Origin of the sequence: Marinomonas sp. PE14-40, from assembly GCF_051623805.1 — a bacterium.
In the GTDB taxonomy this organism is placed as follows: Bacteria; Pseudomonadota; Gammaproteobacteria; order Pseudomonadales; family Marinomonadaceae; genus Marinomonas.
In genome coordinates this window covers 4,003,357-4,118,699 of record NZ_CP130700.1, presented here as the reverse complement: position 1 = coordinate 4,118,699, position 115,343 = coordinate 4,003,357, and the positions used below count along the sequence as shown (strand labels likewise).

Annotated in this window: 101 protein-coding genes and 1 other RNA gene (2 of these 102 only partly in view); 42 read left to right on the top strand and 60 right to left on the bottom strand. The window is 41.1% G+C overall.

Going from position 1 to position 115,343, the window contains the following annotated elements; translation table 11 throughout:
- From Q0A08_RS19000 to Q0A08_RS18980, 5 genes are all read left to right on the top strand, one after another.
- On the top strand, positions 1–775 hold the 3' portion of the coding sequence (locus Q0A08_RS19000) for a quaternary amine ABC transporter ATP-binding protein (protein ID WP_438463036.1). It extends 437 nt beyond the left edge of the window; only the last 775 of its 1,212 coding nucleotides appear in the window; the start codon falls outside the window, past its left edge; the stop codon is at positions 773–775.
- Between the two features lie 200 nt (positions 776–975).
- On the top strand, positions 976–2,220 hold the full coding sequence (locus Q0A08_RS18995; RefSeq protein WP_438463035.1) for an ATP-binding protein: 1,245 nt from the start codon (positions 976–978) through the stop codon (positions 2,218–2,220).
- A gap of 26 nt (positions 2,221–2,246) precedes the next feature.
- Positions 2,247–2,774 (top strand): response regulator transcription factor, encoded by a 528-nt coding sequence (locus Q0A08_RS18990; protein WP_438463034.1) that lies wholly within the window; start codon positions 2,247–2,249, stop codon positions 2,772–2,774.
- A gap of 73 nt (positions 2,775–2,847) precedes the next feature.
- Positions 2,848–4,104, top strand: a complete 1,257-nt coding sequence (locus Q0A08_RS18985; RefSeq protein WP_438463033.1) for a GGDEF domain-containing protein — start codon at positions 2,848–2,850, stop codon at positions 4,102–4,104.
- Between the two features lie 172 nt (positions 4,105–4,276).
- Positions 4,277–5,815 carry a SulP family inorganic anion transporter gene (locus Q0A08_RS18980; RefSeq protein WP_438463032.1) on the top strand — a complete coding sequence of 513 codons (1,539 nt, stop codon included), beginning with the start codon at positions 4,277–4,279 and terminating at the stop codon, positions 5,813–5,815.
- 92 nt (positions 5,816–5,907) lie between these two features.
- Here the strand turns inward: Q0A08_RS18980 and dapB are convergent, their stop codons facing one another.
- Entirely contained in the window at positions 5,908–6,711 is an 804-nt protein-coding gene (dapB, locus tag Q0A08_RS18975) for a 4-hydroxy-tetrahydrodipicolinate reductase (protein WP_438467670.1), read from the bottom strand.
- A gap of 119 nt (positions 6,712–6,830) precedes the next feature.
- On the opposite strand from dapB, the gene Q0A08_RS18970 reads away from it, so the two are divergent.
- A complete protein-coding gene (locus Q0A08_RS18970) occupies positions 6,831–7,616 on the top strand; it encodes a DUF6279 family lipoprotein (protein ID WP_438463031.1) in 786 nt (261 codons plus the stop codon).
- A gap of 24 nt (positions 7,617–7,640) precedes the next feature.
- Here Q0A08_RS18970 and Q0A08_RS18965 read toward each other — a convergent pair whose 3' ends face one another.
- Both Q0A08_RS18965 and pomA read right to left on the bottom strand, forming a co-directional pair.
- On the bottom strand, positions 7,641–8,645 hold the full coding sequence (locus Q0A08_RS18965; protein ID WP_438463030.1) for a flagellar motor protein MotB: 1,005 nt from the start codon (positions 8,643–8,645) through the stop codon (positions 7,641–7,643).
- Between the two features lie 30 nt (positions 8,646–8,675).
- Complete coding sequence (gene pomA / locus Q0A08_RS18960; RefSeq protein WP_438463029.1) at positions 8,676–9,431, bottom strand: flagellar motor protein PomA; 756 nt, start codon at positions 9,429–9,431, stop codon at positions 8,676–8,678.
- Positions 9,432–9,601: 170 nt separating this feature from the next.
- On the opposite strand from pomA, the gene Q0A08_RS18955 reads away from it, so the two are divergent.
- Genes Q0A08_RS18955 through dxs form a run of 3 tightly spaced genes read left to right on the top strand, consistent with a single transcriptional unit; the run spans position 9,602 to position 12,695 of the window.
- On the top strand, positions 9,602–9,844 hold the full coding sequence (locus Q0A08_RS18955) for an exodeoxyribonuclease VII small subunit (protein WP_438463028.1): 243 nt from the start codon (positions 9,602–9,604) through the stop codon (positions 9,842–9,844).
- Positions 9,841–10,722 carry a (2E,6E)-farnesyl diphosphate synthase gene (ispA, locus tag Q0A08_RS18950; protein WP_438463027.1) on the top strand — a complete coding sequence of 294 codons (882 nt, stop codon included), beginning with the start codon at positions 9,841–9,843 and terminating at the stop codon, positions 10,720–10,722. Before Q0A08_RS18955 ends, ispA begins: the two co-directional genes overlap by 4 nt.
- 47 nt (positions 10,723–10,769) lie before the next feature.
- A complete protein-coding gene (gene dxs, locus Q0A08_RS18945; protein ID WP_438463026.1) occupies positions 10,770–12,695 on the top strand; it encodes a 1-deoxy-D-xylulose-5-phosphate synthase in 1,926 nt (641 codons plus the stop codon).
- 90 nt (positions 12,696–12,785) lie between these two features.
- On the opposite strand, the gene hisC is transcribed toward dxs, so the two are convergent.
- The 3 genes from hisC to prfB form a co-directional block, all read right to left on the bottom strand.
- On the bottom strand, positions 12,786–13,862 hold the full coding sequence (gene hisC / locus Q0A08_RS18940) for a histidinol-phosphate transaminase (RefSeq protein WP_438463025.1): 1,077 nt from the start codon (positions 13,860–13,862) through the stop codon (positions 12,786–12,788).
- A 124-nt stretch (positions 13,863–13,986) separates the two neighbouring features.
- Positions 13,987–15,486, bottom strand: a complete 1,500-nt coding sequence (gene lysS / locus Q0A08_RS18935; protein WP_438463024.1) for a lysine--tRNA ligase — start codon at positions 15,484–15,486, stop codon at positions 13,987–13,989.
- 53 nt (positions 15,487–15,539) lie between these two features.
- Positions 15,540–16,635 (bottom strand): peptide chain release factor 2 gene (gene prfB, locus Q0A08_RS18930; RefSeq protein ID WP_438463023.1). Its coding sequence is split into 2 segments (ribosomal slippage): positions 15,540–16,562 and positions 16,564–16,635, totalling 1,095 coding nucleotides; the frame shifts between segments, so codons are not numbered across the junction.
- A 145-nt stretch (positions 16,636–16,780) separates the two neighbouring features.
- Here prfB and Q0A08_RS18925 point away from each other — a divergent pair.
- The 3 genes from Q0A08_RS18925 (at position 16,781) to Q0A08_RS18915 (ending at position 17,968) form a co-directional block, all read left to right on the top strand.
- Positions 16,781–17,074 (top strand): cell division protein ZapA, encoded by a 294-nt coding sequence (locus Q0A08_RS18925; RefSeq protein ID WP_009832827.1) that lies wholly within the window; start codon positions 16,781–16,783, stop codon positions 17,072–17,074.
- Between the two features lie 136 nt (positions 17,075–17,210).
- Positions 17,211–17,388, top strand: a non-coding RNA gene (gene ssrS / locus Q0A08_RS18920) — 6S RNA.
- Positions 17,389–17,392: 4 nt separating this feature from the next.
- Positions 17,393–17,968: a 5-formyltetrahydrofolate cyclo-ligase gene (locus tag Q0A08_RS18915; RefSeq protein ID WP_438463022.1), complete on the top strand. Its 576-nt coding sequence runs from the start codon at positions 17,393–17,395 to the stop codon at positions 17,966–17,968.
- A gap of 18 nt (positions 17,969–17,986) precedes the next feature.
- Here the strand turns inward: Q0A08_RS18915 and gspM are convergent, their stop codons facing one another.
- From gspM to astE, 19 genes are all read right to left on the bottom strand, one after another.
- Positions 17,987–18,502, bottom strand: coding sequence for a type II secretion system protein GspM (gspM, locus tag Q0A08_RS18910; protein ID WP_438463021.1), 516 nt, complete (start codon positions 18,500–18,502; stop codon positions 17,987–17,989).
- Positions 18,502–19,806, bottom strand: coding sequence for a type II secretion system protein GspL (gene gspL / locus Q0A08_RS18905; protein WP_438463020.1), 1,305 nt, complete (start codon positions 19,804–19,806; stop codon positions 18,502–18,504). The genes gspM and gspL overlap by 1 nt, the downstream gene beginning before the upstream one ends.
- Before the next feature lie 57 nt (positions 19,807–19,863).
- Positions 19,864–20,868 (bottom strand): type II secretion system minor pseudopilin GspK, encoded by a 1,005-nt coding sequence (gspK, locus tag Q0A08_RS18900; RefSeq protein ID WP_438463019.1) that lies wholly within the window; start codon positions 20,866–20,868, stop codon positions 19,864–19,866.
- Positions 20,858–21,562, bottom strand: a complete 705-nt coding sequence (gene gspJ, locus Q0A08_RS18895; protein WP_438463018.1) for a type II secretion system minor pseudopilin GspJ — start codon at positions 21,560–21,562, stop codon at positions 20,858–20,860. The genes gspK and gspJ overlap by 11 nt, the downstream gene beginning before the upstream one ends.
- Positions 21,562–21,957, bottom strand: a complete 396-nt coding sequence (gene gspI, locus Q0A08_RS18890) for a type II secretion system minor pseudopilin GspI (protein WP_438463017.1) — start codon at positions 21,955–21,957, stop codon at positions 21,562–21,564. Before gspI ends, gspJ begins: the two co-directional genes overlap by 1 nt.
- A complete protein-coding gene (locus Q0A08_RS18885; protein WP_438463016.1) occupies positions 21,932–22,465 on the bottom strand; it encodes a type II secretion system protein in 534 nt (177 codons plus the stop codon). Before Q0A08_RS18885 ends, gspI begins: the two co-directional genes overlap by 26 nt.
- Before the next feature lie 41 nt (positions 22,466–22,506).
- Positions 22,507–22,974 carry a type II secretion system major pseudopilin GspG gene (gene gspG, locus Q0A08_RS18880; RefSeq protein WP_438463015.1) on the bottom strand — a complete coding sequence of 156 codons (468 nt, stop codon included), beginning with the start codon at positions 22,972–22,974 and terminating at the stop codon, positions 22,507–22,509.
- Positions 22,975–23,051: 77 nt separating this feature from the next.
- Positions 23,052–24,254 carry a type II secretion system inner membrane protein GspF gene (gspF, locus tag Q0A08_RS18875; RefSeq protein WP_438463014.1) on the bottom strand — a complete coding sequence of 401 codons (1,203 nt, stop codon included), beginning with the start codon at positions 24,252–24,254 and terminating at the stop codon, positions 23,052–23,054.
- Positions 24,255–24,298: 44 nt separating this feature from the next.
- Positions 24,299–25,744, bottom strand: coding sequence for a type II secretion system ATPase GspE (gspE, locus tag Q0A08_RS18870; protein WP_438467668.1), 1,446 nt, complete (start codon positions 25,742–25,744; stop codon positions 24,299–24,301).
- A 167-nt stretch (positions 25,745–25,911) separates the two neighbouring features.
- Positions 25,912–27,213, bottom strand: coding sequence for a conjugal transfer protein TraF (gene traF, locus Q0A08_RS18865; protein WP_438463013.1), 1,302 nt, complete (start codon positions 27,211–27,213; stop codon positions 25,912–25,914).
- A 97-nt stretch (positions 27,214–27,310) separates the two neighbouring features.
- Positions 27,311–29,161, bottom strand: coding sequence for a type II secretion system secretin GspD (gspD, locus tag Q0A08_RS18860; RefSeq protein ID WP_438463012.1), 1,851 nt, complete (start codon positions 29,159–29,161; stop codon positions 27,311–27,313).
- Between the two features lie 18 nt (positions 29,162–29,179).
- Positions 29,180–30,043: a type II secretion system protein N gene (locus Q0A08_RS18855; RefSeq protein ID WP_438463011.1), complete on the bottom strand. Its 864-nt coding sequence runs from the start codon at positions 30,041–30,043 to the stop codon at positions 29,180–29,182.
- 194 nt (positions 30,044–30,237) lie between these two features.
- The gene (locus Q0A08_RS18850) at positions 30,238–30,969 is read right to left on the bottom strand and encodes a hypothetical protein (protein ID WP_438463010.1); all 732 of its coding nucleotides are present in this window, start codon (positions 30,967–30,969) and stop codon (positions 30,238–30,240) included.
- A gap of 21 nt (positions 30,970–30,990) precedes the next feature.
- On the bottom strand, positions 30,991–31,767 hold the full coding sequence (gene kdsB / locus Q0A08_RS18845) for a 3-deoxy-manno-octulosonate cytidylyltransferase (RefSeq protein WP_438463009.1): 777 nt from the start codon (positions 31,765–31,767) through the stop codon (positions 30,991–30,993).
- A gap of 60 nt (positions 31,768–31,827) precedes the next feature.
- The gene (locus Q0A08_RS18840; RefSeq protein WP_438463008.1) at positions 31,828–32,427 is read right to left on the bottom strand and encodes a KdsC family phosphatase; all 600 of its coding nucleotides are present in this window, start codon (positions 32,425–32,427) and stop codon (positions 31,828–31,830) included.
- Entirely contained in the window at positions 32,424–33,284 is an 861-nt protein-coding gene (kdsA, locus tag Q0A08_RS18835) for a 3-deoxy-8-phosphooctulonate synthase (RefSeq protein WP_438463007.1), read from the bottom strand. The genes Q0A08_RS18840 and kdsA overlap by 4 nt, the downstream gene beginning before the upstream one ends.
- Before the next feature lie 26 nt (positions 33,285–33,310).
- Positions 33,311–34,288, bottom strand: coding sequence for a KpsF/GutQ family sugar-phosphate isomerase (locus Q0A08_RS18830; RefSeq protein ID WP_438467666.1), 978 nt, complete (start codon positions 34,286–34,288; stop codon positions 33,311–33,313).
- Between the two features lie 406 nt (positions 34,289–34,694).
- Positions 34,695–35,621, bottom strand: a complete 927-nt coding sequence (gene znuA, locus Q0A08_RS18825; protein WP_438463006.1) for a zinc ABC transporter substrate-binding protein ZnuA — start codon at positions 35,619–35,621, stop codon at positions 34,695–34,697.
- Positions 35,622–35,791: 170 nt separating this feature from the next.
- Complete coding sequence (gene astE, locus Q0A08_RS18820; RefSeq protein WP_438463004.1) at positions 35,792–36,799, bottom strand: succinylglutamate desuccinylase; 1,008 nt, start codon at positions 36,797–36,799, stop codon at positions 35,792–35,794.
- A 263-nt stretch (positions 36,800–37,062) separates the two neighbouring features.
- Here astE and Q0A08_RS18815 point away from each other — a divergent pair, with 263 nt between their 5' ends.
- The 5 genes from Q0A08_RS18815 to glnK all read left to right on the top strand — a co-directional run bounded on the left by Q0A08_RS18815 (position 37,063) and on the right by glnK (position 41,638).
- The gene (locus tag Q0A08_RS18815) at positions 37,063–37,593 is read left to right on the top strand and encodes an NUDIX hydrolase (protein ID WP_438463003.1); all 531 of its coding nucleotides are present in this window, start codon (positions 37,063–37,065) and stop codon (positions 37,591–37,593) included.
- Positions 37,550–38,344 (top strand): DUF2927 domain-containing protein, encoded by a 795-nt coding sequence (locus tag Q0A08_RS18810; RefSeq protein WP_438463002.1) that lies wholly within the window; start codon positions 37,550–37,552, stop codon positions 38,342–38,344. The genes Q0A08_RS18815 and Q0A08_RS18810 overlap by 44 nt, the downstream gene beginning before the upstream one ends.
- Positions 38,345–38,477: 133 nt before the next feature.
- The gene (locus tag Q0A08_RS18805; protein WP_438463001.1) at positions 38,478–39,779 is read left to right on the top strand and encodes a methyl-accepting chemotaxis protein; all 1,302 of its coding nucleotides are present in this window, start codon (positions 38,478–38,480) and stop codon (positions 39,777–39,779) included.
- Between the two features lie 213 nt (positions 39,780–39,992).
- Positions 39,993–41,099, top strand: coding sequence for a uroporphyrinogen decarboxylase (gene hemE, locus Q0A08_RS18800; RefSeq protein ID WP_438463000.1), 1,107 nt, complete (start codon positions 39,993–39,995; stop codon positions 41,097–41,099).
- A gap of 200 nt (positions 41,100–41,299) precedes the next feature.
- The gene (gene glnK / locus Q0A08_RS18795; RefSeq protein ID WP_009832852.1) at positions 41,300–41,638 is read left to right on the top strand and encodes a P-II family nitrogen regulator; all 339 of its coding nucleotides are present in this window, start codon (positions 41,300–41,302) and stop codon (positions 41,636–41,638) included.
- Positions 41,639–41,761: 123 nt separating this feature from the next.
- Here the strand turns inward: glnK and Q0A08_RS18790 are convergent, their stop codons facing one another.
- On the bottom strand, positions 41,762–42,241 hold the full coding sequence (locus tag Q0A08_RS18790) for a peroxiredoxin (RefSeq protein WP_438462999.1): 480 nt from the start codon (positions 42,239–42,241) through the stop codon (positions 41,762–41,764).
- Between the two features lie 67 nt (positions 42,242–42,308).
- Positions 42,309–44,285, bottom strand: coding sequence for a HAMP domain-containing methyl-accepting chemotaxis protein (locus tag Q0A08_RS18785; protein ID WP_438462998.1), 1,977 nt, complete (start codon positions 44,283–44,285; stop codon positions 42,309–42,311).
- A 332-nt stretch (positions 44,286–44,617) separates the two neighbouring features.
- Between Q0A08_RS18785 and Q0A08_RS18780 the strand changes: the two genes are divergently transcribed.
- From Q0A08_RS18780 to Q0A08_RS18770, 3 genes are all read left to right on the top strand, one after another.
- Positions 44,618–46,030: a PLP-dependent aminotransferase family protein gene (locus Q0A08_RS18780; protein WP_438462997.1), complete on the top strand. Its 1,413-nt coding sequence runs from the start codon at positions 44,618–44,620 to the stop codon at positions 46,028–46,030.
- Between the two features lie 301 nt (positions 46,031–46,331).
- Entirely contained in the window at positions 46,332–46,742 is a 411-nt protein-coding gene (locus Q0A08_RS18775) for a PilZ domain-containing protein (RefSeq protein ID WP_438462996.1), read from the top strand.
- A 10-nt stretch (positions 46,743–46,752) separates the two neighbouring features.
- The gene (locus Q0A08_RS18770; RefSeq protein ID WP_438462995.1) at positions 46,753–47,268 is read left to right on the top strand and encodes a DUF501 domain-containing protein; all 516 of its coding nucleotides are present in this window, start codon (positions 46,753–46,755) and stop codon (positions 47,266–47,268) included.
- 70 nt (positions 47,269–47,338) lie between these two features.
- On the opposite strand, the gene Q0A08_RS18765 is transcribed toward Q0A08_RS18770, so the two are convergent.
- Positions 47,339–47,626, bottom strand: coding sequence for a hypothetical protein (locus tag Q0A08_RS18765; protein WP_438462994.1), 288 nt, complete (start codon positions 47,624–47,626; stop codon positions 47,339–47,341).
- Positions 47,627–47,746: 120 nt separating this feature from the next.
- Positions 47,747–49,231: a glycerol kinase GlpK gene (glpK, locus tag Q0A08_RS18760; RefSeq protein ID WP_438462993.1), complete on the bottom strand. Its 1,485-nt coding sequence runs from the start codon at positions 49,229–49,231 to the stop codon at positions 47,747–47,749.
- A gap of 148 nt (positions 49,232–49,379) precedes the next feature.
- Between glpK and Q0A08_RS18755 the strand changes: the two genes are divergently transcribed.
- The 3 genes from Q0A08_RS18755 (at position 49,380) to Q0A08_RS18745 (ending at position 52,751) form a co-directional block, all read left to right on the top strand.
- Positions 49,380–50,159 carry a DeoR/GlpR family transcriptional regulator gene (locus Q0A08_RS18755; protein ID WP_438462992.1) on the top strand — a complete coding sequence of 260 codons (780 nt, stop codon included), beginning with the start codon at positions 49,380–49,382 and terminating at the stop codon, positions 50,157–50,159.
- A gap of 150 nt (positions 50,160–50,309) precedes the next feature.
- A complete protein-coding gene (gene glpD / locus Q0A08_RS18750; protein WP_438462991.1) occupies positions 50,310–51,809 on the top strand; it encodes a glycerol-3-phosphate dehydrogenase in 1,500 nt (499 codons plus the stop codon).
- Between the two features lie 165 nt (positions 51,810–51,974).
- On the top strand, positions 51,975–52,751 hold the full coding sequence (locus Q0A08_RS18745) for a TSUP family transporter (protein ID WP_438462990.1): 777 nt from the start codon (positions 51,975–51,977) through the stop codon (positions 52,749–52,751).
- On the opposite strand, the gene Q0A08_RS18740 is transcribed toward Q0A08_RS18745, so the two are convergent.
- The 5 genes from Q0A08_RS18740 to Q0A08_RS18720 all read right to left on the bottom strand — a co-directional run bounded on the left by Q0A08_RS18740 (position 52,748) and on the right by Q0A08_RS18720 (position 58,074).
- Positions 52,748–53,689: a LysR substrate-binding domain-containing protein gene (locus Q0A08_RS18740; protein WP_438462989.1), complete on the bottom strand. Its 942-nt coding sequence runs from the start codon at positions 53,687–53,689 to the stop codon at positions 52,748–52,750. The genes Q0A08_RS18745 and Q0A08_RS18740 overlap by 4 nt on opposite strands.
- A gap of 469 nt (positions 53,690–54,158) precedes the next feature.
- Entirely contained in the window at positions 54,159–55,163 is a 1,005-nt protein-coding gene (gene sbmA / locus Q0A08_RS18735; RefSeq protein ID WP_438462988.1) for a peptide antibiotic transporter SbmA, read from the bottom strand.
- A gap of 225 nt (positions 55,164–55,388) precedes the next feature.
- Positions 55,389–56,762 carry a glyceraldehyde-3-phosphate dehydrogenase gene (locus tag Q0A08_RS18730; protein WP_438462987.1) on the bottom strand — a complete coding sequence of 458 codons (1,374 nt, stop codon included), beginning with the start codon at positions 56,760–56,762 and terminating at the stop codon, positions 55,389–55,391.
- Between the two features lie 272 nt (positions 56,763–57,034).
- The gene (locus tag Q0A08_RS18725; protein WP_438462986.1) at positions 57,035–57,367 is read right to left on the bottom strand and encodes a DUF3392 domain-containing protein; all 333 of its coding nucleotides are present in this window, start codon (positions 57,365–57,367) and stop codon (positions 57,035–57,037) included.
- Between the two features lie 128 nt (positions 57,368–57,495).
- Entirely contained in the window at positions 57,496–58,074 is a 579-nt protein-coding gene (locus tag Q0A08_RS18720) for a uridine kinase (protein WP_438462985.1), read from the bottom strand.
- Positions 58,075–58,219: 145 nt separating this feature from the next.
- Here Q0A08_RS18720 and Q0A08_RS18715 point away from each other — a divergent pair, with 145 nt between their 5' ends.
- On the top strand, positions 58,220–58,831 hold the full coding sequence (locus Q0A08_RS18715) for a uridine kinase family protein (protein ID WP_438462984.1): 612 nt from the start codon (positions 58,220–58,222) through the stop codon (positions 58,829–58,831).
- An 80-nt stretch (positions 58,832–58,911) separates the two neighbouring features.
- On the opposite strand, the gene rep is transcribed toward Q0A08_RS18715, so the two are convergent.
- Complete coding sequence (gene rep, locus Q0A08_RS18710; protein ID WP_438462983.1) at positions 58,912–60,960, bottom strand: DNA helicase Rep; 2,049 nt, start codon at positions 60,958–60,960, stop codon at positions 58,912–58,914.
- 220 nt (positions 60,961–61,180) lie between these two features.
- Here rep and Q0A08_RS18705 point away from each other — a divergent pair, with 220 nt between their 5' ends.
- Positions 61,181–63,259 carry an EAL domain-containing protein gene (locus tag Q0A08_RS18705; RefSeq protein WP_438462982.1) on the top strand — a complete coding sequence of 693 codons (2,079 nt, stop codon included), beginning with the start codon at positions 61,181–61,183 and terminating at the stop codon, positions 63,257–63,259.
- Positions 63,260–63,295: 36 nt separating this feature from the next.
- Here the strand turns inward: Q0A08_RS18705 and Q0A08_RS18700 are convergent, their stop codons facing one another.
- From Q0A08_RS18700 to aldA, 6 genes are all read right to left on the bottom strand, one after another.
- On the bottom strand, positions 63,296–64,165 hold the full coding sequence (locus tag Q0A08_RS18700; RefSeq protein WP_438462981.1) for a CheR family methyltransferase: 870 nt from the start codon (positions 64,163–64,165) through the stop codon (positions 63,296–63,298).
- Between the two features lie 5 nt (positions 64,166–64,170).
- Positions 64,171–67,704 carry a response regulator gene (locus Q0A08_RS18695; RefSeq protein WP_438462980.1) on the bottom strand — a complete coding sequence of 1,178 codons (3,534 nt, stop codon included), beginning with the start codon at positions 67,702–67,704 and terminating at the stop codon, positions 64,171–64,173.
- A gap of 170 nt (positions 67,705–67,874) precedes the next feature.
- The gene (locus tag Q0A08_RS18690; RefSeq protein ID WP_438462979.1) at positions 67,875–69,509 is read right to left on the bottom strand and encodes a GMC family oxidoreductase; all 1,635 of its coding nucleotides are present in this window, start codon (positions 69,507–69,509) and stop codon (positions 67,875–67,877) included.
- Positions 69,509–70,744: a mandelate racemase/muconate lactonizing enzyme family protein gene (locus Q0A08_RS18685; protein ID WP_438462978.1), complete on the bottom strand. Its 1,236-nt coding sequence runs from the start codon at positions 70,742–70,744 to the stop codon at positions 69,509–69,511. The genes Q0A08_RS18690 and Q0A08_RS18685 overlap by 1 nt, the downstream gene beginning before the upstream one ends.
- A gap of 2 nt (positions 70,745–70,746) precedes the next feature.
- Positions 70,747–72,024: an MFS transporter gene (locus Q0A08_RS18680; protein WP_438462977.1), complete on the bottom strand. Its 1,278-nt coding sequence runs from the start codon at positions 72,022–72,024 to the stop codon at positions 70,747–70,749.
- A 216-nt stretch (positions 72,025–72,240) separates the two neighbouring features.
- A complete protein-coding gene (gene aldA / locus Q0A08_RS18675) occupies positions 72,241–73,665 on the bottom strand; it encodes an aldehyde dehydrogenase (RefSeq protein ID WP_438462976.1) in 1,425 nt (474 codons plus the stop codon).
- A 366-nt stretch (positions 73,666–74,031) separates the two neighbouring features.
- Between aldA and Q0A08_RS18670 the strand changes: the two genes are divergently transcribed.
- Entirely contained in the window at positions 74,032–74,793 is a 762-nt protein-coding gene (locus tag Q0A08_RS18670) for an IclR family transcriptional regulator (RefSeq protein WP_438462975.1), read from the top strand.
- Positions 74,794–74,893: 100 nt separating this feature from the next.
- Here Q0A08_RS18670 and Q0A08_RS18665 read toward each other — a convergent pair whose 3' ends face one another.
- Positions 74,894–75,973 carry an ABC transporter substrate-binding protein gene (locus tag Q0A08_RS18665; RefSeq protein ID WP_438462974.1) on the bottom strand — a complete coding sequence of 360 codons (1,080 nt, stop codon included), beginning with the start codon at positions 75,971–75,973 and terminating at the stop codon, positions 74,894–74,896.
- Positions 75,974–76,003: 30 nt separating this feature from the next.
- Entirely contained in the window at positions 76,004–76,603 is a 600-nt protein-coding gene (locus Q0A08_RS18660; RefSeq protein WP_438462973.1) for a short chain dehydrogenase, read from the bottom strand.
- Positions 76,604–76,751: 148 nt separating this feature from the next.
- Here Q0A08_RS18660 and Q0A08_RS18655 point away from each other — a divergent pair, with 148 nt between their 5' ends.
- The gene (locus Q0A08_RS18655) at positions 76,752–77,648 is read left to right on the top strand and encodes a LysR family transcriptional regulator (RefSeq protein WP_438462972.1); all 897 of its coding nucleotides are present in this window, start codon (positions 76,752–76,754) and stop codon (positions 77,646–77,648) included.
- Positions 77,649–77,730: 82 nt separating this feature from the next.
- Here the strand turns inward: Q0A08_RS18655 and Q0A08_RS18650 are convergent, their stop codons facing one another.
- The 5 genes from Q0A08_RS18650 to Q0A08_RS18630 all read right to left on the bottom strand — a co-directional run bounded on the left by Q0A08_RS18650 (position 77,731) and on the right by Q0A08_RS18630 (position 84,496).
- The gene (locus Q0A08_RS18650) at positions 77,731–79,026 is read right to left on the bottom strand and encodes a DUF1302 family protein (protein WP_438462971.1); all 1,296 of its coding nucleotides are present in this window, start codon (positions 79,024–79,026) and stop codon (positions 77,731–77,733) included.
- Entirely contained in the window at positions 79,023–82,256 is a 3,234-nt protein-coding gene (locus Q0A08_RS18645) for an outer membrane lipoprotein-sorting protein (protein ID WP_438462970.1), read from the bottom strand. Before Q0A08_RS18645 ends, Q0A08_RS18650 begins: the two co-directional genes overlap by 4 nt.
- A gap of 108 nt (positions 82,257–82,364) precedes the next feature.
- Positions 82,365–83,033, bottom strand: coding sequence for a glutathione S-transferase family protein (locus Q0A08_RS18640; RefSeq protein ID WP_438462969.1), 669 nt, complete (start codon positions 83,031–83,033; stop codon positions 82,365–82,367).
- A gap of 93 nt (positions 83,034–83,126) precedes the next feature.
- The gene (locus tag Q0A08_RS18635) at positions 83,127–83,549 is read right to left on the bottom strand and encodes a MarR family winged helix-turn-helix transcriptional regulator (protein ID WP_046017702.1); all 423 of its coding nucleotides are present in this window, start codon (positions 83,547–83,549) and stop codon (positions 83,127–83,129) included.
- A 68-nt stretch (positions 83,550–83,617) separates the two neighbouring features.
- Positions 83,618–84,496, bottom strand: coding sequence for a LysR substrate-binding domain-containing protein (locus Q0A08_RS18630; protein WP_438462968.1), 879 nt, complete (start codon positions 84,494–84,496; stop codon positions 83,618–83,620).
- Positions 84,497–84,639: 143 nt separating this feature from the next.
- On the opposite strand from Q0A08_RS18630, the gene Q0A08_RS18625 reads away from it, so the two are divergent.
- Genes Q0A08_RS18625 through Q0A08_RS18615 form a run of 3 tightly spaced genes read left to right on the top strand, consistent with a single transcriptional unit; the run spans position 84,640 to position 87,574 of the window.
- The gene (locus tag Q0A08_RS18625; RefSeq protein ID WP_438462967.1) at positions 84,640–85,872 is read left to right on the top strand and encodes a four-carbon acid sugar kinase family protein; all 1,233 of its coding nucleotides are present in this window, start codon (positions 84,640–84,642) and stop codon (positions 85,870–85,872) included.
- 9 nt (positions 85,873–85,881) lie between these two features.
- Entirely contained in the window at positions 85,882–86,895 is a 1,014-nt protein-coding gene (gene pdxA, locus Q0A08_RS18620; RefSeq protein WP_438462966.1) for a 4-hydroxythreonine-4-phosphate dehydrogenase PdxA, read from the top strand.
- A complete protein-coding gene (locus Q0A08_RS18615; protein WP_438462965.1) occupies positions 86,885–87,574 on the top strand; it encodes a hypothetical protein in 690 nt (229 codons plus the stop codon). The genes pdxA and Q0A08_RS18615 overlap by 11 nt, the downstream gene beginning before the upstream one ends.
- 53 nt (positions 87,575–87,627) lie before the next feature.
- On the opposite strand, the gene Q0A08_RS18610 is transcribed toward Q0A08_RS18615, so the two are convergent.
- Complete coding sequence (locus Q0A08_RS18610; RefSeq protein WP_046017707.1) at positions 87,628–88,092, bottom strand: Lrp/AsnC family transcriptional regulator; 465 nt, start codon at positions 88,090–88,092, stop codon at positions 87,628–87,630.
- A gap of 134 nt (positions 88,093–88,226) precedes the next feature.
- On the opposite strand from Q0A08_RS18610, the gene Q0A08_RS18605 reads away from it, so the two are divergent.
- The 4 genes from Q0A08_RS18605 (at position 88,227) to Q0A08_RS18590 (ending at position 91,805) form a co-directional block, all read left to right on the top strand.
- Entirely contained in the window at positions 88,227–88,844 is a 618-nt protein-coding gene (locus Q0A08_RS18605; protein WP_438462964.1) for a LysE family translocator, read from the top strand.
- A gap of 85 nt (positions 88,845–88,929) precedes the next feature.
- Complete coding sequence (locus tag Q0A08_RS18600) at positions 88,930–89,547, top strand: helix-turn-helix transcriptional regulator (protein WP_438462963.1); 618 nt, start codon at positions 88,930–88,932, stop codon at positions 89,545–89,547.
- A gap of 60 nt (positions 89,548–89,607) precedes the next feature.
- On the top strand, positions 89,608–90,780 hold the full coding sequence (locus Q0A08_RS18595) for an aminotransferase class I/II-fold pyridoxal phosphate-dependent enzyme (protein ID WP_438462962.1): 1,173 nt from the start codon (positions 89,608–89,610) through the stop codon (positions 90,778–90,780).
- Positions 90,781–90,839: 59 nt separating this feature from the next.
- Entirely contained in the window at positions 90,840–91,805 is a 966-nt protein-coding gene (locus Q0A08_RS18590) for an ornithine cyclodeaminase family protein (protein WP_438462961.1), read from the top strand.
- A 67-nt stretch (positions 91,806–91,872) separates the two neighbouring features.
- On the opposite strand, the gene Q0A08_RS18585 is transcribed toward Q0A08_RS18590, so the two are convergent.
- Both Q0A08_RS18585 and Q0A08_RS18580 read right to left on the bottom strand, forming a co-directional pair.
- On the bottom strand, positions 91,873–93,015 hold the full coding sequence (locus tag Q0A08_RS18585) for an aminotransferase class V-fold PLP-dependent enzyme (protein ID WP_438462960.1): 1,143 nt from the start codon (positions 93,013–93,015) through the stop codon (positions 91,873–91,875).
- A 68-nt stretch (positions 93,016–93,083) separates the two neighbouring features.
- Entirely contained in the window at positions 93,084–94,598 is a 1,515-nt protein-coding gene (locus tag Q0A08_RS18580; protein ID WP_438462959.1) for a YifB family Mg chelatase-like AAA ATPase, read from the bottom strand.
- A gap of 521 nt (positions 94,599–95,119) precedes the next feature.
- On the opposite strand from Q0A08_RS18580, the gene Q0A08_RS18575 reads away from it, so the two are divergent.
- Positions 95,120–96,871: an ABC-F family ATP-binding cassette domain-containing protein gene (locus Q0A08_RS18575; RefSeq protein WP_438462957.1), complete on the top strand. Its 1,752-nt coding sequence runs from the start codon at positions 95,120–95,122 to the stop codon at positions 96,869–96,871.
- A 212-nt stretch (positions 96,872–97,083) separates the two neighbouring features.
- On the opposite strand, the gene Q0A08_RS18570 is transcribed toward Q0A08_RS18575, so the two are convergent.
- Both Q0A08_RS18570 and Q0A08_RS18565 read right to left on the bottom strand, forming a co-directional pair.
- Positions 97,084–98,982, bottom strand: coding sequence for a sensor histidine kinase (locus tag Q0A08_RS18570; protein ID WP_438462956.1), 1,899 nt, complete (start codon positions 98,980–98,982; stop codon positions 97,084–97,086).
- A gap of 306 nt (positions 98,983–99,288) precedes the next feature.
- Complete coding sequence (locus Q0A08_RS18565; protein ID WP_438462955.1) at positions 99,289–99,603, bottom strand: hypothetical protein; 315 nt, start codon at positions 99,601–99,603, stop codon at positions 99,289–99,291.
- 284 nt (positions 99,604–99,887) lie between these two features.
- Here Q0A08_RS18565 and Q0A08_RS18560 point away from each other — a divergent pair, with 284 nt between their 5' ends.
- Both Q0A08_RS18560 and Q0A08_RS18555 read left to right on the top strand, forming a co-directional pair.
- Positions 99,888–101,171 carry an NAD(P)/FAD-dependent oxidoreductase gene (locus tag Q0A08_RS18560; protein ID WP_438462954.1) on the top strand — a complete coding sequence of 428 codons (1,284 nt, stop codon included), beginning with the start codon at positions 99,888–99,890 and terminating at the stop codon, positions 101,169–101,171.
- A gap of 98 nt (positions 101,172–101,269) precedes the next feature.
- On the top strand, positions 101,270–102,223 hold the full coding sequence (locus Q0A08_RS18555; protein WP_438462953.1) for a DMT family transporter: 954 nt from the start codon (positions 101,270–101,272) through the stop codon (positions 102,221–102,223).
- Here the strand turns inward: Q0A08_RS18555 and Q0A08_RS18550 are convergent.
- Both Q0A08_RS18550 and Q0A08_RS18545 read right to left on the bottom strand, forming a co-directional pair.
- Positions 102,216–102,875 (bottom strand): TetR/AcrR family transcriptional regulator, encoded by a 660-nt coding sequence (locus Q0A08_RS18550; protein WP_438462952.1) that lies wholly within the window; start codon positions 102,873–102,875, stop codon positions 102,216–102,218. The genes Q0A08_RS18555 and Q0A08_RS18550 overlap by 8 nt on opposite strands.
- A 97-nt stretch (positions 102,876–102,972) precedes the next feature.
- Positions 102,973–104,256, bottom strand: coding sequence for an NAD(P)/FAD-dependent oxidoreductase (locus Q0A08_RS18545; protein WP_438462951.1), 1,284 nt, complete (start codon positions 104,254–104,256; stop codon positions 102,973–102,975).
- A 288-nt stretch (positions 104,257–104,544) separates the two neighbouring features.
- Between Q0A08_RS18545 and Q0A08_RS18540 the strand changes: the two genes are divergently transcribed.
- The 4 genes from Q0A08_RS18540 to Q0A08_RS18525 all read left to right on the top strand — a co-directional run bounded on the left by Q0A08_RS18540 (position 104,545) and on the right by Q0A08_RS18525 (position 110,309).
- Positions 104,545–105,888, top strand: coding sequence for a glutamine synthetase family protein (locus tag Q0A08_RS18540; RefSeq protein WP_438462950.1), 1,344 nt, complete (start codon positions 104,545–104,547; stop codon positions 105,886–105,888).
- Positions 105,889–105,996: 108 nt separating this feature from the next.
- Complete coding sequence (locus tag Q0A08_RS18535) at positions 105,997–107,115, top strand: polyamine ABC transporter substrate-binding protein (protein WP_438462949.1); 1,119 nt, start codon at positions 105,997–105,999, stop codon at positions 107,113–107,115.
- 251 nt (positions 107,116–107,366) lie between these two features.
- Positions 107,367–108,482: an ABC transporter substrate-binding protein gene (locus Q0A08_RS18530; RefSeq protein WP_438462948.1), complete on the top strand. Its 1,116-nt coding sequence runs from the start codon at positions 107,367–107,369 to the stop codon at positions 108,480–108,482.
- A gap of 192 nt (positions 108,483–108,674) precedes the next feature.
- Positions 108,675–110,309 (top strand): methyl-accepting chemotaxis protein, encoded by a 1,635-nt coding sequence (locus Q0A08_RS18525; protein ID WP_438462947.1) that lies wholly within the window; start codon positions 108,675–108,677, stop codon positions 110,307–110,309.
- A gap of 64 nt (positions 110,310–110,373) precedes the next feature.
- Here Q0A08_RS18525 and Q0A08_RS18520 read toward each other — a convergent pair whose 3' ends face one another.
- From Q0A08_RS18520 to Q0A08_RS18500, 5 genes are all read right to left on the bottom strand, one after another.
- Positions 110,374–110,892: a DUF3859 domain-containing protein gene (locus Q0A08_RS18520; RefSeq protein ID WP_438462946.1), complete on the bottom strand. Its 519-nt coding sequence runs from the start codon at positions 110,890–110,892 to the stop codon at positions 110,374–110,376.
- A 99-nt stretch (positions 110,893–110,991) separates the two neighbouring features.
- Positions 110,992–112,218, bottom strand: coding sequence for an MFS transporter (locus Q0A08_RS18515; RefSeq protein WP_438462945.1), 1,227 nt, complete (start codon positions 112,216–112,218; stop codon positions 110,992–110,994).
- Positions 112,219–112,359: 141 nt separating this feature from the next.
- Positions 112,360–112,935, bottom strand: a complete 576-nt coding sequence (locus Q0A08_RS18510; protein WP_438462944.1) for a phosphoribosyltransferase — start codon at positions 112,933–112,935, stop codon at positions 112,360–112,362.
- Positions 112,936–113,250: 315 nt separating this feature from the next.
- The gene (locus Q0A08_RS18505) at positions 113,251–113,748 is read right to left on the bottom strand and encodes a GNAT family N-acetyltransferase (RefSeq protein ID WP_438462943.1); all 498 of its coding nucleotides are present in this window, start codon (positions 113,746–113,748) and stop codon (positions 113,251–113,253) included.
- An 83-nt stretch (positions 113,749–113,831) separates the two neighbouring features.
- Positions 113,832–114,560, bottom strand: a complete 729-nt coding sequence (locus Q0A08_RS18500) for a substrate-binding periplasmic protein (RefSeq protein ID WP_438462942.1) — start codon at positions 114,558–114,560, stop codon at positions 113,832–113,834.
- A 339-nt stretch (positions 114,561–114,899) separates the two neighbouring features.
- Between Q0A08_RS18500 and Q0A08_RS18495 the strand changes: the two genes are divergently transcribed.
- Positions 114,900–115,343 carry the 5' portion of a sulfite exporter TauE/SafE family protein gene (locus Q0A08_RS18495; RefSeq protein WP_438462941.1) on the top strand. Its footprint extends 318 nt past the window's final position, so only the first 444 of its 762 coding nucleotides appear in the window; it begins with the start codon at positions 114,900–114,902; its stop codon lies beyond the right edge, outside the window.

Genomic DNA, 115,343 nt, shown 5'->3' with positions numbered 1-115,343 from the left:
CGTTGATAAAACAGAGCGTTTAGCAAGTGCAAGCCAGTGGTTAGAAACCGTAGGTTTAGCCGGCTATGGTGATCAATACCCAGCGCAACTATCAGGTGGTCAGCAACAGAGGGTTGGCCTTGCCAGAGCTTTATGTACTAATGCTGAAATCCTCTTGATGGATGAAGCTTTCTCGGCGCTTGATCCCCTGATCCGTAGCGAAATGCAGGATCAATTGATTGAGCTACAAGCGAAACTGAAAAAGACGATCATCTTTATCACCCATGATTTAGATGAAGCGTTACGAATTGGTGATCGTATTGCCATCTTAAAAGACGGTATTCTTTCACAAGTCGGCAAGCCTGTTGATATATTACTAAATCCAGCTGATGACTATGTTGAGGCTTTTGTTAAAGACGTTAACCGTGCTCGCGCTTTAAGTACGCAAACTCTGATGCAAAATGTTAACAATACACTAGAGTCTCAAAGTGTTGAGTCTGCAATCAACTCATTAAACGCAAGCCAGCAAGAGTACGGCTTTGTTAGTAATAATGATGGCTATCAAGGTGTCGTTACTCGCTCTCAACTAGAGCAAGCAGCGGCCAATGATAACAATACAGATATTTGCTGTGACGAACTCTTAATCAAAGTGCCAAGTGTATCGCCAACACAATCCTTGCAATCCGCTATTCCTGAAGCATTGAGTCATAATTTTGCGCTACCTGTTACTTGTAAAGACGGTAAGCTAGTTGGCACGATTCCAAGATCAGAAATTGCTCAAGTGCTAGAATCCTAATCTAGTCATAGCCAGTTTGGGTTAGCATGGTGCTAACTCAAGCTTGGTTAAACCAATTTATTCTCTCAAATATCACCCTTTTCTTAAGAACTGAATACTAATTCTTCATCTCCTAAATATTTCGCTTATAATAACCTAATTGAAACACGAAGTTAGCTCTCAAACCTATCTACCTAGGCAAGTCTACTCGAGGGGAAGTTATGGATAATCCAGCATTAGAACCAAGACATAATTGGCGAGTTTTACTTCAATTAAGAGCCATTGCCATAATGGGACAAGCCGCTTGCGTCCTTGTCATCTTTCTATATTTTGATAGTGTCGAACATACTGCTCTCATGGCAGCTGTGATTGCTGTCTATGCTTTAATCAATGGCATACTTTGGGTTCAACTACGTAACCCTGAATTACCCGGAAACAAGTCATACTTGTTTCAAATTCTATTAGATATTGTTGAGCTCAGTGCCATCTTTTATTTAAGCGGTGGTAGTGATAACCCCTTTATCTTTTACTTCCTTGTCCCTTTAAGCATTGCCGCTGTCGTTTTACCTTTAAGCTATGTTGCTTGCGTGGCGATTAGTGCCATTATTGCCTTTAGCTTTTTAAGCCTTTATAACCTTCCACTACCTGAGTTTACTGAAGAAAGCCAAAAATTAAACCTGAATCACTTTGCGCTTTGGTTTAACTTTGTTATGTGTAGCATCTTCATTGCAGGCTTTATAACCCATATTGTTGGCTATATGAAACGTCAGCAAGATTGGCTATCCGACAGCCGTGAACACCTACTACAAGACGAGCAAATATTAGCTATTGCAACTCATGCCGCGGGGACGGCTCATGAGTTAGGTACGCCATTAAATAGTATGAAGCTCATCATCGAAGAATTGATTGTTGATATCAAAGACAACGAAACAGCTCATCAAGATGTTCTACAATTAAAGAACCAACTAGATAACTGTACAAAAATTCTTCGAAACTTATCAGAAGAAGCGAGAATTAATGAGCACTGGCATAACGACATTACTGTTGCGACTCATTACATGGAGAAAATTTTAGATAAATGGCGCATTTTAAGACCCGATGTCAGCCTTGATTATCAGGTTAAATCAGGTGAGTCACCTTATATCCGGGTTGATCCGACATTGGACCAAGCATTTTTGAATTTATTAAATAATGCCGCCGATGCAAACCCAAATTCGATTGAAATTAAAGCTAAGTGGAATCTTGAAGAGTTTATTCTCATTATCAAAGATCATGGCGCAGGGATTTCTAATCAAGTTTTAGAGCGTCTGGGACAGCAGCTTACAACAACGAAAGATGGCATGGGCATAGGTTTTTTCCTTTCCAATGCCTCGGTTGCAAGACGCGGCGGCACTGTCGCGCTTTACCCCGTCGATGAAGGCGGTACTTTAACCCGTATAACAATACCTTTTGCTGAAAAGCCATAGGACTGTTTGGATAACGAATTAATAAGATGAATACAAACCTGCTAATCATTGACGATGACGAAGTACTTACTTCTACATTAAAGCGCGCCATGGAAAGACGCGGACTAGAGGTATCAACAGCAATGAATGGTGAAGAAGCTTGCCTTGCTTTAAAAGAGAAAGCCTTCACCTATGCCACCTTAGACTTGAAACTAGAACAAGAATCTGGCCTTGCCATTTTAACCAAACTACTTGAGATACAGGCTGATTTAAAAGTCGTGGTTTTAACAGGTTATGCCAGTATTCCCACAACGGTCGAAGCAATCAAACGAGGCGCTCAAGACTATTTATGTAAACCCGCTTCAGGAGATGATATTTATGGGGCTCTGCTTGGTAATAATACGGAAGAGGTCAGCATAGCCAGTAAACCTTTATCCGTTGATCGTCTTGAGTGGGAGCATATCCACCGTGTCATGGCTGAAAACAATGGCAATATTTCAGCAACAGCCAGAGCTCTAGGAATGCATAGACGCACATTACAACGGAAACTCCAGAAACATCCAGCAACACACTAAATGAATTTAAATCCCACATAAACTTTAAGGAAGCTATGGTGAGGATCTAGTTCGAAAACGTAAGAGAGAAACAATGGCGAAAGCACAAGTTCCGTTACAGAAACTAGTATTAGTTAGCGTCTCTCTTTTATCTTGTCTGCCCGCTTTAGCACTATTTATTTGGTTTATTGTGAGAGCAAAAGCGCTAGATTTTGAGCATACCTTTCTGACGATCGATTTTGCTTTTATTGCCATGCTTATAGCGTTCAATATTCTCATTGCCAAAAAGCTTGCATTTACTTTAGATCGTTCAGTCCAACCTTTTGTTGAAGTTGCAAAAAACATACATCAATCTAAGGATAAAATTCCTTTAGAGACGTTGCGCACTAAAGAGTTTTATCAACTTGCGATTGCGTTTAACTCTTTATCAGATCAGGTAGAACAGCAGAAACGTCAACTCAAAAAACAACAAGAACACGATAAAACCCTGTTACTTCAAAGGGTCGCAGACAATTTACCTGGCATGATCTTTCAGTCAAAGCTAACCTCATCAGGCTCTATTCTTACTTACTTTTTAAGCTATGGCTTAGAGCATATCTACGCCAATGCAGAAAAAACTCAAGAGCAAAGAGTGCATGAATTAATCGACTCATTCAACGTCACAACATTTCCAGAATTACTTAAGGTCATGCGTAAATCAGCTCACTCGATGCAGCCTTACCACTTTGATATTGAAGCAACTAATCTTGTAAGCGAAACCTATTGGTTATCCATTTCAGGTCAACCGTCTATTAAGAAAGGGGAAGTTCACTGGGATGGCGTAGCGCTTGATATCACAGAACGTAAAAACTATGAGACTAAAATGTGGCAACAAGCTCATATTGATGCCGTTACTCAACTAAATAATCGCTCATCCTTTAATGAACACCTTAAAACGCTTTGCAAACAAGAGTCCCTACGCCCTTTCTCATTACTCTTTTTTGATTTAGATGGCTTTAAAAATATCAATGACAAACATGGTCACCATATTGGAGATCAGGTTCTTATCACATTTTCACAACAGCTTAACCAAGCGTTTGCAAAATTAGAATCAAGCTTTTTAGCTAGGGTAGGTGGCGATGAATTCTGTGTCATTGCGACAAGTAAGTCAGACTTAATAAAACAAACCGATAACCTACTCGAAAACTTATCTCTGCCAGTCGATATCAATGGTATTCAGGTCTATATTAAAGTGAGTGTTGGTATGGCTAACTGGCCTGAAAGCGGGCACAGCGCTGAAGCAATTCTGCATAAAGCGGACATTGCCATGTATGCAAGCAAACAAGTTGGCGGGCATCAACTACGCCAGTAAGCAATGACATTTGGATGACTCATGTCAATCTGATAAACTTGCGCCAAATTTACGACGATGAAGGTTTTCGACCTGTTTTTCTCCGAAAATATTGAATTTTTAGATGAAGCAGACTAAAAACTGAACTAAAATCATCGCCCTTCCCTCCTAACTCAATCAGGATTCTGACTAAATGTCTAAATCGAATATTAAGAACGATTTATTATCGGGTCTTACGGTTGCACTTGCGCTAGTCCCAGAGGCTGTTGCATTTGCGTTTGTTGCCGGTGTTGCTCCACTTGTTGGTCTATACGCTGCAGCTATTGTTGGTTTTATTACGGCTGCATTTGGAGGTCGTCCAGGTATGATCTCTGGTGCAACAGGCGCACTAGCCGTTGTCATGGTAGCCTTAGTTGCAAATCATGGGGTTGAATACTTGTTCGCGACCGTTGTCCTAATGGGGATAATTCAAGTACTTGCTGGGGTATTACACTTAGGTAAATTCATTCGAATCGTACCTTACCCTGTTATGCTAGGCTTCGTTAACGGCCTTGCAATTGTGATTTTCTTAGCGCAACTAGGCCAGTTTAAAGTGCCAGATGCTGAAGGCGCGCTAGTATGGATGCAAGGGCCAGAGCTTTATATCATGCTAGGATTAGTCGCATTAACGATGGCGATTATTCACTTCCTGCCTAAGTTCACGACAGCGATTCCTTCATCATTAGCCGCAATTGTATTTGTTACCTTCCTATCAACTTTCTTGAACTTAGAAGCAAGAACCGTGGTTGATTTTGTGGCAACAATGACAGGTGATATCAACGCATCTATTGCAGGTGGGCTACCAAGCTTCTCTATCCCTATGGTGCCTTTCAACCTTGAAACCTTGGCTATCATAGCACCTTACGCCTTTATTTTAGCGGCAATTGGCTTGATTGAGTCTCTATTAACATTACGTCTAATTGATGAAATGACTGAAACTCGTGGCCGTGGTAATAAAGAATGTATTGCCCAAGGTTCTGCAAACATAGTGACAGGTTTCTTTGGCGGGATGGGCGGTTGCGCCATGATAGGCCAGAGTATGATTAACATTAACTCAGGCGGACGAGGCCGATTATCGGGTATCAGTGCCGCTGTTGGCTTGATGTTATTTATCTTATTTGGTGCCTTCTTAATCGAACAAATTCCGCTAGCGGCGCTTGTTGGTGTTATGTTCATGGTGGTTATCGGTACGTTTGAATGGTCTAGCTTTAGAATCATTAAAAAGATTCCAAAACAAGATGCTTTCATCATTGTGCTTGTATCTGCTGTGACTGTCTTTACCGACCTTGCCATTGCAGTTTTTGTTGGTGTAATCGTGGCAGCCCTTGTATTTGCATGGGAACACGCTAAGCATATTCAAACCAAATCTTACCTTGATGAGAATGGCTGGAAGGTTTACGAGTTAGATGGTCCATTATTCTTTGGTTCAGTTAGCAACTTCATGGAGCTATTTGACCCTAAGAGTGATCCTGACGATGTCGTAGTTGAGTTTTTACACTCTCGTGTTGCAGACCACTCTGGCTTAGAAGCCATTGATGCCTTAGCAGATAGATATGAAAAAGCAGGTAAACGCTTGCATATCAGACACCTAAGTCGTGATTGTCAGCTACTACTTAAAAAAGCAGGTAACCTAGTAGAGGTTAACTATATAGAAGACCCAAGCTATGCAGTTGCTTCAGACAAACTAGGCTAATCACCACAAGTAAATCATAGAAACTAAAAAGGCCGCATTCATTGAATACGGCCTTTTTTATGACATTCTTTTAACCTAAGAAAATAGCGAGGCTATTTTAAGTCGAGAACATCTTGCATATCATACATGCCTGCAGACTTACCTTTAAGCCACTCAGCAGCTCTCACAGCGCCCTTGGCAAAAGTCATGCGGCTACTTGCTTTATGCACTATCTCGATACGTTCGCCTTCTGTAGCAAACCAAACGCTGTGATCACCTACAACATCGCCGGCACGAATCGTTTCAAAGCCAATCTCTTTTTGTGTTCTCGGGCCAATTTGCCCTTCACGGCCATAAACCGCACATTCTTTTAAATCACGGCCCAGTGCATCGGCAACCACTTCGCCCATTTTAATCGCAGTGCCAGATGGAGAATCAACCTTATGTCTATGGTGAGCTTCAACAATCTCAACATCATACTCATCCCCTAAAATCTTAGCCGCCGTAGCTAATAATTTAAGCGTTAGGTTAACGCCAACACTCATGTTTGGTGCAAATACCACCTGAGTTTGGTTCGAACACTCATCAAGTGCTGCTTTTTCATCCTCAGTCAGTCCAGTTGTACCCACCACTATCGCTTTTTGATTAGCAGCGCAAAACTGAGCATTTTCAATTGTTAATGCTGGTGTAGTGAAATCTATCAGTACATCAAAATCATTTACACAGGCGGCTAATGAGTCAACCATAGCGACGTTAAGTTTTCCTACACCTGCGATTTCACCGGCATCAGTTCCCACTAAGCTGCTACCCGTTTTAACAATTGCAGCACCAACAACACAGCCTGCTGCATCATTCACAGCCGTAATTAAGTTTTTACCCATACGCCCAGAAGCGCCAATAATTGCCACTCGCATCATCTTTTTATCCCACATTAATTATGTCGCCAACAATAACAAAAACAGAATAAAATCTCAGCTATTTCCGACAGCATTTAGGATAAGATAAGGAGTATCTGTTAAAGCCACGGAAAGCAAACATGAAGACCTTATTAATCCTATTTCTCAGTGTCACCCTAACAGCTTGCAGCCTAGGAAGCACAGCCTATAAAAACCTAGATTATGTGGTGCTCTGGTATGTGTCTGACTATGTTAGCCTTAATAAATCACAAAAATCACACCTTTCACAAACCACCAAATACTTTATTGCTTGGCATAGAAGTAATGAAGTCGAAAAATATAAAGTGATCCTTCGAGAGTTTAAACAAGATATAGCTCAGCAGACAATGACGGACCAAAGAGCGGATTATTATCGTCAGCAGATTCGATTATTCTTAAGCAAGATAAGATTCTATCTAAGTCCAAATTTAACGCCCTTGCTCGATAGCCTATCTGATAGCCAATATGTCCAAATAGTCGAAGCACTAGATGAACAAATTAATTCAGATAAAAAACCACCCACGTCTGATGAAAAAATAAATGAAATGAAAGAAGAGTTAGAAGAATGGTACGGCACTTTAAGGCCTGACCAAATTGAGGTTCTAATTAAGATTAACGAAAAGAGAAAGGTACAGACCCCCATCTGGCGTGCGGCAAATCAAGAGTGGTTAGAAAACGTTAATAGGGCAATTAAGATGGATCCTGAGCAAAGATCGAAAGAAATTAAAGCCATACTATTAGCAACACTGACGCCATCTGATTCACCTAGTTATTCAGAAAAAGAAGAATGGATGCAAATTTGGCGGTTAGCAGATGATAAACAAAGGGAATCAATTCTAGACAAGTTATCTGAATATCAAACCTTGCTTGATGACATTTCAAATTAATGCCATGCCATCAAGCTTGTATACTTAAAATATTTCGTCTGGTGTCAGCTCAAAGGTAGCTGCATCATCATTATCACCTTCCACTTCAGAGTTTTGGAAAGCGTTATTAAAGCTATCAAAGGCATTATTAAAACGCGCTTCTGAAAGATCATTTTGCTTAATAATCAATTCAACACGACGATTACTTGCCCTGTTAAAAAAGGTGTCATTCGGTGCTAGCGGCCTAGTATCCGCATAACCTGTAACAGAGAAGCGCTTTTGCTCAAGTTGGCCTGTTGCAAATAGCTCTTCCGCCACTGAGATAGCACGGGCAGATGATAACTGCCAGTTTGATCCAAAACGACCGCTGACAATCGGAATATTATCCGTATGCCCTTCAACTGCAATCGTTCCTTGTATACCAATTAGCACATCTCTAATCATGTCGATAATTGGGATAAAGTCGAAATTCAGCTCGGCAGAGCCAGACTCAAAAGAGCCTTTCTCTTTTAATCGAATTGTAATCGTCCTTTCTTGGGTTTCAACCTCAACGGTACCTTTTGAAATCTCTTCCCTTAATACAGAGGATATTTGCTGCGCATCTTCTTCTGTTTGTTTTACTTGCTCTTCTCTTTCAAGGTCAGCAGATGATTTATCAACGAGTTGTTGGCCTTGAGCACCCGCACCCTCTTTTTCATTTAACTCAGACTCACCAGGCTTACATAATACTTCAAGCGTATTTTCTGGTCTTTCATCCACTTTCTGACGAACTTCATTAATAGGCGTAGGTTCAGGCTTACCCGGACTAAACTCTTGAGCAATAATAGAAGTACCTGTCGGGATAGACTTAGCTTCAATTTGCTTTTGCACACCAAAAGCTTCTCGCATAGAACCTGCAAGCTGCTTGAACTTTAATACATCCATTTCGGCAAAAGACAGTAGCAATACAAAGAAACACATTAATAGCGACATTAAGTCGGCAAATGTTCCCATGTAGGCAGGAAGCCCCTCAATACATTCGGGGCAATCCGGTTCTTCTTCATCACTCATGAGTTAGGTTATCCAGCGGCTAAATTGCTTTTATTCACGTTCAATACGTTTGCCTTCGGCAATATAGGTTTTCAATAAACCATCAATTACACGAGGGTTTTGACCTGCTTGAATAGCAAGCAAAGCATCAATAATAAGTTGTTGTGCCATTAATTCTTCATGGGCACGCTTCTCAAGCTTAGCTTGTAATGGTAATGCCAACATGTTCGCTAACATGGCACCATAAAGCGTTGTTAACAGAGCAACCGCCATCGCAGGGCCGATGGACTTGGGGTCATCCATGTTTGCTAGCATCTGTACCAAACCAATTAGTGTTCCTATCATTCCCATCGCTGGGCCTGTGTCACCAAGGGCTTTAAAAACTTTTGCACCGGCATCATGTCGTTCAAATGCCATTTTCATATCTTTGCTCATCTGGCTTTTAACCACAGAGCCATCATGACCATCCACAAGCATCTGAATACCTTTAGACATGAATGGATGACTAACATCCATTCCCTCTAAGGATAAAAGACCGCCTTTACGGGCTGCATCAGCAAGGTTAAAAATTTCATCAATCAATGCATCAAGAGGAACACTCTTGAACATAAAAGCTTTCGCTGCGACTTTACCTGCGCCAAGGAACTGACTCAGTGGATACTGCATTAATACAACAAAGGTAGAACCTATTAAAACAATTAGGATAGAAGCAGGGTCCAAAAACATCCCAGCCGATCCACCTAATATAATTGCCGAAATGATGATCGCAAAGGATCCAATCAAACCGACTAACGTTGCTAAATCCAAACTAGTCTCCTAACCGAGTAGATTGCTATGCCAAACTTGGTACAATTCTAAACTAAAGTAACGAGATAGGGTTAGACCCTTACTTTAGATTTTTGTATTACTTACGACAGAAAGCTCGAAGAATTTTCGATTTTCTGTTACAAAATGTAGTCTTTTATAGAGAGCCAGCCATGTCACGTAAAACCAGCGTTCGACACTTCGAAGATAATTTGGTCGAATTAGACAGCATTGTCAGTCAATTAGAGTCAAATCAATTATCCTTAGAAGATGCTTTAAAAGCATTTGAAAAAGGTGTCAAACTTAGTAAAGATTGCCAAACAGTGCTCACTCAAGCAGAGCAAAAAGTACAAATTTTGCTTGAACAACAAGGCAATGAAAGCTTAGAGCCTTTTGATCCGGAAGCTAATCAGTGAACCTAAAGCAATTTTCTACTTATACTCAAGACCGTGTCGATCAATATTTAGAACAACAACTTAGCGATTATGAAGCTGCAAATCAACTACATAATGCTATGCGTTACAGCCTTTTTAATGGCGGTAAACGAATTCGCCCTATGCTAGCTTACGCGAGTGCACAGCTTATGGGTGATATTTCTTCACTTACTGACGCCGCTGCAGCAAGCATTGAATCCATCCATGCTTACTCTCTTATTCATGACGATTTACCTGCCATGGATGATGATAATCTTAGGCGCGGAAAGCCAACCTGTCATATACAATTTGATGAGGCGACGGCAATTTTAGCAGGTGATGCACTGCAAACCTTTGCTTTTGAACTATTATCTCAGGCAGATTTAAATAATGTGGCTAAGCAATTAACCCTTATTCAAGAGCTCACTCAGGCATCTGGCCGCCATGGCATGATCACAGGTCAGATGATTGACCTAAGTTCAGAGAATAAGAACATTAGTCTTGCTGAATTAGAGTTAATGCACCTTCATAAAACCGGTGCTCTTATTAAAGCCAGTGTTAGAATGGGGGCGTTATCAACCGCTAATCCTGACCCTGAGGTATTAGCCAAGTTAGACGCCTATGCCCATGCCATTGGGTTGGCTTTTCAAGTACAAGACGACATCATTGATCTAACGAGCGACACTGAAACACTGGGTAAAACACAGTTTTCAGATGCTGAAGCGAATAAAGCGACCTATCCAAAACTATTAGGACTAGATGGCGCAAAGGCCTTAGTTTTAAGACTTCATCAGGAAGCGCTTGCACAAATTACAGAGTTTGGTGATAAAAGCCGACCATTAACAGAGCTAGCTAACTATATTATTGACCGTAACCACTGATATACTAGCGCGCCAATTTGACATTAAAGTGAATAAATAACTTGCCCATGTTCGAAGAAATTCCTACACAGCGTCCTAGTACGCCATTATTAGACCAAATCAACTCACCAGCTGATTTAAGAGAGCTATCTAAAGATCAGCTAACTGTACTTATCAGTCAGTTACGTGAATTTATGTTGTACAGTGTTGGTCAAACAGGTGGGCACTTTGGCGCAGGTCTTGGGGTCATCGAACTGACTGTGGCACTTCACTATATTTATAACACCCCAGATGACAGACTTGTTTGGGATGTGGGCCATCAAACCTACCCTCATAAAATTTTGACTGGTAGACGTGAAGAACTTCTTAACATTCGTCACGAACATGGCATTTCAGGCTTCCCGAAGCGAGATGAAAGTGAATTCGACACCTTTGGGGTAGGTCATTCGAGTACCTCAATTGGCGCAGCTTTAGGCATGTCGATTGCTGCGAACCGCATGGGGATTGATCGCAAAGCCGTGGCTATCATTGGTGATGGCGCTATGTCAGCCGGTATGGCATTTGAAGCCCTAAATCACGCAGGTGATGTCAATGCAGACATGATGGTCATACTGAATGACAATAAAATGTCCATCTCTAAACCGGTAGGCGCTTTATCTAAGTATTTTGCTCGTATTTGGGCAAGCAAAACCTATGATACTGTGCGTGAAAGTGGTCGCAAAGTTTTAAAAGGCCTGCCTTCAGCACTAGAACTTGCCCGTAAAGCAGAAGAGCATATGAAAGGCATGGTTGCACCTGGTACCTTATTCGAAGAGCTCGGTTTCAATTATATTGGCCCTATTGATGGTCATGATATCGATCTTTTATTGACCACTATATCTAACATGAAAGACAGATCTGGCCCTCAGTTATTGCATGTCATCACTCAGAAAGGCAAAGGGTTTGAGCCAGCTGAAGGCGACCCCATTGGATACCATGCAATCAATAAGATTGAGCCAGAAGCAGAACCTGCAACCAAAGCAAAATCTGAAAGCACTAAGAGCAAACCTAAATACAGTAATATTTTTGGCCGTTGGTTATGTGATGCCGCAGAGCAAGATAAGAGCTTAATGGCCATTACTCCTGCGATGAAAGAAGGTTCGGACTTAATCGAATTTGCAGATCGCTTCCCTGACCGCTATTTTGATGTCGCTATTGCAGAACAACACGCTGTCACCTTAGCTGCAGGTATGGCATGCGATGGTGTTAAACCTGTTGTCGCTATTTACTCGACCTTCTTACAAAGAGCATATGACCAGCTAATTCATGATGTCGCACTGCAAAATCTTGATGTGTTGTTTGCCATTGATAGAGCAGGCTTAGTGGGTGAAGATGGACCCACCCACGCAGGCGTTTATGACCTAAGCTATTTGCGTTGTATTCCAAACATGCTTGTTATGGCCCCTTCTGATGAAGATGAGTGCCGTAAAATGCTGCACACAGGCTATTTGCACAAAGGCCCAGCTGCTGTTCGCTATCCAAGAGGCACAGGAATTGGCGCTGACATTGACCCAAGTTTAAGTACTTTAACGATTGGTAAATCTCGCACCTTACATACCGGAAAAGCAAACATTCTTATTTGTGGATTCGGCAGCCCTACGCATGCAGCTATGCAAGCGGCTCAAGCGCTTGATGCTACATTATTGGATATGCGTTTTGTTAAACCGCTCGATGAAGCTACTCTTCTCAAGCTAGCGGGCGATAAACTCGTCGTTACCGTCGAAGAGAATGCTGTAATGGGTGGCGCAGGATCAGCCGTTAGTGAGTTCTTACTTTCTAAAAATATTCAGTGTCCAACCTTGCATATTGGACTTGCAGATCAGTACGAAGAACATGCAAGCCATAGCGCTATGCTAAAGCGTGTTGGTCTTGATAAAGATAGCATTCAGAAAAGTATTGAAGACAAGGTAGCAAGTTTAAAGAGCACCCAAGCAATGCCAGCTGTTGAACTATAAGCTCTAACAGGCAACATTCACGAAGCAGCATTCTTTAAAAAATGGCTCTAGGCTCTAACTAAGAACAAGAGCAACCAGAGCCATTTTTTGTTAAGCACAAACCTTTTTCAAAGCTGTCATTAATGTTTCCATTTCAGCATCAGTCCCTATCGTAATACGCAAATACTGTTCTATTCTGGCTTTCTTACCAAAATATCTCACTAGTATGCCTGCATCTTTAAGGGCCAAATAAATATTTTGTGCGTCGTAATCCGGATGAGTCACAAACACAAAGTTGGTTGAAGAAGGAATAATGGAAAAACCTAACGCCTCAAGCGCCTGACTCGTTACTTCTCGCGTTTTAATCGTTTTATTACACAAGTCAGCCAGATAATCACTGTCTTCAACAGATGCCGTTGCACCAGCCAGTGCAACTCTATCAATTGGGTAGCTATTAAAAGAGTTTTTAAGCCTTTCTAAACCCTCAATTAGATCTGGGTGCCCTAATGCATAACCGACTCGAATTCCTGCCAAAGCGCGCGATTTAGACAAGGTTTGTACTACTAACAAGTTTGCATACTGATTCACTAAACTCGCAGCACTTTGAGCACCAAAATCGACATAGGCTTCATCCACAAGAACCACTTTATCTGGGTTAGCAATCAGCACCTGCTCAATATCAGCCAAAGGTAATGCTTTACCTGTTGGGGCATTAGGATTAGTAATGACAACACCCGATACATCCAAATTTTGATAGTGTTTGATATCAATATCAAAACTTGACGTTAAAGGAATCAACTTAGGCTCTATGTCATACAAGTTTGCGTAAACTTTATAAAAGCTATAGGTAATATCAGCAAATGCGAGTGGTTTAGTTTGACCTTCATTTGAGGTGAAGTACCCCATAAAAGCCAATGCCAATACTTCATCAGAACCATTACCAACAAACACCTGCTTGGTATTAAGTTCATAAGCATTTGCTAAGGCGGTTTTAAGCTGCATGCAGTTAGGGTCTGGGTATAGACGTAAATCATCACTCACTTGCTCTTGCATGGCCGCAATCGCTTTAGGCGACGGTCCATAAGGACTCTCATTGGTATTAAGTTTTATATACTGCTTATCTTGCGGCTGCTCACCTGGCACATAAGGGTCTAGGTTTGCGATTTTATTGGTCCAAAAACGACTCATTATCCTCTCCAAAAGAACCCAGATACGAATAATGCATTTGGGCTAATCATATTTTAAAAAACGGTAGTAGAAATAAATAAGGCCTCAAAAGAGGCCTTATTGTTTAGCTTAAGGGCTCTCTAGACTAGTCTTGGCGACGCATATGCGGGAACAAGATAACGTCACGGATAGAAGGCGCATCAGTAAACAACATAACCAAACGGTCGATACCAATACCTTCACCAGCAGTTGGTGGCAAACCATGCTCAAGTGCATTGATATAGTCTGCATCAAAATGCATGGCTTCATCATCACCGGCATCTTTTTCAGCAACCTGCTTATTAAAGCGATCAGCTTGATCTTCTGGATCGTTAAGCTCAGAGAAACCGTTAGCAATCTCACGACCACCTACAAAGAACTCAAAACGATCAGTAATGAAAGGGTTATCATCATTACGGCGAGCCAAAGGAGACACTTCTGCAGGGTAAGCTGTGATAAAAGTTGGCTGGTCTAACTTAGATTCAGCAGTCTCTTCAAAGATTTCAGTTTGCAGCTTGCCAAGCCCCCAAATAGGCTTAACCTGAATACCTAATTTTTTAGCTACTTCTGTCGCTGCTTCTAGCGTACTGATATCTGCTTCGGTTAGTTCTGGGTTGTAGTGCAAAATAGACTCAACCATGGTCATACGAATAAATGGTGCACCAAAATCATACTCAGAACCTTGGTAAGTAACCTTGGTTGTACCTAGTACTTTTTCAGCAACATCACGCAGCATAGCTTCTGTCAGATCCATTAGATCTTTGTAATCCGCATAAGCCTGGTAGAATTCAATCATAGTAAATTCTGGATTATGACGAGTTGAAACACCTTCGTTTCTGAAGTTACGGTTAATTTCGAAAACTCGCTCAAAACCGCCAACAACCAAACGCTTTAGATAAAGCTCAGGAGCAATACGCAAGAACATTTGCATGTCCATCGCATTATGATGAGTCACGAAAGGACGCGCTGAAGCACCACCTGGAATCGTTTGCATCATAGGCGTTTCAACTTCAGTAAAACGACGATCTTCTAGAAAGCGACGAATAGTAGACACAATTTGTGAACGCATTTGGAAAGTCTTACGAGACTCTTCATTAACTATAAGGTCTACATAACGCTGGCGATAGCGAGTTTCCATATCTGCCAAGCCTTTATGCTTATCAGGTAATGGACGTAAGGCTTTAGTTAATAAAACAGCTTCTTGCATATCTACATAAAGATCACCTTTACCAGATTTATGCACAGGACCTTTAATACCTACGATATCACCTAGATCCCAAGTTTTTTGATCAGCAAGTAATTCTGGACTTAAGGCTTTACGGTTTACATACGCCTGAATCTGACCAGACATATCTTGTAGCAACATAAAAGCACCACGGTTACGTACAATACGGCCAGCAATACTTACTTTATGATCTAACGCTTCTAGTTCTGGTTTTTCTTTATCAGCAAATTCTTTTTGTAAATCTTCTGCGTATGCGTCACGACGGAAATCGTTAGGGTAAGCATTTCTCTGCTCACGAATGCTATTTAATTTAGCGCGACGCTCTGCAATCAATTTATTATCTTCAGTAGCGTTTTGTTCTGGGCTGTTTTCATTGGCCATGGTGTTTTAAATTCTCATATTAAAATGTTTTAGTCGGGGTATTTCAGCTTAAGCTACAAGCCCTGCTTCAAACTCGCGACAATAAATTGATCTAGGTTTCCGTCTAACACTGAACCTGTATTTGAACTTTCAACACCGGTTCGCAAATCCTTAATACGGGATGAGTCTAGTACGTAAGAGCGTATCTGGCTGCCCCATCCAATATCAGATTTTGTATCTTCCACAGCTTGGGCTGCTTCGGTACGTTTTTTCATCTCAAACTCATAGAGCTTGGCACGTAACTGCTTCATGGCAAAGTCACGGTTCGCATGTTGCGAACGCTGGTTTTGACATTGTACAACTATCCCTGTGGGCATATGAGTAATACGCACAGCTGAGTCTGTGGTGTTTACGTGCTGACCACCCGCACCAGATGAACGATAAGTATCTGTTCGAATGTCTGCTGGATTGATCTCAATTTCCACATTGTCATCAATTTCAGGCGATAAGAAAACTGATGCGAAAGAAGTATGGCGACGACTACCAGAATCAAAAGGTGATTTTCGAACAAGGCGATGAACCCCAGTTTCTGTTCTTAACCATCCGAAGGCATACTCACCTTCAAAACGTATGGTGGCAGATTTTATGCCTGCAACATCACCGGCAGAGACTTCCATTAACTCAACTTTAAAGCCTTTATCTTCACCCCAACGGAGGTACATACGCAGTAACATATTGGCCCAATCTTGAGCTTCTGTACCACCAGATCCAGCCTGAATATCAAGAAAGGCATTAGTTGGATCCATCTCTTGAGAGAACATGCGTCTAAACTCTAATTTGGCTAATTGTGCCTCGAGTTCTTCAAGTTCTAGAGTGACTGCTTCAACCGAATCTTCATCGTCTTCTTCAACGGCCATTTCCAGTAGTTCTTTAGCATCCACTAAGCCACTAGACATGTTATCTAACACACTGACAACATCTTCAAGTGCAGCGCGTTCTTTCCCTAACTTTTGGGCATAATCTGGGTCATTCCAGACATCTGGGTCCTCAAGTTCTCGGGTTACTTCTTCAAGTCTTTCTTGCTTTGTTTCATAGTCAAAGATACCCCCTAAGAGTCAGGGAGCGCTCAGACAGTTCTTTTATCTTAGATATGATCGGATTGATTTCCATACTCGGCTTCAATTTGCTATAAATCAGGGTAAATATTCGTAACTTGCGATTGTAACGAATTTACCAGCATCATAAAATCCTATTAGCCTTACAATGCTTAAAAATAAACCATTTTTTAAGGCCGGATTAATAAAAAGGTATCATCATGGAAAAACCAACTGTCTCAGTCGACATTCTGGGTCAAGAATTTAAGATAAGCTGCCCTAAAGGGCACGAGTCAGAACTGCAAGATGCGGCAGAATATCTTAATAATCAAATGCGAGAAATTAAAGCGAGCGGCAAAATTATTGGCATGGAAAAAATCGCTATTATCGCAGCCCTAAACATTACTCACGACATGCTTTCAAGTCGTAAATACACACGCAAAAATGAACAACAGTTGCGAGAATTAACCTCACAACTAGACACAGCGTTAACAAATAAATCTAAAGCGGGTTAACTTTTAGCTAACTCATTGATCAGGCTTTAAACAGCCTTGATTACAAAGCATTCAATCAGAATATTTTATGTTTTAGAATGCTTTGAAAAAAGTGTATCACTGGTGTTTTTTTATTTTTTTTACATTATACTCTGCCCGTTTCCTGGGTTGTACGAATCGGCTTAACGCCCTTGAGCCTATGAGTATACTCCTGGAAAGAGTCTGTGGGTTTGGTGTGCATGTCCGTGCGTCGGAAAGCCTTAAAAATCTCGATTCTTTCCTCCTTGAACCACTGGGTTCAAGGCCTATAGTCGGTGCGGCAACTTGGGAAACCCTATCATGACTCTGCGCAGTACTTTACGCTCTCAATTAAGACAAAATCGTAACGCTCTTACTCAAACACAACAAGAATCCGCTGCACTTAATTTATTCGAACAGCTAAAACAAAATCTTGATTCCCCTCTCACTCAGCTTAAGGCTAACGACAAGGTAGCACTTTACTTAGCGAATGATGGCGAGATATCACCTCACCATATCTGTAACTGGTTATGGCAAAAAAATATAGACACTTACCTACCTTGCATCAATGGCGAAACGCTAGTCTTTGCTCATTATCACGACAAATGCGAATGGCAAAAAAACCAGTTTAATATTGCCGAACCTATCGATAAAAAACCTCTAACGGGTACTGAGATGCAACTAGTATTTATGCCATTAGTTGGATTTGATGTATTAGGAGGAAGATTAGGTATGGGAGGAGGATATTATGATAAGACTTTTGCCAGCCGAAAATCACACCTTGTCGGATTAGCGCATGAATGCCAGAAAGTTGAATCTTTACCTATTGAGAGTTGGGATGTACCTCTAGATGCCATCGCCACAGACTCTCTCTATCTCAAAACGAACAAGATTTAAGGTAGAGATGTAATGCGTTTAATCCAAGGTTAAACGCATATCCACCATACCAAGCTCACGACTTGCAAATTGAACACTAAAAATAGCTACTTTATTTTTGGCAAGCTCTGCTAACCACTTACTAACTTCTGAGTACGAGGTATTCTCAACCCACACTTGTAAACGACTGTCACCATCTAGATTCATACGTTGTGCGACCAGTTTTTGCTTACGCATAGTACGACTTACTAACGCTTGTAAGGCTTGGCCACTTCTATCCTCTAACACTATGCCTTGATCTGCCTGATTAGCATTTAATAAAGCCGCATTCTCAACTAATAAATAGTAGGTTTTTAAATTGGCATCTAATTTTTTTTGAGCAGCAATTTGCCTTTCATGAATAGGTAACCAAAGACTGGCGTAAATCAAATAAAGCAGTATCACAAGAGACATGACTGCCACCAGCTTTTGCTCTCTTTTCGAAAGCGCTTGATACTTTTGAACGATGGGATAAAGCAGGCTACTGTTTCGGATTTGTGCCTCTAACCAAGCCATTATTTCGTCTCCGCTTTCAATTTAATTGAAGCCACATACTTTTCACCTCGTTTTGCTACTTGTTCAAAAACCACCTCTAATGGCTCTTTCTCAAGAGCAGACTGAATTGCATCTAGCACTTCCCTTTGCTCAGCCTGCCAGTCTAAACGATACTCTTGATTGGCATAATCGAACTTAGTAATACGATGTTCACCAGCGACCTTAGCTCTAACTTGGTCAACCATAGCCATCACTTCGTATACAGTTAAGGATTTCTTAGTTTGCCCTAGGCCTTGCTTCGCCCTTTGAATCCGTCCTTTAATCTGCCTATCCAAATATGATACTCGCCCTTCATCCGGCGCGAGTTTTAAAAAGGCTTGACTGGATTTCTGATAAATAGTGTCTGCTTGTGCATTCAATTCATTGGTTTTCTTTATCGTTAGATAAAGCTCTGTACCTAAGCTAAACAGGGCAAAAACAAGCACCCAAATCCATGGTTTTAATCGTGTAAGCACTTGAGTTTGCCTTCCGAATTCACCATGGCAAAGATTCGACATAAAGAATTGGCTATTGGTCTGTACTTTAGTAGCCACGACATATAGCCAAGTTTCTAGTTTGCCTTTTTCATTAGCGCGATGATTTGACCATGGAGAAACAATATCAAGCGAGCCAGCCAATACCTGAAAGTCTTCTTGAGTATCTAGATCACAACAAACTTGATACTTTTCTCGTTTCGGTAAAAATGACTGAGCTGATAGAGGTAAACAGGAAACGGAATCCTGATCTTTATAAAGTAAATTATCAGTTGAGGTAAAAATAAAGTCTATGTCACCATCTTGTTCAGGCCAAAATGGCAACATATTGTTCACAGCTAAAATACAAGCATGCTGCCACCCCATATCCGTTAAATCTTGTACCCAAGAATTCATCACCTCTTTTGCAACCACACTCACCCATTGATGATCTTTATCAGATTTATTCAAGAGAGTGTAATGCAGTTCATCAGGAGACTGACCAAGGCTCTCTTCTAACAAAAACGGAATGACTTGCCCTGCATGACGATGCTGCCCTTTAGCTAATTCAACTCGTCTTACTTGAACCCTATGCTCGGGCGGTATAAAAATCAGCTCGCCATAGGTTAGGTTTAGCTCTTTCAAGGCCTCTTGTAATTGAGCCGCGGTTTTATCCTTACCTGCATTAAGTACATCTGAACTTGGCGCTAACAATAGCCATTCAAACTGATCGGCAAGAGCATAAGTACGCACCTCTTCCTCTGAGTTTGTTTCAGATTGGGCTTCAATAGTCCTAATATAAAGGCGATTCATTTCCCACTACCTAATTGCTGCTTCATTTAAAGATTCATCCTATTTAACCATCGTGCATTACTCTTCTAATGCTTCGATCCCAAACATTTTTTGCAGTTTCTTATTCGGCCCATAAGCACGATAATAACTAATCACTGGGCCATCTTCTGATTGATATAACTTGCTATGCAAAGACATAGAACGATCATCTAAGGTGACATCAACAAAGACATCGACCAACAGAATATCTTTGCGCCAATCCGTTTTTTCGAGACTATAACTGGTGAGGTTCGTATTATTTAAAAAGTCATCAAGTGTTTCAAAGCCGCTACTTTCCATTTGCGCTAATATAGCTTCTTTGTGTTGAGTACTAATGTTGTCAATCATAGACACCAATAGTTCTTCACTCATACGATTCACATTAATGCCTAGGTTCTCAGGCCAAAGGCAAAGCCAAGGTATTAAACTCGTTTTAGTTTCATCATCCCATTGTAATAAATCAAACTCAGTCTCACTAATCAGTCGGCTATCTGAAGTTCTATAAGCTGGCGTTAACCCCAGATAATATTCATCTTCATGACCATCACTTCCCGTAATGTCCTGATCTTTATCAAGCCAATCTTTTAATGGTTCCGCTAGAGCACTATCGACACTTAAGCTGGCAAACAAACGCTTAACCTCAGATAACGCGGCATTACTAAGCGCTTCATCAGCTAGACGGTTTACGTTATAACAACCCTGCCTATCAACCACGACAACTCGCATTGAGTCACCTGGATTATCTAGTGCAAAGTTTTGATCTAAAAGAACCCAGCGAGACCCTTCAAGATTCGGTAACTCAGACTCATCTAACTTTGCAAAAGCATACCTAGCCCAAGACTCACCGCCCAACAACTGTTGCTTCAAGGCTGCGGTAGATTGCATCTGATCAAGCAAGCTTCGCTCTCTTGCTAACTGGGACATAATGCTAGCGGCAATTGCGGCGACTAAGGCAAAAACCATCAAAGCCATAATTAAAGCAACACCTCGGCTTTGGCTAGCACTTATCAAGCGATTAGGTCGCTTCACTCTTTTAACCGTCATCTTTTTCATCAGCATCATAGTTAAAAGGGTAACTAGGTACAGCAAACATACGGCTCACTAACCCAAGACCTTCTGTAGCCATATTAATTTGCACTACCCAAGGCATATCAGCGGGCTTTTCAGCCTCACCAGGCAAAGTACCATCACTGACTGGCGGCCAAGTATCTGTCCATTCAACATCGGTATTAAGCAGGTTAATGCTAAAGCTCGAAACTCCGTCAAACTCTTGAACCAGAGTTTCAACATCCTGCTCTTTATCTAGAACACGCCAAAAAGTGCGCTTTAATAAGCCCTCTGATTCATCATATTCATAACGGACTCTTTGTAGCTCAGATCGATTAACGCCTAAAGGATTAATCCAACCCGCTTTAGTAAAGTCTAGTTTGCCATTGTCTAATTTGAGGGAGAACTCGTACTCACCCAATTCATCTCTAACAGTACGATCAACAAGCTGCTCCATATCTCGTTCAATCCATTGCCATAAACGAATACTATCGAACATGACTTTTTCTTGATCAATCAACGCCCGTTTAACTCTGACACCCATGCTTGCCATATCAAAACTTGCTAAACCAATAAAACCTAAAACCCCCACTACCACTAGCATCTCAACTAAGGTGAAAGCGGAAACTTTCTGTTTAGATCTCAACCCATTTCTCCCCATAATAGGAAGATTCTGCACAGGATTAGCCATCAACCATCATCCTCTGTTCGTGCTGCGACAAATCCCGTCATACGATAAATAGAGTTCTCAGCACTAGGAGGTTGAAAGATCGCCACTTCAATTGTAATGACGCCATTAGCTGTCTTAGTGACTAAGGCTTCACTTGACCAAGATAAATTAGCTTGTTCAACCTCTTGATCTCCAAGCTCTAGCTCTTGTCCACTAATTGAAAGCAGTTTTAAGTAAGTTAATCTATCTTGAGCAATCCAAACAGCTAACATTTTTCGCTTAAGATAATCAGCCTGACTGGTCGACTGGCTCGTCACCTGAACTAACACCAAGCTCACAAAAGCCAATATAACTAAGGCCACCAAGACTTCCATGAGGGTAAAACCTGCTTTAGTTTTCGCTAAGTTTAAGGGCATTAACGCCATCTCCCTCTAATAGAAAACTATGGGTATCAGAAGTATCGTTAACAATCTGAATACTAAGCTCAAAAGGTGAGTATTCACCACTGGCAACAAAGGCCAAATCAACCTCCCTGGCCAAGCTACTTTTAGCAATATCGCCACGTTTTTCGGTATCAGACAACAAGAGACTAATTTCCACCTGTTCAGCATCAGGCTCCCAATTAATAGCTGTTTCAAGCCAGACTTCGTTCTCTAAATCAAACTCAAATAGATTAATCTCTTTGGCACTAACTTTAGCGCCTAAGGTTTTACCATCGAGCCAAGACTGATCAATTTGATGCTGTAAAAACAACTTTACAGACTGAGCATCTAACTTAATGACCTCTTCGTCATCATCAACTTGGTAAGCCACTGTCACCATACCAAGTAGGCTGCCTATGATGACTAACACCACCATAAGCTCAAGCAGGGTAAAACCTTTTTGTTGAAAAGCATTAGAGGAGAGTTTCATCATACGTTTCATATCACCTTCCTCAGCTTAGTCATGAGAAAATTGCCAAGACCTTAAAGGTCGTCCTGACTTAGGTCTGCTGCATTTTCATCACCACCTTCACGGCCATCTGAGCCTAGTGCGATCAAGTCATAGTCACCTGTTGCGCCAGGGCTGATGTAAACAAAATCATTACCCCAAGGATCTAGTGGTAGTTTTTTCACATAACCACCTGATTTCCAGCTCTTCGCTTCAGGAAAGCCAGTAGGTTTGCTTACTAGAGCGTCCAAACCTTGCGCTGTCGCTGGATAATTACCATTATCTAATTTATACAGATCAAGCGCTGACATCAGGTTACGAATTTGAGTCTTAGCAACCGACACTTTGGCATCATCAGAGCGCCCTAGAATATTAGGCGCAACCATGCCAATCAGAGCACCAAGAATAACTAAGACCACCATCAGTTCAAGTAGGGTAAAGCCTTTCTTTTGGGCCTTTGAGCGTGGTTTTTTCATTGCCAAATTACGGTTTACTAGATTCATATATCATTCCTGTCAAAAAAATTAGTTTGATTTATCTCCTTATCTGGCAATAGGAAACCACCAAATAAGCTTTGTTATTAATTCAGTAATTGGTTCATATTCATGATTGGCAGTAGGATAGCCATGACTATCATCATCACAGCACCACCCATTACAAGCAGCATTAATGGTTCAAATAAGGCAACTAAAGTGCCTATCCATGCATTCGTATCATCTTCCTGTTGCCTTGCTGCTCTTGCTAACATTTGGTCTAATTCGCCACTACGCTCACCACTTTGTATGAGTTGTAACATCATAGGTGGTAGCAGTTTTGTTGCCTCAAATGCTTTACCCAAACTTCCCCCCTCTTTCACTTTCTGCTGGCAATCTCTTAAGGTTTCTTGCATAGCGAGATTATCAACAACTTGAGAAGCGATATTCATCCCTTCTACTAGAGGTACACCACTACTAGAAAGCATGGCCAAAGTACTAATATAACGAGTTACTTGGGAGACTCTAATCAGGCTACTAACACCGGGTAGCTTAAGTACTAATTTATCTTTTATCTTTTTAGGTGCAGGTTTTGACACTAACCAAATGTAAAAACTAATGACGACAGCAACGACAATGACAAACCGCGCACCATAACCTGTGATTAGGTTACTTAAGCTCAGCATAAATTGAGTGATACCAGGTAATTCAGCACCTTGAGTATCAAACACTTGAACAATGTCAGGCATCACACTTCCCAATAAGAAGCTCACAATACCAATAGCCACAAAAGTTAAAATGGCTGGATACATCATCGCCATTTGTATTTTTTGTGCGTTTTGTTTCTGTCTCTCTGTAAAGTCAGCTAATTGCATTAGCACACCATGTAAGTGTCCAGACTGCTCTCCTGCCTCGACACTGGCTCGAAACAAGATAGGAAAAGCTTTAGGGTAACTGGCTAACGCCTCAGCCAAACTATGACCTTCCATCACTTTAGAACGAATAGAAAGCAACATACTGCGAATTTTATTCTTGGTTGCCTGTTGAGCAACACCCGTTAACGCTTCCTCTATGGGAAGGCCTGCATCAATCAAGGTAGCAAGTTGTCGTGTTAACAATGACCTTTCTTTGATATTAATACCAGGGCTAAAGAAACTGTTTGCTTGCTTCTCTTTTGCCTGACTAATTTCTAGCAATACCTTGCCCTGTTCACGCAACATTTGGCGTACATGGCGTTCATTATCTGCTTCTAATACGCCTTTTTTCTTCTTGCCCTTCGCATCTAGAGCAAGGTATTCAAATGCTGCCATTTATCATGACCTCTTTCATCATAAAAGCTAAGTCATGTATCATATCAACCATGAGACACTCGCAGCACTTCTTCTACAGTGGTATTACCGGCTATTACCTTCTTCATTCCATCTTGTCGTAAGCTCGGCGTTGTTTGACGCACGTGCTGTTCCATCGCTTGCTCACCTACTTGACTATGAATCAGAGTTTTCACACCTTCATCAATCAGGATCAACTCGTAAAGGCCAATACGACCACGGTAACCTTGATCAAAACAACTATCACATCCTTTCGCATGATAAATAGTTACTGGGGAGCCCACCTCTAATAAAGCTTGTGTCGCTTCATCTGCTTGAATAGGTTGCTTACAGTCATCACAGAGTTTGCGCACTAGCCTTTGCGATAGAACACCCACGATTGAAGAGGATAGTAAAAAGGGCTCTACTCCCATATCTTCTAAACGAGTAATCGCTCCAACCGCACTATTAGTATGAAGAGTAGAAAGAACTAAGTGGCCAGTTAAAGACGCTTGCACTGCAATTTCAGCCGTTTCTTTATCCCGGATTTCACCTATCATGACCACATCAGGGTCTTGACGTAATATTGCCCTAAGTCCACGGGCAAAAGTCATATCCGCTTTACTATTAACTTGTGTCTGACCAATACCTTCTAAGTGGTATTCAACAGGGTCTTCAACCGTCATGATATTGCGACGCCCGTTGTTTAAGTAACCTAAAGAAGCATAAAGAGAGGTTGTTTTACCTGACCCAGTTGGGCCAGTCACTAAAAGAATACCATGAGGGTGGCTGATCACGTCTCGTAACCTTTCACGGTCAGATTCATTCATACCTAAATGGGTTAAATCTAAGCGGCCCGCCTGCTTATTAAGCAAACGCATTACAATACGCTCCCCATGAGATGAAGGCAGCGTTGATACCCTCACATCCACTTCTTGTCCTGAAATCCTAAGCACAATACGCCCATCCTGAGGCACACGTTTCTCAGCAATATCCAGCTTTGCCATCACTTTAATACGAGACACCAGCATAGGGGCTAATGCTCGTCTTGGCTCTATCACTTCACGCAAAATACCATCTACACGAAAACGAACAACCAAACGCCTTTCAAAGGTTTCAATATGCACATCCGAAGCTTCTTCTTTTACCGCCTCGCTCATAATGGCATTAATTAGACGAATAATGGGCGCATCGCCTTCTCGCTCTAATAGATCTTCACTTTCAGGCAGAGCTTCGGCAACACTCGCTAAATCCATATCATCACCGATCCCTTGTGCCATAGCTAAAGATTGCCCGCCTTCTTGCTGATAGAAGCGCACGACAGCTTCATCAAAGTCAGTATCACTCAAACATTCAATTTTAGGCTCTTTAGGTGAGATTCTTAATGCCTCAGAAATCGCCTTAAGGTCAGTTCCCTGTTTATGCACGAGCACCCACAAGTCTGCGTCCTGTCTTAACAGCACACCGGATTGTTTAACGAATGAATAGGGCAATGACGACAAAACACTTCCTTATAAATCAGATACTAGAATCACTTTTAGTACAAAGACCTAGTACAATTACATCAATTTCAATACCACTCAAGCTTCAAGCAACACAAAGCTTACCTAGCCAGCATAAGAAAACAAAAAGTCTCAAAATGCTGACCTATAAAACCACTTTAAAATGCTGACTCTATCCCTAGATTAACAAACAAGGATCTCGGCAAAGACTTTCCATCAACTTTAACCGTATCCAAAGACCAACCAAAATCTAAGTTAGCTCGATCGAAAAAAGTAAAACCAAGATTAATATAATCTAATTGGGTTCCCGCAAGATTGCGGCTATAACCGACTCGAAAGCCGGGTAACAATAAATCCCCATAATAGCTTGAAGACACAACTAACCATTGGTATTCATCATCGACAGCATCAACAACAGTATTTAAGTCTAAACTAGATTGCACACTCCAAATCCCATTAGCAAACGAACTTGAAGCTTCTATACTAAACTGACGCTTTGCTACATAAGTTTCATCGTGAGTTAGATCATTTGAACTAACGAAAGTCGCAACAGTATTACAGTTGGTTAAAGCCGCACCTGTTTTTAAAGCACAGCTACCACCTAAAGTATCGTAATAATAAATAGGCTCATTAATATTGGTGACTTTAACCCCGTACAAAACATTTTGAGTTAACCAGATCGCCCCTAGATCAACACTATAGTTAGTCGAAAGCGCTTCACTCTCTTCAAACTGACTATCATTATCTATATTCTCAATCGTACTTAAGCTTCGTTCCAGCTTCATTCGAGTCAGATTAAACTTGGAGCCTAAGATTAAGCGTCCCTGTCGAGTCCGCAATACTTGTTTGCTATAACCTACACCAAATACGGCAGCCAATGCCGTCTTAGAGTAGACAGATGAATCAGTTTCCAAAGTCGTGCTACCACCGCTCACAACGATATTAATATCGTCATCAAGCACTTTCATTTTCCCTTCCCCTTGAAGTATCAAATCAAAGGCCAAGGTACCAAATTTAGGATGTTTATAAAAAATAGGAAAAGCAGGAACATAGCCAGCAGTAGAAACTTTTATATAGCCTTGCTCACCAGCATTTTTCAAAAAAGCATTATATTTTGTCTGTGCGGCAGCCGCTTCAGCACTCGTCAGACTGGTATCATTTAGAACAGATTCAAGCCCATCAAGTTCGTCCGATAAAGAATCAAGTTGGCCAACCTCAGCACCAAATCCGCCAGGCCCTAATATACCAAAACGAAATAAGCCTCTCGGATTATCACGGCTCTCATTCTCATCAAACATTAGAAATGGACTGGCAGGGTTTGATAAGCTACTTGATATAAAACCACTATTTGTAACAGAACCTAAAGTCGATGCAGAGCCAATAGGGTGATAAACTGGTTGTCCAGAAAAACACAAAGCACTGTAAAAACACGCTAGCACCAGATACAGCTTTCTTGCCATTAAATCCTCTTTATGAGTAAATCGACTTTGAAAGCCCCAACGTTATCAGCAAAGTGGATTTAAGTACTAGCAATCATAGACACTTTATCCAGATATGTTATTCATCTGATAGTTCAGGTTCAAACATACCTTCAAGACCACCTTCTCTTGGTGAGCTCATTTGTATCTCAACGGCTCTAAAACCTTGATACTGTTTATTGGTAACACTATCAACATTAGCTTTACCGCGAATAATGGTAGGGCGAATAAAAACTAGAAGGTTTTTCTTATCAATACTAAAAGAGCTACTTCTAAACAAGGCCCCAATAAACGGAATATCACCTAGAAAAGGCACCTTCTGTTTTGATTCTGTAATATTGTCTTGAATCAAACCACCTAGCACTATTGTTTGCCTATCACCGGCTATTACTACTGTCTCCACCTCTCGAACTGTTGTTATAGTACCTAAAGAACTAGCTTCATCTGAGGCAGATTCAACCGTTTGAAACACCTCCATTTTAACTTCATTACCCGAATTAATATGGGGGGTTACCTTCAGGGTCAAGCCCACATCTTCTCGGGATGTAGTAACAAAGGTACTACTGCTGCTTTCAGAGTACTCACCTGTTTGAAAGGGTCGAGTTTCACCTACCAGAATTCGTGCTTCTTGATTATCTAGGGTTAATATTTTTGGAGTTGAAAGAAGGTTGGAATTGGTTTTACTCTGCAGTGCTTGAATAATGGCACCTAGATTAGTATCTCCCAAAATAGCAGTACCGCCAGTAGCTAAAGTATTAGCCGTACCTGCACCTACCGATGTAAAGATTGAGTTTGCTGAAGTTCCTGCTGTCGTAAAATTTGAACCTGAATTCAGACCATCATTGCTGCCAATTAGCCATTGCACACCAAGTTCTTCTGTATCTGTCACTGTAATTTCAACAATTACAGCTTCTATTAAGACTTGCGCTCTTGGCACATCAATTCGCTGTAACACAGAATTAATTTCTGTCATCACACCAGGTTCTGCATTGATCAACAGCGCATTAAGGTCGGTGTCAGCCTGAATATTTGTCGTTAAAACTGGTGCTGAACCTTCTTTCTTCTCAATATCACCGACAACCCCTTTGAGTAAATCAGCAACTTTGGTTGCATCAGCGTATTGCAGTGGAATGTATTGTAGTCGACTCGATTTTTCAGCGGGAATATCAAGCTTTATGATCAAGTCTTTAATCTGATTAAGCTCGCCTGGCTTCCCCTTTAGGATAAGACGATTTGTTCTTTCATCTGCCACAATTGTTGTGACATCGCTAGATCTTGCCCCTTTACCTGTTGTCGTTGTTGTCAGTTGCTGCAACAAAGTAATGACATCGCCAGCCCAAGCATGCTTGAGTGGTACGACGGTCATTTCACCTTCATTAGTACTGTCTAAACGTTCAACCAAATCTTCTAGACTTCGGATGTTATCTGCATGATCACTAATAATCAGAGCATTCATTGTCGGCACAGCAGCAAGGTGACCGTACTGAGGAATTAATGGGCGTAAAATTGGAACAAGTTCAGAAGCGACCGCATTCTTAATCGCTAATACGCGGGTAACCATTAACTCACCGGGGGCGCCGCCTGAAGGGTCAAAGTTCAATCCACCTTGCTTCGCAATATTTTGCGGCAATATTTTAAAGCCTTCAGGAGACTCAAGAACCGCATAGCCATGAACGGTCAGTACAGATAAGAATAAACGAAATACAGCATCTTCATCCAAGCTAGCGTTTGAAATAACCGTCACTTTACCCTTAACCCTAGGGTCAACAATAAAACTTCTATCTGTCATTTCAGCGACTTGTCGAATAAAAATGCTAATATCCGCCTGTTGCAAATTAACTTGCCAAGTTTTCCCGATTGCCATCAAAGGAATAAATAAACAAAGAGATACAACTAACTTAAGCAGTTTTTGCGTTACAACAGAATACATCTACCATCCTTTATATTGTTATTTAATCGGATATGACACAGAAAAGGTCCGACTTCCCCGTTGGATTTGAAAATTAGCGACACTTTGTTTGCGAACTAACTCACCTAAACCCGCATCACTCTCAATATTGCCTACACTTTGCCCATTTACCGCGACAATCTTATCTCCTGCTTTAAGGCCCATAGCAATCAAAGAACTCGATGCAAGCACTTCATAAGATGTTCCATTTGAACGTAGCCCTGTAGTGGCTAAAAGGGTATTAGGGTCTTCTTCAAATAAGGCTTCATAGGTATCCAAAATCTCGGCTGGAGATAGAACACCTACACCAATTTCATTTGTGTTTCTTCCATCCGTAAGCACATTAGTAGAAGTTGACCGCTGATTTACTAACACTTGATCATCAGCAGTTTCAATTAAGGTGAGTAACTTAGCTTCATCAAAATATAAGGATTCAGACTTACCAGCACGCTCAATAATGACGTGATCGTTATAGACTTCTTTAAGTAAAACGCCCCGAATGATTTGCGCATCAATACGGTAGACTTCATCTTTTTTACTTCTTGAACTGATGATTGCCATAGAGTCTTTCATCTCTACAGCAGGCATAACCCCTTTAAGGGTGAGTTTTAGTTTGGTCTTTTTAGTAGGCTCTACGGTTAGTACTTCAGCTTTAGCAAGGTAACCAAACAAAGAGGATGAAGCCATTTTCACTTGAGCTTTATTGCTTTGAGTGGTTCGAAAATCAATTGCAGCTAACGATTGTTCTGGCATTGGCGTAAAAGACCAGAAAACCTGAGCAGCAGAATAAGCAGAGAGGCTAACAAAGCTAAATAAAGCTAAATATCGAAACCAAGCTTCCAAACGCAATGCCCCCATAGCCATCACCAACACCTCTTGGGTGAAGCTAACACTTGCTGACGGCTTCTTTTTAGCATGATTTATCTCATCTACTTATTATTGTTTATATTCAGTTTGGCAAGATTTAATTTATCAACTAAGTTGAGACCTATAAGTGATAGATCCGTTTAAACTCACCTTAATCAATATGTTACACATTATTCATTATTACTAATATATCAAAAAATCTTATCTGTCATAACAAAAACGGGCGCATCCATATCACCTGTCCAAGGTTGATTTATTAGTTCAAACACAGCAGGCATAACGGACAATTCCGCCTCTCCTTGCCGGCTCACACTGGCATTAATAAAAGGCACACCTTTTACAGAGGTAACTTTTAACTGATTGACTGAATTAATATTAATCAACTCAAACAGCACCTTATCTAACGAAACACTGTCTCTTTGCCTAGATATGACAAAATCTAAATCTCCACCTTCCCAGTAGCCATTACCTCTTAACTTGCTAGGAGTAGACTCTACATAGGGCCATTTTCCATACAATTTTTCCAGTACTATGTTACCGCCAGAGACTTTTGCTTTATAAGGCTCTAAAACTGAGTTCAAAAGTTCACTTGATAAGCTCAGACCATCTATCCACAAAGACACTTCATCCACTTCAGGCTGAAAACTTCCCCACGCTTTCATATCTCTATGTAGCACTTGAAAGTCTATCGGCTCAAAAATGCCATTCAACTTCCATTGAATTAACATATCCCCGCTAAGCTGGCTAACTCTAAACTTAGCTTTTCCTTGCCAAAAGCGCCCTTCAAGCTGCTCAAGACGTACGCCCTCTTCTGTTAGCGCTTGATTTAGACTTGCCCGCCAAAAGTGCAAAGGTGCCAGTACCACTCCCGCCACTAAAAAGACTAAAACAAACCAGATAAAGAGAAAGACTTTAGCCTTCATCACTGTATCCCTACTCTTATATTAAGCTTGGCCTTCTATTAAGCGATTTAACTTAGCCAAATCCTCTTTTGTATCTACACCATGCGGAGGCATCCCTTCAGCATAAGCAACTTTTATTTTGACACCCTGATGCAAAAGCCTTAATTGCTCTAGTTTCTCCCATTTTTCTAAAGGAGACATAGGCATTTTACAATATGCAGACAATAATCTTGCTCTGTATACATACATACCTATATGTCGATAAGCTGGCATCGCATCATTAAGCGCTTGTTCCTGATTAAAGCCATCTCTATCCCATGGAATAGGTGCTCGGCTAAAGTACAAAGCATGATCTTTTTCATCAACTACAAGTTTCACCACATTTGCATTAAAAAAGTCATCTTTATGTTGAATACGACAGGCCATAGTTGCCATATCAGCTAGCGCATCATTCGCTAAAGCAGTAACTGCATCGTGAATAATGGCAACAGGCAAAAGAGGCTCATCACCTTGCACATTGACAATAATTTCATCATCGTGCCATCCCATGATTTGAGCAACTTCAGCAAGTCGCTCTGTACCATTTTCATGGTCATCTCTTGTCATCACAACATTGGCGTCAAAGTCAGATACAGCGCGATAAATATCTTCATGGTCAGTTGCAATAACAACCGTGCTCGCGCCAGCTTTAAGAGCCAACTCATATACCCACTGCAATACAGGCTTACCTGCCAATGGTGCTAGTAGCTTTTTAGGAAAGCGCTGTGAGGCATAACGTGCGGGGATAACAATATGAAATTCTGGCAAGATGTTAGACATAATTGAAGTAGGCTCAGATATAAAATAATTCGGTAGTTAAATGAAATTAACGCCTAAAGGCTAGCTTGATTTACTTTCAAACGCTGGTTTTTGGGCAACCTCATAAGCACTTTCCAACGGCATCCTGGAAGATAAAAGTAAGTCACAGACTTCTCGAGCAACACCTTCTCCAGCCTTGCTAAGCAAGGTCATATCAGAGTGTCGTTTCACCAAGACATGCGCATCATTAGGACATAACGCTAGCGACACCAAAGGCATAACTTGCAGGTCGATAACATCATCACCAACATAAGCGGCTTTATCAGCCGCTACATTAAGGCGTTTTAACAAGTCTAAAAATGCGTCTTTCTTGTTATGACAGCCCGGATAAAAGTGCTTAATAGACAAATCAGACATGCGCTTACGCAGAGGCGCTGAATCTTTTGCTGTAATAATAGCCACCTCAACCCCCCATTTTGGTAGGAGTTTCAAAGCCACGCCATCTTTCACATTAAAACGCTTTAATTCTTCTCCATTCTCACCATACAAGAGACCGCCATCCGTTAATACGCCGTCCACATCAAAAACCACCAACGTTAGCGTTTGTAGTTTTTTTAACAGGCCCTCAGGAAATTCTCTGGCTTCTTCTAGGTATGATGATAAGAAACGCTTATCCATCATGTTGCACTCGTATCCAGCTCATCAAAGCCTTTTACCAGTTCGTCAATTTGCTTCAACTGCTTTAAAAATGGCGCTAATTTATCTAACGGCAATGCACATGGGCCATCGCATTTTGCCTGATTTGGATCCGGGTGGGTTTCTAAGAAAAGACTAGAAAGTCCTAATGCCATACCTGAACGCGCTAGTTCAGCAACTTGAGCACGACGACCATCCGCTGAATCCGCACGACCACCTGGTCGCTGCAAAGCATGAGTCACATCAAACATGACAGGATACTCAAACTTTTTCATCAAACCAAAACCAAGCATATCGACCACAAGATTGTTATATCCCATCATGGTTCCGCGCTCACATAGCATCAGCTTGTCATTACCTGCTTCTTCGCACTTAGTGAGAATATGCTGCATTTCATGAGGCGCTAAAAACTGTGCTTTCTTGATATTAATAACAGCATCCGTTTTAGCCATAGCAACAACAAGATCTGTTTGTCGTGACAAGAAGGCAGGCAACTGAATAACATCTGCCACCTCTGCGACAGGGGCACACTGATCGACTTCATGTACATCCGTAATGACAGGTACATTAAAGCCTGTTTTAACCTCTTCTAAGATACGTAAGCCTTCTTCCATTCCAGGGCCACGAAACGAGTTAATTGAAGAACGGTTAGCTTTATCAAACGACCCTTTAAATACATAAGGAATGTCCAAAGCTTGGCAAACTTTCACATGTTCTTCTGCAACCTTCATTGCAAGATCACGAGACTCCAATACGTTTACGCCACTAAAGAGCACAAAAGGTAAATGGTTAGCAACTTTTACATCTTGATTAATTTCAATTATTTTACTTTTTACTGTCATCTTATTTTCCATTAAAAGTCAGTTAGTTAGCGATCGTAGATTTCAAGCAAACCAACGACATTATTATCATCATCAACGGCAATCAATAGGGTAATTTTGCCCTGTAACATTTGTTCTTCTGCCGTCGCAATTAACGTATCTTGATGTATGGTTTTAGGGCTGGCTGTCATTACTTGAGAAATAGTTTTATCCATCATTCCCACAGCATCTGTCAGCATGGCACGGCGTAAATCACCATCAGTGAAAATCCCAAGCAGTTCTTTGCCTTGTTTTACCAATACCATGCCCATACGGCCAGTGGTCATTACCCCAATCGCATCTTTTAACAAGGTACTTGGTTCGCATTCAGGGAGATTATCCTTATGCATTAAATCTTTAACGCGGGTTAAGAGCTTACGCCCTAAGCTACCACCAGGATGGAAGCGCGCAAAATCCTGCGGTTGAAAATTACGACATTCCATCAAAGCGACCGCTACGGCATCACCCATAGCTGTTGTCATTGTGGTTGAAGTGGTGGGAGCCAAATTATTTGGGCAAGTTTCTCTATCCACTGAGATATCTAACACACAATCACAATGCTTCGCCAAGGTAGACTGCAAGTTACCAACCATAGCAATGCATGGGTTTCCAAAGCTTTTTAACGAAGGCAACAATCGAATCAGCTCTTCCGTTTCTCCCGAATAACTAATCAAAATCAAGGTGTCTTGAGGGTCAATCATACCCAGATCACCATGAAAGGCCTCTCCAGGGTGAAGAAAGAAGCTAGGGGTTCCTGTTGACGCCAGGGTAGCCGCAATTTTGGCACCGATTAAACCAGACTTCCCCATACCACAAATAATGGTTCTGCCTTGGGTTTTCATGATCAGCTTGATGGCATTAACAAATTCACTTGTGACAGACTCAGACAACTTAGACAAAGCATTAGCCTGAGTATTCAATGTATGTTGAGCGCTTGTAATTAACTCATCATCTGTTTTATTAAGGACTTGTGATGAGGAAGGCATAATTTCTGTTACGTCAGCCATGTCTGGTCTCTACAAATTAGAATGACTAGCATTATACCCAAAAACCGAATTCAAGATAGAAATCTTATTGAACAGATAGCTAACAAAGAAGCACCTGAAAAGCACTTACCTAAAGGCATTAGCTTACTTTTAAGTTTGGATAGAATGAGTAATCTAGTTTGTTTCTAGTCTACGACTAACATAAAGAAGCGAAGCAAATTTTTAACCGTATGAAAGATGACCCTCGAACTAAAGCTAAATACTTAAAACGTGTAGGGTTAAATGGGAGAGGGTATGAAAAAAGAGAAGAAAATTGAAGATAATAAAGTGAGTAGTCTACCCACTTTATTATTGTTGATATCAAGATAGAAGGAACAAGTAACACCTCAAAAGCCGATCTTTAGCCTTAAGCCTGACATTTTGAAAATTGTTGCCCCAGTTGCTTAATAAAGGCAACATATGCCGCTTCATTAAGCACAATATTTGCACCCAATGGATCAATTTCAATGGCTTTAACATTAGTATCTTCTACTAAGGCATTAACGATTGCTGGGTTAAATTGTACCTCACTAAAAATACAAGCAACCTTCTCGTCTTTCATCAAACGTCTAATCGAAACAACCTTTTTGGCACCAGGCTTACGTTCTGGACTTAAGCTAATGTTTGCAATGTGAGCAATATCATAATGCGCTTCAAAATAGCTGTATGCATCATGAAACACGACATAATTCAGCTCTTTAAGTGGCGAAAGCGAGCGTTTATTTTCAGCATCAGCTTGCGCTAATGCCGCTTCAAAACGCTCTAGGTTTTGTTCAAAATAAGAGGCTTGTTGAGGAAGCATAATAGAAAGTTTTTCTGTCACAGCATCGGCAAGCAAATGAGCATTCTCTAAATCCAGCCATACGTGTGGATCTAGACCATCATGATGATGCCCATGATCATGACCATGACTTTCAAAGCTTTTCATAGTTTTAGGCTTATCTGTTTCATGGTGATCTCCAGCGTCTTCAACTAAAGACATCCATTCAATTGCAGTATCAGCATGCTGGCTATTAAGCAGCGGTTTTTCTAAAAATGGCTCTAGAGACTCACCTACCCAAACCACTAAATCAGCATTAATGACTTTTCTTAAATCAGATGGGCGCAAGGCAAAATCATGAGGAGAAGCGCTATTCGATACAATTTGCTCTATGTTTACTTTATCGCCTGCAATCGCTTTTACCACCATAGAAACAGGCTTTATGCTAGTTGCGATACTCGGTATCGTCTCCGCTTGCAACTGACCATTTATCGCGAACAACCCCATCAACAAAAAACCTAAAATAGACTTCATTTAAACTCTCAAAAAACGTTATAACATAACAGGCATATTAACATTGATATATAAGTGAACACAATTGAAGAAAGAGAGCTAAAAGTACTTTTGAAGGAAGGGGTGTAAGTAGGAATCCCCCCTAGTTATATAACTTCTAGGGGGAAGACGATCAAACAAATAATGTAACTTTAATTAAGTTCAAGAGATGATAACGCCACCTCACGCACCATAAGTCCCGCTCTTTGGCCAACAGGTATTTTAGCGTTTGGAAATACCAAGGCATCCCCATCTTGCTTAACCAAATACTCAGAAAGTTGAGACTGGGTTAACTTGAAACCAGCATCAAATGACGTAAAGTTTTCAAAATCTGCATCTATATTAAGCTGATAATCATCGGCATCCTTATTCAAACCATCTATGACTTGGAAGATTTTCATATTTCCATCATGACTTCCTATCAACTTTTCATCCTTAATCAAGGTTCTTAGAGTGTGTCTGATAGCTGTTAATTTTGAGTGATCATTTTCACCGAAAGGCGCCACCTGACCCAATTCAACAGTAAAAGCACTGGCATTATGCTGCTCAGATGAGAAGTAAGACAAAGTTGTCGTACTTTGGTGAGACAATAAAACAGCCTCAATACCAGAGGCTTCTAAAAAGCCAATCTGCTCAGCACTGTAAGGACGCTCATGTAAATAAGGATAAACCACAAATTTAGGGTATTTTGATCCCCTTATCGCGGTATGAAGGTCATAATGAATTCTTTGAGCACTATCTGGTCCTTCATTAAAAAAGTCTGCAATTGTTTTCTCAATCAAACCCGCTCTTTGAGCTTCAAAGCCTTCTTCTTTTTGCCAAGCGCCAGAAAAGAGGCGGTTCATATTTACTTGAGTAAACCTTTTTCCAATATTTGCAGCAGGCAAGTTTCCGAAAATAACCAGTAAACGTACTGAGCAAGCAAGCTTTTCATCTAAAATATCTTTTAAAATATCATTAGCCATTTCCATCGGTGCGGTTTCATTGCCATGAATGCCTGCACTTAATACTAAGCTAATCTGCGCCTTTTGCTTTGGTTCGATAGTGACGATGCCAGTTTCCAATAAGGAAACTTCGGCAAATTCATAATCTTCAACTTTTTTTTCTGCATGTGTAGGGTTGGCTAAACTAAAGGCTAATAGGTCATGTTGCTTAATCAAGAATTCATCCTCTGGAACGGGGGTTTACTATCTAGTTAGTGAGTTATTGTTAACAAGATATGGTAGTAAATCTAGACTTCAAGCCGAAAAAGCAAAAGCCATCATTTGCCAAGCTTACACGAAATTTGTTGTCGCAATTTGGAAACTTTATATTAATAATTCATACAAAAGTCTAACTTGCTAAAATACTACTTTTACAGGCATTTTATCCTTATAATTTCGCCATAAAAATACCATGATGCCAAACACAAAAGAGCCTTTTTATGAGCGACGAAATCATCAGTTTAATTGATAAAGACAATAATTTAATTGGCAGCGTAGCAAGAAAAGAAATGCGTTTTGGTATTGATTACCACAGAGCAACTTACATTTTAGTATTCAATAAAAAGAAAGAACTCATCGTACAAAAGCGTACTTTAAACAAACATTTTTGCCCCGGCTATTACGGCATAGCGACCGGAGGCGTCGTTGCCCATGGAGAGAGCTACCACCTATCAGCCCAAAGAGAACTTCAAGAGGAGCTTGGCTTAGATTTAACACTTACCAATCATGGGCTATTCTTTACAGAAGGAGAAAGCTATCGAATTTGGGGAAAAGTATTTAGCTGCACCTATGATCCAAACCAAGACGGTAAGATCATAATGCAAGCAGATGAAGTTGCTGCTATAAAAGAGATAAGCATTGAAGATATCTTAATTAACAAAAAATGCTTAAAATTCACTCCAGACACCTTAGATGCGTTACATCATTATGTTGAAAATCGTCTTAGCATACAGCCTTCTGACCCTGATTAGCCTTGGCTTCAGTCAGGTATCTTATGGACAAACACGATGGCAAGATACCGAATACATTAAAGCTAGCTTTATCGATATAGCCTTAGGCAGAGAGTACGAGAAAAGCAAAGAGAGCCGCTTGGTTCGCTGGAAGAACCCAATCAAGGTGCATGTTACCAGTGACACAGGTGATGCTTACCTACAAAATGACCTTTTATCGGCACATATTAAGCACTTAGCAAGCATTACTAAACATCCAATTTTATTGGATGTTCCTCAAAGCCAAGCCAACATCACCATCATTTTTACCCAACATAAGCAAATGAGAGACAAGGTTGCTCAATATATTGGTAACCCTAAACACTATGAGGTCGCACTCAAAGAAGCAATTTGCATTGGCACCTTTAAAAACAACAAACGAGGCGAGATTTTTAAAGGAGTCATCATTATTCCCGTCGATTTTGCTCGAGAAAACTCTCGTTTTTTAGACTGTATTATTGAAGAAATCACTCAGCTACTTGGCCTGCCGAATGATTCTGATAAGGTTTACCCTTCTATTTTCAATGACAACAGCATCGACTCTTACCTCAGCCCTCTAGATTATATTTTACTCAAGATACTTTATTCTCCTAGGTTGAAAGCGGGCATGTCACAGCAACAAGTAACTCAAGCATTAGACAGCGCTTTAGCTGAACTTAATCAAAATAACGAAATTGCTGAAGCCACTTACAGGGTCAATCAACACAGCTTGAAACGCTATTTAGGGGATTAAAAAACTGGGCATATTAAAAACGGCTCAGTTTTTCTACAAAAAAATACGTTATCAACACAAGAAGCTAACGGTTAAACACAAAATTAGATTTAGGCTTATAACAGAATGATTGTTTAGTTTCCCGAGGCCTAATATGTTTAATCGCAACAAACATCAAGACACTCAGCAAAAAGCAGCAGAACTAGCCCAAGAAAGCCAAAGTTACTTAACCGCAATAAAGCAAAACATAGCGGTTATTGAGTTCTCTCCTCAAGGCATCATTCTAGAAGCTAACGAGCACTTCCTTAATGCATCCAAGTATCAAAGAGATGAGATAATTGGTCAGCATCATAAGATTTTCTGTGAACAAAGTTATTCAACTAGCAAAGAGTATTCGAACTTTTGGCATGAATTAAGCAGAGGAGCAAGCCATAAAGGCGTTTTTAAACGAGTCAATAAAGATCAAGAGATACTCTGGCTTGAAGCAACTTACCTACCTGTTATTGAAAGCGGAGAAGTAATCAAAGTCGTTAAGCTAGCGAGTGACATTACACAAGCCAAAGAGCGCTTAGATTGCCAATCAGCCATTTTAAATGCACTAAACCTATCTATGGCTGTGATTGAGTTTTCCCCCAATGGAGACATATTAAACGCCAACGAAAACTTTTTAACCTGCATAGGCTATCAAGCTAATGAAATCCAAGGTCAGCATCATAAGATGTTTTGCTTTGATAGCTTCTACCAAGAAAACCCGTCATTCTGGCAAGAGCTTCAACAAGGGCAATTTAAGTCGGGGCAATTTGAACGAAAGAATAGTCGAGGAGAAAGTATCTGGTTAGAAGCTACCTACAATCCTGTCTATGATGAGTATGGAAAAGTTTATAAAGTCATTAAATTTGCTTCTGATATAACAGAGCAAATAAACAAACGAGATTCTAGCCAAAAGGTCTCTAAAATGGCATATGAAACCTCGATTGAAACAACAAATGTGTCAGAAAAAGGGGCTCAGGTACTGCAGCAATCTGTCGATATTTCCTCTGATATCTCAAGTGAAATGGATAAAGCATCCAACCTAATTGAAAAACTCAACATACAGTCCGATGAAATCTCTAAAATCGTAAACACCATAGGAAGTATTGCAGGACAAACTAACCTATTAGCACTTAATGCCGCTATAGAAGCAGCGCGAGCAGGAGAGCATGGTAGAGGTTTTGCAGTGGTTGCAGATGAAGTAAGACAACTTGCATCAAGAACAAGTAGCTCAACCATAGAAATAGAAGAAATGGTAAAACAAAATACCCTATTAACCCGTGACACTAAAATAAGTATGGAAAAAGTTCGTGAACAAGCCGTTGAGAGTAACGAACTAATTAACAACGCTTTTGTGATCATAGATCAAATAAAGCAAGGCGCAGAAAACATATCAAATACAGTCGCTGAGCTAACAGAGAAATAACATCATCTCTGTGAAAGGGATAATAGAGGCCAGTTCAAATAACTTTATTGGGTGATTTCTGTCACTCAATACTCTATCCCCTCCTCTTTTACCGACAAAATACTGACTCAACACAGTCCTTTTTCAATTTAAAGCCATAAAAATGATTTATAGATTCCGCTTTTCTCGTCAAGTTAGGTAAAATGCTTAAAATTTTTACATCGGAGTCACTGAATGTTCCCTGAACTCAAAAATGATCGTTTTATTCGCGCCCTTTTAAAGCAGCCTGTCGATACCACACCGGTATGGATGATGCGCCAAGCTGGACGCTATCTTCCTGAATATCGTGCAAGTCGTGCTCATGCGGGTGATTTTTTGAGTCTCTGTAAGAATGACGAATTTGCTTGTGAAGTTACCCTACAGCCTCTGGAAAGATATGAACTTGATGCCGCAATTTTATTTTCTGACATCTTAACGATTCCAGATGCGATGGGCCAAGGACTTTACTTTGAAACGGGTGAAGGCCCTAAATTCAAGAAAGTTGTTCGCACCGAAGCAGACGTAGAAGCGTTGCCTATTGCCAGCGTCAATGATCTAGATTATGTCATGAAAGCGGTTACAACCATTCGTAACGCACTAGGCGGACGCGTTCCATTAATTGGCTTTTCTGGTAGCCCATGGACACTTGCTACTTATATGGTTGAAGGTGGTTCCAGTAAGGACTTCCGCCATATTAAAGGCATGATGTATAAGTCACCTGAAATATTGCATGAATTACTACGCAAGCTTGCAATCTCTGTTACTGACTACTTAAACGGTCAAATTAAAGCGGGTGCTCAAGCGGTACAAATTTTTGATACTTGGGGTGGCGTGTTAAGTGGCCCTAAATACCAAGAGTTCTCCTTGATGTACATGAAACAAATCATTGATGGTCTGATTCGTGAACATGAAGGCAAGAAAATTCCTGTTATCATGTTCACAAAAAATGGCGGCCAATGGTTAGAAAACATGGCAGCAAGTGGCACTGATGCACTTGGTCTTGATTGGACCACGGATATGGCCGAGGCAAGAGCACGTGTTGGTGATAAAGTTGCGTTACAAGGAAATATTGACCCTTGCGTACTTTATGCTGATAAAGAGGTTATTCGCGATCAAGTTGGAGAAGTCTTAGCAGGATTTGGTCATGGTACGGGACATGTATTTAACTTAGGACACGGTATTCATCAGTTTGTCGATCCTGAGCAACCAAAGTATCTAATCGATGCAGTGCATGAATTAGGTGCCAAATATCACCAAACCCAATCTGAGCAACTAGATCAACTGAACGATCTAAAGTCATAGTGCGTCACTAACGCCTTGATAAGCACTGGACTAAGATAACGTCTTCAGTCCAGTGCATTCCTCTCAAAAAGCCCATTTCTACTCACATCTATAGATTATCCGTCTTTATTTATCGTTACTTGACCGAGCTAACTAGCCGGAAAGAGTAGAGAATGTTATTTTTATCTAATTGATTTATTTTTGGCCTATGGAGAACATTTATGAAACTCGTTACCGCGATTGTTAAACCATTTAAGCTAGATGAGGTGCGCGAAGCACTGTCTGAAATTGGTATCAATGGCATTACAGTGACAGAGGTAAAAGGGTTTGGGCGCCAGCGTGGACATACTGAACTTTATCGTGGTGCCGAATATGTAGTTGATTTTCTACCTAAAGTGAAACTTGAGCTCGCAGTAGAAGATGATCAAACTGATCGCGCTATCGAAGTAATTCAACAAAGTGCCAACACAGGAAAAATCGGTGATGGCAAAATATTTGTTACCTCACTTGAGCAAATCATTCGTATCCGTACCGGTGAAACAGGCGAAGACGCGATTTAATCTTACAGCCGATTAATTTAAGCGTTTACTGAATATAAAAAAACCTCAAACTTTTGCAAGCTTGAGGTTTTTTATTTGATTAGAAAAAGCGTTTAAAACCGCCCCCTCTGATCAGTTAATACATTATAGCTGACTCAATACATATTCTGCTGAGCTCACTTTAAACTCACCAGATTCTTCACGCCAAAGCTGAGTCACAACACCATTATCTACTAACATGGCATAACGACTACTGCGCATACCAAATTTAGCAGATGATAGATCCAACTCAAGGCCCATTGAAAGGGTAAACTCTGCCATGCCATCCGCAGCCATAACTAGGTGCTCAGCATTTTGAGCTTCTCCCCAAGCATGCATAACAAAAACATCATTCACCGAAAGACAAACAACCTCATCGACGCCTTTTTCTTTTAGCGCATCAAAGTTCACAACAAAGCCTGGCACATGACTAGCACTACAGGTTGGCGTAAAGGCTCCAGGAAGAGCAAACATCACCACCTTTTTATTACTAAAGAATTCTGCCACCTCAATTGTTTTAGGGCCATCGTCACCCATTACTTGAAACTGAGCAGCTGGTAGCGTATCACCGACTTGAATAGACACTTAATTTAAACTCCTTTATTGAAATATAACGTTCTAATTATCAGCAAACATAACAAGTAACTCCTTGTTAAGATACTTTGAATTGGCTCAATAAAGTATTTTGTTGCTCTGCAAGCTTTGATAAGCCTTCACTATTCTGAGCGGTTGAATCCGCTGCAGTAGAGGCTTCATCAGACATTTTGGCAATATCATGCACGCTAACACTAATCTCTTGCGCTACGGCAGACTGTTGCTCTGCTGCGGTAGCAATTTGTGTGCTCAGATCTCGAATACCCGTCACAAATTCCTGCATTTCCTGCAATGATTGCCCAACTTCTTTCGCTTTATCAACACTCTGTTGAGCACTGTTCTGGCTCTGAGTCATACTAGAAACTGTCTCTTTCACCCCTTGTTGTAAGCGGCTAATTACTTTCTGAATCTCTTCTGTTGAACTATGGGTTCTTGTCGCTAAGGTTCTTACTTCATCCGCGACTACAGCAAAACCACGGCCTTGCTCGCCCGCCCTTGCCGCTTCGATGGCTGCATTTAGCGCCAATAAATTAGTTTGTTCAGCAATATCTTGAATAACTTCTAAAATCTTACCAATATCCTGAGAGTAGACATTTAACTCATTCACTACCTTGGAGGAACCTTCAATTTCATTTGCCAAGGTTTGAATCGTTTCGATATTCACATCCATTTGCGAACGGTTTTCAGAGGCTTTAATGTCGACTGTCTGCACCTGCTCTAATGTGGTTTCTGCACTATTAGCAACCTGATGCACGGTTGCCGCCATTTCTGTCATAGCCGACGCAACAGATGTGGTCATATCGTTTTGAGAGCTCATTAACTCTTTAGATTGCTCTGCGGTCACTACGCCAGATTGCGCGGAACCTGCAACCTGTACTGACGCTTGACGAATTTCACGAATAACAGACTCAAGCTTACTCGCAAGATCATTAACCCATCGAGACAGCTCACCAAATTCATCTTTCGATTTAATTTCAGCACGTAAAGTAAAGTCACCTTCAGCAATTTTACCTAAAACGTCCATAACAATAGATAAAGGTTTCCTAATACTACGACTCACCCAAGTTGCGACTAGAATCGCAATAATTGCAGAGACAATAATCACTATCACAGCACTACTAACGGATAAATTAACGGCAGACTTAGCTTCGGTCAAAGCGCTTTGACGTACTTGAGAAGCTTCGTTTAATAACGCCGCCGTTGAAGCATTAATTGAATTCATGGTGCTAGATAGCTGATTCGCTAAAGTAATGCCTTTTTCTTGGAACACTAGGTAATTGTAATAAGCCTTAATCACGCCTTGCTCAGATAAAACATGCTCTTCAATTTCTTGAATCAAAATATCAATATTTTCGTCTTCAAGATTAGCTAACTTGTCTTTAGCCCCCTGCAAATTCGAATTCATTGATTTAATCAGGTCATCTAATGTGCCAAGTTCAGTTTGGTCAAAATAGTCATTCACAGTGTATTGAATGCTTTCTATTTGCCCCAAAATATAAGATGCAGCAAATTTAACATCGGTTTTATAACCTGACTCTTCTAAAATGGCTAAATCTTCGACCGCAAATAAAATAGAATCTTTTAAATCAAACTTTTGTTCAAACACTTGATCACGATTAGCAATCTCTTGTCTGTGGTTGACGGTTGCCTGTTTTGATATCTGATAAAAAACGCCTGTTTCACGTTTAATTTCAATCAAAGATTCGGTCATCACAGGATAGTTTTGAATCAAGCCTTCTAGGGAACTCGATAAACTCAAAAAGTCCGCCTCTTGTTGCTCAAGAGCCGTCTCTAAATTAGTTAATTCATCATCAGGATAAGTAATAAGGTGCTGTAATAAAGTGGCATTTGACGTTAACAAGGTTTCGTTAATTTTATTACTTGACGCCACAACACTCGCCACTTCACCAGTGACAGTATTTAGCCCTTGCTCAACTTTCTTTATGCCTGTGAACCCTGTTGCAGCCACAACAATGAGCAGCACCAACAAAATGGCAAAACCTAAAAGAATTCTCTGTATCACAGATAAAGACATTATCTCACCCCAATTTTTTTACAAAACATTTGATGTGCATCACGCTTTTATGGCTTAGATAAAGGCTAACACTATATTTTTATACATGACTTATCACAAATAAGGTGAAATTAATCAACCAATTATCTTACAAAGTCCTTACACGGTTACAAAATGTAAAGTAAGGTCGTTTTCAACCCCCTACTTTTATTAAAAACTGTTACAAAACTAGGTTAACACTTTTAATATTACAAACTAACCTCTTGGTCAGTTTTAATTCGAATTATTTTGCTTACTGTCTCCATTCTGTTAAATTTGACATCCTTATTCTTGCGGCTCTTTTTAGACTTATTATGGAACAACCTCTCTACGAGAAAATTGCTGATCAAGTAGAACTACAAATACAAGAAGGGGTGTTTTTACCTGGCACTAAAATTCCTTCTGTACGTAAGTCTAGTAAACAAATGAGCGTGAGTGTAGCAACGGTTTTACAAGCTTATAGTTTGTTAGAAGACAGAGGTGTGGTGAAAGCAAGACCACAAAAAGGTTACTTTGTACAAGACAATCTCCCGGCTCCAGAATCCAGCCCACAATTTGAACCAAGTCAGGCACAAGAATCTGTTCCTGAGCTCATCCGTTCTTTACTTCATGCATCACAAAGACCCGATATCATTCAGTTTGGTGCAGCGATTCCACACACCCAGTTTTTACCTATCAGACAATTACAAAAATCTGTTGGGCGATTAATGAGACTAGAACCTGAGATTTGTGCCGCTTATGAGTTCACGCCAGGGTCTTTAAACCTAAGAAGACAAATAGCTATTCGCATGCTAGATGCAGGCTGCAATGTTCAGCCAGATGAAATCACCATCACGTTAGGCTGTCAAAACGCCATGATACTGGCATTAAGAGCCATCACAGTGCCAGGTGATACCATTATTATCGAGACGCCAACTTATCATGGTCTTCTCCAAGCAGTTGATGAGCTAAAACTTAAAGCGATTGAAATCCCTTGCGACTCTCAAACAGGCATAGATTTAGATGCACTTGAACAAGTCCTAGCCCAGTGGAAGGTGAAAGCCTGCGTAGTAACACCAAGCAATCAAAACCCTACCGGTGCCACACTGACTCAATCAGCTAAAACGCGTTTAATCAAACTTTGCCAGCAGCAAGACGTCACCTTAATAGAAGACGATGTTTACGGAGAGCTTAGTTACAGCGAAACCAGAGCTAAAGCGTTAAAAGCAGAGGATGCTCAGGCTGAAGTTATTTATTGCAGTTCTTTCTCTAAAAGCATTGCCCCTGGTTTTCGAATAGGTTGGATTATTGGCGCTAAATATCAGCAGCAAATAGAACAACATGCCTATGTAGAGTCTTTAGCTATTCCAACCCTAACCCAGAGAGCAATTGCTAATTTTCTGGAAAATGGGGCATATGATAGACATTTACGGAAAACTAGGCACACCTATGAGGAAAATTTACGCCGTTGCCAACACAGTATTAATAAATATTTCCCCGAAGGCACCTATACTTCAGACCCTAAAGGCGGTTTTTTACTCTGGATAAGCTTACCACCAGAAATAGACGCTTTAAGTTTACACAAGGCAGCACTGGAACAAGGGATAGGCACGATACCAGGCCTTGCCTTCAGCTTGAGCCACAGCTTCAATCATCATCTCAGAATAAACTACGCTATTAACTGGGATAACCGTATTGAAGGTGCATTGCGTTTATTAGGGAAGATGGCAAAACGGTTAAGCCTCTAAATCTTCAGTTTTTAATTTTTTATTAAGAACCACCTATAAATGGCATATATACTGCTTCTTTTTAATCTAACAAGAATAATTTAAGACCAAGTACAAAGAATTAAATTAAGATTCATTTGTTTCTATTTAAGTTAAACGAAAAAACAGAATCGAATCTTGAAAGAATAGCTTCATAAGCGAATATTATGCTGATTTTACTCTGTACAGATAGCGTGAAAAGCGTACAATTCCCATTCTTTTTTAATACTTTTGTATTTCGGTCGATAACCTATACATCTGAGTAACTTTTTGGCACGTCCTTATGGAATTTGTAGCGCATCCTAAAGACATACCACTTCATATAGAGGAAGTGGACACCCAGTCTTTCCAAGCAAATAGTTTGGAAATGAATGGGTTTGCCGGCATTATTTGCTTGACGCCTCAAGCCTATAATCCAGGCCAGTGTGTGCAATTAAAACTCGCTGAAATTGACCCTAACTTTTGCGTGACCGGGCGTATTGTATGGTGTGATAAAGAAGCAGATGAGTTCCGTATTGCTATCGAGTTCCCCTGTAAAGATGATTGTTATTGCGTCCGTATGGTAGAGCAACTCTCCCATATTGAGCATTATCGACGACAAGCAAAACAACAAGGACGAAGATTAAACTTTAATGATGCCGCAGCAGAATGGATTCAAAAATTTGCAGCATCCTTCCCCGCATTTACAGCCTAATAAATAACTTATGACACATCTAAGCGAAAAAGACATTGCCATTATTACGGATCAAATTGGCCGTACACCTAATGGTATAGCCAAGATAGCCCATTACTCTCCTGCTGGTATCCCTCAATCTTTGCAAATGCAAAGTTGGGTATTTAATCAGCCTTTTCCTACTTTATTCTGGCTATCAAGCAAAGCCATAGATAAAGCACTGGCTAAAATTGAAAGCCAAGGTGTCGTAAAAGAGTTAGAGCAAAGAATCCAAGATGACCCTGAGCTAAAAGAAGCACATCACCAATCTCATCGCGATTATATAGCGAGACGCTGGGAAGGAATGACAGAAGAACACAAAGCGATTATCGAAGAAAAAGGTTTCACCCCTTTATTTGAAAACTTAGGTATTGGCGGAATAAAAAGCTGGGATCAGGTACGTTGTCTGCATATGCAATATGCTCATCACCTTGTTGGTGATAATGCGATCGGCAGAATTCTTGACGCTGAGTATGGCATTAAAGCTATTGCAGACGCAGAAAAATAAAGGCACAAAAAAACCATCATTAAAGAATGATGGTTTTAAATAGATATTACTAAAGGCTAGTTATTATAAGTTAGCCTTCTAAAGACGCTTTTAACGCGCCACCGTCAGCAACACCTTTTTCTAGTATTTCTCTAATTTTATTAAAAGAAGCCGCAGCAATTGCAGGCCTTTGTGCGTATGTTGTTAAAGCGCCACCAGTCCATCCAGCTGCTTTAAGTACTTCTTTCTTAAACTGATTCCCTGTCACCCCAAGTCCGCCCATCGCCATGAGCTCGTCTTCTATTAATAAATAACTTGGGCGCTCGCCACCGAATTTCATAAAATCATCTGCCTGAACTGGCTCAAATTTGTTCGCCATATTTATCTCTCACCAATTAAAAGCAACTTTGGCTCTTTTAGAGAAAGAGCCGCCATGAACTAACGTTAGCCATAAGTCAGTTTTGAAACAAGCGAAAAGCTGTATAGAAACGTAATTTTTTTAATCTTTCGTTTTCACCCTATTAACAGCGTCTAGCCATCCGTGATAGAGAGCATCTTGTTGTGACTCAGGCATTTCACACTCAAATGCCTTATCTGACCACCATAAGGATGTAATTTCCTCTAAAGAAGAATAGACCCCTACTTTTAATCCTGCCAAAAATGCTGCACCTAAAGCCGTTGTTTCAGTTACCTTAGGTCGTTCAACTTTTACACCAAGAATGTCAGCCAAGAATTGTACAACCAAATCATTCACCACCATGCCACCATCAACTCTTAAAGAATTGAAAACCGCACCATCTTTTTCCATGGCATTCACAAGGTCTTTGGTTTGATAACAAACAGAACGTAAGCCAGCACTTACTATGTCTGCAACACTTGTATCACGAGTTAAACCTAACATTGCACCACGAGCATCAGGATCCCAATAAGGTGCACCTAAGCCAGTAAAAGCAGGCACAAGATAAACAGAGTCTTGGTTTCTAGCTTGCTCGGCCAATGTTTTTGTCTCTTTGGCATCATTAAAAAGTTTTAGTCCATCTCTTAACCATTGAATAGCTGCCCCAGCAATAAAGATACTGCCTTCAAGTGCATAAGTAACTTTACCATCAAGACGATAGCCCACCGTTGTCAGCATTTTATGTTCTGATTTAAGTGCTTCTTCACCTGTGTTTAATATCATGAAACAGCCCGTACCATAGGTACTTTTGACCATCCCTTTTTCAAAGCAAGCTTGACCAATTAAGGCTGCCTGCTGATCTCCAGCCATACCCGTAATTGGAATTTCTCCACCAAATAAATCACTCGATGACATACCGAAATCAGCGCTACAGTCCATGACTTCAGGGAAGAGAACGTCACCAATCCCCATTACCTCAATAAGTTCATCATCCCATTCTTGGCTATGAATATTGAACGCCATTGTCCTTGCCGCATTAGTTGCATCTGTTTTATGAGATTTACCCGATGTTAAATGCCATAACAAGAAAGAATCTATCGTGCCAAAAACAATATCGCCGGCTTCGGCCTTTGCTTTCACCCCTTCTACATTATCTAAAATCCACTTGATTTTTGTAGCAGAGAAATAAGGGTCTATTAGCAGACCTGTCTTAGCTTGAACTTTATCTTGCCAACCTTGATCCGTTAAAGTCTGGCAGTATTGACTGGTTCTTCGGTCCTGCCAAACAATCGCGTTATAAACAGGCTTACCCGTATTTTTATCCCAAAGAACGGTCGTTTCTCTCTGGTTAGTAATTCCTATCGCGGCTATATCTTGAGCAGTTAACCCTGTATCCTTGAGCACAGTGCGACAAACATTTAAGCTTGATTGCCAAATCTCTTCAGGATCATGTTCAACCCAACCGTCATGCGGAAATATTTGGTTAAACTCCTGCTGAGCTTGCCCAATGCGCTTACCTTTTGCATCGAACACTATGGCTCTGCTGCTAGTGGTTCCCTGATCAATTGCTAGAATATAATTAGTCATGGTGAGTCTCTATGGGCAAGTTTCATATTTAATTAAGTATGAAAGAGTTTACAATATTTCGAACATTAAATGTTCGTCTTTGAATCCTTTATATTAAAACCACAACTGCCTTCATTGGCAAGTCATAAAATTAGGAGCCTTTGACAGAATGGGTCAACAAACTCGACATGAAAAAATCACACTCTTTGTCAAAGAGCGTGGTTATGTAACCATTGATGAGCTTTCTGCACACTTCAATGTCACCCCACAAACAATACGCAGAGATATAAATACGCTTGCCGATGCTGATAAAATTCGACGCCATCATGGCGGTGCTAGTATTGATTCAAGCACAACCAATGTTGCCTATGCGACACGTCAAATTCTGCAACTCGATGCCAAGCAAGCTATTGCTCAAAAAATTGCGTCTGAAATTCCTGATCATGCTTCACTCTTTATTAACATAGGCACGACAACAGAAACCGTTGCTAAAGCATTACTTAACCACACAGGTTTGCAAGTAATCACTAACAACTTAAATGTCGCCAGTATTCTAAGCAGCAAGGAAGACTTTACTGTTATTATTGCTGGCGGCACAGTTCGCGCTCGAGATCGCGGCGTTATAGGCGAAGCGACACTCGACTTTATTAATCAATTTCGCGTTGATTACGGCATCATCGGCATTAGTGGTGTTGACCCACAAGATGGCTCGCTACTCGACTATGACTACCAAGAAGTAAGAGTGGCACAAAGCATCATTAACAATTCTCGTACTGTTTTTCTTGCCGCAGATAATGCCAAGTTTGGTCGTAATGCCATGGTAAGACTGGGTAGTATTAGCCAAGTAGACACCTTGTTTACAGATGTAGAACCACCTGAAGCTATTCAAAAGATCCTAAATGAGCATGATGTTGCCCTGACTTTATGCTTAGCAGACAATTCAAAGTAACCACGAATATCTAACATTTTCACCTTTTTAGTAAAGCAAACTTGCGAAATGAACAAGCTTGCTTTACTCTTTCGTTATTGAATGTTCGTTTTTGAACATTATTATTCAAAACTGACCAAGTTTACTAATATTGATATGTGGGATTAAGCAATGCCAGAAACAAACTTTGATCTTTTTATTGTAGGTGGCGGTATTAATGGCGCGGGAATAGCTGCTGACGCTGCTGGCCGTGGTCTATCTGTTGCGCTTTGCGAAATGAACGACCTAGCAAGCGCCACATCCTCAAATAGTAGTAAACTGATTCATGGTGGCCTCCGATATTTAGAGCATTATGAATTTGGTTTAGTTAAAAAAGCCTTGAACGAACGTGAAGTATTATTGAAAGTAGCACCACACATAGTGACACCTCTGCGCTTTCAAATGCCACATAGACCTCACCTTAGACCAGCTTGGTTAATTCGCATCGGCCTATTTCTTTATGATCACTTAGGCAAAAGAGAAGCATTAAGCGGTTCACATGGCGTTAAATACGATACTTCTAGCCCGCTAAAAAGTGAAATTACTAAAGGCTTTGAGTACGCAGATTGTTGGGTAGATGATGCAAGATTAGTTATCATTAATGCTTTAAGCGCTCAAAAAAATGGCGCTAAAATTTACGACAGACGCAAATGCATCAATGCTAAACGTAAGAATGGTGTTTGGGAAATCACGCTTCAAAAAGCAGGATCTACTGAAACAGAGACAGTGACGGCTAGAGGTTTAGTCAACGCAGCAGGGCCTTGGGTATCATCATTTATTGAAACCAAGCTAGAAAGAAAAGCGCCTTACAGTATTCGTATGATAAAAGGCAGTCACATTGTGGTACCTAAGTTATACGAACAAGATAATGCCTTTATCATGCAAAATGAAGATCAGCGAATCGTCTTCGCCATACCATACCGTAATGATTACACCTTAATAGGGACAACTGACGAAGAGTTCACTGGCAATCCATCTGAAGTCAGTATTTCTCAGGATGAAACAGATTATATTCTATCCGTTGCCAACCAACACTTTAAAGAGCAACTCAGCAATGAAGATATCGTTTGGTCCTACTCAGGTGTAAGACCTCTATTAGAAGATGAGTCTAGCGATCCATCCGCAGTCACTCGTGATTACACTTTGCACGTAGAAGACGAAGCAGGAAAAGCGCCTTTATTAAGTGTGTTTGGCGGCAAGATAACCACATATCGACAACTAGCGCTCTCTTGTATGGATGACCTTAAAGACTATTACCCAAATATGGGCAAAGAGTGGACACATTCAAGCAGTTTACCTGGTGGTGACCTTAACACTAGCCTTCAGGGTTACGCCGAATTACTACAAAGCAAATATCGCTTTTTAAACAAGAAGCTTGCTTACCGATACGCTAATTCCTATGGCACCTTATGTGAAACCTTCTTAAAAGGGGCGAATTCAATCGAAGCATTAGGACAAAGTTTTTCCAACGATTTATACCAAGTTGAAGTCGACTATTTAGTTAAACACGAATGGGCTTACTCTAGCCAAGATATTCTATGGCGCCGTACTAAATTAGGCTTAGAGTTTAGCAATGAAATGACAACTCAACTTGACCAATACCTTGCTAAGCAAGGTCTAGTAGCCGCATGACTTGAAGGATCTACACTCGATCATTCTCTATGAACCTAGTGTTCATTTTATAGCCGCACTTTCTTCATGAAAGTTGCGGCTTTTTTTTGAATAAACCCAAGAATAAATAAGGTTTCATGTTACTTTATAGGCCTGTTTAACCCCTCCTAGCTGGACCTCACATAAATGGATTTTATATTTTTCGATTTTAGCCTAAGCACCTTACTTATTTTAACTGGTGTGGCTTTTTTAGCGGGCATCATAGATGCTATTGCAGGTGGCGGCGGCCTTATTACCGTTCCAGCACTTTTATTTTCTGGTGTAGAGCCTGCACAAGCTTTAGCAACCAATAAACTACAAGGTTGTGCGGGCACTTTATCTGCCTCATACCATTTTATAAAACGACGAAAAGTCGACTTAAAGGCATTACTCCCAGCGATTATTACAACCGCTGTCGGGAGTGTATTAGGCACCATCTTAGTGGCTTATCTAGATAGCAGCTTGCTTCTTAAAGCTGTTCCTATCATTTTGATTTTAGTCGCCATTTTCTTTCTATTTCTCAATAAGCTACAGCCGTTTATCAGCAGTAAGGTGCAATTTTCCACCTTTGCTTTTGCACTTATTATTGGTACATCATTTGGCTTTTATGATGGTTTGATCGGTCCAGGCACGGGCGCATTTTTCACAACAGCTTATCTTTGCCTAACTGGCATGAATCTTATTTCGGCAACAGCAAATACCAAGGTGTTAAATGCAACCAGTAATGTCGCATCATTGGCGATCTTCTCATTTACAGGCCACGTTTTATGGGGATTGGGTTTTTGTATGGCAGCAGGTCAATGGTTAGGTGCACAGATTGGTTCTCGATTAGTTGTCACCAAAGGAAACGTTTTAATACGCCCTATGGTGATTACCATGTGCCTGCTAATGTCAGCTAAATTAATCCATACTAATTGGTTCTAATCTATAAATGCCGAGGGAGAGGTTAAGGTTGATTCTGGCTCATAATCAAAGCAGCTTTGTAATAACCAGATGAGTAAATCCTTTACCTCTCGGCGCAAACTTTGTGCTTGAGGGCAAACAAACAAATAACTCAAGCCATCATCCAATTCAGCTGTAAAAGGCTTAATCAGTTGCCCACTTTGAATATCATCCATGACTAAGGGAGTACGTCCTAATGCGACACCTTGGCCTGCTACAGCAGCCTGTATCGCAAGATCACCACGATTAAAACTAATCGCACGAGAGGGTTTCACTCCTTTTACATTGGCTTTTTGCAACCAATTTTCCCATTCAACATATGGGGTACTAAAGCGACTTTCAGAGTCATCATTTAATAATGGCAAACCAACAAGCTGCTGTGGTTCAAGTAATTTGTGCTGCTTTGCAAACTCAGGACTACAAACAGGGAATACCTTATCTTTAATTAATGGAACCTGAAAATCAGTGCCCTTATAAAGATGACTATGGACAATGGCAACATCCACCCTATCACGACCAAAATTTACTTCTTTATCATTAGCCTGTATCCGTAATTGCATATCAGGATACGCAGCTTGTAGATCTCCTAGCCTAGGAATTAACCACTTACTCGCAAAAGAAGGCATAACGGATAAGGTAAGAATATTAGATTGTTTATCTTCTTTTAATTCAGTTAGTAATGAATCAATTTCGGTAAAACTATGATTAAGTTGAAGGGCTAACCTTGCCCCTTCTGAGGTCAAGGTTAAACGCCTGTGATAACGCTCAAATAACTTAAATCCTATCCTATCCTCAAGTTGTCGTATTTGTTGGCTGACCGCACCTTGAGTGATATGGAGCTCTTCAGCTGTTTTGGTAAAGTTCAGGTGCTTTGCAGCAACCTCAAAAGTGAAGAGTGTGGCTAATGGAAGTTGTCGCATTATAAGGAACTCTCCAATTTATACTTAGGTGATCTACACCAAAAACGATAAAGAAAAACATAAAACCTTTATTAAAAGCATTACTTATTACAAAAGTATCAGATACAGACACTATAAAACTTAATTTTTATAGTTTTTTCATCTCCATATTAATGATTTTAAGAGATAAAATGAAAAATGGACTTTTTAAATAAGAATGTTTTTTAGATTAGCATAACTAATGCTAAAAATTAATTTATATCGTTTGTAGTTAGCTTAAAAATACCTAAAATACGCACATCTTCTCGATCTGATCGAGATGGATAAAAGCAGCCCTAACTGCTTTTATCTGGCCAAATTATGCCCCCACAGACATAGTTTGGCAGGTAAAAATGCTACCCACATGCATTTTTACCAGGCAACTGCTAGTTACTTTTGTATTACCGGGCAAACTTAGGTTTGCCCGGTTTTTTTTGCTTAAAATTTATGACTAAGACGACACGGCATCTTCACTACTCGGTTCTTTATCATGAATAATTGATTCAAATGCTTTTAAGCGCTTATAAATAGAAATCAATTCGACAATGGTACTCCAAGAATTCACAAGGAACTGGAAAGAATTTTCTACCTGCCCAAATGCACGTGAGATTTGCTGTAATAAACCCAGCGTAATCGCGCCTGCGACTATAGTTGGTGCCATAGCAATATAGGGAATTAAAACGGTAAATTGCAAATAAGACCACTTAGCCACATCAAAATACATATAGTGTAAATACAGGTTAAAGTAATTCTTACGAACATGAGTAAAGAGCTCTTTGACCGTTGGCGGATCAGCTCTTTCACTATTATCTTCACCGATAACTAACTCTTTTCGATAAGCCGCTTCCACTCTTTGGTTCTTAAACTCTAACCCGGGCAGTTTTACCCCTACAGCAGCTAGCAGCACAGTACCAAATAACGCAGATAAAATGGCAATGTAGACTAACGAATGATCTACGGGTCCAAAATAAGGTAATTCAGTCACATTTTCACTCAATACCCATAACAGAGGCAAAAACGCGACTAGGGTCATAATAGAGCGAATAAAGGCAACACCCAATCCTTCCATAATACTGGCAAAACGCATGGTATCTTCTTGAACACGCTGAGCAGCACCCTCAACATGGCGTAGCTTTTGCCAATGGCTCATATAGTATTCGTTCATCGCTGTACGCCAGCGAAAAATATAATGCCTAACAAAGAAGCCGAGCATCACGGCAATAAAGACATACAAGCCTGCAATTTTGGCGAAGGTAAAGCATTTACTAATAAACTCTTCTAACGAAACACTGTTTGGCTCAGCTAATGCCTGTTGTAAGGTATTATAAAAGTCACCAAACCATTCATTAATTTGCACATCTAACTGCACCTTATACCAGGTCACGCCCAAGATTAAAATTGAACCGAATAATGACCAGAGCAGCCACTTCTTATTAAGAAAAAAAGACTTAAACATTATCTACTTACCTATTCATTGTTGCGGCAACAAGCCACTTGTTAACTCTAATACACCTTATTTACAGCTGTCTCGTCAACCTTAACATCTTAATAAAATCAATTAGTTCAGCTTTATTTATTTAAAGACTAGCAAGTCACTGGAAAGGTTCAACTTTGACTTTCTTTTAGACAAAAAAAACGGCAACCAGTGGTTGCCGTTTTTTTGAATAACGAAACTAAGACATTAAGCAGCTTGGTTTTGCTCTTCTTGCTTTACCTGAAGGCCAACTTGAGACAAACGCTCCATTAGGCGAACTACCTGGCAGCTGTAACCGTACTCATTATCGTACCAAACATACAAAGTCGCTTGTTTACCACGAACTTTAGTCGATTGAGAATCTAGAATGCCAGCATTTTCACAACCAATGAAGTCAGAAGAAACCGCATCAGGTGCATCGCTATAAGCAATTTGACCTGTTAGTTCAGATGATGCAGACGCATCTTTAAGAAGTGCGTTGATTTCTTCAACTGATGTTTCTGCCTTAAGGTTCAAGCTCAATACAGCGATTGATACATTGATCACAGGAACACGAATTGCGCTACCGCTCAATTTACCTTCCAAAGCAGGAATCGCTTTAGAGACTGCTTTAGCAGCACCTGTTTCAGTGATAACCATATTCATGGCAGCCGCACGTCCGCGACGATCACCTTTGTGTACATTATCAATCAAGTTCTGATCGTTTGTGTAAGCATGTACCGTTTCAACATGTCCAGACTCAACACCGTATTTGTTTTCTAAAACAGATAGGATTGGAGTAATCGCATTGGTTGTGCAAGAAGCCGCTGAAAGAATTTGATCTTGGCTATCGATATCAGCATCGTTTACACCGAATACGATATTCTTCATTTGCTTACCAGGAGCAGTCAAAACAACTCGCTCAATGCCTGGGCGTTGTAAATGAACACTCAAACCATCATGGTCACGCCAGATACCTGTATTATCAACAAGTAGCGCACCATCAATACCATGTGCCTGATAATCAACTTCACTTGGATGTGAAGCGTAAATAATTTTTACTGGTTGACCATTAATGATCAATGTTTGCTGATCAGCATCAACCTTAACCAAGCCATCATAAGTACCGTGTACTGAATCATACTTAAGCAAGCTAGCACGCTTCTTAAGGTCTTTATCACCAGCTTTACGTACAACAATCGCCGCTAGCTTCATGCTTGGTGTTGTGTGACCAATGCTACACATACGACGTGCTAGTAGTCGACCGATACGGCCAAAGCCATAAAGTACAACCGGTGTTTGTTCGCCGCTATCAACGCTTGTTTGCAAAATAGCATCAAGTTCATTTTCAGCAATCAGTGCTTCTAGATCAACAACAGTATTAGATGCATTGCTATCTTTTAGCTCATTTAAAAGCTCTACGATTTGCGCAAGGTCAATCTCTGGATACTGATCAAACACTGTCATTAGACTTGTCACAGAATCAGCTAGAAGGCTTTTGCCTGCTAGTTGTACTTTAACGTTTTGTTCACGGCCCAATTGACCTAAAACAGGAATCATAGATTCAACAAGTGAAAGAGAGGTAAGCCAAGCGTTTGTCATTAGTTTCTCCGAAAGCAGTAACATAAAGCGATATTTGCGCGAATATTAGCTGGCAAAACGTCTCATTACAAATTGAAAGAAGCCTACGAAACGCCCTAAAAACGGGAGCTTAGGTGCATTTTCGTTATGAAATAACGAGAAAAAACCAGGCAGTTATGAAAGTTTACGACATGAGCAACTAATTATTACAATATTTATGAATATTACTCATTTTATGTAGTTATTAGATCACGTGAAAAGGGATTAACTTTCACGTTTTTTTTCTATTTTTTTTATAAATGACGCTTTCGCTCCGCCATTACGCCTAAAAAACAGAAGATACTAATCACCAGAATCGCAAGATAGTTTGCTGAAACTTGCCTTAACAAGGACTCTATTAAAGGTTGTAGCCATAAGGTTAAAATACCATAACCAAATGTACACATAAGGATAAAAACAAGAACTCTCGCGACAAAGTGCCATCTATAAACTAGTTGTTTAAGCAGTTTATTAACATTATCGCCGTAAACGACTAAACAAGTTGCAACTAAAGCGAGAGAAATATCAGCCAGATAAGGCCTCATCAAGGAAACCAGTTCGTGGTTAAGTTCTAAAATAAAGTTCATGGATGATTGGTATTCGCTTATCTGCATTTATCTAGTGCAGAAAATTAATTTAGGGTCATGTTCTCAAATAAATAGCATAAAAACATGACAACTAAAAACCCATTCCTTTATAAGCTGTAAATGAATGATCAAAGCCTATCTTTTAATGCCTGAACATTAATTTCACCTGATACCGATTTTCTTTTAGGGATTAAATCACGATAAGAGATGCTAACTTCATAAGTTGTATTATGCAGCTCGACTAAAGTGCCATCTGCAAAACGCCATTGTGCTCGGCCAAATCCATCTTTAACAAAACCCGCCATAGGGGGCCCATATTTCTTAAAGAGTAGATTACCAAGAGAACTACGCTGTTTTACATTTTCAACCATTCCATGCAGTTCAATTCTCTCTACAAAATTATAGTTATTGTAATGCACTGAAATCTGCCTAATACCCAAGATCCCTTTATCGCCCAAACTGTAGTTTGCTTTTCCTGCTTGATAACTAGGGTAAGGTGACATACCCATGCTTCTTAGGTGTTTTTCAAATTCTTCTTGGCTTAAATCATTAATAAGTAAACCAAATAATTCAGCAGATTTAGCATAGCTCGGTGGTGGGGCTGTTTTCCCTAACTCGACTTCTTCAGCATTAACAGTAATAGAAACAAAAGCGAAGCTCATTATGCTGAGGCAGCATAAGGTGCGATAGAAAAACCAAGTGTTCATGAGAATAACAGCCGCAAAAAAGATTTGAAAAAGATTAGTATCTATAAGAGTAGCAAGGAATTTTAACCTTGCTTCTGTTATATTACATCAAGGACTTCCAACACAGGAGTTCAATCCCGTAAACAACTGTAAAATGAGGTAATAAATGGCGCTAGTTATTGGCGTTACTGGTGTATCCGGTAGCGGAAAGAGCCGTCTTTGTTCGCTATTAGCGGAAGGTCATGAAGATAAAATCACGGTTCTATGTCAGGACAATTTTTATAATGGCTGTGGCAGTATAGATCCTGATGTTTATAATTTTGATGACTTAAGCTCTTTAGATACAGAAAGCCTCACTTTAGCTATTCATAATTGTAAAAATCGTCAACAGCCAAATGAAATACCGATTTACGATCACTCAAAACACAGCCGTGTTGGTTATCGTAATCTTGAGCCAACCCATGTTGTTTTGGTTGAAGGCCATATGATGTTCCAAGATTCAGGTATTCGCGATGCCGTTGATTATCTACTGTTCGTTGATACTGATCTTGATATTGCAGTGGTACGACGCTTAAAGAGAGATATCTCTGAGCGTGGCCGTAATGTGAACGAAGTCACAAGTCGCTATATGCGACATGTTAGACAAGCAGCATTGAAAACATTAGATATCCGTAACAAAGCGGACTTTATTATTCCTAATAATAATAGTTTCACTAATGCTGCAAACCTTTTCCGTAATCATATTGATTACCTTCTAAAGGAAAAAGGCGCGATCTAATCTAGCTTGCCTAGCAAGCTAAAAAGCCGTGTAACAGAGTTACACGGCTTTTTTAGTTTCTGGTGTTAGTTCTTTGATATTTAGTTGTTAAGCATGGCCTTTAAAGCAGATAAAGACGCTTTACCCTGCTCCTTCTTAATCTTATCAGATTCATCGCCACGACCTTCCCATTGCACCACATCATCAGGCAGTTCATCTAGGAAACGGCTCGGCATACAATCAATCTCTTCCCCATACTGACGCCTTTTCGATGCTAAGGTAATGCACAAGGTGCGTTTTGCCCGAGTAATACCAACGTAAGCTAAGCGCCTCTCTTCTTCAATATCATCATTTTCAATACTGTTTCGATGAGGCAGTAACTCCTCTTCACAGCCAATCAAAAAGACGTGTGGATACTCAAGACCCTTAGAAGCATGTAAGGTTAATAGCTGTACCTTGTCCTCGTCTTCCTCTTCTTCTTGTCGCTCCAACATGTCGATTAATAACAATTTACTAATCGCCTGATCCAACTCTGCATTAGGATCTTCTTCCCAAGCACTTTCCATCATGCGCTGGATAGATTCGAGTAAGAAGCGTACATTCTCAATACGCCTTTCAGCCGCTTTTGGAGAGCTAGATTGTTCCTGAAGCCAGCCATAATAGTCCATATCATGAATCATCTGCTCTATCACAGGGACAGGAGAAGCGCCGGACAAGCGCCGTCTCAAAGAACTGATCCAATGCTCAAACTCACGCAAACTCTTCAAAGAACGGCCAGTAACCCTTTCTTCTAACTCAGCAAGCTCACAAGCCGCAAATAAGCTGACTTTATGCTCGGTCGCTAAGATCCCGACCTTCTCTAAGGTGGCAGGTCCGATCTCTCGCTTAGGCAAGTTAATAATGCGTAAAAAGGCATTATCGTCTTCTGGATTCACCAATAAGCGTAAATAGCTCATGAGATCTTTGATTTCTGCACGGGCGAAGAATGAGGTGCCACCATTCATTTTGTAAGGAATTCGATAAGCTTGCAGCTTAATTTCTATCAGGCGCGCCTGATGGTTACCTCGGTAAAGAATGGCAAAATCTTTATAGGGAATGTCATGCCTTAAATGACGAGATTGTATTTCAGCAGCCACTCGATCTGATTCAGATTCTTCATTTCGTGTCACCATAATTCGAATAGGGTCACCAATGCCCAAGTCACTCCAAAGAGACTTGTCATACACATGGGGATTATTCGCTATCAAGGTATTAGCTGCCTTAAGAATGGTCTTTGTGGAGCGATAGTTTTGCTCTAACTTCACCAATTTAAGTCCCTTGTAGTCCGTATTCAGACGCTCAAGGTTTTCAGGTCTAGCACCACGCCAAGCATAAATAGATTGGTCATCATCACCTACTAAGGTAAAGCATTTACGAGTGCCCGCTAAAATACGTATTAGTTCATATTGACTGTTATTGGTATCCTGACACTCATCCACCAGCAAATATCTAACCTTGCGCTGCCAACGCTCTCTTAAATCTTCAAATCCACTTAGCAAGCTTACCGGCAAGAGGATTAAGTCATCAAAATCGACAGCATTGTAGGCCCTTAAATAGCGTTGATACTGGCCATAAACATGAGCAGCTAACAGCATTTCATCTGAGTCAGCATTCACCACTGCTTCATTCGGCGGGGTTAAGTCATTTTTCCAGTTAGAAATGGTCATCTGACAAAAGTTAGCTTCATCAGCCTGTTCATTAAACTCTTTATCAAGAATCTCTTTAATCAGAGTAAGAGAGTCTTGCGAATCAAACAGTGTGAAACCCTGCTTTAAGCCCGCTTTCGCATATTCTTTACGCAGTATGGTTAAGCCTAAGTTATGGAAAGTTGAGATCTTCAAGCCTCGGCTTTCATCTTTACTCAACATACTAACAACCCGCTCTTTCATCTCACGGGCCGCTTTATTGGTGAAGGTCACAGCAACAATGTTAGTCGCCTTATAGCCACACTCTTGTATCAAATAAGCGATTTTAGTTGTGATTACGCTGGTTTTACCACTACCCGCACCTGCCAATACCAACAGGGGACCATCAATACGTTTTACTGCATCTAGCTGACGATCATTAAGGTTTTTCATTCGCTGGCGAATTGTTGGCGGGGCTTCTGACATGCTGTTAACTCAAAAAAGGACAATTGGGCAATTTTACATGAGTGAGGCATCAGCAACTACTTAAAAGCATATAAATTCCACCCTTTAACTTTATCTAATTTCATAAAGATACATTCAACTCATTTAGAAACGATTAGCTACAAATTCCTAACAACAGCGGCATATACGTAGCAAATAAACTGAACTAGCCTTTATTCATAGTCATTCAAAGGTCATTTATGTGAAGAAAAGAGCGAGCAAGATACTCATTGTTGACGATTATCACTCTAATAGGGTCTCTTTGGAGCGCTTGCTTAAACCTATCGATAATATACAGATCTTTCATGCAGAGTCTGGCAATCAGGCTTTAAGTTTAATCATTCACCACCAGTTTTCACTTATCCTACTCGACGTTAACATGCCAGAAATGGACGGTTACGAAGTAGCTGAGCTCATCACAAGTACCGAAAGTCATAAACATACGCCTATCATAATGCTTACAGCCCATACAGGTAACCAAAGCGCGCTAAAAGCCTATGATTCAGGAGCCGTAGACTATCTTACCAAGCCGATAGAGCCGACCATCTTGCTTAACAAGGTTGGCTTATATGTCACACTCGACCAGCTACAAAATAGGACTGAAAGGCTGAAAGCAGAAAAAGACGCCATCATAGAATCGATAGGCCAAGGCCTCATCAAGGTATCCCAAGAAGGGATCATTGAATTTGCCAATGCAGCAGCCCTAAGCTTACTCAATCAAACAGCGACTGAGGTTTTATCAACGCAATTTAATAAGTGGTTTACTCAAACAAACTGCACCGAAAATTTGTTTACTAAGATACAAACCCAGATTGAAGCCAACAGTGTGCTACAGCAAAAAGTGACGCTTAAACCATTTAATAAAGACGTCCATAAAATTGAGATAACTTGCTCGCGCAAGCAAACAGATCAAGACGATGATGTCATTATCTTATTTCAAGACATCACACAAAAGCAGGCCTATGAAGCAGAGCTAACACACCTAGCTAATTTTGATAGTTTAACCAAGCTCGCCAACCGAAATCACTTTAACCAACATCTGAATAAAGTACTGCTGGATACCCAAGACAAAGAGTCCAATTTTTTCTTATTAATGCTGGGGTTAGATGGCTTTAAAAAGATTAATGACACCTTAGGCCATAGCATAGGCGATAAACTATTGGTTGGCGTTGCCTCTAGAATTACGGAGAGTTTACCTTCTAATGCCTTTGCTGCTCGCTTAGGAGGCGATGAATTCGCTATCTTAATTCAGCACCCAGAAATTCATGCAGCAGAGAATCTAGCAAAACAGCTAGTACAACTTATTTCTAACTCATTCATTATCCAAGACCATGAAATTTACATAGAAACCAGTATTGGCATTGCAGATGCAAAAACCGGTCATTACGATAAATCCGTATTATTAAAATCGGTCGATATTGCGCTTAATGAAGCCAAATTAGCCGGTAAAAACCGCTTTAAACTATTCATTTCAGAAATGGCAGAGCAAAGAAGCTTACAAGCAAGCATTCAAAACAAACTGAGACACTTATTAGAGAGCCGTGCTCTAGTCGTCCATTATCAGCCTCAATTTAGCGTCAATTTAGGTGAGTTTGTTGGCTTTGAAGCACTCGCACGTTGGCCAGAACAAGGCTATGGTGAGCAAATTTCGCCAGGTGTCTTTGTCCCTATTGCCGAACAGTCCATCTTGATTCAAGAAGTAGGCAAACAAGTACTCATTCAAGCCTGTGATCAACTGGCACTTTGGCATCAAGAAAACAAGAATAAGCACCTGACTATTTCGGTTAACTTATCCGCTAAGCAACTTAATCACCCTCTCTTTTTAGAAGAGTTAAAAGACATTCTTTTAAAATACCATTTCCCTCTAGAACGGCTCATTTTTGAAATTACGGAAACCGCTATTTTAAGCAACAGCGAATCTATCATCACCAGTATACACAACTTAAAAGCCATGGGAGTTCGCTTGGCTCTTGATGATTTTGGTACAGGTTATTCATCACTAAACTATCTTCAGAAGCTGCCTTTTGATGCGATTAAAATAGATCAGTGCTTTGTAAGGCGACTAGGCTCATGTAAAAAAACAGAGGCTCTGGTAAAAGCCATAATCACCATTGCCGATGCGTGTAATATGGATGTGATTGCAGAAGGGGTAGAAAGCACAATGCATCATCAACAAGTGGTTGCTTTAGGGTGTAATAAGATACAAGGCTATTATTACAGCCCAGCTTTACCCATTCATCAGTTAGATGAATACTGTGTTCAAGCAACTCAGTTGCAATAAAAATGCGTTAAAAGAGCAGATAAAATAATAAGGCGGTTAAAACAGCTTTTTACGATAGATAGAGTTAACATCCTCCAATACCCTTTCAAAAGCGCCCAATTCATTAGTACATTCCAGACTTTCCCTATCACCCATCATGAAAAAACCTCGTGGAATAATGCTTTCATTAAGTACTTTGAGTGCACGCTCTTTTAAGCTGCTATCAAAATAAATCAACACATTACGACATAACACCAGATGCATTTGGGCAAATGCACCATCTTTCATAAAATTATGGTGTGCGAAGATGATTTTATCTCTCAAGGTAGGTGAAAATATAGCGGAGGTTTTATTGGTGCGATAATAATGAGATAGCTTTTTCTCACCACCACACAGCGTATAATTCCTTTGATACTCATTAAAGTTCGACAGAGAATAAATAGCCGCTCGAGCACTTTTAAGAGAGTCATTATTGTAATCCGTGGCATAGATACGACAACGATCAAGTAATCCAGCCTCCTCTAATAGAATAGCTAAAGAATAAACCTCTTCGCCTGTGGCGCAACCCGCATGCCAGATGTTAATTGAGGAGTAAGTGCTAAGCTTTGGAATGACTCGCTCTTTAAGGAGACGGAATAACTTAGGGTCACGAAACATACTAGTCACTGTGACAGACATATCTTGCAGAAAGCGATCAAAGAAATACTCATCATGCAAAATACAGGGTATAAGCTCACTCACATGTTGCTTCTTCTCTCTGGCTAAACAGTTCAAGATACGCCGATGCAATGATGGCTTAGCATAATGTCGAAAATCATAACCATACTGTTTATAGACAGCATCTAAAAACAGATCTATTTCTAACTGTTCAATCTCAGCGCTTAATAATAAACGGCTTTCTGAATCAATCTCTGCATATTCTGCCATCAGCTTTACACCATACTGGGTTGGTATAACCAAACACGTAAAATAGAAAGCAACATATCCATGTCTAACGGTTTAATTAAATATTCTGAGCCACCCGCATCAAGGCATTTTTGTCTGTCTCCAGGCATAGCTTTGGCGGTTAGCGCAATAATGGGAATCGATTGATAATCAGGCATGCCTCGAATGATTTGAGTCGCTTCCAAGCCATCCATTATTGGCATCATGATATCCATTAAGATTAAATCAAACGTCTCATCCGCATTGGTCACAGCATCAACAGCAGCTTGACCATTCTCTGCTTGAGTAATAATTAATCCCGTCTGCTCAAGCACCCGAGTAATGGCAAAAACATTACGCATATCATCATCAACAACCAAAACACGACGCCCTTCAAGCATGCTATTTTCATCATGAAGCATCTTGAGTTTTTCAGGTTGTACAGGTGTATGAGAACCGTCGATATGATTTAAGAATAAGGCGACATCATCTAATAACCTTTCTGGCGACTCAGAACCTTTAATCACAATCGAGATGGAGTGGTTTTGTAAGATTTTTTGCTCTTCCGAGTTCAGCTCCTTACCGGTATAAATGATAATAGGTGTTTTGAAGTTTTTGACCTTATGGCTTACTGCTTTCACTAGTTCCATACCACTTACATCAGGTAAACCTAAATCTAGAATGATGCAGTCAAAGCGTTTTTTATCTAGCTGTTCAAAGGCGTGCTCTGCATCATTTACACAAGACAAAGCAACTTCGTTTTTATCAATCAGATGTTGAATAGCGACTTGTGCATCCCGATCGTCATCCACAAGTAGAATCTGTTTAATTTCAGTATCAAGCGGTTCATCAGAGTCTTGTAGTAGATTGCCTATTTTATCGATTTCAGTCGGCTTTTGCAGATAGTTCATCGCACCTAAATGCATTGACGCTACCTTGTTATCACTCGCAGATAACACATGTACAGGGATGTCACGGGTTTCAATATCAGCTTTCAATGCCTCCAGTATTTCAAGACCATCTGCATCAGGTAAACCTATGTCTAATAAGATTCCCTTTGGCTTATATTTTTTCGCTAATATCAGCCCCTCTGTTCCTTTATTTGTTGCTATGACTTTAAAGTCGATCGACCTTGCATACTCGATGAGCACCTTAGTAAAAGTTTGATCATCTTCAACAATTAACAAACTCTTATCATTTTGTTTAAGCTGGTCTCTATCATCATCAAACCAAGTGCTAGTCACTTGATTAATAGGCTCTGGCGGAATGGCATTATAAGACGTCGTCACATCAGCTATAAGCGGTACATCCTCTCCTATTGCGCAAGGGATAACGAGTGCAAAACAGCTGCCTTTACCTTCTTCACTTTTTAAACGTATTTCACCTTTCAGTAACTGGCTTAACTCTTTTGATATAGACAGCCCCAGTCCTGTGCCACCAAACTCTCGGCTAGTTGAGCCATTAGCTTGTTTAAAGCTTTCAAAAACCAACTTTTGTTTTGATTCCGGAATCCCAATACCAGTATCTGTGACAGAAAATATAACCGCACGGCCATCTTGTAATTCAGTTGAACTGATATCGAGTTTTACTTCCCCTTGCTTGGTAAATTTAAAGGCATTAGATAAAAAATTCTTTAACACCTGCTCCACCCTTTTTTGATCTGTTTGAATCAGATCGGATATCGCTGGGTCTAAGGCAATGCTAAAACCAATATTTCGATCTCTTGCTATTGGAATAAAAAGGGACTCTAAACTATGACAAATGCCATTAAGGGAGGTCGTTTCAATACAGATATCTAACATGCCCGCTTCGACTTTAGACAAGTCCATAATATCGTTAATTAACTCTAACAATGAATGGCCACTTTTATTGATAATACTGGCCTCTTCCACCTGATCTGAGGTGAGATTACCCTGTTTATTTTCAGATAAAATCTTCGACAGAATTAATAAACTATTAAGCGGTGTTCTTAGTTCATGGGACATATTTGCTAAGAATTCAGATTTGTACTTGCTGGCTTGAGTCAACTCCGAAGCGCTTTCTTCTAATTCTTTTTTCGAAATCATCAACTCTTGCGCTTGCATGGTGAGAGACTCTTGCTTCTCCTCCAGCTCAACATTACTAAGTCGTAGCTGCTCACTCTGTTGTATCAACTCTTCTTCTGACGCCTTCAGCTCTTCTTCTGAAGACCTTAGCCTCTGCGCCTGAGCTTCAAGATCACTATTGACTATACCAAGCTCTTCTTGCTGAGCTTTCAACTCCAACACCTGGAATTGATTCAAAATCAATAACTCGTCCGTCTTCTCTCGGGAAATGGTCGTTTTTAGGGCGATACCTATAATCAAAGCGATATCATTTAAAAACTCAAAATGAGTAGCGCTAAAGCTACCTAAACTTGCAAGCTCCATCACTGCCAGTAACTCACCCTCAAACAAAATAGGGTAAAGCACTATCATTTTAGGCTCACCTGCTCCTAAACCTGAATCTAAAACCAAATAATTTTCAGGGATGTCTCTCACCACTAACATCTTTTTGTCAGCGATAACTTGGCCAACTAAACCCTCGCCTTTTTCATATTTCTGCTTGGCTCCTTCACCACGAGACAAGGCATAACTTCCAGTCAGGGTATAGGCTTGATCTTCTCTTGCTAGAAACAGTGCTCCTTGTTGGGCCCCTAGAATCGGAGCTAAATAACTTAAAATAGATTGACTCATCTGTGAGATATTTTGCTCTCCACTCATAGCATCATTAAGCCCATTTAAGCTCTCTTTTATTAACGCACTTTGCTCCAACTTAATCGCATCTTTTTTCATACGAATTACGAAAAAGCTAACACTCAGCACACCCAGGATAGAAATAGAAAACAATAGCCAAAACACACCTAATAGGCTGTTATTCGAATACTCAATAATTTTATTGAGAGGTAATGTGACTTCTAATATTCCCCTAACATCGCCTACCTGCCAGTTTTTTTGAGGCGAGTCTGGGTGTGAGTTATGACAGGCTAAGCAGCTTTCAGTCATCACATCTGCAGTGGCATATTTAAGTACAGGCTCTCCATCAAGCTCAAAAAACTCAGAATAAGCTCTGTCTGGGTTTGCTTGTAAATAAGACCATGCTTTTTTAGCAAATTCGCCTTTTAAACCACCAGCATCTTCACGAGAAGGAAACGGGTAAGGGCTATATAGCTTAGAGCTTGCATCGCTCTGAGCTCCAATCTGTTTACCAATTAACATACTAAAGGTAGCAGGAAGAGGGATAGCCCCGTCTTGTTTGTCATAATCATGGGTAACCAGCATTCCATGTTTGGAGGCAGCATCAACCACTTCAGACGAGTAAAGCGAGCGGATTTTTTTAAGTGCTCTAGTGTAAATGGAGGCACTGTTTAAGGCAGATTTCTGGGTGAGCTCTTCACTCAAATAGAGGGTATAGGAATAAAGGCCAAAGCCAGTAATGGAAACAAAGCAGAAAAGTGAAACTAGCAACTTAACAAAATGATTGAGATCTTTCTTTTTTTTCAAAGCACTCACTTCACGCGTCATAGAGTCACCACTATTTACCGATAAATGTATTAGCTTGAATTATATGAAATTAATTACATCTTGCTTGGCGTGGCAATAAATTCACACAATTCAGCCAGTAATGTCGCCTTTTGCAATAAAACAAAACAATTGGAAACAATCACTGACCAAAGAGAGTGAATATAAAAACCTTAACAATCCTCCAATATCATCTGGGCGCCTTTTTCAGCCACCATCATCACAGGGGCATTGATGTTGCCCGAAGTAATATTAGGAAAGATAGATGCATCTATGACTCTCAATGCGCTGATACCATAAACTCTCAGCCTATCATCGACAACAGCATCGTCTGGGTTTGGCCCCATTTTGCAAGAACCGCACAAATGATAGATAGATCCACCTTTCTCTCGAAAGTACTGCAACATACTCTCATCATCATTTACCTGGGATAAGGTTGGAATCACTTCCTCTTCGGTAATCTTCTGCAAAGCTTTGGCCTGCATCATTTTACGAATCAAGCGGCTTCCTTGAATAACTTCATCCTTATCTTTTTGGGTCGACAAATAATTTGGCTTGATCAAGGCCGCGTCCAAAGGATTATTAGAAGCAAGCTCAATGGTGCCCGTACTAGTAGGGCGACAAGCATTAAATGCCAATAAAAAACCAGAATAAGGCTCGGGCTCTAAGCTGGCATTAGGATCCACCGGAATCTGATAAGACATAGGGTTAAAGTAGAGCTGAATATTAGGTTCAGCCTCTTGCTCATTGCCTTTAAAGAAGCCACCTGCCTGATTCACACTCATAGATAAAGGACCCGTGCGATTAATCACATATTCAATCCCAGCTTTAATCTGAGAAGAATAAGATAAAAACACATCATTTAAAGTCTTCACCTTAGCGCGATAGTAATAACTCACACACAAATGATCCTGTAGGTTCTTCCCTACTCCTGGCAAATGCTGCACAGTCGCGACGTGTTTGGCCTCAAGTTCGTCTTTATCGCCAATACCTGATAGTTGCAGAAGCTTAGGTGAATCAACAGCCCCCGCACACAGTATTACCTCTTTGTGAGCCTTAACCTCGACTAGCTCGCCTTCATGACGTACCACTACACCAGTTGCACGGTTAGCCTCATCTAGCGCTGCCTTTTCATTTAGCACTATCTTTTCAACTTGGCTAACACGCCAAAGAGTGAGGTTGTCTCGCTTCAAGGCTGGCTTTAAATAAGCAATGTTACTGGAGGATCGTTGACCATTTTTGATGTTGGTCTCATATACCCCAGCGCCTTCAAATTCAGCCCCATTAAAATCATCATTTAAGGAATAACCCAACTCTTTCGCCGCCGCCAGATAATCTTGGCAGATGGGGTGGGCCCCATCTTTCATTGGGAAGATACCTATCTTGCCTTGATCAGAATGATATGGTGTCTCACCAAGCGGGTGCTGCTCTAGTTTTTTAAAGTAAGGCAGTACATCTTGATATGACCAACCTTGATTGCCGGCCTTTGCCCAATCATCAAAGTCAGAGGCTTGGCCACGCACATAAATCATGGCATTGATCGAGCCTGAGCCACCTTGCACCTTACCTCTTGGGGCGTACAATTTACGTCCAGCCATTTCCTTTTCGGCTTCGCTGTAATACATATAATTGTATTTTGGGTTGTAGTAAGTTTTACCAAAACCCACAGGCAGCTTGATCCAAGGAGAGACATCTCTGCCCCCCGCTTCGATCAATAAGACCGAGTGTCGTCCAGATTCGCTCAACCTGTCTGCCACAATACAGCCAGCAGACCCAGCGCCCACAATAATAAAATCAAATTCCATCATCACTTCTCCGGAATATGTTTCCACTCGGTCCCTGATTCTCGTTTCACATCATAAGGCCTTGGATCCATGGAAAGGTGCAAAGTTTTACCACGATAAGGAGAGCAAGCTTTGACTGTCTCCATATTAAGCTCAACCCCTAAACCAGGCTTATCAGAAGGAATAATATAGCCATCCTGCCAATTGATCTTTTCTTCCAGCACCTCGGCATGAAAACCATCCCAAGTGCCTATGCTTTCTTGGATCAAGAAGTTTGGCAAGGTCGCCGCTAATTGAATGCTCGCAGCCGCACCTACTGGACCGTTATAAAGATGCGGTGCGATTTGGGCATAATAGGCTTCGGCCATTCCGGCAATTTTCTTACCCTCTAAAATGCCGCCTACTCGGCCTAGGTTCATTTGCAAAATCGAAGCCGCATTGTGTTTTAGAACATCATGGAATTCATACTTAGTCGTTAGCCTTTCACCTGTCGCCACTGGAATGCTAGTTTTAGCTGCGACTCTTGCCATCGCTTCACTTTGGCCTGGCGGTACTGGTTCTTCAAACCACATAGGGTCAAAAGGTTCCAAATGCTTCGCCAAACGCACCGCTGAAGCGGGTACCATCTGCCCGTGTGTACCAAAGAGTAAATCACAGCTATTACCTACAGCTTCACGAATACGACGACAAAAGGTGGCGGACTTTTCCATGGCTTCAAGGGAAATCATCTGTCCAGAATAAGCACTATAAGGGCCAGCTGGATCAAATTTTAAAGCAGTGAAACCACGCTCTTTTTCAGCTAAAGCACATTCAACAGCCAGCTCTACATTGTCGTAGTTATAGTCACCGTTTTTATCCTTAGGATAGAGATAAGTGTATGAGCGTAGTTTGTCATTCACCTTGCCCCCTATCAGCTCGTAGACTGGCTTACCCGCTGCCTTACCAATAATGTCCCAGCAGGCCATCTCCAAACCACTGACAATCCCCATCATGGTTAAGTCAGGTCTTTGGGTAAAACCGCTTGAATAAGCTTCCCTAAAAAAGCGTTCGATATGATGCGGATCCTGCCCTTTTAAAAAGCGCTCAAATACGTCTTCTATGGCTTTCACCATCACCTCTGGGTGAAAGGTAGCAGCGTAGACTTCACCAACCCCTTCGATGCCAGCATCTGTTTTCAGGCTAACAAAAACCCAATACATACCCCCTACATGAGGCGGTGGCGTGGCAACAATATGAGTATCGCAATGGGTTACTTTCATGATTAAGACTTCTTCTTAGCTGTCATTGATTTAAGTTTAAGGGCTGCTAGCGTGCCTAAAGCACCCATTACTGCAATATAGCCAAAATACAGGTTATAGACGGTAATACCTTCATAGCGAGCAGCAAAATAACCGTTGATTTGAGGTAGAAAGATATCGGGTGTGTAAGCAATTAGGGAAATTACACCTATAGCAAGACCCGTTACCTGTAGAGGGATGTCACAATCATCCAAGATGGCCCAATAAAGACCACGAATGGCATAGGTTAAAACACCAATTAGAAGCACTATCGCCAATAGGAAATAAACCGTATTAAGCTGAGGGAAAACGATCATGACCACCAAGCCCAAGGTCGAACCTGCAAGGGCAACCGCTAGGATGTTTTCTTTGCCGTACTTATCCCCTAAAAATCCCGCCCCTATGCCGCCTATCGGACGCATCCAAAGTTTAGCCACGGTAATAAAACCTGCAGTCACCGCACTCACTTCATAACCAAGCTGCATAAATGAAGAGAAAGAGTATGTCGCCCAAAAAAGCTGGTAACCACAAAAGATAACCGCAGCGACCATCCACAGTTCAGGAATAGAGGCAAGGAACTTCAAATCCCTAAACAAATTCTTACTCGTCATTTTTGGCGCTGACGCCTCTTCCTTGTTTGCCTCTCCACGGAAAAAGAAAAAGGTCAGCACACCAATCGCAATACAAGTATATGAGTACATATAAATCACTTGTTTAAGTGCAAGCGTGGTACTTTGCCCCTGACTTTCAATGGCATAGGCAAAAATGGCGATAGCAATCGTTGCTAATACGGCCTCCACCAAACCACGACCACCATCCAGCACACCAAAGAATCGACCTTGCTCGTTCTTATGAGCCAGCATTTTCACACCTTTAATCATAGAGGCCCAAAAGGTCAATCCTGCTGCTATGCCCCATGCCATAAAGATGTAAACCAATACTTCTTTGGATGGGATGCTAGCAAACCACAAACCTAATGCCCCTGTGCCAACCATAGATAGGGTGACCAAAAGCCTTGGTGAAATCTTATCGGCCAACCAGCCACTAGGTACATAACAAACAAAATACACTACCCCTAACATGGAGTAATAATTGCCCAAATCGCCCGAGGTTATTTGAAAAACCTCCAAAATCGAGCTTTCAAAATTCTGCCTTAAATACAACAAAGGGTAGATAGCCCCTGCGGCTAAAAGTAATAAGGTGAACTGGAAATAACGCTTTAAGTTCAGGTTTTTACCTGATGCCTCAGGTCTGGCTGTCATGGTGTCACTCATAGTCTTAATCTCTATTTATTCGTGTTGTTTTTGTTATGGTTTTTTTAAGTGTCTACAGGTGTTTCTAAGGCAAAAAATGCCTCTTTATTACTTTTTTAAGCGAGCGAAAACCTACCTCTCTTTTTTAGGCATATTTAGTTAAGGGAAAAGTTAGTCGGTTAGCGGTAACGTGACGCTAGCAAACACTAACGTCACTCACACTCACTAGTAGTTAAGAACAACTAATCGGGTTTGTGTATATTCCAACATACCGTGCTTACCATCATCGCCACCTAGGCCAGAACGTTTCCAACCAGCATGGAAGCCTTGGTAAGGATCAGCAGGTGTACGATTAATATAAATCTCACCCGCTTCGATATTGTTGGCGACCTTCATGGCAGTACGATAATTTTCTGTGTAGATAACCGATGCCAAACCAAACTGGTGATCGTTTGCCAGCTCTAAGGCTTGATCCGCATCGGTATATTTAAGGACAGGTAAAACTGGGCCAAAGATCTCTTCTTGTACGATTTCCATATCTTGGCGGCAGTTAGTCAATAAAGTAGGAGGATAGAAGTGACCTTTACCTTCTGGGATATAGCCACCGACCTCTAGAGATGCGCCATCATCAATGGCTCTTTCAACCATTTGATGTATGTTTAAACGAGCATTCTCATTAATGAGCGGCCCCATAAAGCTGGCATCTTGTGCGCGATCACCAAACTGACGTTCGCTCATCTGCCCTTTTAGTAAGGCAACAAACTCATCATAAATGGCCTCATGTACATAAACCCTTTCGATCGCAGTACAAAGCTGACCACAGTTAGTCGTTTTAGATGCCACTATCTCACGGGCCGCTTTTTCAAGGTCGGCATCTGCTTCAACAATGGCTGGCGACTTTCCACCTAATTCTAAAGAAGATTTAGCAATATTTACCTGAGAATACTCCAACACTTTACGGCCAGCGCCTACGCTGCCAGTAAGGGTAATCATGCCAACTTTAGGGTGAGTACATACGCTCTCAGCAGTGGCGTGATCCATAGTTAGAATATTCACTACACCTGCTGGAATGCCTGAATCTTGCAAAGCTTTCGCAATTTCAAACGCTGAGCTTGGGGTATTGTTACTTGGGCGTACCACCACACTGTTACCAGTAATTAAAGCCGGGGCAATTTTGCGCAACAGGGTATAAACCGGATAGTTAAAAGGGATTAGGCAAGCCACCACACCGATCGGCTCTCTTTGCAATAAGAGGTTTTCTGATGGCGAATCACTAGGAATAATTTCACCTTCAATACGACGCGCCCATTCAGCGTGATAACGGGTAATATCTGCCGCGTAAACCGCTTCGTTAGTCGCATCTTCAAGGCTTTTACCTGATTCTAATGCCAACGCTTGACCAATGGCTTCTTTACGGGCCAACAAAGCATCTGCCAATTTATGAAGGAAACCAGCACGCTCAATACTGGTCAGTTGACGCCAGCCTTTCTGGGCTTTGGCAGCAATATCAACAGCACCCAGCGCATCTTCGGCACTGGCTAGTGCAACCTGAGCAACTTGTGCTTCATTTACTGGGCTATAAACAGGCATAGCCTTGCTTGTGATAGATGGGACAAATGCATTATTGATAAAATTTTGATCGCTTCTCATGGGTTCACCCTTTTACTGAATATGGCCATGCTAAAACCTCTCACCTGCTTGAGTCAAAAAACATTCCATATGAGAAATTTTTATTCTATATATGGAATAATATCTTGAAAGCCTTATAATTCGGGTCTTTAAGCTTAGCTCAGTTTTTCGATAATCAGTCACTAAGTTCACCCTTAAAGAGAGAAGAGCAGCGCAAGCCAGTTATCGTCTATGGTTAGCCAAAAATAAAAAAATTGTATTTTTTTCACTTTATTTTCCCTCAGGGAATCAGGTTTAAAAAAGTGGGATTAATTCAGAGAGTTTTACGCCAGTTTTTCCATATATAGAATTTTAATCTATGAGTCACATCACTTTTAGGATCAAGCTATGTCAGAGAAAGAGAAGTCGAAAGCCCCAGCAGTCGATAGTTCAGTACTTATTATGGACCTTCTTGCCAGCGCGAATTACCCTATGACATTGTCTGAAATCTGTGAACAAACCGGCATTCCTTCTGCCAGTGGCCATCGCATTATTAATACCCTGTTAGAACATCAAATGGTGGCCCATGACCCAAGTCGCAAAAAGTCTTACTGCATAGGCGCAAAGATCTTTCAAATTGCCTCTACCATTTACAACAAACAGAGCATCATTCCCTTCTTTTATCCTATTGCAGAGATTCTTAAAAACGAGATCCATAAGACCATTTTTTTAAGCGTGCCTGTGGGCAATACCATAGTGGTGGTATCTAAATTAGAAACCTCATTAAACAGTGCATTTAATATCTTTATTGGCCAAACCATGCCTCTTTATCAATCCGCATCAGGGAAAGCGATCCTCTCTATGCGCAGCACTGAGTTTCAGCAAACTTACCTAGCCTCAGAGAAAAAGGTTAACCCGCAAATCAAGCAAGAGTGGCAGACAGTTCAAGAAGAATTAGATAGAGCAAAACGCTTAGGCTATGCCGTCACTCACGGGGAAATAGAGGCAGGAGTCAGTTGTATCTCAGCACCGATTTTAAACTTACGAAATGAGCCAGTTGCCGCCATCAGTGCCAGTATCAGTGGTGATTACCTAGACCAACAAGAAGCCAGAGATAATGCAAAAAAACTCATACAGGCAGCTCGACAACTGTCATCAAGGATAGGTTGATCTAAATACATATATTCGCTCGCCACCAACACTTAAGAAGGTGACAAGCGCCATAGTATTTTTTACTTTGTCATATTTATACCGAGTTCTTAGAATCTAATCACGGCTTGACACTGTAGTTCATTTCCAGTGGTGCAGCACCCTCATATGGCCCAATTAATTGTTCCATTTGTAAGCGAAAACGCTCTACTTTATCGCGTTTTAACATAAATCGGTGAAAGTCTGCAGGCGAGGTATTGTAATGGCGTACCTCTTTGTAGCCACCTGGTGATGCGACATCCATTCTAGCCGGAAACTGTAACCACTTACCCTGAAACTCTTTAGAAAGCATCCAGTTTAAATAAAGCTTAGCCGCGGCTTTATTCTTGGCTTGGACTGGAATAGCCGCGACTTGAAACCAAGTAAGAAAGTAATCTTCTTTTGGCAACATAAAACGGGTATCACTCTCTGGCCAAGGTACAAATGCCCAAGATGATGTAAAGCTGGCACCATACCAAGCATTATTGATAGCAACGTATGGCATTGACGTACCACGAACCCAAGTTGGCTCAGTCGCGATCAATTTTTCTAGATATTCCCAACCGTATTTTTCCTTCAAATTCCAAAATTGATAAAGCACAGCATCATCCGTATGAGGATAGGTTAGAATAATTTTTCCCTTTAGCGAAGGGTCTAAATAATCCAATGCATCTCGCGGCGCCTTATCTTCTGCAATCACCTTAGTATTGACCACATTACTAAAGGCGACGCCAAACAGCCCTACCCAATTGCCGTGTGGATCTTTATAGTCAGGATAAACTTTATCCCAATTTTTAGGTTTATAGATCTCTAACAAACCATGCTCGGCGTAATAATCAAAATCATGCAAGGTTTGCAGTTGTATAATGTCTGGAATATTAGCTCCATCGTTCTTCTCTAGTGCGTTATCAAAACGTGACGCATGATAAAAACTTAAATCGACACTGTGTGTCAGTTTTATCTTAGGGAAGCGTTTTTTAAACATATCCAGATAATAATCAGCTTGATCATCTTTATCGCCTCCTGCTCGGAGCACCAGCTCTCCTCCTTCAGACACTGCCTCAGCGTATAACTCTTCTAGAGAACGAGTTTCGATTTCTGCAGCGAATACACTCGAAACTGTCATTGCTAATGTGATAAACGTAGATATTAATTTATTCATCATTTTCTCCTTATCATCACTTTGGTCAGTTTAAACATAATCAGGCGCATCTAGGGTCATTCCGTGTGCCGTTCCCATCACTGCAGAAACATAGGCTTTTGCCGTATCATCTGCCGATAAACCACTGCTGGTATCCATCCCCATCATGGCCATGGTTTCTTTTACAAAAACAGGAGACACAACATTTAGCCGAAAGTTATTCAACTCTATAGCGGCAGCTTTAACAAAGCTTTCTAAAGCACCATTAACCATGCTGACAGCAACACTACCTTGCATCGGCTCACGGGATAGCACGCCAGACGTTAACGTAATTGAGCCACCTTGATTCATATAACCACGACCTAGACGTATAAGGTTCACTTGCCCCATCAATTTATTACTTAGAGCCAGTTGATATTCATCATCTGGCAACTGGTCAAATGCTCCAAAATTAGCAACTCCAGCGGTTGAAATTACCGCATCTAAGTGACCCACCTCAGTGAACATAGATTTGATCGATTCGATACTGCCGAGGTCGACCTTCACATCGCCATCAGAAAAGCCTGCTCGAATGAGTTCATGACCTTCGCCAAGGCGGTTAGCTACAGCCTTACCTATCGTGCCGGATGCTCCAATTAAAAGAATTTTCATCACCTTTACTCCGTTTTATATAAAGACCTTTTTCATATTGTGATTAAACTCGACATGAAGCAGATCTATTGATTTACCATTAGGTTAAGAGCACTATAACTACGAACTTTTCCATGAAAAATAAGCAAAATATGAAAACACTATTCTTATGATAAGAAAAATAGATCTTATTAAAGCAATACGAACCTTCCTTATTGTCTCTGACAAAAAAAGCTTTAGTCAGGCAGCAAGAGAGCTAGATTTAGTCGTATCAGCGGTGAGCCGACAGGTATCTGATTTAGAAGAGCACTTTAATTGTCAACTGTTATACAGAACAACACGCGCCATGCACTTAACGGCGGAAGGCTCGTATTACTTGGAAGAGTTCAAAGAGTTGGTTGATCGATTAGAAGCACTTGAAAGTAGGGCTGATCAAAATCAAGAGCAAATGACAGGCCATATTCGCATCACAGCCCCGCCAAATGCAGAAAGATTAGGCGTAACTAAACTTATCAGTCAGTTTGCTAAATTAAACCCTGCGGTCAAAATCACCACCCTACTGGTAAATCGTTATGTTAATCTCATTGAAGAAGGTATCGATCTTGCCATTCGCGTGCATGAACTACCAGACTCTCGGCTAGTCGCTCGCCGCTTTGCGGATCTAAAGGTGATGTATGTGGCCAACCCAAGCTATTTAAAAGAACATGGGTTGCCGAAGCACCCTAAAGAACTTATTCATCATAACTGTGTCACCAATTCAACTATTCGTACTCCTGGTCGATGGCGATATTTTGAAAGCAATAAAGAACGGCATGTCAATGTCACAGGTACAATGGAAGTAAGTCAAGGAAGCATAGCGGCCGAGTTTTCTGCAGCAGGCCATGGAATTGCTTTTCTACCTGATTTCCTCGTCCAACCTTATTTAAACAGTGGTGAGTTAATATCAATCTTAGAGCCTTTTCAAGGAGAGCCTGCTCCAGTATCTCTTGTCTACCCATCCAACCGTTTAAAGAATCCAGCTCTCAACCAACTAGTACGTTTTATGCTTGACAACAATCCAAACTAAAATCTAACCTTTACTCCCATATAAAAACTCCCTCACTCAAAAAAGCGAAGGAGATTTATTCGACCAAAAATAAACAGTTAGCTTAAAAACCCCATTCAAAGCCAGCACTAATACGGTCTGCCTCATCAAATTGCCCATAGAGTCCACCTTCGTTGCCATAGAAGATATCCATCCCTAAGAAAACATCAAAATCCGACTCTAAGTTATAGCTAATTTGCGGCTGAACAACTCCATCACCATGATCGGTTGAATGTAGGTGTAGCCATTTAAACAATAAGGTTTCGTTAAAGAGGGTTCGCTCCACCAGAAGGCTCAAGGTATTTTCTTGGCGATTTTTCACCAAGTTTTCCGTTTGCCCCACAAGATTAGATTGAAACCACTGTACCGAGATCAAATAGTCCGTCATACCTTGATAGTCTAAACCAACCAAGATGCCCCATTGATCGGCTTTATCAACACCCGGTATTGATGCCGTTGTTCTATGGTACCTATCTGTTTCATAAGCAAATTCTGTTCTTAGTACCCAATCACCAAAGACACTAGAAGCAGAGCCACCCAGTAAATGACTACGCTTATAATCAGGCGTTAAAATGAGAGAAGAGCCACTTAAGTTTGCGCTAATCACCGCCTCATCCACATAGTGATAGAGGTAATTAAGAGAGAAGTCCCAGTTACCAATAAAGCTGGTATAACGTAAACCAAAATCACTGTTTTCAAGTGTCATGGCAGGTGTGTTTGCCTCTTCTAATATGGCAGTAACACCTGCTGGCACAGCGGCGCTATTCGGCACTAACACAGGGCTAGTAAAGGCAAAAGGCGAACTGGACGGTGCTAACTCATGGGTGCTGTTATCCAATACCCATAGAGCCTGCAAAGTGCCCTCTTCCCCAACTTGAAACTCCCCATTTACCATCCACAAAGGAATACGAGAGTCATCAAAGTCATCCAGAATAAACTCACGATAGCTCTGTGGATTAATCACATCTAATAGTTTGATGCCATCAGCTTCCCCCCAGACCACTTGCTGCTTACCAACTCGCCAATAACTGGTATCAAAGCCTGCTTGCCAATACAGTTCTCTTAGCTCGACCCATTCATGATCACCAGCGGTTAGCGGCTCAGAGTGGGCGCTATAATTATTCAGTGTTTGATCCGAGTTAAGTTTATCTTGCAAGTCAAAGCGGCTGCGTAAAATACCAGTAATCTCACCATTCTCTAAGCCTTGATAAAGTTCACTATCAAGGCGCCAATCAGACTGCTGCCACTCACTCGTTCCGGTACCATAACTGGTTTGACTTTTAAGGCTATGACTCATTTCAAGCGCCAAACTCAGACTGGGAATAAGCGTCAATATCGCCCCTAATAATTGAGGTTTCATTTTGGTGCTCCTCGGCTTAGGGCCTGACGTGTAAAGACGCTATTTTTAATTTTTTTGCTGTAATTCATATTAGAGAAAATAAACTCAGAACTATGACCCGTTTTATGATTCACCATTTTTAAATTATGACGAGTCCAAATGCCCTCAACCTTACGTACATCACTGATAGTTAAGGTTTTTAATGGGTTCATCTTGATATCCCAATATTCAGCCTTTTGGATTATCCAATTGCTCGGATCCACCCAAACCTCCTGGCGGCCATAACCTAGCTCTCGCGAGGTTTTCTTATCTATCGGCATAGCTTCTAACTTAATGGTTTCCACACCATTTAGAGTCTCTTTGGCTAAGGTTTTAAACTTGAAATCAGCGGTTTCAAACTTGCCCTCTTTTTTAATATCCTCGTAACTAAAGTCCGTTCCTAAGAAATAATCACCGCGATCCGATGCAGAAATGCGACGAGCTTTACGTAGTGCAGGTAGATACAACCATTGATCATCATCACGCTCAGCTTCTGGAAAATCATGGATCAAAAAGGCTGTGTTTTTCACGTTTCTAGGGGATAAGTAATAAAGTACTGTCTGCTTTTCTAACCCCACATATTGGCGAAAGCTCACGGTTTCTCTTTGTCTTACCTTGCCGCGTCTATCTATCAAGGTCATGGATAACTTGCTGGAACTCTGACGACCCTCTTCCACATGGTTAATTTGCTCTACTATCCAATTTGCATCAGGTAAAGCCGTATCGTTCTGGCTAGCCTGCGCCTTATCTTGATAGAAAAGCCCAGCTCCCACTAAGCCAACTAATAACAAAGGTGTCGCATTTGATAGCCTTATGCCTGATTTAACGGCTTTTTCTTGCAGAATAAACTTAGGTCTAAACAGCATGATAAGTGCGGGCAATAAGGTCAGACTAAAGAGAAAGCTGGTGACAACAGAGATGGCGACAATGGCACCAAAGTTATTAAGAGGCACCACCTTACTAGAAATCAGTACACCAAAACCTAAGGCGATTGCGAGTAAGTTAAACAACAGAGCGCGACCTGTTGAGGGATAAAAACGAGCGAAGGTCTTTTTCATGTCTTTTTCTACCTGATATAGGGCTCTCATTCTTTCTATCGTATGTATGGCAAAGTCGACCCCAAGGCCAATGGCAACCGCCGCAAACATAGAGGTGCCTATGCCTAATGAGATAGAAAACAACACCATGGACGAGTAAACCAGAAGGATGCTCATCGCCACGGGGATCAAGGTATAAAACCCAGCAACTGGGGACTTCAATAACAATGAAGAAACTAGCAATACCAGAAATAAAGCGATCCCCATGCCGAAGAAATGACTTTCACCCAGATCTTTAATCCAGTGGTAATTCAGAGTCACTCGGCCAGTTAACGTAGCATTCACCTTGCCATCATTAAATTGCTTATCCAGATAAGATTGCAGGTCTTCAACCACGTCCTTGGTATTAACATAAGAACCATTATTTAGGGTTAGGCGAATATTGGCTCTTTGATAGTCATAATCGACTTCTTCTTCAAAATCCGTTGGTTCAGCTGAAGCGGAATACAATAAGAAGAATTGAGCAATTAAATCCTGATCTTGAGGCAAACGGTAAAAGGCTTTATCACCGTCATTTAAAGAACGGTTCATCTGCTTCAAGTAATCAATTAATGAGGTGGAACCCTCGACATAATCAAGACCTTCAGCATAGACCTGTAGTGCTTCCATTTTAGCCAGCACCTCAAGATCGAATATACCTTCAATATCCTGAGTATTTACCACAATATCCAGATAGTTTGAGCCGTCGAAGCGGCTGTTTATCACCTCATCCGCCGCATAAAGCGCCTCACTTGGGTGGAAGGTTTTAATGCGTTCTTCATCCACCACCAAGTGGCTCGCTGCAAATAGACCTAGAACAAAAACAACCAATGACAAAGCAAGAATAGTCTTAGCAAAACGCGCAGTAATACGGCCTAAAAAAACCATGAAACGCGCTGTCATATCATGCTTTTGTGAACGTACTTTAGCTGCAAATCCGGGCCTTACTTCTGTCTTAATAATACTCATGGCCGCAGGTAATACCACCAGTGAATAAAACCAAGCCACAGACACGCCAACAGCGGTAAAGAGACCAAAAAACTTAAATGGAGGCATATAAGCGGCAAAGTACAGACCCATAAATCCAGCGACTGTGGTTAATGTGGTCAGTGTAATAGGACGCCACATTTCCATCATGGTTTGAATGATTGACTCTTTGATCGATTCATTTGGATAAAGAGCACGACGCTCAAAATACTCACTGTAAATGTGAATACTGTCAGCCACAGAAATACCAATCAAAATCACAGGTAAAGCATTAGTAATGACATAAAACGGCACACCAACAAACGCCATAACCCCTATCGTCATTAATACAGATGCGGCTATTACTAGGTTCCCCATAATAATGGGACCAAAGCGAACAAAGGCGATAAACACGATCAAGGTAATAATGACACCAGCAAGCGGGTTTAAGCGCTTTGCATCCGCATCAATATAGCTGCCTAGATAACCAGAAACAGCCCCTTCACCTGCTACATAAAGCTGAATACCTTGTGGCAAAGTCAGCTCATTCATCGCAATGACCATGTCATCGTAAGACTGCTCCACGAGCTTCTCATCTAAAAGCTCAGCCACCACCAAGGTAGCCGATTCATCTTGGGCAACTAGGCTACCCTGATAAAGCGGAAAGTCGCGAATCGCATCTCGCACTACTAAGGCTTCTGCCTGACTCTCTATTTCATACTCATAAAAAGGCTCAACCTCCATGCCTTCTTGAGTGCCAAATATATTGTTCTCTGTGGCCAAACTGGTAATGCCGTCTGGGTCAATATTGTTTAGATCCATCACCACATCTGTCACAGCTTGTACTGCATTTAGCCCTTCAGGGGTAAAGATGCTGTCTTTAGCAACCACGGCGATAACCAAAGGGTCACTTAAGCCAAAGATTTTTTTCACCTTTTCCCGATACACGAGCGCGCTATTATCATCAGCTAAAAAGGCATCAGCGCGAGTATCCTTGGTAAGCGAGGTAATTTGGGAAATGACCAACGCCATAAGAAGCAAGCCGAAGATTAAAACCCGCTTGGGGTGTGACACTATCCAACTAAACAGCCGGTAGCCTTGGCTCCTATTCAACTCTTTTACAGCGTTAGGTGATGCCGCACTGACGGCGGCTGGGGCTGAATCTTTCATCTTAAACTCCCGTTACAGAGATCTGTAACAAAACAAAAATGCATATGCATGTATTTATATAAATAAAATGAGTAACAACTAAAAGCCACTACTCATTGCTCAATATCCCTATCGGTGCGTCAAATCACCGATAAAATCGACCGCCTCATCCTTAGCTGAACGCCACCAGCTTCTTGCTTCTAAACGTGTTAGCCATGCCACTAGATGTGGGTAATTATCTAGTGGCATGCCAGCTTCTTGATGGAACATGAAAAGTGCAGCGACTGAGATATCAGCCACACTCACGTCATCGCCACATAAATAAGTATTTTGGGCGAGTACCTGCTCTAGCACTTGGCAACTTTTAGAAAACTTACCTAGCTGCTCTTCATCGGGTTCATGGGCTCTGTTAACACCCCAATGAGGTAAGAGAACACGATTAAAGTGATAACCCCCCCTATCGATACCCGTATCGCTTGCCTGCCAAAACAACCAAGACATAACATTAGATCCTTGACTTAATTTGGCTAGTTCAGGCACTGCCTGAACTTGAGGAAGGCCAAGTAAATACAGCAAGATTGCATTGGATTCTGTCACTGTTTCTCCACGTGCAGCATTCACTAAAACGGGAATTTTCCCCTTAGGATTAATCGCTAAAAAATCCGCCTGACTCTGCTCTCTTTTTTTTAACTGAATTAGCCTTTGCTCTATGCCTAAATCGAGAAAAGGCTTGATATAAGCCTCTAATAAAGCCACTTTCAGCGCATTTGTCGTAACAGGATAAGTGTATAGCTGCATTATTCACCTCGATTAAAAATTAAAAACTGAATGCATATGCATGTATTTACTTGTTTATTAAAATACTCGTTCATTTTCTTTAAAACTTAACAATTAGCTCTTAAAAGATACGATTTTGTTACTTAACTCATGCAATAGCTGGCTTGTTTCAGGCCCTAAATGAGCGGCTAAATCATCCTGTGCTTGTCGCCAAGGAATCATACACTGATCAAATAACGTCTTACCTTCCGGCGTAAGCGTCAGCCACTTTTCCTTCTTGTTTTTGCCTTCACTCACCAGAATATAACCATCTCTAATCAAGGGCTTTAATGCCCGAGAAACAGTCGGTTGCTCCATGGAAAGGTGTTGTTGTAAGTCTTTAGCACTGGCTTTTTGCATCACATCTATCACTCTCAACACAGAAAACTGAGTTGAACGAATACCTAAAACAGACAAACGGTCGTTATAGGCTTGGCTGATAATACGGTCAGCACGGCGAATAGATAAAGCTAAGCAAGGTTCAATTTTATTTTTCATTATTTAAAAATACATGCATACGCATTAAACTGCAAATTATTTATCCTTCCCATCATAAATAAACAGGACTAGAGCTTGTCTATTTCCGCCGCAATTTGGCTCAACCAAGACTTTAACGCTAAGGTAAATTCATTCATTTTCATCGACTTAGGATAAATAAGGCCATATTCAGTACCATCCTCTTTAAAACCATAAAGATCGATTAATCGGCCATCTTGCACATAGTCAAAGGCGATTACCTTAGGACATAACGCCACGCCCAGACCACTTGCGGCCCCTTCAACCATGAAAAAATGGTGATCAAAATAGCGCACTTCTTTTGGCTTAGGCACATCTGGATGTTTAGCTAACCAATCTCTCCATGCTTCTGGGCGAGTTTTAGAACCAAGGCCAATATAGTCACCGCTTTCAAACGCCTCAAGCATACTCGGCGTCATCACTGGCCCCATTTTTTCACGCATTAAAACATCGACTTGATAATGAGGATCAATGGCAAAATCTAATCGACGCAACGCGATGCTGGCTTTATCTTTGGTGAAATCCAGCTCACCACCCCCAAAGGATAAGTGCAAATCCGCTTCAGGGTATTGAGTTTGAAAGTCACTCAACCTTGGCATTAACCAACGCATCGCCACTGACCTTTCACAGGATAAAAGAATGGGACCTGCTTGCTCAGGAGCTTGTATCTCAGCTAACGCCTCTTGGATTAACTCAAAAGCATCAGTCACAGCTCCTGCTAACACTTCACCCTGAGAGGTTAAACGAATGCCACGCCCCTCAACCTGAAATAACTGAACCTCAATATAGTCAGCTAGATTACGAATACGTCGACTCACAGCACCATGGGTGACGGCAATTTCATTGGCTGCAGCACGCACTGTACCCAACCTCGCAACGGCCTCGAATGCTCTTAGATCATTAAGAGATGGTATTTTTACCTGCTTCATCCTTCCTCTCCTAGGTTCTACTTACGCTCACATTCTGCCATATAAAGCTTTAATACAAGATAGATTGTTGGTGATTTTTTATCACCAATAATGGTTAAAAAATATGGCTTTTTTTAATTAATAGGTTCACTAGAATCACCAGTATGAAAAACTTAAATGCGACTTCAGCCAATATTGCCATCATAGCAGACGACCTAACCAGTGCCGCAGATGGTGCCGCCCCCTTTTTAGCAAAAGGGCTCTCTTCCCTTGTTCTTCGACAAGACTTTCTTGAACTAGAAACAACACAACAAAGCGAAATAAATACCCAGCTAGTTGCACTTGATACAGGCAGCAGACAAGTTAGTGAACAAGCCGCTATAAAACGTGTTCAGCAGGCTATCCACACATTTTCTAGCCAGCAGATTATCTATAAAACAATAGATTCCACCTTAAGAGGTCATATTCGAGCTGAATTAGAGGCCCTTTATCAATCGGCTGAAAAAGATAGGTTTCACAATATTATCATCGCTCCCGCCTTTCCTGATGCAGGGCGAACCACACACAATGGCATACAGTTTGTGCAAGGCAAAAGCGTTTCCACCAGCCAATACGCTAACGACCCTGTGCATCCGGCCAGAACCAGTTCAATTAAAGACTTGATTGCACCTTCTTTAGGTCAAGCGACAATCATATCGACAACGGCAAGCCAAGAAGACATAACAAAGGCAGCTAGACAGCAATTTACGCTTATTCTAGATGCTAAAACCCAAACTGAGCTAAACCAGCAAGTTGCGCTTATCCCCAATAAACACAAGGTACTTTGGATAGGCTCTCCCGGTCTTGCGCAAGCACTGGCTAATACCCTAGACAAAACAGCTAGAACTTACTCTCACTCTAACAAGGAACCCCTTTATCAAGCTCAGACCCAAGTTAAAGCAAAAAAATGCTTAATTGTAATAGGTAGTGCTAATCCCGTTAGCCAATCCCAATGTGAATACTTAAAGAGCAAAGGTGTTCCCGTGGTATTTAACGCCAAATCACTTTCTAAGCATGATAAAAAAGATGCTCAAATTGCTTGCTTAACTGTGCCTAAATCACCCCGAAATAATGCAAAAACTGTCCTCAAAAACCTCACATCAGAAGCGCAAGACGCCATTCATAAACAGGAATTTGATGCTCTGATAGCAACAGGTGGGGAAACGATGGACGCCATACTCAGCACACTTTCGGTTAAGTCATTTCAACTTATAGGTGAATTTGAGGCGGGCTTTCCCCTCGCAAAAGCCATAGATGAAACAGGCACGCCTTTAGCGTTAGCCATGAAAGCAGGCGGCTTTGGTGGACCGGACGTACTTTATCAAGCCGCTCATTCACTTCTCACCACTCACGACTGAGGTATTTCTATGCAAGATGTTAAAGCCCCCATTGCCATAACAATGGGAGACCCGGCCGGAATAGGGCCTGAAATCATCGCTAAAACACTCACTGCACCCACATTTACGACTCAATGTGTGGTGATAGGTGATCCTCTTGTGATGCAAGGGGCAATCCAACAGGTATCGGTAAACTGGTCGATCCATGAGATACAAAGCCCTGAAGAGGCAAATTTTAGCGCTAATACTATTAATCTGATCGCGAGCTCGCACTTCACCCAATTACCCAAGGTGGGTGAAATCAATGCAGATAATGGCAAAGCTGCTTTTGACGCCATAGTCACAGCGATTGAATTAGCAAAAACAGATAAGGTATCAGCACTTGTCACCGCCCCTATTCATAAAGAATCCCTTAGTTTGGCGGGTATCAAATACCCAGGTCATACTGAAATCCTCGCTCATTATTGTGACTCTGACAAAGTCGCCATGATGCTTGCAAATCAAGAGTTACGCACGGTATTAGTCAGTATTCATTGCTCCATGAGAGAGGTGTTAGACAGGATTAATTTTGATGGACAAATACAAGCGATAGAACTTGCTCAACAGGGCGCTAAGGCCTTGGGGTTTCAGCAGCCTCGTATTGCCGTTGCAGGGCTCAACCCCCACGCGGGAGAAGGCGGTCTATTCGGTCGAGAAGAAATCGATATTATCCAACCAGCCATTAAAGCGTCTCAAGAAAAAGGATATCTAGTCAGTGGCCCTTGGCCAGGGGATACGGTTTTCATGCAAGCAAGACAAGGAAAATTCGACATTGTCGTCGCACAATATCATGACCAAGGTCTGATCCCAGTGAAATATATGGGCATAGAAACTGGGGTTAATATCACTCTGGGACTAACCTTCATACGTACAAGCCCAGATCATGGCACGGCATTTGATATTGCAGGTAAAGGTATTGCAGATCACGCAAGTTTAGAAACAGCCATTAGCTACGCAACAAAACTCATCAATTGTAAAAACCAAGGGGCCAACCATGACTTATAATTTTATCTTTATGCTTACCCGTAATGACCGCACTGTGGCAGACGCCAAACAACATTTAATAACAGCAATCAACGCTGGCATCAAGCACATAGGATTTAAAGATATTGGCCTGCCTATTGAAGACCTAAAAGCATTAAATAAGCTGATAAAAACGGGCGGTGCCACAAGCTATATTGAAGTTGTTTCTCTTGATACGGATAGCGAAATTGCATCCGCTAAAGCTGCTGTCGAAATTGGAGTCGATTACCTTTTAGGGGGCACAAGAGTTGAGCATGTTCTACCTCTACTCAAAGATAGCAATATTCAATATTACCCTTTCCCAGGGCGAATTGAAGGCCACCCAAGTAATCTTATGGGTAGCATAGAAGACATAGTTCAAAGCGCTATTTCACTCACTCAACATGAGGGTGTACATGGGTTAGATTTATTAGCTTATCGTTCAAGTGAATCCGTACCAGAACTCATGGCTGCGGTAACAAGTGCCATCAATAAACCTGTGATAATGGCAGGCTCTATTGCAGGACCTGAACGAATTATTGCGGCCTATGAAGCAAATGCCGCAGGCTTTACCATAGGTACGGCTGCATTAGATGGCCTTTTTCCAGCCGCAAATACCGACCTTTCTAGCCAATTAGATGCCATTCAGACCTGTGTCGCTAAGCTGGCTTTAGACCATTAACTCAGTAATCTTTTAGACTTAGCCGATTCGAAAAAATTGGCTAAGTCAAAGTACTAAAAAATTGACTGTGTTTCAGCAGGAGCAGGCTTTAGCGGGCGCATTCGAATCGGGTGTGATAACACAATAGAAGTACGGGTTTCACCAAAATGGTTAATCGAGCCAACAAAGTCTTCAAGGTGCTGCAAATCCCGTGTTACTACTCTTAATAAATAAGAATCCTGTCCTGTTACATGCAAACATTCAATCACCTCTGGCATTTCATTTAACTCTTGCATCAAGCGAGTTTTATTAGGCTGTAATGTGGTCATGCCGATTATGGTCATCACCTTATAGCCGATGGCTTCAGGTAATATGGTGGCGCTATAACCACTGATAATGCCACTTTCTTCTAACCGCTTTAACCTTTCTGAGGTTGCGGGTAAAGACAAGCCAACTTCATTCGCAAGGGCTTTTAAGGATATGCGCCCATCATTTTGAACCGCCGTTAAAATTTTCCAAGATAAAGGATCTATTTTCATAATTTCGGTACTTTTGTTGTTTTACCTAAATAGTTTAGTTCAATTCACATTTATTCAGAAACTTCATTATTTAGCCCCTTCTTCTCTTTTGTCAAAATATGCCTATTCATTTACTGACTTAAAGGAGAGGTCCGATGGACTTTTTATTATTGATGAAAGCCGCTGTCATTGGTTTATCCATTGCAGCTCCCGTTGGCCCTATTGGCTTATTATGCATGCAACGCACTCTAACCAGTGGTGCAAAAGTAGGCTTTGCTTCCGGCTTAGGTGCGGCATCTGCCGATGCGGTTTATGGGGCCATTGGGGCTTTTGGACTCGCGGCGGTGACTCAAGCATTTACCTCCCTTTCGGCCCCCTTGGCACTATTTGGTGGGCTCTTTTTAATTTGGTTAGGCCAAGGCTTACTGAGAGCCAAAACACCAGACAGCACAGCTAGTACAAGTAAAAAAGCAGCAGGTATTTTCCGCGCTTTCTTTTCGACTCTTGCACTAACACTCGCGAGCCCCATGACAATACTGTCTTTTGTGGCAGTTTTCTCGGCTCTTGGCGGCAGTATCTCTCTGACATCAAGTTCAGCTGGCACCATGGTCACTGGGGTCTTTTTAGGCTCTGCGGCTTGGTGGCTGATGCTAGCAATTGGAGTCACCATGGTACGCCATAAAATTAGCCCAGAATGGATGCTAAAAGTCAGTCAGATTGCGGGCGTTTTGTTGATTATCTTTGGGGGCTGGCAGCTAATCAGTTTGATTTAATAAAAATAAAATTAGACAAACAGTCCAATTATAGATAAATTGTAAAAATCTAATTTATCTATTGGTTAATATATTGGAAACTAAGATGTCTGATTCTCTTCAAAATTACAGAGTGTTATGTAAAGCCATTTCACTCTTATTGCCCAATCAACTTGAGGTCGTCATACACGATTTAGGCTCAGGCAAAATTGCGCATATCGAGAACCCTTATTCCAACCGAAAAGTGGGTGATGATTCATTGATAGATGAAGATGAGCTCACCACTGAAATTGATAACAAAGCCATTATTGGGCCCTATTCGAAATCCACCCCAGAAGGTGAAAGCACAAAATCGATTACCAGCGTATTAAGAGATGATAAAGGCGTCGCAACCCACCTTCTTTGCATCAATATGAAAACCGGTTTATTCGCGCAATCTGCCAAGCTACTGGCGTCGTTAATCGATATTGAGTCAGAGCAACAAAGCCCTGCCCTGATGGGCTCAGATTGGCGCGAAAATGCAAACCAAATCATAGCTAAAACCTTGGCCGAACTTGGGATGGCAATGCATGCAACAAGCAAAGCAGACAAGCTCAAGATAGTGGCGGCCCTAGAAGCCAATCAGATTTTTCAAATAAGAGGTTCTAGCGACTATGTTGCCAAGGCTTTTGGCATCTCAAGAGCCAGTTTATACACCCTGTTACGAGATGTTCGACAGCACTGATCATTCAATTAATGCAACAAATACGCTATTCAACATTTAGCTTAAACGGAGAGTTTGATAATGACGTCCCCAAAACCTATGCGTGATTTTTCTTTAGAAGTCTTTTTCTCTAAGTGGGAATTTAAAGCCAAACACCATATGACAGCCTCAGATTTAGAAACCCTGACATTGAGCCAACTATTGGCCATGGCAAGTGAGGAAGACAGAGAAAAGTACGACAACCTCACATTGGGTTATACGGAAACCTGGGGCGCGCCTGAATTACGTGAACTCATCGCGGGCACTTATCAAAGCATGCAAAAAGACAATATTCTTTGCCTAGCAGGTGCAGGCGAAGGCATTTATGCCCTAGCAAGATGCTTACTTACAGAAAAAGACCACGTCATAGTGCCTACTCCAAATTACCAAAGCGCTGAGACGATCCCTTTAGCCATTTGCGAGGTAACAGGTGTCCCACTCATAGAAGATAACACTGGCCAGAGCAAAGGCGGTTGGAAACTGGATATTGCAGGGATTAAAGCCGCTATACGCCCTAATACCAAGCTATTATCAATCAACTTTCCACATAACCCCACAGGCTATGTGCTGAGCGCAAAAGAGCTCGAAGACGTTATCACTTTATGCCGAGAAAATGATATCTACCTTTTCAGTGACGAAGTTTACCGTGGGGTCGAGCTCAATTCAGATGATCAAATGCCACAAATAGCCGATCTCTATGAAAAAGGCATTTCCCTTAATGTCATGTCTAAAGCCTATGGATTACCCGGCCTTAGAATTGGTTGGATCGCCTCACAAGATAAAGAAGTACTTTTAAAAGTAGAGCGTTATAAGCATTTCTTGTCTATTTGTAACTCAGCACCTTCTGAGCAACTGGCCATCATTGCCTTAAAAAACAAAGACGCGATTTTAGCTCGCAACCTTAACTTGATGCAGCGTAATGTAGCAGAGCTAGAGCAACTTTTTGCAGACTACCCGGGCATCATTGATTGGCAGCGTCCTTTAGGTGGTTGTGTGGCCTTTCCTCGGTATATTGGCCCTGGCAATGTGGAAGACTTTTGCAAATCACTCCTTGAAGAAAGTGGTATCTTATTGTTGCCCGCCTCCATTTATGCCTCTGACTTGAATGAGGTATCTAAAGACAGATTCCGACTTGGTTTTGGTAGAGACAAGGTATTCACTGAAGGCCTCAAAGCCATGCGCCAGTACTTTGAAGCTAACTTCTCTGATCTGTAACCTTCAACCTGTAACCCTCAACCTGTAACCCCGAGATTCAGGATTATAAGGAGACTAAGATGCACGTTATTCCGTTAGCAGATATTCGCCCAGCTTTATCTTTTACAGCAGCAATAGATGCCGTAAAAGAGATCTTTATTGATTATTCAAAGGGCCTAATTGAGCAACCAGAGCCAATGCAATTTCTATTTAAAGAATTCAATGGTGCTTTTTTTGGTGACTGCCATGTTAAGGCGGCTCAACATGCTCAGCAGCCTTATTTTGTCATCAAGGTGGCCTCTGGTTTTTATCAGAATACGGCAAAAGGCCTTCCGGCTAACAATGGCTTAGTGCTTGTGATGTCTGCACAAACAGGCGTGCCCGTAGCATTACTCCAAGATGAAGGCTGGCTAACTCAGGTTCGTACAGCGGCAGCAGGTGCCTTAGCGGCTTCTTTAAAGCCTGTATCCAAGGATGCTTATTTAGGCTTAGTCGGCGCAGGCACCCAAGCTTATCTACAAGCCCAAATGATTAGCCAAAATCTAGGCATCAAAAAAGTGGCTATCTATGCTCGAAACTTAGAAGAAAGCCAATCATTCAAACAAAGGCTCGAAGCAGAATCAGGGCTCATAGTCGAAGTTATGCAAAGTGTACGAGAGGTGTGTCACACAAGCCAAATACTGGTCACTGCCACGCCTTCAAGTACTGCACTGGTTCAAGTTGAAGACCTTCCTAAAGAACTTCATATTGTGGCGGTTGGCGCTGATAGCCCGGGGAAATCTGAAATCGCGCCAGATGTACTGGCTAACGCCGATATTCTGGTCACAGATAACCATGAACAATGCCTACACCATGGGGATTTTGGGAATGCGGTACGCGCTAGCGCAATTGCTGAAGACAGTGATATTGAGCTAGGGCATTTACTTGCAGGCAAGAGGGGCGATATCGACTTTGCTAAGGCCAATATCAGTGTCGTAGACCTCACAGGCATTGGTGCTCAAGATCTTGCGGTAGCAAGCGTGGTGGTTGATCAACTCGCTTTATAATTTATTATCGCTAGGCAAGCGACAAAGCAGCCAATCACCCCAAATGACAAGCAAAAAACCAGATTGCTTAGGCCAGACGGTTAATGGTTTCAGCCATTTTAACCAAGCTCTTTTGGTTCATCTTTTTCAGACAAGGCAAATAAACTAAATCCGCTAATTTACCTGCGGTATTTGCCTTTTCTGCATCCTGATGAATTAAAAGTAAGTTAGTACGATCAAACGCATCAAAGCCTTGCAGCCTCAAAGCATTCATTAAGGCTGCGCTATTCTGGCTTCTCACTGCGAATAACCAAAAATGAGTACTCTCATCCTTCGTATACTTTTGATGTGCATAGCTTTTATTTACAAAGCTAATGTGAGAATCCAACTGCTTAATGAGACTCTCATACTTATTCTCACCTTGTAATTCGACAGGCAATTCTTTTTCGATCAGCATACGCTTCAAACTTGAGCAAGGTTGGAGCCGAACAGACTCAATGTCAAAAGGCCCTGAGTTCGTTTGCGATAATCTGTTTACTACAGATGTGAGCTTATCCCCCAATAAACGAGAGATAAGTGAATAGACTTGTTTATGCAAAAGTAAATGAAACAGATAGAACTTTATCACCTTGGAAACATAGGTTAATTCAGCTTGTTTAGGGTAAGAAAGCAAGGCTTGCTGCATTCGCTTTAACAAAGCTTTGTCTTTCAAATAGACGATACCACCACCCACGAGACTAGCCGTTTTTAATGGTCCAAAACTGTAAAACGCCGCATCACAATAGGGAGAATGCCGTTTTAAGTTGCCTTGGTAAGCTTGTGATAAATCTTCCACCACAAACACACCTTTGGCCTGAAACTTCTGAATCAGAGCATCAATATTTTTATAGCCACCAAAAAGCTGTGCTATCACGACCAGTTTAGTATTTTCATCCAAATACTCATCAATATCAGCGTCAATATCTAAGTCGTCATCCAGTGAAATCAATTGAATACTTTTGTGGTTTGCTTCAACCACATCCACCATGCCTTTAATGTTAACTTCAGACATAAGTATCTTGTGTTCAGGCGCTAACCCAAGACTATTAATCAAAAGATCAAAGCCCGATCGCACAGAAAAACAGGCTAAATAGCCCTCTTGCTCGAATCTAGCCCCCTCTTTATCTTTATTAAAAAGGATATTTTTAAATATTTTAGCGAAGGGAATATCGAGAGTCTTCCTTGGGTACATAGCTGTATTCTTCCATCATGTCAGCGATTAAGCGGCAAGCTCGACTTAGAGCTAATTTAATAACCAACTTACCCCTGCCCTATCACTTTCGCAAGCTTCTGCTCCATTTTACGGTAGGCGAGAGACTCCATAAGATGCCGGCGCTCTACCAGATCAGCTTGGCTTAAATCAGAGAGAGTGAGTGCGACTTTTAACACTCTATGATAGGCCCTTGCGGATAAACCCAGCTTGTCTAACGCCCCTTGCATAAAGGCTTTATCACTTTCATTTAAGGCACATATTGCTTCTAATTCACGACCATTTAGCTGAGCATTTAAGCAGCCTTGGCGTGCTCTTTGTCTTGTCACAGCCTGCTCGACCCGTTCTCGTATTGAGGCACTGCTTTCCCCCGTTTCATCGGCATTTACCAAAACATTGGAAGGCAAAGGTGGCACTTCAACATGGAGATCTATGCGATCTAAAAATGGCGCTGAGAGTTTACGCAAATAACCTTGGCTGGCTCTTGAACCATAATAATCATCCCCTTGGTAAGCTTCATTGCTCGCATTCATAGCAGCCACCAATTGAAATCGAGCGGGATAACAGACTTGCCCTCGTGCCCGGGACAAATGAATTTCACCGTTTTCTAAGGGCTCTCGAAGTACTTCCAACACTTTACGGTCGAACTCAGGCAATTCGTCCAAAAATAAAACACCACAATGGGCCAAAGAGATTTCACCTGGTTTTGGCACAGATCCACCACCCACTAAAGCGGCGGCAGAACTTGAATGATGAGGTGAACGAAAAGGTCTTTCTTGCCAAAACCAATCAGCACCTATTTTCCGTCCTGACACTGACTGCACACTGGCAACAGCAAGGGATTCGGCCTCTGTCATACTTGGCATAATACCAGGAAGGCGTGAAGCCAACATGGTTTTACCTGTGCCAGGTGGGCCAATGAATAAAAGGTTATGACCACCCGCAGCGGCAACTTCTAAAGCACGCCTAGCTTGAAATTGGCCTTTTACATCGGCCATATCCTTATATTGTTTTTCACTTCTTTCAGCCAGCTCAGCAATACAAGGATTTAAGAAGGACTGCTTCATTAAGAAGCTGGTAACTTGGGTAAGATGCAACGCCGCTAGGTGATTAGATTCAACCAAGGCTGTTTCCATTTGATTATCGATAGGTAAGATAAGCTGCCTACCCGCTTTAGCTGCTGTAATGGCTGAAGGCAATAAACCGGGCACTCCTCGAATATCACCAGAGAGAGCTAACTCTCCCACAAATTCATATTCATCCAGTTCGACCTTACCCAATTGCCCTGAGGCAACCAAGATACTCACAGCAATCGCTAAATCATAACGTCCGCCTTCTTTGGGTAAATCTGCAGGCGCTAGATTGATGGTGATGCGCTTAGTAGGAAATTCAAACTTACTCATCATAATCGCGCTGCGCACTCTGTCTTTAGACTCTCGTACCGCCGCTTCTGGTAAGCCGACAATACTCAACGCAGGTAGTCCGTTTGATATATGAGTTTCAACCGTCACTAGGGGGGAGTCGACACCAACACGGGCACGACTAAACACTCTCGCTAAACTCATGATCACTCCTTGATCAAAAAGCCTGAAAACAATAAGAAAAAGGAAGCAAGATGCTTCCCTCAGAATGACACTTAACCACTCCCTGTGAGTTAAGCCTCTTTTTAAGCATAGCAGCTAACTCATAGATTTCACTGAATTATTTCTAAATAACTACTTAATACTTAAAGGATTATCACCCATTTTTTAAACTAGTTTTTTGATTTAGCCCCTGTACATTGTCTTTGATAGTGATAAAGTGAATGCTCAATGGAGTTAATATTATTGATCAATTCATAACTAATTTAAGGAGGATTCTATGTCTTTGTGGTGTGTTACCAACCCACGCCTTTTTGGTATTCGTATCCGCTCAAGAGTTTTTGATATCGCGCTGCGATAATCTCGACTTGAGCGAAATTTTTACGACTGAGTTATTAACTGTCTGAAGACAGTCTAAAACCTCACCCGAACACCTTCCCTCATGTTCGAAGAATTATTGTCAGCTTTGACAACGGCCTTTTGCGCCAAAAATTCTTGAGAATATTATGAGCACTTTTTTAACAGCACAATCCCTAACACTTGCACACTCAACCAAACCTTTATTTACTGCGCTAAACTTCACCATACAAAGTGGCGACAAAATTGGTCTTATCGGCCATAACGGCTGTGGAAAAAGCTCTCTACTTAAGTTGCTCAATGGCGAATATGACGCCAGTGAAGGCAATATCGCCAAGGCGAATCACTGCTTAATGAGCTATGTAGAACAACATATACCCCCAATCTTAGAATCTAGCAGTCTAATTAATGCCTTAGCAGAAACTCTCGACGAGACAGAGCATTGGCGCGCAGAGTTAATGCTATCTGAATTGGGCTTTGCTGAGCATGAATATCAGATGCAAGTCAGTCATGCCAGTGGTGGCCAACAAATGCGCCTTCTACTGGCTCGCGCCATTATTAATGAGCCTGATTTACTCCTGTTAGACGAACCTAGTAACCATTTAGACCTCGCCTCTCTGATGTGGTTAGAACGCTTTTTATCTCGCTGGAAAGGCTCATTCATTCTTGTATCTCATGACCAAGTACTACTTGATGTCATCACCAATACCACCTGGATTATGCGTGATAAGTCTTTACATCACTTCGCTCTAAGCTGTACTCAAGCAAGAACTGCACTGGATGAAAAAGATGAACAAGACAGACAGAGGCATCAAGGCGAACAAAAAGAAATTGATAGAATCGAGAAAAGTGCAAAGCGTTTAGCCACTTGGGGCAAGGTCTATGACAATGAAGATCTCGCCCGAAAAGCAAAGACTATGTACGCCAGAAAAGAGCGCTTAGAAGAAGAGCAGACAGAGCTTAGCGAGGGAACGCCTTGGCACTTACAACTTGAGGGAGAAGCCTTACCAGCCAATCGCCTGCTCGAAACCATACCTTTCATGCTAAAACCGCCTCAAAGCGAACTTAGCCTTTTTCAAATGCCTGAAATGCGTATTAAGAGTGGTGATCGCATCGCGGTACTAGGTAACAATGCCTGTGGTAAGTCCACCTTACTCAATCTTTTACATGCTTTTTATCTTGAGCAAACATTGAATCAACAAGCGATATTTCAGCCAGACGTTAACTTTCACCCTAGCTGTCGTTTAGGTTATTACGATCAATCTCAAAACCAGCTTAATGATGAAGACTCTCTCATAGAAGCATTAAGTCATTTTAGCGCCCTGAGTGATGAACAAGGCAAGCGAGCCTTGATTAGTGCTGGGTTTGAATATGCCCGCCATATACAAAAGGTCTCCTCATTAAGCGGTGGAGAGCGAGCTCGTTTGCTGTTTATCGGCCTGACTTTGGCTAAGTATCATCTAGTGTTTTTAGATGAGCCGACCAACCATCTAGATATGGAAGGCAAAGAAGAACTCATAGACACACTCAACATCTTTAAAGGCGCCAGTTTAATCGTCAGTCATGATAGAAGCTTAATCGAGCAAGCCTGCAATCGATTCTGGTTTATTCAAAACGGCGAACTCACTGAATACCTCAATGTTGAAGAGGTATATCAACAGATTTCAGAAAAAAATGAGCTTAAGTCCCTTAAGGAAGAGACTACTGATAAGGCGAAATTTTCTCAAAATGGTTCCGGCACAACTCAGTTGCAAAACCTTAATGAAGAAGCCATGTTAGAGCGCTTAATTGAGCTTGAGACGTTACTTGAAGAGGATTTAAAACGAAAAGCAAAGCGGCAAAAACCTAAACTACAAGCACAATGGCAAGATGAGATAAAACAGCTTCAAGCTAAACTCTAAGAAAACTGAGATTAAACCGTTAAGGGTTAGGTACAAACAAAGAAATATCTGCGTTTGTATCTAATTTAAGGTGAGAAAACGACTCGCTTTTAAGAGAGAAAAGATGCGACTTAACCACTCCCTGTGAGTTAAGCCTCATCTTAATCATAGTCACTAACTCATCAATTTCACGGAGATATTTCACTTTATGAGAAAAAATCATTTTAAGTCACTTAGTTCTTTATAAGCTTTGGCCAAGTAAAATAGAAAGCCGAACCCTTACCCACTTTTGATTCTAAATATACTTGGCCACCGTAATGTTCAACGATCTTTTTAATCAGCGCTAAGCCCATGCCGCTACCCTCTACTTCATCTCTTGGTTTAAGGGTTTTGAACATTTTAAAAATTTCTTTAAAGTAATCAGCTTCTATGCCAGGCCCATCATCCTTGATCATAAAAGTGTAATAGTCGTCGATTTCTTCACAGCTAATCTGTATTTTCCCAGCACTCTTATCATGGTGTTTAAACGCATTATTGAGAAGGTTACGCACAACCTGTTCAAACGGAGACTTTAATGTTTCAAAAACGGGTAAAGAAGAGATTAGCTCTAATTCAAACTTGTCATTAGGTGAATAAAGCGGAAACAAACCTTGAATAAGTTCCTGGCTATCCAGTAGCGCTAAAGTCGCTTGTTGTCGATTGGCTCTAGAGTATTCCAGTAAATCACTTAATAAGGTATCCAAACGCTTAACCCTGTTATTAATCAGGGTAAGGTTCTTGGGTATGTCCTCAAGTTTGCCCTCTTCAATATCTTCCAGAACCCAGTTAGAGAGTTGGCTAATACCTCTTAAAGGGGCTTTTAGATCATGGGATGCGACATAGGCAAAATCATCAAGATCACGGTTAGAACGAGCCAGCTCTTGCGCCAAGTTTTGTGCACTTTGTTTAGCTGTTTCAGATTCTTGCATCAGTAAAGAAAGACTGGTCTTTTGTTGCTCCAAACTTTTTACATGTTGGTTTAAAAGGGTGTTTTGCTCTGATAGTGCAAGTGTTCGTTCTGCCACCGTTTCTTCTAATTCGCGATTGTGCACTTGTAGCAATTCACTTAAATTGGTAACTCTACGAGACTTCATGACTGCCACTTGCAAGGCATAAAAAGACAGAGCCAATAAGAAGCTAATCAAGCCACCACCGACTAAAATCCAATTTGCTATGCTTGGCGATTCAATTTTTTGTTTTAATTCATCATTTAAAGAAAGGTTTAACTGCCAATGTCTATCAGGAATTTTGATATCAAAACTGAAGGCGCTATCTGACTGAGTTTGTCCATAAAGCAGACTTATCTCATCTGTTTCAATGTCATGCAGGGTAATCTTTAAACCAATTTTATCGGCTTGTTCACGGGCATTGTTCATCAGGGTATCAATTCTAAAAACACCGGTAACATAACCCACTAAAGACAAACGTCTTTCTTCAGCTGTTTTAGGCAGACTACCTTTGGCAAACACAGGCGCTATAATCAGAAATCCGTAAGATTCACCCGTTTCCTGGACCAAACGAATTTTAGAGGTCGCTGTCATTAAGCCAGTATTTCTCGCCATGATTAATGAGGCATTCCTCGTCGCACTACTACTCAGATCAAACCCTTGAGCGGCCTTATTAATTAAATAAGGACGAATATAAGTCACAGGCGTGTAGGTGGCTTTGCGCTGACTTGCAGCCAAGACCCCCTTTTCATCGCGTGCTTTAATTAAAAAATCACCTTGCTGACGCCTTAGTCTCGCTTCAAATTCGTCTCGATTATCATCATGTACCAAAGGCACCCAGCTTAGTGCTTGAATATAGTGACGTTGCTCTATACTCAGCACGTCCATATATTGATTAAATTCACTCTGGGATGAAAGTTCAGGCTTAGCTGAATAAAAAGCTTGTAGGGCGGCTAAGTCATTAGTGGACTTATCAATCGCACCTTGAAAATGAATAGAAATCTGTTTGGCGACATTTTCTAGCTTAATAAATTCCTGATTAATTAAACGAGCACTGACTGCCATAGTGAGGTTATAAGCGCCCACTAAGCCGACTAAACCTAGGATAATCGCAAAAAAAAGTGCTTTAAAAGACACCTTACCCATTAGCTAACGTCCCTTTCGATTCTTAACCACCAAAAATTTTAACCAGATGTAAATAGGCCCCATATAAGATAAAAGAGAGAGAAAATAAGGCTGCTATTAACATTAGACTATAGCCAACTTTTCACTTTTATCTTGGTAAAAATTTAACAAAGACAAGAAGTAGGCTAGAAGAGCATTTAAAGTGTTTGAGTAAAAAAGGGAGCCAAGATAGGGAAGAAGATAGAGCGGAAAGCAAGGGAAAAGTGACTCGATTTTTAGTCATCAAGTCACAGACAAGTAATTCAGTAATGGATAGTTCAAGTTGGCTTATTCGTACCAGCCATGCCAAGGAACAAAGCCAAGTTTCATTAAGCTTTGCTGCGAAATAGGGCTAACAATTGTTTTTGCAATCTCCCCGATTTCATCAAGGTCAGTCCAACCTTTTTGCAATATCCAGCCGGTTTCGTTATCACAGCTAACGACAATTCGAGAGTAGGAGATATCACCCGCTAATTTGGCATCATAAGAGTCAAAAAAGACCCAAACCTTATTGCCTAAAAAGTAATTTGGCCAATCCTTGTCCGCTTCTCTTAGCTCATCAATATACACAAAATCCCTTGGTTTCTTGCGGGTAAGTGCCATATTTCAACCTCCAACCTGTCGTCTTGTACCATTTGAGTTTTCAATAAATCACATCATACAAGCCAGTATCAGAAGAAAATAGAGACAAATTGTCGCTATAACCCTTATAAGCTAAAGCTGATAAGAAACAGATTAAAAGCAAAATATACCTTTCTGGGTATATCCTGCGAATGGGGGCAAGACGTATCTTATGAATCATGGAGACATGCCCAAATGATTCGGTTATGTCGAGGCCAATAATGCTTACTTAGAAACTGTTCTGGGTATAAAGGTAGAGAAAGATTATGTCACAGTCTTCACATACAACATCTTATTACGCTGCATCTGCAAATGATAAAGTACAGCGCCCAAGCCTAAACCAAGATATCAGCAGTGATATCTGCGTTATTGGAGCTGGCTTTACTGGCATGTCTAGTGCGCTACATCTCGCTGAGCAAGGTTTCAGTGTCACTGTACTAGAAGGGACTCGCATTGGTTTTGGCGCGTCAGGGCGTAACGGTGGCCAGATAGTTCATAGTTACAGCCGTGATGTCGATTTTATCGAAAAACATTATGGCAAAAACACAGGCCAAGAAATGGGCAAAATGGCCTTTGAAGGAGCCAAGGTCATTCGTCGTTTCGTCAAAGATTACAGCATTGATTGTGATCTAAAAGACGGCGGCATCTTTGCTGCTTGTAATCCAAAACAAATGCGAGACCTTGAAGGCAAAAAGAAACTTTGGGAATCCCACGGACACAGAGATCTTGAACTTTTATCCGCAACCGATGTGCAAAACTATATTGGTAGCGATAGATACACAGGCGCTTTGTTGGATAAATCAGGTGGTCACTTTCACCCACTGAACTTGGTGCTAGGTGAAGCCGCTGCCTTTGAAGGGCTTGGTGGTGTTATCTATGAAGACTCAAAAGTAATAGGTATAGAAGAAGGCGAAAGAGCTGTCGTACGTACCGAAAATGGCAGCGTCACAGCCAATTATGTGGTTGTTGCGGGAAATGCTTATTTAGAAGGTCTAGTGCCTAAACTTCAAGCCAAAGCCATGCCTTGTGGTACTCAAGTCATCACGACAGAACCACTAAGCCAAGCCCAACAAGATGCTCTACTGCCAAATGGCCAGTGTGTGGAAGATTGTAACTACCTACTCGATTATTACCGTCTTTCTGGTGATGGCCGTCTTATTTATGGCGGTGGTGTGACTTATGGCGCCCGTGAGCCAGATAAGATAGAAGCGCTTATTACCCCTAAAATGCTAAAAACCTTCCCAGAACTTGAAGGTGTCAGAGTCGACTTTGCTTGGACAGGTAACTTCTTGCTAACCCTTATGCGTCTGCCTCAGCTAGGCCGAATTGGTAGCAATATTTATTATGCTCAGGGCTATAGTGGCCATGGCGTCACTTGCTCGCACTTAGCTGGTAAAGTCATTTGTGATGCGATCCAAGGAGACGCTAAACGCTTTGATGTGTTCGCAGGTTTGCCACAATACCCATTCCCGGGCGGGCAAGCACTGCGTATTCCTTATACAGCTATGGGTGCTTGGTACTACAACCTAAGAGATAAATTAGGCATTTAGAACCAACAGACTTATGTCAGTTCTGATAGAGGTGAGCTTTTGTCCAATAAGCTCACCTTTTTATTTTGAAATGAAGACGGATTTCTTAGGCTTTAACTATGGCACTTCACACATCTCGTTTGGCATTTATCATACTTTTTTCTGTGGCCTTCATTTGGGGTGCCGAATTTGTTCTGGTGGATTTAGCCGTGGTTAAGGTCTCAACCAACCTATTCAATGCCTTGCGTTTTGCCCTTGCTAGCCTCGCCCTACTACCACTTTATTTCATCAAGAAAGAAGTAATTGACACTGATGTCCTAGGCCGTCTTTTCTTAGCTGGCTTTAGTTTAGGCTTTCTGCTCTTTGTTGGGTTTTATGCGCAAACAGAAGGAATGCGTTTTACCAGTGTAGCGAATGCGGGCTTTATCACTGGCCTTAGCGTGCCACTTGTCCCTGTACTGGCTTTTCTTGTGTTTAGGCAGAGTGCCAGTTGGAATGTTTGGTTAGGTGTTGTGTGTGCCACATTAGGCCTTTATCTACTCACAGTCGGAGATAAACTCAGTTTTAACCAAGGCGATAGTCTGGTATTTGTTTGTGCCTTTGCCTTTGCTTTTCATATTCTACTCACCGACAAATTTGTGGCGAACTTGCCGATTATCAGCTTAAGCATCATACAAATGGCGGCGGTCGCTATTTATAGCCTGATTGCCTTAATGCTAGTCCCCGAGCTAATAAGCCAAGAAGCCACGAGCAATTCCTTCGATATCAGCATCTTACTCGACCCTATCGTACTCAGTGGCATTCTAGTCACAGGTCTACTTGGCAGTGCATACGCTTACTGGGCACAGTCAGCCTGTCAGCGCCATTTGGAACCTGCCAAAGTCGCCTTAATTTTTGCGACAGAACCTGTCTTTGCATTTCTCTCTGCTTGGGTCTTTTTAGGGGAAGTTTTAGGCTTTCAGGGCAGCCTAGGTGCCCTGCTAATTCTAGTGGCGATACTCGTATCCGAATTAGGACACAATCTGACAGATAAAAGCTTATTTAAAAGTATGCGAGGTCAGAAACCTAACTAAGATGCTGCTTTAACAAAGCAAGTAGCATGAGTTTAAGATCCGCCAGAGTGCGTTTTGCGCGCTCTGGGTTTTGATTAACCACCACCAAGAAAGCACTGTGGCTAGTCTCAAGGTACAAGCGCCCGAGCCTTTCTCTTTCTTTAATATGAGAGTGAATACCCATACGTTTAAATAATGCTGCCATATGAGAGATGACTAACTCGTCATGCTCTGTATCTAGGCTACGAAGCTCAGGGACGGAAAACATTGCCTGCACCAAGGTTAGAATGGCTTTTTGTTTTTTGTAGGCTTTCAGGTTGAGAGCCAATATTTGCTCAAGCAAATCATCAAGAGGAATGGTTTCTATTTCCCAAGCACTGATCTTGGTTAATACCTTTTCTATTTCCTCTAACCATTCACTGGCCATGGCATACAAGATGGCATGTTTATTAGGAAAATAGTGGTATAAAGATCCCACCGAAATGCCCACTTCTTTCGCAATTAATACTGTGGTGAGGTCATCCAAACCTACCCTCTCAAGTAGCTCACTCGTCACATCCATAATCTTTTTTGAGCGTTCTTTCGAACGTCCCTGCACAGGGGCAGAACGACGGGTGAGATCTTGTTTTTTCACTTTATCAATAGAGGCTTGATTAGATGACACTTGCGGCATTAAAGAGGTTCCGGTTTCACTTTATATTAGGTTGGTGCAATTCTAAGCCATTATAAAGCAAACAGGCTAGGAGAGATTAAACTCTCTCCTAGCTTTTCTAGAATAGTCTATCTCTTAATGAATAATAGAGCATGCCTGCGACCAGCCCAGGCCAACGTAATAAAGTACCACCAGGAAAACTTGGAGATGGCATTTGCGCAAAGACATCAAAGCCACGGCTTTGTCCTGCAATCGCTTCGGCCATAAGTTTGCCACCTAAGGTCGCCATGGCTACACCATGGCCCGAATAACCTTGCGCTACCAAAACATTGGGCTCAATACGTTGGAAAAATGGCATCCTATTTAACGTGATTGCTAAGGTGCCACCCCAGCCATAATCTATCTTGGTTTGGCTAAGTTCTGGGTAAAATTCAAGCATATACTTACGGACAAACTGACCAATATCTGAGGGGAACTTAGCCGTGTAATTTTCACCGCCTCCCCATAACAATCTATTATCCGCAGACAATTTAAAGTAATTAATCACAAATTTTGAATCTGCCACAGCCACATCTTGCGGATTAATACGGGCGCACATCTCATCGCTTAAAGGCTCTGTGGCTAAGATAAAATTATTAATCGGCATAATTTTACCTGCGATTCTTGGCTCTAAATTCCCCAAGTAACCATTACAGGCTAATAAGACAAACTTGGCTTTCACACAGCCTTTTTCTGTGTTCACTTGAGCTTGCTTTCCTGTCTGATAGTCAGTTACTCGACTGTCTTCGAAAATTCTGACCCCAGCTTTTTCAGCCGCTTGCGCCAACCCTAAGGCATAATTAAGTGGATGAAGATGTGCACCTTGCTTCCAATACTCTCCACCATGGTATTTATCCGAACCTAACATGGCAGACACTTGAGCCTTATCTAGATACTCAATATCCTGATAGTTAAGTTTGCTCTGTTTGTAATCCACGCTCTGCTTAAGCTCATCGCAATGTTTAGCTTTATTCGCCACATGCAAAACGCCTTGTTTAAGATCACATTGGATCTGATGCTTTTCAATCAGGTCTTTTACCAAATCGACCGAATCTAAGGACATTTGCCATAATAGGTCTGCACTTTCCTTGCCAACCTTAGCGATCATGTCTTCATGGGACATATTATGCCCTTGGCAAACCTGACCACCATTTCTCCCTGAGGCACCCCAAGCCACTTTATGGGCTTCTAACAAGATCACTGAATAACCCTTTTCAGCCAGATGTAACGCCGCTGACAGTCCAGTAAAGCCGCCACCGATAATACAAACATCACAATCTTCATCACCAACTAGGCTGGCATAGTCTTTTTTGCTATTCGCAGAATCAAGGTAATAGGATGCTTGGTAGCCAGTTAAACTCATTTAATGCTCCAGAATATAGGGCTAAAAACTTTATAAACCTTAAAACGAGTAAGATCTAAAACAATAAACCGAATGATAATTCGGATTTATTCTAGTTACAAGCACCATTTTTCGTGTTTTTTATTCACTTAACTATTGCTTTAATAATTTCTTTAAAATAATCTAAAAGCGAATGATGATTCGGTTTAATGTTTTTAATCATCATCCAGAAGATTACAAATTGGCATTAGGCATAGCGATACGCGTCTGCCAAACTATGAACCAGAGTCCATACAATAAAGGTGATTTATGGAAGCCATAAAGCGGTTTCTCACAGACAATCTAATTACAGAAGTTGAATCCACCCTGCCTGACATGACAGGCAATGCCCGTGGCAAGTTCTATCCCACTAAAAAGTTTCTTGATGAAAAAGGCGGACGCATTCCTGAAACCTTATTAGTGCAAACAGTTACCGGTGACTGGGCTGACAATCATTATGATATTGTCGATCCAAGTGATAGAGATATGGTGCTAACACCTGATGCCAATACGATTCGTTTGGTACCTTGGGCGAATGAGCCGACTGCGCAAGTCATCAATGACTGTTACACAGTTGAAGGTGAACTTCACCCGCTTGCTAGTCGCTCTGTTCTCAAAAAAGTACTCGCACTTTATGATAAAGAAGGTTTACAGCCAGTTATTGCCCCTGAGGTTGAGTTCTATCTTATTCAAAAAAACAATGACCCTGATTCAGAGCTAAAGCCTGCTATTGGTCGTTCTGGCCGTCGTGAAACAGCACGTCAATCCTATAGCATAGATGCGGTCAACGAGTTTGACCCTGTCATTGATACTCTCTACCAATACTGTGAAGCACAAGGTTTAAACGTGGATACACTCATCCATGAAACCGGTGCAGCACAGATGGAAATTAACTTCTTGCATGGTGATCCACTTGATCTTGCTGATCAGGTTTTTGTTTTTAAACGCACCTTGAGAGAAACGGCGATTAAACACGGCATCTACGCGACCTTCATGGCTAAACCCATGCAAAATGAACCTGGCAGTTCAATGCATATTCACCAAAGTTTGATTGATGTGAAAACCGGCGAAAACATATTTGCCAGTGATACCGAGCAGTTCAGCGAACGTTTTTATCACTACCTTGGTGGATTGCAAAAATTCACGCCTCACGCCATCAGCTTTTTTGCACCAAACGTCAATTCATATCGTCGTTTTGCGCCTGAAATCTCAGCGCCAATCAATATGAAATGGGGCATAGATAATCGTACCACTGGCCTTAGAGCACCTGCTGCACCTAAGCCAGCAACCCGAATTGAAAACCGCTTTCCGGGGGCTGACAGCAACCCTTACCTTGCGATTGCAGCGAGTTTAGCGTGTGGCTATTTGGGCCTTAAAGGTGAATTAAAACCGACTAAACCCACCTCAGATGCGGCGGCTGAAGAAGGCGATACGGTCGAGCTAGCGCGTTCTCTTGAAGAAGGTTTACGACTCCTTGAAGAATGCCCAGAACTGACTGAAATTATGGGACCTCAATTCGTAGAAGCCTATATCGGCGTTAAGCGAGCAGAGTTTGAGACCTTTCATAAGGTAATTAGCTCTTGGGAAAGGGAGTTCTTATTACTCAATGTATAGGTTTCACTTAGTGTGACCTATGCGACTTTCAGCTTTGAAGCAATAACAATAAAAAACCAATGCTATGAAACGGCGCTTTCATGGCACATATAGAAAGAGGCTATTCAGATGAAAATCAATTTAACATCTCGTTTTACCCTAGGTTTATCTAGCTTGACCTTGGCTTGCACCTTAGCAGGCCAAGTTCAGGCACAAGAAGAGCTCAAGCTTTATAACTGGTCTGACTATATCGCCGAAGATACGATTGCGAATTTCGAAAAAGAAACCGGTATCAAGGTTACCTATGATGTCTACGACAGTAATGAAACGCTTGAAGCAAAACTACTAGCCGGTAATTCGGGTTATGACCTTGTTGTGCCCAGTTCTTACTTTATGGAGCTGCAAATCAAGGCTGGCGTATTTCTACCACTTGATAGAAGTAAGCTAACAAATTGGCATCATCTGGATCCTTTTTTAATGTCTTCTCTTGAGAAGAAAGACCCTGATAATAAATATGGTGTACCTTATTTATGGGGTACAACAGGCATAGGTTACAACCCAGAAATGGTGGCTAAAGCCTTAGGTGAAGACGCACCAGTGGATAGTTGGGACCTTATTTTCAAACCAGAATATATGGAAAAATTGGCGAACTGTGGTGTGACTTATTTGGACTCTCCCGATGAGATGGTCACCATCGCGCTTCATTACACAGGCCAAGACATAGGCAAAACCAAACGCTCTGACTTCAAGCCATCAAGTCCAGCAGGTAAAGCCTTAAAAAATGCGAGACCTTTTATTAAGCAATTCCACTCTTCTCAATATGTAAATGATCTTGCCAATGGTGATAGTTGTGTCGCTGTCGGTTTCTCTGGCGATGTATTCCAAGCAGCTGCCAGAGCAGAAGAAGCCGATAATGGTGTGGAAGTTGTATATAGTATTCCAAAAGAAGGCAGTGAAATCTGGTTTGATATGCTTGCTATCCCTGCAGATGCGAAAAACCCAGACAATGCCCATAAGTTCATTGACTATATTTTACGCCCTGACGTGATTGCCAGTATTACCAACTACGTTTGGTACGCAAACCCAAATCCGGCGTCAAATAGCCTGATAGATGCCGAGATCATAGAAGACCCAGCCATCTATCCTAATGATGAAACACGATCAAAACTCTATATGAGTTCTCAATTACCTTCTAAACTCGCTAAAGTTCGTAACCGTCTATGGTCTGATTTAAAGACAGGTCGCTAATGGTATTTAGACGTATCTTTAAGAGAGTGGCGATCGCTGCTTAGTTAAGTTTCAAGTGATGTAACTTGTCGGCCCCTTTTGTAGGGGCCTTTTTTTTGCTTTTAAACTAGATGTAGACAAATCCTCTTCGCTATATTTCCTATTATTTTTTCTAGAACAGCTACACTGAATTAACATAATTAGTAAAACTAACTTACGCCTATTCTTATGCTCATATAGGGACTTATGCATAAAGGCTTAAAAGGTACTGAATGAGTCACCCTATTACTTCCACTTTAGTTTGCCTTATTTTGTCGCTGAGCTTGCCTAGTATGAGCTATGCAGATGCTAAAATTCCCTTACGTATCCTGACTTGGGAAGGGTATGTCACAGATGAAGAGCTCACCGAGGTAAATCAAACGATTGAAAAGCTTGGCTATAACTACGAGGCCCAAGTGATTTCCCCTTATTCAGAAGGGGCTGAGCAGATGTTCTCCCAGATTAGAGCTCATCAGGTGGATGTTGCTTTTCTCACTTTGTTTTTTATCAAAATGGATTTAGAGCAAACCTCTAAATTACTTCAACCTATCAATATTCACTCTCCCAGATTAAAAAATTATAAACATTTACAGCCTACGCTTACCCACTTACCTATGGGCCTTAATGCAAGTAAACAGCCTCTCTATATCCCTTGGGGTGGCGGTACTTACGGATTTTATGTTGATAGAAATAAGGTATCTAAGCGTGATGTTCCAGCATCCATAAAAGACTTATGGCAAGCCCGCTGGAAAGGAAAATACTCACTGAATAAAAGCCAAGAGTGGTACAACATAGGTTTGAGTTTAATGAGCCTAAATAAATCACCTTTCTTAATATACGAAGCCGTACAAGCAGGAGAGTTTGAAGTTATTAACCAAGAAAGAAGTATACTGGAAGAGCAGCTTACTAAGCTCTATAACAATGCGGGAGACTTTTGGCGAGTCTCACCAAAATTTAATGACGGGTTACATATTGTCAGTAGTTGGGGCCCTGAAATAGCACGAGAAAATGCCAAAGGTGCCAACTGGCAAATGATACATTTTGAAGAAGGGCAAATGGCTTGGCTCGATACGATTAACTTCACCAAGGAAGTCAGCGGTAGAAAGTTAGAGGCCGCTGAGATATTTGCAAATTTTTTCATCGGCAAAAAAGTACAAAGTCGTATTACTCAAAAACTGTCCATGGTAGCAGCCTCTTCAGAAGTCACACCAAACCCAAATTTAGGTGATCCTAGCCAGGTGTTTAAAGCCGATATGTTTGTCCCTCCCTATGACAAAATAAGTTACGACATAATGGAAAGGTTCGTCGAAAAAGCCAACCAACAGATAAAAAATAATACCCTTGATTAACCCATGAAAAAGATTTATCCAAAAATTAAAATAGTTTAACGATAGCTAAACAAACCTTTTTAAAACAATGATATAGAAACCATAAAGTTATTGTAAATTTTAACTAAATCGATATCTATAAAAATAAATTTTCCTATACTTTATCAAAATGAGTGCGAGCTCATTTCTAAAAGCTCACTCTAGGAGAACGCCATGTTATTAAGCCATCTCAGCATCCGCAGCAAACTAATTATTAGTTCCTTACTTCCGTTATTCAGTATTGCCATCATTATTTTTGTCTCTATGGCGGGCTTAAAAAAGGCAGATGAAGGTGTCGGAAGAATCTATGAAGACAGAGTCATTCCACTCGAAGATTTAAAAAGTATTGCTGATAATTATGCAGTATTTGTGATCGATGCGGTTAATAAAGCCAACGCAGGCATTATGACATCGCAAGAAGCTTTACGTGGAGTACAACAAGCACGTAAAGAAATCGCCGAAAAATGGAATAAGTATATGGCGACCAGTCTCACTGCTGAGGAAGCAAAATTAGCCAATGAGGCAGAAAAGCTTTTCATTGATGCTAATCGTTCTTTGGATAAGTTAGAACAGAAACTAGAGACTGCCAAAGTCCAAGGTATGACAAACAAACTCGCTGACTTTGATGGCCCCTTGTACGACACAATTGACCCTATCAGTGAAAAAATCACCGAACTAGTGGCATTACAACTTTCAGTAGCGAGCGATGAAAGGCAGCACATCAAAGAAGTTTATCAGAGCCAACAAGTGCTTATGTGGTCACTTACCGTTATCGTCATTATCATCTTGATCATCACCAGCTATTCTACGTTTAAATCAATCAATATCCCTTTAAATGCGCTTAACAAAGCCATGTATAAAGTGGCCACTCACTCAGATCTCACCTTGCACGTCGACAGTAAAGGAAATGATGAGCTGTCTAAAATGTCTCAAAATTTTAACAGCATGCAAGAGCAGCAACGTAAGCTTATTACTGGGATCAGCGAAGCAATTAAACAGCTATCAAATGCTGCATCTCAAATGACAAATGTAAGTGAACTTGCAGGTCAAAACATTAATAATCAAAGAATCGAAATTGAGCAAGTTGCCAGTGCAATGAATGAGATGGTGTCAACGTCGCAAGATGTTTCCAGCCATGCAGAGCAAGCGAACCAAAATGCTAAAAGCATGCAAGATCAGGCAGTTGATGGTAATACCGTCATGGAAAATACGGTACTGGCGACAAATACCTTATTGGAAAACATGGTTAACGTATCCAACCAGATAAAAACAGTCGATGAAGACAGCGTTAGCATAGATTCGGTTGTCGATGTGATTAACGACATTGCCGAGCAAACAAACCTATTAGCACTGAACGCAGCCATAGAAGCCGCTAGAGCGGGTGAGCAAGGTCGCGGTTTCGCCGTGGTTGCTGACGAAGTAAGAACACTGGCCCAGCGAACCCAAACCTCAACCACTGAAATTCGTAATACCATAGAAAAACTACAACAGGGAACACGCACAGCTGTTGAAGCCGTTCAGGTCAGTCGTCAAGAAGCGGAGCAAGTGGGTACTAAAGCATCTGAAGCAAGTGAGAGCTTCACAGGCATTACCCAATCAGTGAGTAAGAGTACTGAAATGAACACCCATATCGCCCTTGCTAGCGAACAACAATGCTCTGTTTCTGAAGAGATCAATGCCTCACTCGTAAGAATCAGTAGCTCTGCTCAGGATGCGGCTGATGGCGCTCAGCAAGTATCTACTGCCAGCGATCAATTGATGTCTCTAGCCTCAGAACTAAGTGAACAGGTGAATAAGTTTAAAACCTAATATTATTAACTATTTAAGCAGCCCTTGAGTTTAAAATAAGGGCTGCTTTTTAGTCTGTACTGACTTAATTTACGTTAAAGCTTTTTTCTGCCAACAGAGTATCTTGATAATAGAGTTGGTAAGTCCACTTACCCTTTACCAGCTCCCAATCATATTCAAAGGTAAAGGCTTTAAATGATTTATCCCCATCTTTATATTGATCTTTAACTTCATAGTAAGATTGGGTCAAACCAGAGTCTGGATCAGTCATTTCAGGAAACTTCATTACTTCACGAAAAGTAATTTTTTTATGCGATGGCAATCCATTTACTTCAAAGACAACACCAAAAGTTGTTCCTACATCAGCACTAATTTCATCTGTTCTTTCTTTCAATATATGCAAATTCGTAACTAAACTCGACCCTGCAAGATACTCATCATTCTTAACCTCTCTTAAATCGTCAGAAATAATATACTTTCCAAATTCCAAGACTTCAGCATCTATCTGATTTGCTTGGTCAGCAGTTAGTTCTGTTGTGCTCGCACAAGCCGTTAATAACAATGCTAATACAGTAATTCCTGAAAATTTAACCTTATTGATCATACTTAATCCTAATTGAATGAGAGTTTCTTTTTATTAAATTACTCTTTGCGCAACAATCTAATTAATTTAGTTTGCAACTATTTTCTGTACTAAGCGCAGTTAGAGCTTTCTTCTACTAGCAGTTATCGCTAAATACACACTTAATAAAGTGCCGAAAAGAGTCACAATAATAGCGGTATATAAAAGCAGGTCTTGCAGTAAATATACGCCCGCTAACAAAGCAACGATCAGTCCAGCCAAGGGTTGTGCTAGATTATTCAGCAAAATCAGCACTCCCGTACTTTTACCGAGATTTTCTATCGGTATTAACTCTTTACGCAAGCTTCGTAAGAAGACACCAAACATTTTATCAAAGCCAACTATGAGTAAAAAACCCATTAGATAAAGTAGGTAATCTTGGCTTAATGCCGTCATAAAGGCCCCTATACACATAGCGATAAAGGCTGTCGCCCCCATAACAACAAGGCTCAGGGAGTAACGAGCAATAAAGAGTAAAATCAATAAACTGACAAGCACAGCTAGGGTCTGTAAAAGTGCATAGGCAGATTCAGATTGGGCAAATATGCCGGTATAAATAGGCGCCATAGTAGACAAAGTCATGCCTAAAATAAGGTTGATGCAAAATGCCACCAGCACAACAGGCACTAAACCTGGTAAACCAACTATTTGCTTACAAGCTAACGTCAGTTGAGTGTAGAAAAAGATGCGCCAAGCTGAGACTGACGTCATTTTTGCAGGGAGACCTTTTACCTCTTCTTGCAGTCTAAAATGGGCAAAGCGCCACCAATACTTTAAGCCTAAATCTGATAGTAAAAACAGCAAGATACATAGAGAGATGCTCGCCTGCCAATTAAAATACACAAGTAGTAAACTGGCTAAAATAGGCCCTAACACCATCCCCATTTGGCTCGCTAAGCTTGAATAAGACAAAACTTTCTCAAACCTTGCTGTTTTAAAGGCTTGCACCAAAATCATCTCTCTCGCCATTAGCGCAAAACTGGTTGCGACGCCGACTAAAGCCGCCATCCCCATCAACCAATAGATACTCTCAGCAAAATTGAAACCCAGTAACCCGAGAGGAATAATGACAGCTCGCACGCGTTGGCTCACTGATACTATGCGATAAGGCGCAATCAGGTCACATAAGATTCCAGCAATAGGAAAAGCCAAAAAGCGCGGTAAGGTTTCAAAGAAGAAAGCCAAACCAGATAGAGCCCCACTGCCAGTCATCTGAAAGATAACCAAAGGCACCATAAATAAAATGATCTGATCGGCGAGGCGAGATAAGAACAAAGATGAAAAAAATAGACTATCCCTAGGGTTCACTGGTACTCCTTGTTGAGTGTCATCCTAAATGAAGCCTATTCATAGTATCAGAAACCTTCTCAATTCAATCAAAGAGGCATAAAAAAGCCCCACTCTGTTAATCAGAATGGGGCTTTTTAGACTCTCTAAAATAGACCTGAGCTATTTAGCTGTGCCTTTAATTTCATCAATACGGTTAGCAATCTTTGTCAATTCTGGTCTGTTCTCACGAATTTCGTCTGTACTTAAACCATCAAACTCATGAGGGAAAACTAACCACTCATCCGTTTCATAAACATAAAAATCAGGAGTACGACCAGACTTATTGTTTTTAGGCTTGTAGTAAGGAGTAGCGATACGAATTTCTGGCGTATTCTTTTTACAGGCTTTTTGAATATCAACTATGGTTTGTTGAATACTTAAACCACTGTCATGTACATCATCAACAATTAGCAGGCTATCCTCTGCTTCTAGACGCTTAATCAAGTAAGTTAGGCCGTGTACTTTCACATTCTTATTACGCTCGCCAATCGCATCGTAAGACGAAGTACGAATCGCTATATGGTCTGATTCCACACCTAGCACATGCAACAATTCTTGCACCGCTATCCCCACAGGAGCACCACCACGCCAAACACCCACTATGTAATCAGGACGAAAGCCACTGTCGTAAATTTTTAGAGCCAGCTCAAACGAGTCTTCTAATAATTTTTGAGCACTGATAAATACTTTATCCATGATATTACCCTTTAATAAATATTCGCCGTCATCATTTTTCAATCATAACAGTTTCTGGTTTTAGTGATTTAGCGACACGCACTCAATACTGAAAGATGCTGACTAAACTGTTTAATAAATAAGCAATCTAGGCTAAAAATTTTAAAGGCGCAAAGATAAAGGAATTAGCAACTAAAACCAATGTTAAAGCGACATTTTTACTATTTTTTTTACCCTTAATAACCGACTTATCAGATGAATTGATTAAAAATCTCACCTTGTAAAAAATCCGTCAGTATATGAGAGAAAAAGCAATTAATAATAGGTTCAGCTTTATTAAGTCAAAAGCTTACTCATATAGATCTCATCTACGTACTCACTCTCAATTTTGAGCGACTGACGCTTGATGCCTTCTTGTTCAAAACCATGGGAAAGGTAGAGTTTTATTGCCTTATGATTATGGGCCATCACAGTCAGCTCTAACCGAGTAAAGCCATGCTGAACAGCCCATGATTCAAGAGAGATTAATAGCTCTCGCCCTAAACCTTTGCCTGTATAAGCAGTTTGAATTCCCATTACACAATATAGATTATGCTTATTTCGTTTTGCGATACTGCCTACGCCAATACAAAAGCCGACGATAGAGCTATCTACCTCTAGCACCCAGAAAGCTTTGCTATTCGAGAGTGTGAAATCAGACAATATAGACTCTTGTTGTGCGAGTGTTAATTGCTGCTCTCCAACTTCATGCAGCATAAAGTTGCTTTCTTGTGCTAACTTCTCACTCAAGCTTAAAATTTGCTTTGCATCAGACTTTTTAGCTTGTCGTATCATTTCAATATCCTTATTGAATATCTTATCCTATCAACTTAATTACTCATCTAAGGTATTACTTGGGCTGAGAGTCTAAACTCTCATCATTTAGCGGATTCAAATGCTTCGATCACACCTTCTTCAACGAGTTCATCATAAGCCCTATTCACCTTATCAATAATCTCTTGAGAAGTTCCAAGGCTAAATGCCATGTATGGACTGAACTCAAAGAGAGCCATCACCTTAGAAAGAGCGTCAGGGTCTACCCCCACTTGCTTAGTACTAAAGACAAAGTTTTTTTCGCTGGCGGTGACTAGATCCACATGGCCTTTTAAAAGATTGTCTAAATTCACATGCTGATCAGTACTCACAGGCACAAGAGAATCAGAGAAATGATTGTTCTTCAGGTATAGGTAGCTCATGCTGTCTTGCACAACACCTACTTTGAATTTCCTAGCATCCTCCAATGTAGATACTTGAATATCTTCTCTATCTTTTAGCTTAAACAGGGAACTGACATCTTTTTTCGCTAACGGTCTGGACCAAATAAAAAGATCTTCCCTGACAGACATTCGCACTATGGTATAGATAAGAACATTCTCTTTTTGCTGAGCAATCCGATAAGTACGAGACCAAGGAAATAAAGTAATTTTATAATCAACACCCGCTCTATCTAATACCTTGACGACAATATCCGTTGATTGACCTTTGATCTGCCCTTTATCCTCATAATTATAAGGTCGCCAATCTTCTGTTAAGACATGCAAAAAAGGCTCGGCAGACGAGAGAGCAGGTATCAATAAAAGGCCCAAAAAAACTAACAAATATTTCAACATCTATTCCTAGTAATTGATCGCAGGCGAATACTTAGCTTAAACAAGGTGTAAAGAACTAGCCTTATCTTACAGTATAAGACTAAAGTCTAATGCTGATCGGGTAATTTTCACTTTTTAGCTATTTATCAAAGGGATAATAAAACTCTTTTTTTGAAAAAAACAAAGGAAAACCTCGTTCATATTCTCTATATCAACAGGCGAGCCCTAATCTCCTTATCAATGATTAGATTTTCTATAGTCAGCCTTTGGAAATACTCGATTACATTTAAAGCTAAAATTTGTCATGCTTCTTTACGTCAAAACACCCTATCTATTTACCTATTCGAGCGTTAAAAAGTGTCCCTGGAAACTGCTTTCTATCTATTCATAACAGGCCTTGCCTGTGGTGCCATTAATGCGATTTCAGGAGGCTCTAGTTTATTAAGCTTTCCCGTTTTAATCAGCACGGGCTTACCTGCAAACATCGCTAATGCCAGCAACTTTTTAGCGACTATGCCAGGTTATGCGGCCGCCATTCCTTTTTATAGAAAAGAGTTTAAACGTATAAAATCAGCGCTTTTTAGCATTCTATTGGCAGGCCTATTAGGCGCAATAACAGGCTCCTTAATTTTACTCGTAAGCTCATCAGCCTTTTTTATTAAACTTACGCCTTACCTGTTACTCAGCGCCACCTTGTTATATGCCCTGGGTGATAAAATCCACCAGCTCATTATGAATCGCTGGCACAATCTGGCACTAAAAAATGGCAAGTCAGGGCAATTTCTGGTCTATATATTTTCC

Excerpts from the sequence above, each read along its gene's own strand:
- Q0A08_RS18635 (WP_046017702.1), bottom strand. The coding sequence starts at position 83,549 with ATGAAAAATAAAATTGAACCTTGCTTAGCTTTATCTATTCGCCGTGCT.
- Q0A08_RS18855 (WP_438463011.1), bottom strand. The coding sequence starts at position 30,043 with ATGGCTATGGGGGCATTGCGTTTGGAAGCTTGGTTTCGATATTTAGCT.
- Q0A08_RS18840 (WP_438463008.1), bottom strand. The coding sequence starts at position 32,427 with ATGATGGATAAGCGTTTCTTATCATCATACCTAGAAGAAGCCAGAGAA.
- Q0A08_RS18590 (WP_438462961.1), top strand. The coding sequence starts at position 90,840 with ATGCACGTTATTCCGTTAGCAGATATTCGCCCAGCTTTATCTTTTACA.
- Q0A08_RS18745 (WP_438462990.1), top strand. The coding sequence starts at position 51,975 with ATGGATTTTATATTTTTCGATTTTAGCCTAAGCACCTTACTTATTTTA.
- gspG (WP_438463015.1), bottom strand. The coding sequence starts at position 22,974 with ATGAATCTAGTAAACCGTAATTTGGCAATGAAAAAACCACGCTCAAAG.
- Q0A08_RS18685 (WP_438462978.1), bottom strand. The coding sequence starts at position 70,744 with ATGAAAGTAACCCATTGCGATACTCATATTGTTGCCACGCCACCGCCT.
- glpK (WP_438462993.1), bottom strand. The coding sequence starts at position 49,231 with ATGACTAATTATATTCTAGCAATTGATCAGGGAACCACTAGCAGCAGA.
- Q0A08_RS18850 (WP_438463010.1), bottom strand. The coding sequence starts at position 30,969 with ATGAAGGCTAAAGTCTTTCTCTTTATCTGGTTTGTTTTAGTCTTTTTA.
- Q0A08_RS18665 (WP_438462974.1), bottom strand. The coding sequence starts at position 75,973 with ATGAATAAATTAATATCTACGTTTATCACATTAGCAATGACAGTTTCG.
- traF (WP_438463013.1), bottom strand. The coding sequence starts at position 27,213 with ATGGCAAGAAAGCTGTATCTGGTGCTAGCGTGTTTTTACAGTGCTTTG.
- Q0A08_RS18805 (WP_438463001.1), top strand. The coding sequence starts at position 38,478 with ATGTTTAATCGCAACAAACATCAAGACACTCAGCAAAAAGCAGCAGAA.
- gspM (WP_438463021.1), bottom strand. The coding sequence starts at position 18,502 with ATGGCTTGGTTAGAGGCACAAATCCGAAACAGTAGCCTGCTTTATCCC.
- Q0A08_RS18625 (WP_438462967.1), top strand. The coding sequence starts at position 84,640 with ATGAAAAACTTAAATGCGACTTCAGCCAATATTGCCATCATAGCAGAC.
- Q0A08_RS18530 (WP_438462948.1), top strand. The coding sequence starts at position 107,367 with ATGAGTCACCCTATTACTTCCACTTTAGTTTGCCTTATTTTGTCGCTG.
- Q0A08_RS18830 (WP_438467666.1), bottom strand. The coding sequence starts at position 34,288 with ATGCCTTCCTCATCACAAGTCCTTAATAAAACAGATGATGAGTTAATT.
- dapB (WP_438467670.1), bottom strand. The coding sequence starts at position 6,711 with ATGATGCGAGTGGCAATTATTGGCGCTTCTGGGCGTATGGGTAAAAAC.
- dxs (WP_438463026.1), top strand. The coding sequence starts at position 10,770 with ATGTTCGAAGAAATTCCTACACAGCGTCCTAGTACGCCATTATTAGAC.
- Q0A08_RS18660 (WP_438462973.1), bottom strand. The coding sequence starts at position 76,603 with ATGAAAATTCTTTTAATTGGAGCATCCGGCACGATAGGTAAGGCTGTA.
- Q0A08_RS18695 (WP_438462980.1), bottom strand. The coding sequence starts at position 67,704 with ATGACGCGTGAAGTGAGTGCTTTGAAAAAAAAGAAAGATCTCAATCAT.
- Q0A08_RS18700 (WP_438462981.1), bottom strand. The coding sequence starts at position 64,165 with ATGGCAGAATATGCAGAGATTGATTCAGAAAGCCGTTTATTATTAAGC.
- gspL (WP_438463020.1), bottom strand. The coding sequence starts at position 19,806 with ATGAATCGCCTTTATATTAGGACTATTGAAGCCCAATCTGAAACAAAC.
- Q0A08_RS18885 (WP_438463016.1), bottom strand. The coding sequence starts at position 22,465 with ATGAAACGTATGATGAAACTCTCCTCTAATGCTTTTCAACAAAAAGGT.
- Q0A08_RS18730 (WP_438462987.1), bottom strand. The coding sequence starts at position 56,762 with ATGACAAACGCTTGGCTTACCTCTCTTTCACTTGTTGAATCTATGATT.
- Q0A08_RS18990 (WP_438463034.1), top strand. The coding sequence starts at position 2,247 with ATGAATACAAACCTGCTAATCATTGACGATGACGAAGTACTTACTTCT.
- Q0A08_RS18525 (WP_438462947.1), top strand. The coding sequence starts at position 108,675 with ATGTTATTAAGCCATCTCAGCATCCGCAGCAAACTAATTATTAGTTCC.
- glpD (WP_438462991.1), top strand. The coding sequence starts at position 50,310 with ATGCCAGAAACAAACTTTGATCTTTTTATTGTAGGTGGCGGTATTAAT.
- Q0A08_RS18630 (WP_438462968.1), bottom strand. The coding sequence starts at position 84,496 with ATGAAGCAGGTAAAAATACCATCTCTTAATGATCTAAGAGCATTCGAG.
- Q0A08_RS18775 (WP_438462996.1), top strand. The coding sequence starts at position 46,332 with ATGGAATTTGTAGCGCATCCTAAAGACATACCACTTCATATAGAGGAA.
- Q0A08_RS18715 (WP_438462984.1), top strand. The coding sequence starts at position 58,220 with ATGGCGCTAGTTATTGGCGTTACTGGTGTATCCGGTAGCGGAAAGAGC.
- Q0A08_RS18570 (WP_438462956.1), bottom strand. The coding sequence starts at position 98,982 with ATGGGTAAGGTGTCTTTTAAAGCACTTTTTTTTGCGATTATCCTAGGT.
- Q0A08_RS18955 (WP_438463028.1), top strand. The coding sequence starts at position 9,602 with ATGTCACGTAAAACCAGCGTTCGACACTTCGAAGATAATTTGGTCGAA.
- Q0A08_RS18645 (WP_438462970.1), bottom strand. The coding sequence starts at position 82,256 with ATGAAAGATTCAGCCCCAGCCGCCGTCAGTGCGGCATCACCTAACGCT.
- Q0A08_RS18535 (WP_438462949.1), top strand. The coding sequence starts at position 105,997 with ATGAAAATCAATTTAACATCTCGTTTTACCCTAGGTTTATCTAGCTTG.
- Q0A08_RS18550 (WP_438462952.1), bottom strand. The coding sequence starts at position 102,875 with ATGCCGCAAGTGTCATCTAATCAAGCCTCTATTGATAAAGTGAAAAAA.
- Q0A08_RS18925 (WP_009832827.1), top strand. The coding sequence starts at position 16,781 with ATGGAAAAACCAACTGTCTCAGTCGACATTCTGGGTCAAGAATTTAAG.
- rep (WP_438462983.1), bottom strand. The coding sequence starts at position 60,960 with ATGTCAGAAGCCCCGCCAACAATTCGCCAGCGAATGAAAAACCTTAAT.
- Q0A08_RS18605 (WP_438462964.1), top strand. The coding sequence starts at position 88,227 with ATGGACTTTTTATTATTGATGAAAGCCGCTGTCATTGGTTTATCCATT.
- gspI (WP_438463017.1), bottom strand. The coding sequence starts at position 21,957 with ATGCCCTTAAACTTAGCGAAAACTAAAGCAGGTTTTACCCTCATGGAA.
- Q0A08_RS18985 (WP_438463033.1), top strand. The coding sequence starts at position 2,848 with ATGGCGAAAGCACAAGTTCCGTTACAGAAACTAGTATTAGTTAGCGTC.
- gspJ (WP_438463018.1), bottom strand. The coding sequence starts at position 21,562 with ATGGCTAATCCTGTGCAGAATCTTCCTATTATGGGGAGAAATGGGTTG.
- Q0A08_RS18615 (WP_438462965.1), top strand. The coding sequence starts at position 86,885 with ATGACTTATAATTTTATCTTTATGCTTACCCGTAATGACCGCACTGTG.
- Q0A08_RS18740 (WP_438462989.1), bottom strand. The coding sequence starts at position 53,689 with ATGCGACAACTTCCATTAGCCACACTCTTCACTTTTGAGGTTGCTGCA.
- Q0A08_RS18640 (WP_438462969.1), bottom strand. The coding sequence starts at position 83,033 with ATGCAGCTATACACTTATCCTGTTACGACAAATGCGCTGAAAGTGGCT.
- Q0A08_RS18520 (WP_438462946.1), bottom strand. The coding sequence starts at position 110,892 with ATGATCAATAAGGTTAAATTTTCAGGAATTACTGTATTAGCATTGTTA.
- Q0A08_RS18725 (WP_438462986.1), bottom strand. The coding sequence starts at position 57,367 with ATGAACTTTATTTTAGAACTTAACCACGAACTGGTTTCCTTGATGAGG.
- Q0A08_RS18505 (WP_438462943.1), bottom strand. The coding sequence starts at position 113,748 with ATGATACGACAAGCTAAAAAGTCTGATGCAAAGCAAATTTTAAGCTTG.
- Q0A08_RS18575 (WP_438462957.1), top strand. The coding sequence starts at position 95,120 with ATGAGCACTTTTTTAACAGCACAATCCCTAACACTTGCACACTCAACC.
- Q0A08_RS18540 (WP_438462950.1), top strand. The coding sequence starts at position 104,545 with ATGGAAGCCATAAAGCGGTTTCTCACAGACAATCTAATTACAGAAGTT.
- Q0A08_RS18555 (WP_438462953.1), top strand. The coding sequence starts at position 101,270 with ATGGCACTTCACACATCTCGTTTGGCATTTATCATACTTTTTTCTGTG.
- Q0A08_RS18560 (WP_438462954.1), top strand. The coding sequence starts at position 99,888 with ATGTCACAGTCTTCACATACAACATCTTATTACGCTGCATCTGCAAAT.
- Q0A08_RS18580 (WP_438462959.1), bottom strand. The coding sequence starts at position 94,598 with ATGAGTTTAGCGAGAGTGTTTAGTCGTGCCCGTGTTGGTGTCGACTCC.
- lysS (WP_438463024.1), bottom strand. The coding sequence starts at position 15,486 with ATGGCCAATGAAAACAGCCCAGAACAAAACGCTACTGAAGATAATAAA.
- Q0A08_RS18780 (WP_438462997.1), top strand. The coding sequence starts at position 44,618 with ATGGAACAACCTCTCTACGAGAAAATTGCTGATCAAGTAGAACTACAA.
- kdsA (WP_438463007.1), bottom strand. The coding sequence starts at position 33,284 with ATGACAGTAAAAAGTAAAATAATTGAAATTAATCAAGATGTAAAAGTT.
- gspF (WP_438463014.1), bottom strand. The coding sequence starts at position 24,254 with ATGGCAGCATTTGAATACCTTGCTCTAGATGCGAAGGGCAAGAAGAAA.
- Q0A08_RS18510 (WP_438462944.1), bottom strand. The coding sequence starts at position 112,935 with ATGGATAAAGTATTTATCAGTGCTCAAAAATTATTAGAAGACTCGTTT.
- gspK (WP_438463019.1), bottom strand. The coding sequence starts at position 20,868 with ATGACGGTTAAAAGAGTGAAGCGACCTAATCGCTTGATAAGTGCTAGC.
- Q0A08_RS18680 (WP_438462977.1), bottom strand. The coding sequence starts at position 72,024 with ATGACAGCCAGACCTGAGGCATCAGGTAAAAACCTGAACTTAAAGCGT.
- Q0A08_RS18765 (WP_438462994.1), bottom strand. The coding sequence starts at position 47,626 with ATGGCGAACAAATTTGAGCCAGTTCAGGCAGATGATTTTATGAAATTC.
- Q0A08_RS18770 (WP_438462995.1), top strand. The coding sequence starts at position 46,753 with ATGACACATCTAAGCGAAAAAGACATTGCCATTATTACGGATCAAATT.
- Q0A08_RS18755 (WP_438462992.1), top strand. The coding sequence starts at position 49,380 with ATGGGTCAACAAACTCGACATGAAAAAATCACACTCTTTGTCAAAGAG.
- sbmA (WP_438462988.1), bottom strand. The coding sequence starts at position 55,163 with ATGTTTAAGTCTTTTTTTCTTAATAAGAAGTGGCTGCTCTGGTCATTA.
- hisC (WP_438463025.1), bottom strand. The coding sequence starts at position 13,862 with ATGAGTCGTTTTTGGACCAATAAAATCGCAAACCTAGACCCTTATGTG.
- Q0A08_RS18545 (WP_438462951.1), bottom strand. The coding sequence starts at position 104,256 with ATGAGTTTAACTGGCTACCAAGCATCCTATTACCTTGATTCTGCGAAT.
- Q0A08_RS18785 (WP_438462998.1), bottom strand. The coding sequence starts at position 44,285 with ATGTCTTTATCTGTGATACAGAGAATTCTTTTAGGTTTTGCCATTTTG.
- Q0A08_RS18970 (WP_438463031.1), top strand. The coding sequence starts at position 6,831 with ATGAAGACCTTATTAATCCTATTTCTCAGTGTCACCCTAACAGCTTGC.
- Q0A08_RS18980 (WP_438463032.1), top strand. The coding sequence starts at position 4,277 with ATGTCTAAATCGAATATTAAGAACGATTTATTATCGGGTCTTACGGTT.
- kdsB (WP_438463009.1), bottom strand. The coding sequence starts at position 31,767 with ATGTCTAACATCTTGCCAGAATTTCATATTGTTATCCCCGCACGTTAT.
- Q0A08_RS18650 (WP_438462971.1), bottom strand. The coding sequence starts at position 79,026 with ATGAAACCTCAATTATTAGGGGCGATATTGACGCTTATTCCCAGTCTG.
- Q0A08_RS18720 (WP_438462985.1), bottom strand. The coding sequence starts at position 58,074 with ATGAACACTTGGTTTTTCTATCGCACCTTATGCTGCCTCAGCATAATG.
- Q0A08_RS18670 (WP_438462975.1), top strand. The coding sequence starts at position 74,032 with ATGTCAGAGAAAGAGAAGTCGAAAGCCCCAGCAGTCGATAGTTCAGTA.
- pdxA (WP_438462966.1), top strand. The coding sequence starts at position 85,882 with ATGCAAGATGTTAAAGCCCCCATTGCCATAACAATGGGAGACCCGGCC.
- Q0A08_RS18810 (WP_438463002.1), top strand. The coding sequence starts at position 37,550 with ATGTTGAAAATCGTCTTAGCATACAGCCTTCTGACCCTGATTAGCCTT.
- glnK (WP_009832852.1), top strand. The coding sequence starts at position 41,300 with ATGAAACTCGTTACCGCGATTGTTAAACCATTTAAGCTAGATGAGGTG.
- Q0A08_RS18915 (WP_438463022.1), top strand. The coding sequence starts at position 17,393 with ATGACTCTGCGCAGTACTTTACGCTCTCAATTAAGACAAAATCGTAAC.
- Q0A08_RS18995 (WP_438463035.1), top strand. The coding sequence starts at position 976 with ATGGATAATCCAGCATTAGAACCAAGACATAATTGGCGAGTTTTACTT.
- Q0A08_RS18655 (WP_438462972.1), top strand. The coding sequence starts at position 76,752 with ATGATAAGAAAAATAGATCTTATTAAAGCAATACGAACCTTCCTTATT.
- Q0A08_RS18565 (WP_438462955.1), bottom strand. The coding sequence starts at position 99,603 with ATGGCACTTACCCGCAAGAAACCAAGGGATTTTGTGTATATTGATGAG.
- Q0A08_RS18690 (WP_438462979.1), bottom strand. The coding sequence starts at position 69,509 with ATGATGGAATTTGATTTTATTATTGTGGGCGCTGGGTCTGCTGGCTGT.
- Q0A08_RS18815 (WP_438463003.1), top strand. The coding sequence starts at position 37,063 with ATGAGCGACGAAATCATCAGTTTAATTGATAAAGACAATAATTTAATT.
- aldA (WP_438462976.1), bottom strand. The coding sequence starts at position 73,665 with ATGAGAAGCGATCAAAATTTTATCAATAATGCATTTGTCCCATCTATC.
- gspD (WP_438463012.1), bottom strand. The coding sequence starts at position 29,161 with ATGTATTCTGTTGTAACGCAAAAACTGCTTAAGTTAGTTGTATCTCTT.
- hemE (WP_438463000.1), top strand. The coding sequence starts at position 39,993 with ATGTTCCCTGAACTCAAAAATGATCGTTTTATTCGCGCCCTTTTAAAG.
- Q0A08_RS18600 (WP_438462963.1), top strand. The coding sequence starts at position 88,930 with ATGTCTGATTCTCTTCAAAATTACAGAGTGTTATGTAAAGCCATTTCA.
- Q0A08_RS18965 (WP_438463030.1), bottom strand. The coding sequence starts at position 8,645 with ATGAGTGATGAAGAAGAACCGGATTGCCCCGAATGTATTGAGGGGCTT.
- Q0A08_RS18595 (WP_438462962.1), top strand. The coding sequence starts at position 89,608 with ATGACGTCCCCAAAACCTATGCGTGATTTTTCTTTAGAAGTCTTTTTC.
- Q0A08_RS18610 (WP_046017707.1), bottom strand. The coding sequence starts at position 88,092 with ATGAAAATAGATCCTTTATCTTGGAAAATTTTAACGGCGGTTCAAAAT.
- Q0A08_RS18585 (WP_438462960.1), bottom strand. The coding sequence starts at position 93,015 with ATGTACCCAAGGAAGACTCTCGATATTCCCTTCGCTAAAATATTTAAA.
- znuA (WP_438463006.1), bottom strand. The coding sequence starts at position 35,621 with ATGAAGTCTATTTTAGGTTTTTTGTTGATGGGGTTGTTCGCGATAAAT.